Origin of the sequence: Pantoea alhagi, from assembly GCF_002101395.1 — a bacterium.
Lineage (GTDB): Bacteria > Pseudomonadota > Gammaproteobacteria > Enterobacterales > Enterobacteriaceae > Mixta > Mixta alhagi.
The window spans coordinates 1-115,343 of record NZ_CP019706.1; the positions used below are offsets into that span (position 1 = coordinate 1).

A 115,343-nucleotide genomic window follows, 5' to 3' on the forward strand; every position below is an offset into this window, starting at 1 on the left:
AAAACGGTTATTTTTCATTTTCCGCATTAGCTCACATCGTCCTTGCCAAAATAGCCTGCAGATCCTGACGTAGCGTCGACATCTGGCTGGCATATTTTTCTTTTCGCTCAGCATCCTCAATCAACTGTACGATCGTATCCGATAAGGTGCTGTTGCGACGCTGCGCCAGCCCCGCCAGCCGTTGCCACACCAGATATTCTAAATCGATCGATTCTTACGCGTGTGCTGATGCTCGGCATTAAAGTGACGTTTACGGCGCGCACGAATCGTCTGCTTCATACGGTTTTCCAGCGCCGGATTAATGTGTTGCTCAATCCATTTCAACACCTCTACCGGATGGTTTTCCATGGCCAGCAAAGCCCTGACGGCTTCCTGTGCGGCGCTGATTTCAATGTAACGGGTAATCGGCTCCCCTTCCCGGTATTTTTTTACCAGGTATTTCCATTTCCATCCGCTTTCAAGATTTTCCAGCTGCTGATATTTCATCGGAATCTCATCATGAGCAGGTAACAAACTAAGAATAACAGCTTTTTTACGACTTGCGGCAGAGAAAGGCGCAGCGGCGACTCCGCCACACTGTTGAGAATCAGTCTAATCTCTGCCGTGCGTAACAGCCTGAAAAGCTGTATAATCGCGCTTTTCATTTATTCAGACAAATACGATTACTTTGACCAGCAACCGACTTGCATGGCAGGCGCTACAGCCTGATGCCGAAAGCTTCCAGCCTCTTTTTTCCCGCGTCTTTAGCGATAATATCGGTGATATTCTCCCCGACGTTCAGCCTCGTCTGTTTGATGCAGCCAGCCTGCTGCAGAACAGCAGCGCGCCTTTTTCATTGATGCTGATACGCTGTGCGGAAAACAGTGAGAATCTGTCATTGCTGGCGCAGACATTACAGCATAACAGTAGCCAGACGGAAGCGCTTTACGGCGGTAACTATCTGATCAATGAAGAACAGATAACCTGGCAGCCTGCCAAATCAGCAGATGATCCCTTCGCCAGCCGCGGCGGCGTACATTTCGCCGACTGGATCGAGTCTGAGCAGCTGTTTGGCTGCGTACGTATTTTTTCCCAACGCATCAGCCTGCAGCCAGGTCTGATCCATCGGGCTAACGGCGGCATCTTAATGCTTTCGTTGCGTGCTCTGCTGGCCCAACCGCTGCTGTGGCTGCGGCTGAAGCAGACCATTGCCCGGCAGCGTTTCGACTGGCTGTCGCCTGATGAATCGCGCCCGCTGCCGGTGACAGTCCCCTCAATGCCGCTGCAGTTAAAGCTGGTGCTGTGCGGCGATCGTGACGCCCTGGCTGATTTTCAGGAGATGGAGCCTGAACTGGCGGCGCTGGCGATCTACAGCGAATATGAAGAGAGTCTGCAGCTCGACGAAGAAGAAGACATGGCGTTATGGTGCCGCTGGGTAACCGCGCTGGCGCGTCAGGCGGGCTTACCGCCAATTGCCGTTAACTTCTGGCCTGCCCTGCTGCAGGAGGCCGTCCGCTATAGCGGCGATCGCGAAACGCTTCCGCTCTGCCCGGCCTGGCTTGGCCGCCAGCTGCGCGATGCTGCCTTATATGGCGAACAGCTGGATGCCGCCGCGCTTCAGGCCGCTCTGGATGCTCGCCTGTGGCGTGAAAGTTTCCTGCCCGATCGTATGCGTGATGAGATTCTTCTTGATCAGGTCCTTATTGAAACGGAAGGTGCCGTGGTAGGGCAAATCAACGGCCTGTCGGTCATTGAATTTCCCGGACATCCGCGCGCGTTCGGCGAGCCTTCGCGTATCAGCTGCGTGGTACACGTGGGCGATGGCGAGTTTACTGACGTTGAGCGCAAGGCTGAGCTGGGCGGCAACATTCATGCTAAAGGCATGATGATTATGCAGGCGTTTTTGATTGCAGAACTGGAGCTGGATCAGCAACTGCCCTTCTCCGCTTCGCTGGTATTTGAGCAGTCCTATTCGGAAGTAGACGGCGACAGCGCCTCTCTTGCCGAACTGTGCGCGCTGGTCAGCGCGCTGGCCGGAGAGCCCATTAATCAGCAAATTGCGGTAACCGGCTCGGTGGATCAGTTCGGTCATGTGCAGCCGGTAGGCGGCCTGAATGAAAAAATCGAAGGCTTTTTCGAGATCTGCCAGCAGCGAGGCTTAACCGGTCAGCAGGGCGTGATTATCCCTGCCGCCAATGTGCGACATCTCTGCCTGCAACAGCAAATTGTTGATGCGGTACAGGCGGGAGAGTTTCATATCTGGGCCGTCAGCGAGGTGGATGAAGCGCTGCCGTTGCTCACCGGCGTTCCGTGGAAAAAAGATGATGCTCCCTGCCTGTTGCAAACGATCCAGGCGCGCATCACAGAATTTAATCAGCAGGAGGCGCGCCAGCGTCCCTGGCCTCTACGTTGGCTAAACTGGTTTAACCACAGCTGATCGGAGTTGTTCAGCTTACACCTGTTAGCTAATGTTCGTGATTCACTAAAAAAAGGCTTATTGAAACATGGTAGATAAACGCGAATCCTATACAAAAGAAGACCTGATTGCCTCTGGTCGCGGCGAACTATTTGGTGCTGAAGGCCCGCCGCTGCCCTCTGGCAATATGCTGATGATGGACCGCGTGGTCAAAATGAGCGAAGAAGGCGGCAACTACAACAAAGGTTACGTTGAAGCCGAGCTGGATATTAATCCTGATCTCTGGTTCTTCGCCTGTCACTTTATTGGCGATCCGGTGATGCCGGGCTGTCTGGGTCTGGATGCGATGTGGCAGCTGGTTGGTTTCTATCTTGGCTGGCTGGGTGCAGAAGGCAAAGGCCGTGCGCTGGGCGTAGGCGAAGTGAAATTTACCGGTCAGGTTCTGCCTACAGCGAAAAAAGTGACCTATCGTATTCACTTCAAACGCGTCATCAACCGTAAACTGGTTATGGGCGTGGCCGATGGCGAAGTGCTGGTTGACGGTAACGTTATCTATACCGCCAGCGATCTGAAAGTGGGTCTGTTTAAAGACACCAACGCTTTTTGATGCGGTGAATTAAAAACCTCCGCAAATGCGGAGGTTATCCTTTTTATGACAGGCCGTCAGACCATCGCGGCACTTACGCTAACTGCCCTGTCCTCCATGGCTTTTCGCCAACCTCCCAACCAGTGAGACCGAGCCTCAATCATTTGATAAGGACACATTTCTTTTGAACGCCCGGTGATGCCAGCCTGATAGCCTCGTGAATGTGCTCGTTCCAGGCGGTCTCGTTTCTGTCTCTTCATGCCTCATTTCCCTCATTCAGGTATGGTGGAACTGGTGGAAAGAAAACAATGGTCACAAAGTGCGCAACCACTTTTCTTTTCTACCCCTATCGCTGAAAAAGATCAATGCGCAAATTTCACGCCATTGTCATACAGGCAGGCTATTTTTAAAGGTTTTTCTGCGGTGAAAATTTGCGGGTGGGATAACGGAATGATCTGCAATAAAAAATCCCGGCCAGCGAACGCGCTATGCGCTGCCGAACCGGAATTGACTTTCAAGAAAAATTAATTACTTCTTATGGCACTAATGGCTGTCGCCATACGCTGCGCTTGCTGTTGCCATCCCTGCGCCAGGGTTCTGACCATCGCATCATAGCCATCTTCCTGCTGCGGCAGCGTCAGATTAAAGTTCTGACGCGTAATTTGCCCGTTATGCTCCAGTGTCCAGCTGCCGCTAATGATCGCCTGGCCATCATAACGTCCGTGGAAGCCAGTAACGTTAACGTTCAACGTATCGTGCTGCTCACCCAGCGGCGTGGTGGAAATTAGCCAGCCCGGCAAAGCATTACTCAGGTTGGTTACCAGCGTTTGCTGTAATTGCTGATCAAGCGGACTGGCCCACAGATTACTGGTGGCAACAACATATTTAACGTCGCTGGTCTGATAAACCACGCCATTGCCTGCCAGATAATCAGGCACCGAAACGCGCTCGATCCAGACTGGCAACGAATTATTTACCATCAACGCGCTCTGGCTAACCGGCGCAACCGCCGACGTTCCCGCCGGCAGCTGATACAGGGTGGTTTGCGTGTTGCTGCTGCAGGCGCTCAGCGCCAGCATCAGCAATGGCATCCATTTCATCATTGTTTCGCCCTCTTCGGCTGTGGGTCTTCGCCCGGTTTAGCTTCAAATACCAGCGCGTTGCTCTTTTGATTGAGCGTCTTCAGCACCGGTTGCAGCTCACGCAGCACCTGATCCAGTCGTTGCATATCGCCAACCAGCTTGTTGTAGGCCGGAGAGCCGGGCTGCAAACCTTTCATGCTGCGGTTCAGCTCGCGCAGCGTTTGCTGCATATCCTGCGGCAGCTGCTGCATTGAGGGGCTGGCGGTGATTTTATTCACGTTGTCCAGCGTCTTTTGCAGCTCGCGCAGGGTACGCTGGCTCTCTTTCAGCGTGCCGGTGGCCTGGTTAATCATAGGATTCAGCGGCAGATTATTGATCTTATCCAGCGCATCCATAAGCTTCTGCTGAATCTGACTCAGGCCGCCGCTAACGGTGGGAATGATCTCCAGTCCGGCAACTTTTTCCGGGCCTTTATACTGCGGCGCGTTGTCATAGAAATCGAGATCGATATACAACGAGCCGGAAAGCAGGTTGCCGGTTTTCAACGAAGCACGCAGGCCGCGTTTTTTGCCGTCGCGCAAATGCTGGCGAATATCAAAGTCACCGCCCAGGCGGTTAACAAAGCGATCGGGTTCAATACGCACCAGAACCGGAATGCGGTAATCCGTATTCAGCGACTGTTTCCAGCCCGGAACGGTATAAGGTGCCTGTGCCACTGTTCCCAGACGGATGCCGCGGAACTCTACCGGCGCCCCTGGCTGCAGCCCACGAATCGAATCGCTAAAGAACATCAGGAAATCCAGATGCGTGGTATACAGCGAGTCCTGGATGCTGCGCTGATCGTCATACAGATGGTATTCCGCTTTGTTTTCTGCCGGTACACCCAGCTCCCAGCCGTCAGGCACGTCAAAACTAACGCCACCGCTGAACAGCGTGGTCAACGAGCCCATCTCCACACGCATACCGGAGGCGGACATCTCTACGGCAATGCCGCTGTCTTTCCAGAAACGCACATTTGAGGTAACCAGGCGATCGTAGGGCGCGGCGACAAACAGCTGATACTGCATTGCGCGTTTATCCGCATCAAAGCTGCTGGTTTCCACTGAACCCACGCGATAGCCGCGGAACAATACCGGATCGCCTGGATTGAGCTGGCCTGCCTTGGTGCTGTCAAGCACGATACGGATACCCTTCGCATCTGGCGGTGCCAGCGGCGGCGAATCCAGTAGTCTATATTGTTCTGGCTTTTCACCTTTACTGCCGGGCTGGAGTTCAATATAAGCGCCGGATAATAATGTACCCAGACCGGTAATGCCTTCGCGTCCTACCTGCGGCTTAACCACCCAGAAGGCGCTGTCGCCATGCAGCAGCTTCTCCATTCCCGCGTTAAGGCGGGCTTTGATTTCTACATGATGCAAATCGTCAGTTAATACCGCGCTCTCCACCACGCCCACATCAACACTGCGGCTTTTAATGGCCGTTTTACCGCCCTCAATGCCTTCGGCATTGGTGGTAATCAGCGTAACTTCCGGTCCCTGATGGCTGAAATGATAAAACAGGATCCAGGCACCAATCAGCACGGTCACAAGGGGAATGATCCACACCGGTGACCAGCGCTTGATCTGATCGACCTTCGCAACGCCGTGATTATTTTCCGTCAAGGCTCGGCTCCTTCAGATTATTTTCTGGTTCGCAATCCCACGTCAGACGCGGATCAAACGTCATGGCGGCAAACATAGTCAGAATGACCACCGCCGCAAACAAGAGTGCGCCTGGCGCAGGATAGATATTCATTAACTGTCCGATACGCACCAGCGCAGAAAGTACCGCAATCACAAAAACGTCGATCATTGACCAACGTCCCACAAACTCCACCACCTCATAAATCAGATGCATTCTTTCGCTGTCTCGCCTGCCATGCCCCCGCGCATCCCAGCACAGCCAGCCAATCGCCACCATTTTCAACGAAGGCACCATAATACTGGCGATAAAAATCACCAGCGCCACCGGATAAGAGCCATCGCTCCAGAGCAGGATCACCCCGCCCATAATATTGGAGTTCATCCTGTCGCCGAGCGCTTCGGTGACCATAATCGGCAGGATATTGGCGGGGATGTAGATAATAATGGAGGTGAACAGCAGCGCCAGCGTCCATTGCAAACTGTGCCGCCGACGCGCATGGCCTGTGGTGCCGCAGCGTGGACAGAGAAAACGATCGGCCGGCAGCACCGCTGTACAGCATGGACAGGATCGCAGTCCCTGTTTCAGACCGCTGATGCCCGCCTGTGGCGCAGCTGGCAGCGGCGGTTCAGGCGCAATCTGACGCCATAGCCAGCGCCGATCAACACACTGAAAAGCACGCAGCTGCAGCAGACAGAATAAACACCAGGGTAAAAAACTGCTGCCGATACCAATATCGCCATAGGCCATCAGCTTAACAAAACTGACCAGCACGCCTGCGAGGAAGATTTCCGCCATTCCCCAGCTTCTGAGCTGAAACAGAATGCGGGCGATAGCAATTTGCAGACGCTGCGGCAACGGCAGCCGATTCACCAGCAGCAGGATCGCGATCATGCAAAAGGCCGGCACCGCCTGAACAAACAGCATAAACAGCGTGGCGAGACTGGCGTAATCTTCTGAGACCATGACCTGTGGAATTTCCATCAGGGTGATTTCACTGCTCAGGCCCGACACGTGCATATTGACGAAAGGAAACAGGTTTGCCAGCAGCAACATAAATAGCGCAGCCAGCGCATAGCTGGAGGGCCGCTTGCGCGGCTCGCTCCAGTTAGCGGTTAGCGTAGTATGACAGCGTGGACAGCTGGCTTTCTGACCAATGGCAACCGATGGCAACTGCGTCATCAGGTCACACTGTGGACAAAGCATCCAGTGTTGCGGGTGTTCAGCTGAACACATACCCTACTCCCGATTTCAGCCGCCGTTCTTCAGCGATTCAAGGTATTCCCAGCGTTCAAACGCGGTTTCCAACTGCTGTTCCGCTTCTGCCAGCGCGGTCACTACCGGCTGCGTTTTTTCATGCGGCTGGGTGAAAAAGTTAGCATCCGCCATCTGCAGTTGCAGTTGCTCTATCTGATTTTCCAGCGCTTCCAGCTGTTGCGGCAGCTGGTCCAGTTCACGCTGCAGCTTATAGCTTAGTTTAGTGCCGGACGCTTTTACTTCGTTTTTAACCGTCTCGTTTTTTACTGGCTTTTCTGCTGCCGCCACGGTTTTCACCGGCGCAGCGCGACTCTGACGCGAGGCGGCGCGCTGCTGTTGCGCATCATGATAGCCGCCGACAAAGGTACCGATATCGCCATTGCCTTCAAAGATCCAGCATTCGGTAACGGTATTATCTACAAACTGACGATCGTGGCTGACCAGCAGCACGGTACCCTGATAGCCATCAATCAGCTCTTCCAGCAGCTCCAGCGTTTCAACATCCAGGTCGTTAGTTGGCTCATCGAGAATCAACAGGTTGCTGGGCTTCAGGAACAGACGCGCCAGCAGCAGGCGGTTACGCTCTCCGCCGGAAAGCGCCCTGACCGGCGTCATCGCCCGCTTCGGATGGAACAGGAACTCCTGCAGGTAGCCCAGAACATGACGCGGCTTACCGTTTACCATTACTTCCTGTTTGCCTTCCGCAAGGTTATCCATCACGGTGCGATCCGGATCGAGGATGGCACGGTGCTGATCGAAATAGGCCACTTCCAGTTTACTGCCGCCGTGCACGCGACCGCTGTCCGCCTTGAGCTGTCCCAGCATCAGCTTCAGTAATGTGGTCTTACCGCAGCCGTTAGGGCCAATCAGCGCAATCTTATCGCCACGCTGCACCTGCGCGCTAAAGTTTCTGACCAGCGTGCGGTCGCCAATGCTGTAATTGACATTTTCCAGTTCAAAGACGATTTTGCCGGAGCGCGACGCTTCTTCAACCTGCATCTGCGCTTTGCCCATCACCTCACGACGCTCTGAACGCTCGCGACGCAGCGCTTTCAGAGCGCGAACGCGACCTTCGTTACGGGTACGACGTGCTTTGATACCCTGGCGGATCCAGACTTCTTCCTGTGCCAGCTTGCGGTCAAATTCAGCGTTTTGCATCTCTTCAACGCGCAGTGCTTCCTCTTTCCCTTCCAGATATTTGTCATAGTCGCCTGGCCAGGAGACCAGTTTGCCGCGATCGAGATCAACAATACGCGTTGCCATATTGCGGATAAAAGAACGGTCATGCGAAATAAAGACGATGCTGCCCTGGAAGGTTTTCAGGAAATTTTCCAGCCAGTCAATGGTTTCAATATCCAGGTGGTTAGTTGGCTCATCCAGCATCAACACGCGTGGATTACTCACCAGCGCGCGTCCCAACGCAGCTTTACGTAACCAGCCGCCGGAAAGCGACGACAGCTCAACCTCCGGCTCCAGGCCTATCTGCTGCAGCACATCGTTAATGCGCGACTCCAGCTGCCACAGATTATGGTGATCCAGCAGCGACTGCAGACGCGCCATCTCATTAAGATTTTTTTCGCTCGGGTCATCCATCACCACATGCGAAATCGCATGATAGGCTTTCAGATGCTCAGCCTGCTCGGCAACGCCTTCAGCCACGAAATCATATACCGTGCCAGCGATATTGCGCGGCGGATCCTGTTGCAGACGCGCCACCACCAGATCCTGCTCGTAAATAATACGACCATCATCCAGCGGTTGCTCGCCGTTGATGATTTTCATCAGTGTGGATTTACCGGCGCCGTTGCGCCCGACCAGACAAACGCGTTCGTTCTCTTCGATATGCAGCTCGGCATAATTCAGCAACGGCGCATCGCTGAACGAAAGGTAGGCATTGTGAATACTAATTAGTGACATACAGCTTATTCCTTACCGGCGTGCGTAATCAGCCAGCAGTTGTGAATATGACGGTTGCGGGCAAAATCCTGCGACTGTGTTTTCGCGGTGATCTCCTGTGCATGCAGGCCGAGCGCGGCCAGCCCCGGATGATCCATTTTAAAACCGCGTTTGTTGTTCGAGAACATTATGGTGCCGCCCGCGCGCAGCAGGCGTTTGAGATCGCGCATCAGTTGCAAATGATCGCGCTGAACGTCAAAACTCTCTTCCATGCGTTTTGAGTTGGAGAAGGTCGGCGGATCGATAAAGATCAGGTCAAACTGTTCGTTGCTCTCACGCAGCCAGCTCAGACAATCCGCCTGCATCAGCCGGTGCTGACGGCCGCTCAGACCATTCAGACGCATATTACGTTCCGCCCACTCCAGATAGGTGCGGGACATATCCACGGTCGTGGTGGAACGTGCGCCGCCAAGTCCGGCATGGACGCTGGCGCTGCCGGTATAGGCAAACAGGTTGAGGAAATCTTTGCCTTTGCTCATTTGCCCCAGCATACGACGGGCAAGACGGTGATCGATAAACAGGCCGGTATCAAGATAGTCGGTGAGGTTCACCCAGAAGCGGGCGTTAAACTCGCGCACTTCAAAATATTCGCCTTTTTCACCCAGCTTCTGATACTGGCTTTTGCCTTTCTGCTTTTCACGGGTTTTCAACACCAGGCGGTTCGCCGGCAGCTCCAGCACCGTCAGCGTGGCGCTAATCACATCAAACAGACGCTGGCGTGCCTTCATGGCATCAATGGTTTTCGGCGGCGCATACTCCTGGATCACCACCCAGTCGGCATAGCGATCCACGGCCACGTTATATTCCGGCAAATCGGCGTCATACAGGCGATAGCACTCAATGCCTTCCTGACGCGCCCATTTATCCAGTTTCTTCATGTTTTTGCGCAGGCGGTTGGCATAATCTTCCGCCATCTGAGCCGGAACACCCTCGCCGCTGATGACCGCCAGCTGATAATTTTTCTGCACGCAGTCCAGCGGACCGTTTTTCGCTTTGAACTGGCGATCGGCGCGTAGCTGTAAACAGCTCAGCAGGTCGGGCGAAGCGCTAAACAGCGAGAGATTCCAGCCGCCAAACTGGCTTTTCATTACGCGTCCCAGCAGGCTGTGCAGAGCGATCAGCGCCGGCTCGCTTTCCAGACGTTCACCATACGGCGGGTTGCTGATAACGGTACCGGTTGGCCCCTGCGGCAGCGGATTGCTGAGCTGCGCAACATCCTGAACGGCAAAAGTGAACAGATCGGCCACGCCAGCACGACGGGCGTTACCGCGCGCGCGTTCCAGCACACGCTCATCATTATCGTAACCAAAGAAGCGCGACGTGGTTTGCGCAATCCCCTGGCGGGCGCGGGTTTGCGCTTCGTCAATCAGCTCGCGCCACAGTTCAGGCTGATGCGCTTTCCAGCCGTGAAAACCCCAGTGGCGGCGATTCAGACCCGGCGCGCGATCGCTGGCGATCAGCGCCGCCTCAATCAGCAGCGTGCCGGAGCCGCACATTGGATCGAGCAGCGGCGCACCTGGCTGCCAGCCGGAACGCAGCACCGTTGCCGCCGCAAGGTTCTCTTTCATCGGCGCGAGACCGGTTTGCTGGCGGTAGCCGCGCTGATGCATGCCTTCGCCGCTGAGATCGAGCGCGATGCTGGCGGTATCTTTATTCAGCCAGACATTAATCCGCACATCCGGCTGCTCGCGATCGACATCCGGGCGCGGAAGATTTTTACGGGTGAAGCTATCGACAATCGCATCCTTTACTTTCAATGCGCCAAACTGGCTGTTACGAATCGCTTCGTTGGTGCCGCTGAAATGCACGGCAAAGGTTCCGTCAATCAGGTTAGTCCAGTCAATCGCCTGCGCGCCGAGGTAGAGATCGAGATCGCTGTATACCGAACATTCGCTGAGCGGCAGCAGAATACGCGATGCCAGCCGGCTCCACAGCAGACTGCGGTACATCAAACGATCGTCTCCCTGAAAATGTACGCCGCCCTGGACAACCTGTAGGTTCTGCGCCCCCAGCGTTTCCAGTTCACTCTTTAATAGCTCTTCGAGCCCACGCGCCGTACTGGCAAACAGAGAATTCATATCGTCACTTACAGTATTGGGAAAATTGTTGCGCATTATAGCTAATCACCGCCGCATGTCATAAAGTTAGCTTCCTTTAGCCGCAGATTCCTGTTGTCGTGGCCGGGCGCCACAACAGCACAGCATGGAGAGCCTTATGATCGTCCTGTCACGCCTGTTTATTCATCCGGTTAAATCGATGCGGGGGCTACAGCTTTCGCATGCGCTGGTTCAGGAGAGCGGGCTCGCTTTTGACCGCCTGTTTATGTTGACGACGCAGGATGGCACTTTTATTACTGCCCGCCAGTATCCTCAGCTGGTGCAGTTTACTCCGGCGCTCATTGCTGACGGGCTGTGGCTTCAGGCACCTGATAACAGCAGCGCCGCCCTGCGCTTTGCCGACTTCCAGCCGCAGGAGGCTGAAACCGAAGTCTGGGGCAATCATTTTACCGCCCGTATCGCCCCGCAGCCGATTAATGAGTGGCTGAGCGGGTTTTTCCCGATCCCGGTACAACTACGCTGGACCGGTCCGGAAATGACGCGTCGGGTTAAACGCCAGCCGCAGGTGCCGTTGGGCTTTGCCGACGGTTATCCTTTCTTGCTGATGAACGAGGCCTCGCTCAACGATCTGCAGCAGCGTTGCCCGGCCAGCGTTCGGCTGGAGCAGTTTCGCCCGAATCTGGTGGTTACCGGCGCACGCGCCTGGGAAGAGGATAGCTGGCAGCGCTTACGTATCGGCGAGGTGGAATTTGAGGTCGCCAAGCCCTGTAGCCGCTGTATCTTTACCACCATCAGCCCTGAACGCGGGCTAAAACATCCTGACGGCGAACCGCTTAAAACGCTGCAAACCTTCCGCAGCGCGCAGGATGGCAGCGGCGATGTCGACTTCGGCCTGAATTTGCTGGCCTGCAATAGCGGCGTGATACGCGTCGGCGATACGCTGGAAACGATCGCAACGCAGCCGGCGCGCCGCTATGGCGCAGGTCGGGTTGTGGAAACGCTGGCGATAAAACAGGAAGCGGAGCAACAGGTCACCATTAACTATCGCGGCAACCGGTTTAGCGGAAACAATCAGCAGCTGCTACTGGAACAGCTGGAAATGCAGGGTCACCGCATTCCCTACTCCTGTCGCGCCGGTCTGTGCGGAAGTTGTAAAATGCAGCTGATTTCCGGCAAAGTGAAAGCGTTAAAGCAGGATGCGGTGCGTAACGACGGCACCGTTTTAAGCTGCAGCTGTATTCCGGACAGCGATATTGAGCTGGCTTAAGGCACCGGGTCGGTTAGCCGGCCCATGCGTAACGCTGCGTCTGTTCCGCCTGCCACGGTTGCAGGCGGTCATGCATAATTTTAATCGCATCGCCCAGCACCATGGTTTTACCCGCGATCTGCAGTTCGGGCTGAGCCAGCACGCAAAGCGCGGCGTTCTCTCCCGCCTCGATAACTAACATCCTCGCCTCTTCGCCGTTCTCCTCCAGCGTGACCGTTACCAGGTCGCTGACGCCGGGCTGCCAGGTTTGACGCTGGCAAACGCGAAAATGCCAGCTTTTTGGCATCATCGGCTTCATAAAGCGCCAGGCGACCAATGCATTCAACAGTAACTCATCACACTGCTCTTCGCTGAGCGAAGTTTCGCGGCAGATCTCCTGCCAGGATAATAACTGCGCCGCATCGTCAACATTAAAAACCGCCTCACTAAAGGCATCCGGCGTCAACATTTTGCGGGAAAAACGGGAGCGAAACAGCATACCATCCGCCAGGTCGAGCATCATACGATCCTGCTCTGCATCGAAAAACCAACGCCATTTGTCGTCAGGTTTTATCTTCATGGTTTGCCTTACTACAGTTGAGGGTTGCAAAAACAGGCTACTTTATTGCGCGACATCAATTAAACTGACAGCGCACAAGACATAAAAAAGAATTAACCTGCCGCGAATAATATTTCCTGAAACGAACAAGGAATAGACAAAATATAAACCAGCCAGGAACAGATTAAAAGCCCCCGGCCAGATTCTTCAAAAAAGGTCAGAGATGAGTCACAATCTCTTTTACCAAATCCGGGCCTTTATAAATAAAGCCGGAATAAATTTGTACCAGCGTCGCGCCGGCGGCTATTTTTTCACGCGCTGCCATCAGTGAGTCGATGCCGCCTACGCCAATAATCGGCAATTTGTCCTGCAGCTCCTGCGCCAGACGGCGAATCACTTCGGTGCTACGCTGCTGTACCGGACGTCCACTAAGACCACCCGCCTCTTCGCTATATTTCAGTCCGTTCACCAGCGAACGATCCAGCGTAGTATTTGTGGCGATGACGCCATCAATTTGATGACGAACCAGGCTATCGGCAATCTGCACCAATTCCTCTTCTGAAAGATCGGGCGCAATTTTTACCGCAACCGGCACATATTTCAGATGGCGTTTTTCCAGAATCTTCTGCTGTGATTTTATTGCCATCAGTAAGTCGTCCAGCGCCTCGCCATATTGCAGGGTTCTTAAACCCGGCGTATTCGGCGAGGAGATATTAACGGCAATATAACCAGCGTGAGGGTAGACTTTTTCCATACAGGCCAAATAATCATCTTTGCCCTGCTCTACCGGCGTATCTTTATTTTTGCCAATATTAATGCCCAATATGCCATTAAAGCTGGCGCGCTTAACGTTTTCAACCAGCTGATCCACGCCCAGATTATTAAATCCCATGCGGTTAATAATCCCTTCCGCTTCAATCAGGCGGAACAGGCGCGGCTTGTCGTTACCCGGCTGCGGACGGGGCGTGACTGTTCCCACCTCAACAAAGCCGAAGCCCATCGCGCCGAACGCATTAATACACTCGCCGTTTTTATCCAGCCCGGCTGCCAGGCCAAGCGCATTTTTGAAAGTCAGCCCCATACATTTAACGGGACGTGCAGGCAAGCGCTGGCGAATCAGCCCTTCCAGCGGCGTACCGCCGATGCGGTGTAGCTGCTGTAGCGTCAGTTCATGGGCGTGCTCAGCGTCGAGACGGAACAAAGCTTTACGTGCGAGGGGGTAAAACATGGACTCTCCTGAATTCCCGGTGGCAAACGGGGCGGTATTATCCGGTATAACCACCATAAAAAGCCAGAATTGTTAAACCAGCGCTCCGTTTAGCGCGCCTTTTCTCCTCGCTGTTCTGCCTTAGCGCAAAAACAGCTTTTTATTGCCGGATAAATTATTTAAAAGCCGCCGCACGCTCTGTCAGGATGCAACCATTCGTTCTCAATATCTTTCAATCGATAACTAATGGTTATAAGGAGCAGCTATGCGCGTTATTACTCTGGCAGGAAGCCCGCGTTTTCCCTCGCGTTCCACGGCGTTGTTAACCCTGTGCCAGCATGCGCTTGAAAAGCGTGGCGTTGAAGTTACGCCCTGGAATTTACACAACTTTCTTCCCGAGGATTTGCTTTACGCGCGTTTCGATTCTCCGGCGCTGCTGGCCATGAAAGAGGACCTGGCTGCGGCGGATGGCGTCATTGTCGCCACACCGGTTTATAAAGCCTCTTTTTCCGGCGCGCTGAAAATCCTGTTAGATCTGCTGCCGGAGCGGGCGCTGGAGCATAAGGTTGTGCTGCCGTTGGCAACCGGCGGCACGCTGGCCCATATGCTGGCGGTGGATTACGCATTAAAGCCAGTACTTAATGCGCTGAAGGCGCAGGAGGTGCTGCACGGAATTTTTGCCGAGGACAGTCAGATTACCCATTACGATCGGCAGCCGGAACTGAGCAGTCTGCTCGCCTCACGCCTGAACGATGCGCTGACAACGTTCTGGTTTGCTTTACAGCGGCGTGAAGCACGCCTGGCCGATGCAATTTAGGGAGGCGCGCATGATATCTTTCTCCCGCTTGTTGCGTGGCGCGCTGTTGATGGCATTGTTGAGCATCACTGCTGCGCTGCAGGCCGCCAGTCCGGATCCCCAGGCCATTCGTATTGGCTATCAAAAAGGGTCTGTCAGTATGGTACTGGCTAAAACCCACCGGCTGCTGGAACAGCGTTATCCGCATACCCGGATTCGCTGGATCGAGTTCCCTGCCGGACCGCAAATGCTGGAAGCGTTAAATGTTGGCAGCATCGATCTGGGCAGCACCGGCGATATTCCGCCGCTGTTCGCTCAGGCGGCAGGTGCCGATCTGCTATATGTCGGCGCGGAGCCGCCTAAACCGCAGGCTGAGGTGATCCTGGTCGCGGATAACAGCCCGATCAAAACGGTAGCCGGGTTGAAGGGACACAAAGTCGCCCTGCAGAAGGGCTCCAGCTCTCACAATTTGCTGCTGCGCGCGCTGCAAAAAGCAGGACTGAGCTTTAAGGATATCCAGCCCGTCTGGCTGACGCCTGCCGATGCCCGCGCCGCCTTTCAGCAGGGTAATGTCGATGCATGGGCCATCTGGGACCCGTACTATTCCGCTGCGCTGCAGCAGGGCAATGTACGGGTGCTTACCGATGGCAGCGCACTCAATCTCACCGGCTCTTTTTATCTGGCAACTCGCAGCTATGTCGGGGCTCACGGCGCATTTATTCAGTCGGTGCTGGATATTTTTAGCCAGGCGGATGCCCTGACTCAAAGCCAGCGAGCGGAAAGCATCAGGCTGCTGGCACAAAGTATGGGCCTGCCGGAAAAGGTTATCAGCAGCTATCTCGACCATCGGCCGCCAACCCAGATTTTACCGGTTAGCGAGCCCATCGTTCAGGCGCAGCAGCGCACTGCCGATCTGTTTTATCAAAACCATCTGCTTCCCGTAAAACTCGACGTCACCAGCCATATCTGGCGCGGCGCAACCGTTCAGTGAATAAGGAGTATTATCATGGCGTTATCCGTATTCTGGTTTTTGCCTACTCATGGCGACGGTCACTATCTCGGCACGGCGGAAGGCGCTCGCCCGGTTGACCACAGTTATTTGCAACAGATTGCGCAGGCAGCGGATCGTTTGGGATTTGGCGGTGTGCTCATCCCCACCGGGCGTTCCTGCGAAGACGCCTGGCTGGTGGCCGCATCGCTGATCCCGGTTACGCAACGGCTGCGTTTTCTGGTGGCGCTGCGGCCCGGCGTGATTTCACCTACCCAGGCGGCACGGCAGGCAGCGACGCTGGATCGGCTCTCCAACGGACGCGCGCTGTTTAATCTGGTGACCGGCGGCGATCCGGAGGAGCTGGCGGGCGACGGCATATTTCTCGATCACACCGAACGCTATGCGGAATCCGCTGAGTTTACCCGCATCTGGCGGCGCGTGCTGGAAGGGGAAACCGTTGACTATCAGGGTGACTATCTGCAAGTGCGCGGCGCGCGGCTGATGTTTAAACCTGTTCAGCAGCCGCGTCCGCCTCTGTGGTTCGGCGGCTCTTCCCCCGTAGCGCAGGATCTGGCAGCGGAACAGGTGGATGTCTATCTCACCTGGGGCGAACCGCCGGCATTAGTCAAAGAGAAGATCGAGCAGGTGCGTGTCAAAGCTGCCGCGCAGGGCCGCCAGGTGCGTTTCGGCATTCGACTGCACGTTATTGTTCGCGAAACTAACAGCGAGGCCTGGCAGGCTGCGGAACGGCTGATATCGCATCTGGATGATGCCACTATTGCTAAAGCGCAGGCGGCGCTGGCGCGTACCGATTCGGTTGGCCAGCAGCGCATGGCGGCGCTGCATCAGGGCCGTCGCGATAAGCTTGAGATCAGCCCGAACCTGTGGGCAGGCGTCGGTCTGGTGCGCGGCGGTGCCGGTACCGCGCTGGTTGGCGATGGCGCAACGGTGGCGGCACGTATGCAAGAGTATGCCGATCTCGGCATTGAAACCTTTATTCTCTCCGGCTATCCGCACCTCGAGGAAGCCTGGCGGGTAGGCGAGTTGCTGTTTCCGCATCTGGATTTGGCGGTGCCAGAAATTCCCGCCCCGCGCAAAGTGCAGGCGCACGGCGAGGCGGTGGCGAATGATTTCGCCCCGCAAAAAGTGTCGCAAAGTTGAAGGAGAGAGGGATGAGCAAAAATCTGAGTTCCCGGCATCCGCTGGTGCCCTGGCTGCTGCCGGCCACGCTGCTGGTTATCTGGCAGCTCGCCTCGCAAACCGGCTGGCTTTCTACCCGCATTCTACCCGCACCGCAGAGCGTGGTGTTGACGTTCTGGCATCTGAGCGCCAGCGGTGAGCTGTGGCAGCATCTGGCAATCAGCAGCTGGCGGGCGCTGACCGGCTTTGCCATCGGCGGTACCCTTGGTCTGGCGTTGGGGCTGCTGGCGGGCGCGTCCCACTGGGGCGAGCGCCTGCTGGATACCTCGGTGCAGATGTTACGGAATATTCCCCATCTGGCGCTTATTCCGCTGGTGATTCTGTGGTTCGGTATTGATGAGGCGGCGAAGATTTTTCTGGTGGCGCTCGGCACGCTGTTTCCGGTCTATCTCAACACTTTTCACGGCATCCGTAATATCGATCGCGGACTGGTAGAGATGGCACGCAGCTACGGCCTTTCCGGCTGGCGTCTGTTTAGTGAGGTGATGCTGCCCGGCGCCCTGCCCTCAATTATGGTCGGTATCCGTTTTGCGCTTGGATTGATGTGGCTGACGCTGATTGTCGCAGAGACTATTTCTGCCAATTCCGGCATCGGCTATCTGGCGATGAACGCCCGGGAGTTTTTACAAACCGATGTGGTGGTGGTTGCCATTATTCTCTATGCGCTGCTGGGCAAGCTGGCCGATGTCAGCGCCGTTCTGCTGGAGCGCGTATGGCTACGCTGGCATCCAGCTTATCAACTGAAGGAGGCCGCAGTATGAGTGCCATCGCTACGCCGTCACGGCTTAATATCGGTACGCCTATCGGCTTACAGGGCGTCAGCAAACGCTTTGGCGATCGATCTATTTTGCACGGAATCAACTTGCACATTCCCGCTGGTCAGTTCGTTGCAGTGGTTGGGCGCAGCGGCTGTGGTAAAAGTACCCTGCTGCGCCTGCTTGCCGGGCTGGAAGCGGCCAGCGAAGGCGAGCTGCTGGCAGGCCAGGCGCCGCTTTCCTCGGCGCGCGAAGAGACACGCCTGATGTTTCAGGATGCGCGCCTGCTGCCCTGGAAGCGGGTCATCGACAATGTGGGGCTGGGATTGCGCGGCGACTGGCAAGCGGCGGCGTTGCAGGCGCTGGAAGCGGTAAACCTGGCCGATCGCGCCCGGGACTGGCCAGCCGCTTTATCGGGCGGTCAACGACAGCGCGTGGCGCTGGCGCGTGCGCTGATTCATCGCCCCGGCCTGCTGCTGCTGGATGAGCCGCTGGGGGCGCTTGATGCCCTGACGCGCATTGAAATGCAGGTGCTGATTGAAAAACTCTGGCGTCAGCAGAGCTTCACCGTTCTGCTGGTAACTCACGATGTCAGTGAAGCGGTAGCGTTAGCCGATCGGGTTTTACTGATTGAAGAGGGAAAGATTGGGCTGGATTTAATGATTGATTTACCTCGTCCACGTCGTCGCGGCTCTGCACGGCTGGCTGAGCTGGAGGCCGAAGTGCTGCAACGGGTGCTGCAGCGCGAAGCGCCGGTAAGCGATCTGCCGCGCTATGCCCAACGGTGACGGCAGGCATTAAAAAGGGCAGCGATAGCTGCCCTGAAAAGTTTTCCTGACTCAACGTGCCGGGCGACCGGCAGCAGAACGTTTTTATAAGGATGCCTTAAACCGTGCTTTGTACATCTTTACGCTCTGACAGTGCTCAACTCGCGTTGAGTTCGTCGCCCTTTAAGGTGATTACGCGCTTAACGCCTTACTGATTTTCTCATAGAGATCGCCAGAGAGATTGTCCAGATCGCGCAGCTGTTCCAGCGCTTCGCGCATCATACGTTGACGGTCGTCATCGTAACGTTTCAGACGAATCAGCGGCTCAATCATTCGCGCCGCCACCTGAGGGTTACGGCTGTTGAGATCGGTCAGCATCTCTACCAGGAAGCGATAGCCGCTTCCGTCCCTGGCATGGAAAGCCGCCGGATTAGCCGAGGCGAAAGCGCCAATCAGGGAACGCACGCGGTTTGGATTGCCCATGCTGAAGGAGCGATGGTTCAGTAGCGAACGCACGCGCGTCAGCACATCCAGCGACGGGCTGGTGGCCTGCAGCGTAAACCACTTATCCATTACCAGGCCATCCTTATGCCAGCGCTCATCCCATGCGCTCAGCATCTCATCACGACAGTCAAGCTGCGCCATAACCGCCGCTGAAAGCGCCGCCAGCGCATCGGTCATATTATTGGCCTGCTGATACTGCGCCTGGACCAGACGGTTTGCCAGCGTCGCGTCGCCCAGCGCCAGATAGCTCAGGCAGACATTTTTCAGCGCACGTTTGCCAATATCCGCATGTTCAACGCGATACTCCGGCGTTTGATACGCGTTATAGACAGCCAGCCACTCATCAGCCAGTTCAACGGCCAGCGTACGCATCAGCGCATCGCGCACCGCAGCGTTAGCTTCCGGATCGATAGTATCGAACAGGGCAGCAATTTCATTTTCGCCCGGTAAGGTGAGGATCAACGCCATCAGCGCCGGATCGCTATGCTCATCCAGCAGCACCGCACGGAAAGCATCAGCCACATGCAGCGGCAATGATAACGCCTGCCCTTGCTGGAAGCGCGCCACGTTGAGCTTGATATAGGTCGCCAGCAGGCTTTGCGCGGCGTCCCAGCGCGAAAAATCGTTACGCGCATGGCGCATCAGGAAGGTTAACTGAGCATCGCTCCAGTTGTAATCCAGCTTAACCGGCGCGGAGAACTCACGCAGCAGCGAAGGCACCGGCTGGTGCCAGACCTTATCGAAAATAAAGGTCTGGAACTCTTCCGTCACGTTCAGAACATGATGAACTGGCTCACCGTTGTGCTGAAGCGGAATCGGCTCGCCCCGATCGTCATACAGCTCAATATCAAGCGGAATATGCAGCGGCAGCTTCTCCTGCTGATCGGCTGTTGGCGGCGTCATTTGCGTAACGTGCAGCGTATATTGCTCCAGCTCCGGATTATAGTCGTCGCGCACGCTCAGCACCGGCGTACCGGACTGGCTGTACCAGCGGCGGAACTGCGTCAGATCGATGTGGGAAGCATCCTCCATCGCCTGTACAAAATCGTCACAGGTGGCAGCACTGCCGTCGTGACGCTCAAAATAGAGCTGCATCCCTTTCTGGAAATTCTCTTCGCCCAGCAGTGTATGCAGCATGCGGATCACTTCCGACCCCTTTTCATACACCGTAAGCGTATAGAAGTTATTCATCTCGATAACCTGTTCGGGACGAATCGGGTGCGCCATCGGACTGGCATCTTCAGCAAACTGCGCGCCGCGCATGATGCGTACGTTATCGATACGGTTTACCGCACGCGAGCCAAGATCGGAGCTGAACTCCTGGTCGCGGAATACCGTCAGCCCCTCTTTCAGGCTGAGCTGGAACCAGTCACGGCAGGTGACGCGGTTACCGGTCCAGTTATGGAAATATTCGTGGCCGATCACCGCTTCAATGCCAAGGTAATCTTTGTCGGTTGCGGTTTCCGCTTTTGCCAGCACATATTTGGAGTTAAAGATATTCAGGCCTTTATTCTCCATCGCGCCCATATTAAAGAAATCCACCGCGACGATCATAAAGACGTCAAGGTCATACTCCAGGCCAAAGCGTTCCTCGTCCCATTTCATGCTGTTTTTCAGCGAGGTCATCGCCCAGTCTGCTCGGTCGAGGTTACCGCGATCCACGTAGATCTCCAGCGCGACATCGCGACCAGAGCGGGTGGTAAAGCTGTCGCGCAATACGTCGAAATCGCCGGCAACCAGCGCAAACAGATAACAGGGTTTAGGGAAAGGATCCTGCCACTTAATCCAGTGGCGTCCATCATCCATCTGTCCGGCATCAACGCGGTTGCCGTTTGACAGCAGGAACGGATAACGCGCCCGATCGGCAATCAGCGTCGTGGTGAAACGCGCCAGCACATCGGGGCGATCCAGATACCAGGTAATATGACGGAAACCTTCCGCCTCGCACTGCGTACAAAGCGCCTCGCCGGATTGATACAATCCCTCCAGCGCGCTGTTTTTATCCGGGTGAATATCGTTGACGATGTGCAGCGTGAAATTATCCGGCAGGCCGGTGAGCACCAACGCGCCCTCTTCCAGGCGGTAAGCCTCCCACGGCTGGTCATCAACCATCAGCGAGACCAGCGTTAACTCGCCACCGTCCAGACGCAGCTCGGCCTGATTCGCGCCAAGGCGTTTAACCCTGCTGACAGCGGTGACGCGGGTCACGCTGGCGTCCAGATTAAAGGTCAGGTCAATATCTGTGATGGTGTAATCTGGAGCCCGGTAGTCATGGCGGTACTTTACTTGCGGCTTTTGCGTCATAAACTCTTCTCGTATCAACAATGGTTTAACCCGCTAAGTCTATTCCGGTTGCGCCTGGCTTGCCATGTTGAAACCCAGCTTTTCGCAGTTAATGCTACATCCTGTTTACAATGGCACGTTTCCTCTCGACCTCTCACCGGGTTTTATGCTGTGATCGGCTTCTATTAATCTGCTGGCAGGTTATACTTTTTATCTTTACGACCTGTATACACCTACGGAAACGCCCCGCGCGAGAGGATGCTGAAACGCACCATGACACGATACGCTTCCCCGATTTTAACCACGCTGCTTGATACCGATGCCTACAAGCTTCATATGCAACAGGCTGTGTTTCATCGTTATCACGACGTGACCGTTACCGCAGAATTCCGTTGCCGGGGCGACGATCTGTTAGGTATCTATGCCGATGAAATTAGCGCTCAGATCGCGCTGATGAGCCAGCTGGCGCTTTCTGATGATGAATACGCCTGGCTTGCTGGCCTGCCCTTTTTTAAAACGGATTATCTGGACTGGCTGAAAACCTTTCGCTATAACCCGGAACAGGTAAAAGTACGCAATCATGCGGGCAAGCTGGATATTCGTATCAGCGGCCCGTGGCGCGAAGTGATTATGTGGGAAGTTCCGTTGCTGGCGGTGATTAGCGAAGTGGTTCATCGCCATCGTTCGCCGCAGGCGACGCCGGAAATGGCCGTGGATCGCCTGCTGGAAAAAATCAGCAGCTTTAAACAGCTGACGCAAAATATCGATATGTCGCGCTTCCGCCTGATGGATTTCGGCACCCGACGTCGTTTCTCGCGCGATGTGCAGTTGGCTATTGTCAGTACGCTTCAGCGCGATTTCCCGTGGCTTATCGGCTCCAGCAATTACGATATGGCTCGTCAGCTGGGGATTACGCCGGTAGGTACCCAGGCGCACGAGTGGTTCCAGGCGCATCAGCAAATCAGTCCGATATTAGCTAACAGCCAACGCGCGGCGTTGCAGGCCTGGCTGGATGAGTATGACGACAGGTTAGGCATTGCCCTGACCGATTGCATCACCATGGATGCTTTTCTGCGTGATTTCGGACCCGGCTTTGCCAATCGCTATCAGGGGCTGCGTCATGACTCGGGCGATCCGGTGGAATGGGGTGAAAAGGCACTGGCGCATTATCAAAAGCTGGGTATCGATCCGCAGACCAAAACACTGGTGTTTTCCGATAACCTCGACTTCACCAAAGCGGTGGATCTCTATCGCCACTTTGGTCAGCGCACCAATGTTGTTTTCGGTATTGGCACCCGTCTTACCTGCGATATTCCCGGGGTTAAGCCGCTTAATATCGTGATCAAGCTGGTGGAGTGCAACGGCAAACCGGTGGCTAAACTTTCCGACAGCCCGGGCAAAACTATCTGCCAGGATAAAGCCTTTGTGCGCGCATTGCGTAAAGCCTTCGATCTTCCCCTGGTCAAAAAAGCCAGCTAACGCTTATTGCCAGCGCGATTTTTCAGCGCGCTGGCGATTATTTTCTTCTCTAATATTCATTAATTCGTGAAATAAAAAGAAAACTGTTCCCTGACGGTGAATTCTGCTTGTGTCCTGCCGGACGGCAAGTAACATAGATTAGCCCTAAATTCGGGGTTAACCTGTTTATTTTCGAACTAATAAAGAGAGAACTTTATGAGCGTAGTGCCTGTAGCGGACGTACTGCTCGGCCAGGTTGCGGTTGGCGAAGAAGTCACCGTGCGCGGTTGGGTACGTACCCGAAGAGATTCAAAAGCCGGTATTTCCTTTGTCGCCGTGTATGACGGCTCCTGCTTTAATCCCGTTCAGGCTGTCGTCAATAATTCTCTGCCTAATTACCAGAGCGAAGTGCTGCGTTTAACGACCGGTTGTTCCGTTATCGTCACGGGCAACGTAGTTGAATCTCCGGGCCAGGGACAGAGTTTTGAGATTCAGGCGACGGCTATTGAGGTGGTGGGCTGGGTAGAAGATCCCGATACCTATCCGATGGCGGCAAAACGCCACAGTATTGAGTATCTGCGCGAAGTTGCTCACCTGCGTCCGCGTACCAATCTCATTGGCGCCGTTGCGCGCGTGCGCCATACGCTGGCTCAGGCGCTGCACCGCTTTTTCCATGAAAATGGTTACTTCTGGGTTTCCACGCCGCTGATCACCGCATCCGATACCGAAGGTGCCGGTGAAATGTTCCGCGTTTCCACGCTGGATTTAGAAAACCTGCCGCGCGATGCGCAGGGCAAAGTTGATTTCAATGAAGATTTTTTCGGTAAGGAAGCGTTCCTGACGGTTTCCGGGCAGCTGAATGGCGAAACCTACGCCTGCGCCTTATCAAAAATCTACACCTTTGGCCCAACCTTCCGTGCCGAAAACTCCAATACCAGTCGCCACCTGGCGGAATTCTGGATGCTGGAACCGGAAATTGCGTTTGCTTCGCTCGACGATGCAGCGGATCTGGCGGAAGCGATGCTGAAGTATGTCTTTAAAGCGGTGTTAAGCGAGCGTGCAGACGATATGGCGTTCTTTGCTGAGCGCGTTGATAAAGAAGCCGTTAGCCGCCTGGAGAAATTCGTCACGGCAGATTTCGCTCGCGTCGATTACACCGATGCTATCGATATTCTGCTGGCCAGCGGTCAGACGTTTGAAAACCCGGTTGAGTGGGGTATTGACCTCTCTTCCGAACATGAACGCTATCTGGCGGAAAAACACTTCCAGGGACCGGTTGTGGTGAAAAACTATCCTAAAGACATTAAAGCTTTTTATATGCGCCTTAATGAAGATGGTAAAACCGTGGCGGCGATGGATGTGCTGGCGCCAGGCATTGGTGAAATTATCGGTGGTTCACAGCGTGAAGAGCGTCTGGATGTGCTGGACCAGCGTCTCAGTGAAATGGGCCTGAATAAAGAAGATTACTGGTGGTATCGCGACCTGCGTCGTTATGGCACCGTGCCCCACTCTGGTTTTGGCTTAGGCTTTGAACGTTTGATCGCTTATGTCACCGGTGTACAAAATGTAAGGGATGTTATTCCTTTCCCACGCACACCGCGTAATGCCAGTTTCTAAAAACTGTCATTAAATATAAGAAATTCATATATATATGAAGGCTGACTCTGTCAGCCTTTTTTTATTTTTGTAAATTTTGAGATATCTCACAAAGTTCCGTTAATTTTACATTTTGTAATACATATTTTCTTTCTGAAACCACTATTAGGGTTTAGTAGCATTTTCGAGGTAGAATTACCTGGCGGCGAATGGAAAGATGCCTGCAGACACAGGAAGACACCAAACTCTGATCAAGCCTTTGTAAATAATTCTTGACGGCAGTGGCAGGTGTCCAAATAACTCCAATGAGGGTAATAAAAAATGATGAAGCGCAACATTCTGGCAGTGGTTATCCCTGCTCTGTTAGCTGCCGGTGCAGCCAATGCAGCAGAAATTTATAATAAAGACGGTAACAAGCTGGATCTGTACGGTAAAGCAGTTGGCCTGCATTACTTTTCTGACGATAGTGGCAATGATGGCGATCAAACTTACGTTCGCTTCGGTTTTAAGGGCGAAACTCAGATCAATGACCAGCTGACCGGTTTCGGCCAGTGGGAATATAACGTTCAGGCAAACAATTCTGAAGGTTCTGACGCTCAGGATGGTAACAAAACCCGTCTGGGCTTTGCTGGCCTGAAATTCGGCGACTTCGGTTCAATCGATTACGGTCGTAACTACGGCGTAGTATATGACGCTATTGGCTGGACCGATATGCTGCCGGAGTTCGGTGGTGATTCAAGTTACTCCGATAACTTCATGAACGGTCGTAGCACCGGTCTGCTGACTTACCGCAACACCAACTTCTTTGGTCTGGTTGATGGCTGGAACTTCGCCGTTCAGTATCAGGGCAAAAACGAGCGTGATGATGCCCGTCGTTCTAACGGTGACGGCTGGGGTGTTTCAACCTCTTATGAAACACCAATCGGTGTAGGCTTTGCAGCTGGCTATAGTGCTAGTGACCGTACTAACCAGCAGAGCACTGGTATTTATAATGTTCAAGACTCCAACGGTAACAACGTGAGTCCAGCAGTTACCCGTACTTATGGTCAGGGTAAAACTGCTGAGTCTTGGGCAACAGCGCTGAAATACGATGCTAACAACATTTACCTGGCAGCTATGTACGGCGAAACGCGTAATGCGACTCCGTTCACTGCTTCCCTGGGTGGTGGTGATAGCGTGTTTGGTTTTGCAAATAAAGCGCAAAACTTTGAAGTTGTTGCTCAGTACCAGTTCGACTTCGGTCTGCGTCCGTCTATCGCCTACGTTCAGTCTAAAGGCAAAGACATTGAAGGTATCGGCGATACTGACCTGATCAAATATGTTGATGTGGGCGCAACCTACTACTTCAACAAAAACATGTCTACCTACGTTGACTACCGTATCAACCAGCTGGATGATGATAACGCGCTGGGTCTGAATACTGATGATATCGTAGCACTGGGCCTGGTTTACCAGTTCTAAGTCCGCCTGCCGCAGAGCATATTGCGCTGCTAAGGTTAAAAAACGGGGCCAAAGGCCCCGTTTTTATTTGCCCTCTTCCCGCACTTCTGTTCACTATTCTTTTTCTCGCAAACGGTTGGCTTTTCAACTTTCTGGCGTTAACCTGAGGCTTCATTTCGCTTTTCTTGAAGCTTACGGACCTCTCACATGTTTGAAAATATCACTGCTGCACCCGCCGATCCCATTCTTGGTTTAGCCGATCTTTTCCGCAACGATGACCGCCCGAATAAAATCAACCTTGGCATCGGTGTCTATAAAGATGAAACCGGGCAAACGCCGGTATTAACCAGCGTTAAAAAAGCCGAGCAGTACCTGCTGGAAAACGAAACCACGAAAAATTATCTCAGCATTGATGGCCTGGCTGACTTTGCCCGCTGCACCCAGACACTGCTGTTTGGACAGGAGAGCGCCATTGTTAGCGCAAAACGCGCCCGCACGGCCCAGACGCCAGGCGGAACCGGTGCCCTGCGCGTAGCCGCCGATTTTTTAGCGACGCAAACCAGCGCAAAACGCGTCTGGATCAGCAACCCCAGCTGGCCAAACCATAAAAACGTCTTCAGCGCTGCCGGTCTCGAAGTATGCGAATATGATTATTATGATGCAGAGAACCATCAGCTCGATTTTGACGCGATGCTGGCCAGCCTGCGTGGTGCTAAAGCAGGAGACGTAGTGCTGTTTCACGGCTGCTGTCACAACCCAACGGGTATTGATCCTACCGCAGAACAGTGGGCCCAGCTGGCGCAGCTGTCAAAGGCGAGTGGCTGGCTGCCGCTGTTTGATTTTGCCTATCAGGGCTTTGCGCGTGGCCTGGAAGAAGATGCCGAAGGCCTGAGAATTTTTGCTGCCTGCCATGAAGAACTCATCGTCGCCAGTTCATACTCCAAAAACTTTGGTCTTTATAATGAGCGCGTGGGTGCCTTTACACTGGTCGCGGCAGATGCCAGCGTAGCCGATACCGCGTTCAGCCAGGTTAAATATACTATCCGCGCAAACTATTCTAATCCTCCGGCGCATGGTGCCGCCGTTGTTGCCACCATTCTTGGTAATGATGCGCTGCGTGCGATTTGGGAGCAGGAGTTAACGGATATGCGTCAGCGCATTCATCGCATGCGTCAGCTGTTTGTGAATACGCTCCAGGAAAAAGGCGCTAACCGCGATTTCAGCTTCATTACACATCAGAACGGGATGTTCTCTTTTAGCGGGCTGAGTAAAGATCAGGTGATTCGCCTGCGTGAAGAGTTTGGCGTTTATGCAGTGAATTCAGGACGTGTTAACGTAGCTGGCATGACGCCAGATAATATGGCCGCCCTGTGCGAAGCAATCGTTGCGGTTTTATAAAACGATGACGTAAAAAATGGGCCTGCGGGCCCATTTTTTATTCAGATTAAAAAAGGATTACTGATACGCTCACGGCCTAAAGTGGATATTGGCCCATGACCAGGAATGAAGGTGATATTATCGCCAAGCGGCAGCAGCTTATTTTTAATGGAATCAATCAGCGCCTGGTGACTACCCTGTGGGAAATCTGTACGACCTACGCCGCCGTTAAAAATAACGTCGCCGGATATCAATAACCGCCCGGCACGGTGATAAAAAACAATATGACCGGGTGTATGGCCAGGACAGTGCAAAACTTCCAACGTCGCATTGCCAACCTGTGCCGTCTCCCCTTCTTCCAGCCAGCGATCGGGCGTAAGCGGCGCGCATTCTGCAAGACCAAACATTTGACTTTGCGTTGGCAAAGCTTCCAGCCAGAAGGCATCGAGTTTGTGCGGCCCGATAATTTCTACGCCATAATAAGCGGCCAGCTCAGCGGCGGCTCCTACATGATCCAGATGACCATGGGTGAGCAATATGGCAGTTATCGTGACCTTCTTCGCTTCAACCTGTTGTTTAATTAATTCCGCATCGCCGCCGGGATCGACCAGCGCAGCCTCAAGCGTTTCACTGCACCAAACTAACGAGCAGTTCTGCGCGAATGCCGTTACGGTAATAATATGATAATCCATAAAGCTCCATGACCCGCACAGCTGGCGGGGTTCTCTGCATTACCAGTGGCGCACCGGCCCGGTATCAATATGCACAAAGTTACTACGTGGATAATATCCTACACCACCAGCACGCATTTTTAGCGCCGCTTTGCGTATATTGCTCAGAGAAATCCCTTCAATATGAAAATCCATCGCCTGGCCAAGAGTGTGATAACTATGTTTTGCTACCCCACTGCGCTTACTTTTGCCACGCAGCATATTATTGGTGGCTAAAGAGCGATAACCGGAAATAAGCTGAATGGGTTTACGATTTTCAAGCATTGCCTGTAATCGATAAAGCTGATCGAACAGCCTGGGGTCGATATTTTTAACTTTATTTGCCCGATAATCGCGGAAAAAGTGATTCAACCGCGCCAGCTCATCCTGATCGTAACTTTGCCCATTAAAAAACTCGGTTTTCAGCGTTTCACCGGTGTGAAGATTGTTCAGCGTAAGGATACGAGGACGAGAAGTCGAAACAGAGGCAAGAGCTGAGCCTGGAAGTAGCGCAAGCCCTGCTGCCGCACCACCTAAAACCAGCAGCTTACGACGTTGTGGATCAAAATTAGCCATAAATTGCGTTTACCTGAGAAAAGAAAGCGAACCGTGCAAAAAGTACACAAGCCCGCACCTTAACCGCCACTCCGGATGACGTCAAGGTAGTAAACGGCAGTAATGTGAGGATAAACGAAAATGCAGGCGATAACCCGACTGCCAGAAATAACCGACAGTCGGGAAAAAGTTTACTGAATCAATAATTAAAGCAGGAGTTGGCCCGCCTGTGCCAGAATACGCGTGCCTGACTGCGCAGGGGTATCGTAATTGTAAATATCTGTGCGGAACTGTGTCTTACCGTCATCCGATACCCAGGCTGTGAGATAAAAGAGATTTACCGGGACATGATGGCGAACAGGAACATAACGCGTATCGCCCTGCTGTAAACTACTGGATATACGCGCCTTATCCCAGCCTGCATTCTGCAGCAGCAAATTGGCTAATTCCGAAGCCTTATTTACCCGCACGCAGCCAGAACTCAGCGCGCGAATATCTTTCTGGAAAAGATTATGGTTTGGCGTGTCATGCAAATAGATAGCATCAGAGCTGGGCATATTAAATTTAAAACGTCCCAGCGAATTATGAGCGCCAGGTGCCTGACGTATGCGATAGGGGAATGTGGCCGCTGAGACCATACTCCAGTCAATCATGCTGGGATCGATAACCTCCGCATCATTACTCCAGCCGGAAAGCAAGGTATAGCCGTGCTGATAAAGATAAGAGGGATCGCGTTTAACTTTGGGAATAATATCCTGTCGTACCAGTGTAGTAGGCACATTCCATGGCGGATTTAGCACCACATTATTTAAAGCGCTGCGCATCAGCGGCGTTTTACGGTCGGGACGCCCTACAATCACGCGGGACGATAAGATTTCATTGCCGTCCGCGTAATAGACCAGCGAATAGTTGGCGATATTCACCATGATGCCATTACGCATATCATCCGGCAGCAGGCGCAAACGCTGGATGTTCAGCGCCAGCAGCGAGGCTCGCAGCTGCGGCGACACATTAAGCCATTCGCGCGTGCGCGGACCAATTGCCCCGTCGGCTTGCAGACCCTGCCAACGCTGAAAGCGCTTTACCGCCTCAATCAGTGTGGGACCATAAATATTGTCGTTTGTCGCCACCGGTTGTGAAGAGGTGACATTGCCTGGCGCATCTGGCGTGGACGCTGGCATATCAGCCACAGGTGTTGCAGAAGGGCTTACCACAGCCAGACGATCGCTCTGTGAGGGATTGGCTGCTTCCGCATCCTCATTCGGCGCTGGCGCGTCATCCTGTGTCGACAGCATGCCGGTACGCTGCAGGATCTCCTTTAACGCCGGAACATCATCGCTGATCTGCCCGGGACGCAGCGTCTGTTTATCTTTCAGCTGCGGCCAGGGATGGTTATCCGCCAGTAACTGCTTCAGCGCATTATGCATTGGGGTATATTGAGGATGCTGCGGAACTAACGAATTTACGAAGTGGGTCAACTGCCCGGCGTCAACCGCCGCCAGCCACTGGTTAGTAACCGAAAGCGGCGGCAGCGCCATTTTGTAAGGCACGCGGCTATAGAGCCAGCTTTCACCCTGCTTCGGCACGTTAGCAACAAATTGCAGGTAACCCAGCATTGCGTCCGATAAAACAATATCGCGCGCCATACCGGTGATCTCAGGATCGGTTAATAGCTCTACCCAGCGGGTAAACTGCGGCTGAACCCCGGAAATTGCCACTTCCGCCAGCTGCTGCTGGAAGTGCTGCACCGCTTCTTTTTCCTGCCAGACAGGCTGCATCTGGCGGGCAGCGTATAAAGATGCCAGCGAGCCGGTGTAAAAAGGCTTAACGCCCTGTGGCAATGCGGCCAACATTTGCTGTTGTCCTGCAGCCGCGCTCATGGATTCACCGGCTCTTTCTACCGGCACGGCCGTAATAATTGCCGCCGCAGCGGTTGATATCTGTACCAGGCTGATTGCAACTGCCCAAGCCAGCGTTGTTTTCTTCAGTGCTTGATATTTTGCCAGCAACATCCTTGCCCCCTGCCTGCTTTGGTCCGAGGTTAATACACTCTCAGGACTGTTAATTATTATAATAAGTATATAAACGAACAACGGCATTTGTCTCAAAGAGCAAATGCCGTTGTTTAGATTAAACGCGAGGCAACCGTTTTACTACATTTATACCTGCGTTTTTTCATCCTCCGACTGGTCCTGCTCCGCCCGAGATATCGTCGCGCCTGGCAGCGGATCGGCAGAGAAACCTCTCAGGCCAACCACATGCACATGTTCCGTATTGTTGAAAACCTTACGCACCAGTTTATAGGTGGTGCCTTTTTCCGGGCTGATGTTTTCCGGGGCGGCGATAATCAACTGCATCTCCAGACGTTCGCAAAGTTCAAACAGTGTCGCGATTGATTTGGCATCAAGGCGTGCGGCCTCATCAAGGAACAACAAGCGACACGGGCTGATATCTTTGCCGCGCAGACGACGCGCCTCTTCTTCCCAGCTCTGGACGACCATAACCAGAATTGACATCCCGGTACCGATCGCTTCACCGGTTGACAGCGCGCCGCTTTCAGCACGCAGCCAGCCATCCGAACCACGGTTAACCTCAACTTCCATTTCCAGATAGTTGCGATAATCCAGTAGCTCTTCGCCGATGGTTTGCGCCGTGCGCTGTCCCATATCGATCTGTGGATTGAGTCGCTGCCAGAGTTTGGCCAGCGCCTCGGAGAAGGTCAGCCGGTTGCTGTTAAACAGATCCTGATGCTGCTCATGCTGTTCAGAGAGGACATCCAGCAGCGTCGCATGGCTTTCGCGCACGTTAACATTCAGGCGCACGCTACGCACCTGACCAAAGCTCACGCTTTGCAGGCCCTGGTTAAGCTGGCGAATACGGTTCTGTTCACGCTGAATCGTCTTACGAATAATATTGGCTACGCTACGCGAACTGATCGCCAGCATCTGTTCACGCGCGGTCAACTCTTCAGTCAGACGGCTAAGCTCAATTTCCATCTGCTCGATCGCTTCAACCGGATCGTCGGTACGAATAATATCCTGGCGGATACGCTCGCGCAGATGCTGATAAACGGCAATAAAGAACTGAATTTTACGCTCAGGACGTTTTGGATCTTCAGAAAGACGCAGCACGTCTCGCAGATGTTCATTATCGGCAACCGCCAGACGCAGCGCGCCCAGCGCTTTATCCGACATTGAGCGCAGCTCATCGCCGCCCAGATAGGCCAGTTCACGGCGATGCAGACGTCGCTCAACGCCGTTATCTTTCACCATGCGCATCACCGCGCACCAACCCGCTTTGGCGCTGACCACCTGCTCACGGCTGATATGGTAATCGCGCTCCAGACGACGCAGTTTTTTCTGCAGGCCGTCCATTTCCGCTTCACAGAACGTTAGCTGTTTTTCCAGCTGGTTGCGCCGCGAACGGTTATGGCTAAGGGCATTGTGCAGCTCATCACGACGGATTCTGGCGCGCTCTTCGGCGCTGGTATCTGCCTGGACGCCAATATCCTGCATCTCCTGCTGCAGCTCTTTCAGCATATCGCGCTTGGCATCCCAGGCGCTTTTTAACGAGGCCAGAACCTGCGAATACTGCGTTAGCCTGGCCTGATGCTCGCGCAACTGCTCACGCGCTCGCGCACGTTCCGCTTCCGCCTGCTCCAGACGCTGACGCAGTTTTTCATTCAGATCGCTGGTTCCGGTAAGCATACCGGCAGAGTCTGCATAGCCGAAATGGGCGCGGCGCTGTACTACCTCGGTAATAGCAAACGCCTGCTGGCGCGCTTCACGCTGCGTCTGCTGCGCCTGCTGATAGTCTGCTTTTAACTGCTCATGCTGTTGGGGATCGCTCTGCAGCACCGACAGCAGCGGCTCCAGGCGAGCCAGATGATTGCCATGCTGTTGTACAAAGCGCGCCGCCTCCTGCGCTTCACTCATCAGTTCACGCAGTTCTTCACAGCGATCCGCCAGCGTCTCATCAAGCAGCAGATTTACACGCGGTAACAGGCGGTTCAGCTGTGCAACGCCCTCTTTGGCCTGTTCAAACTGCTGGCGCTGCTGCTGATTTTCGCTTTCGTGCGCATTGAGGGCGCGTTCGATTTCACTACGGCGCGCATTAAGCTGACGGATTTGCGCTTCAGGATCCTCTTCGAAAGCCACCGCCAGGTGACTGCCGATAAAGCGGCTAAAGGATTGATGCAAACGCTGGGTTTTCTGCACGTCAAAAGAGAGTGTGGCGTAGGTTTCTGCCAGCTGTTCGCGTTCGGCATGCAGCAGTTCCAGCTGCTTTTCACGAGCGGCGCGACCAAACAGCGGCACTTTAGGAAAACGCGAATAACGCCACTGACGCTCTGCCACCTTGACCACGACGGCTTTTTCCAGCTCTTCCGTGCTGAAAACGCTGTCGTCAAAGGATTGCGGATCCCCTTCGATCAGGTAGAGATCTTCCGGGCACTCTTCCAGGCCATCCAGCTGCTCGCGTACCAGCGAGAGATCAGGCACCACGATGGCATGACGCGACGGGCCATACAACGCCGAGAAGTAAGGCGCATCTTCCAGGGTGACATCATCATAGATTTCCGACAGCAATACGCCGCCGAAACGCTCGGCCAGGGCGTTCAGCCGCGGATCTTCAGAACCGCCGGGCTGGCTCAAGCGCTCAATCTGCTGCTCCGCTTCACGCTTACGCGCCGCCACCTCATCGCGCTCGACTGTGGTTTCACGCTCGCGCTCCAGCAGCTGCTGCATAAACTCGGTAACCTGCTGGCTGTTTTCCAGCGGCTGCCCGGTCTGTTCGCTAAGCTGAGTCAGGATCTCCTGCGCTGCCAGCCAGTGTGGCGCACGCGCCGTCAGCTGGCTGATGCGTTCACGCAGCTGTTCCAGCTCCTGGCGCATCATCATGCGCTGCTCGCCGGCATCGGCTACGCTCTGCGACAGCTGTTCAATACGCGCTTCCAGCTCATGCTGCAGCGCCTCCAGCTCATGCGCCTCATACTGCTGGCCCTGACGCTTGCAAAATTCGTTCAGCAAACGCTCCGCTTCATACTGCTCGCGCAAGCGCTGTTCCATTTCCGATAAGCGCATCCGCAACGATGGCAACTGCTCAGCCTGATGACGCTGGTTAGCCGCATCGCGCAGCAGTTCCCGTGCGGTTTGCCAGGCTTCACTACGACTGACCGGCCCGGCAATTTTGCAAACCAGTTCAAAGGCCTGCTCGAACTGACTGTGCGCCGCTTCGGCCACGCTCATTTTCTGCTCAAGCATCAGCAGATTTTCCGTGGCTTCCTGCTCACGCGCCTGGAAGGTTTCCTGCCAGCTTTCCGCATTATCGATGGTGAGTTCAGGCAGACGGCAAATTTCCTGCGCGCGTTGTAACGCCTGCAGCGCTTGCTGGTACTGAATCGCACGCGTTTGCTGGACATCCAGCGCCTGCTGGTAGTCTGCCAGCTGGCTTTTCAGCTCATCAACTTCCAGCTCGGCCGCTTCCCGACGCGCTTCTTTCTCTTCCTGCACTTCACGCGCTTCGGCCACTACCTCATTCTGCTCTTCCAGACGGTAGGTTAGCTCATCAATATCGGCTTCGTAACGTTCGATTTTTTCCTGTTGGCGCACCGCCGTCTGCACCAGATTCAGGTGATCGCTGGCTGCCTGATAATCGGTTTCCAGGTCGCTTTCAGCAGCGCTGTGCTCCGCCAGCTCACGCGCCATTTCCACATGACGATACTGTTCAGCGGCCAGCTGTTTACGGCTGGCAAAAAGATCATTACGCAGCACCAGCGCGCCATCCAGATGGATGCGGCGTTCATTGGCGTGACGCATATAATCCGCCGCCACATAATTGGTGGCTTCAGAAATCAGGTGCTTAAACAGGTCGCGATCGGACTGAGTAACGCGAATCGCTTCCAGCGTCATGCGGTTTTCCCGCAGCGCCGCTTCCATATCCTGAAACGCTTTACGCACGCCGCTGTTTTCCGGCAGCAGATAATCGCGCAGCGAACGGGTGATGGCGCTGGAGATCCCGCCATACAGCGAAGCCTCAATCAGACGATAAAACTTGCTGCGATCGCTGGCGGAGCGCAGGCGACGCGCCACAATGCCCAGTTCAAACATCAGGCTGTGGTAATCGGTAATGGAGTTGTACTGTTTAAACTGCACCCCTTCCATTGCCTCAACGCGATCTTTCAGCTCGTTCAGCGGCAGGACGCGCGCCTGACGTGTGCCAACCGTTTCTGTAAGCATCTCAGTGGGATGCATAGCGGTGGGCAGACCGTGAATACTAAATGGACGGATATCCACTTTTTTATCACGTCCGGCAACCTGCTGCAGACGCACCCCGACCACCACGCGCTGGTGACGTGAATTGACTACGTCCAGTACGGAGTAGCAGACGCCCGGACGCAGCTTACCGTGCAGACCTTTGTCACGCGATCCGCTGGTAGAGCCCGCCTCGGTGGTATTACGGAAATGAAGCAGCGTCAGATCGGGGATCATCGCCGTAATAAAAGCCGCCATGGTGGTGGATTTACCGGCGCCGTTTCCGCCTGAAAGCGTGGTGACCAGGTTATCAAGCTCAAAAGTACGCGCAAAAAAACCGTTCCAGTTAATCAGCGTGAGCGAGCGAAACTTTCCGCGTTCAATCATTCCTCTTCATCCTCCGCCATGTCTGCCTGGCGCTGCTGGCTATCCGCTTCTTCTTCGCTGTTTTCCGTGGTTTCCAGCGTCATGGCTTCGCCGGTGCGAATCATACGCAGCTGTGCTTCGCGCGGGTCGTCGCCGCTGCGAACATCGGCGCCAAAGCGAAAAACAGATTCCATAATGCGAAATTTACTGCTGTCGTTGCCCATGAACCACACCATGCCAAGACGGCGCAGGCGATTAAGCGACGCGCGCATTTTTTCTTGCAGCTTCTGACGATCGAGATCCGACCCGGTGGAACGCTGATTCACAACCTTTAGCAGCTTCCCTTCATCCGCCAGGCTCACCAGTTCGTCATAGAGTTCCTGCTGGGTAAAAATCCCCTCGTTCGCCAGGCGTTCCGGGCTGAGATAGAGATAACAGAGAATTTTTCCCACCAGCATATCCAGTTCAGAAAGTACTGAACGTGGGATCAGCGTGGTAGATCGCGGACGTAAATAGAAAAAACCTTCCGGCGCGCGCACCAGCTCAACGTTATAGCGCGCATAAAACTCTTCAAGGTATTCCTGGTAATCCATTAAAAAGGCATGGTTGTCCAGCTCTTCAATGCCGATATGTCGTCCCGCACGCAGCTGGCTGTCCAGCGCGGGAAAAAGCGGATTGGCCAGTGCCTGAGCCATTTTAACTGGCATCACTTGTTCAATATTTGTCGATGACATGTGCCTGCACCTTGGCTCCGTAATCATTAATGGGCTGCCATTGCGCCGGCAACCCGGAAAAATCAGCTTCCGCCACGCCTAAACGCACCGCCTGGTCGACGACAATGCGCGCCACGTCAAAATGACGGGCCCGTGGGTACTGCGCCAGATAATCCCGCATGACCTCACCGAGGTTAAGCGGTCTGTTTTCCGTTTTGTAAATCTGCAGCGCTTCTTCAATCATCGCTGCAAGCTGCTCACGGATTTCATTAAATTCTTCATACTCCAGTTCCGAAGGCAGCTCGCCGGTGACCTCTTCGTCACGCAATGTCAGCTCTTCGTCACGCATATCAAACAGGCGATCGGCATTGGCATAGGTCAGCGCCCAAGGCTGATCAAAATAGTTCTGCACCGACTGACGCAAGCGCTGCGCAAAGACGCGGTTTTTATCCATATCGATAGCGGTACGGATAAACTTATGGACGTGACGGTCATAGCCGATCCACAGGTCAATCGCCTGCTGGCCCCAGCTAATAATACGATCGAGTTTATTCTGCAGATCGAACACCAGCTTATCGACAAAACCAAGATCCGGGCTGCTGAGTGTGGCATCCTGAATGCGCAGCAGATTGGCCTGCAGTTTATCGCCCGCGGCTTCCAGCGTATCCTGCAGTTCGCGCAGCGTACCAGACGTTTCCGAGAGCAGCAGTTCACAACTGGAGATGGCGGCGCGCCAGTCCTGATTTAGCAGCGCAGCGATATCGTTTTTAACCGACTGCTGTTGCTCATCCATCAGGCGCTGGGTTAAATCGATGCTGTCGAAAATCTCCGCCACCGAGTATTTCAGCGGCGCGAAAACGTTGCGGTGCCAGTGAAACTCGTCGCCATCCTCTTCCGCTGCATCCGCCGCCCGCTTCAGCTCCTGGGCAACAATCGAAAGCTGCATAGAGAGACGCAGAGTAGAAAATTCACGCTGGCGGATATAATAATCGGTAATACCGATCGCCAGCGGCGTCAGACGATAGATAGCGTTGCCATCCGCCAGTTCGCTGGTAAAGCGATTAAGCAGGCGCTGGCGCACCATATCGTTTATCGCATTATTGGCGCGTACCACCACGGTTTCATGGCTTTGCTCAAAGGCGTTACTGACGTGACGAAACGCATCGATCAATTCGCCCTCGCTCATTTCCCCATCCATGCGTTCGCTGTTTAGCGTGGCGATAGCCAGCAGAAACGCCAGACGTTCGGTGGGTAACGAAACGGAAAAATCGTTTTTCCGCGCCCAGGAGACCAGCTCCGGGACAGTCTGGGAAAAATCACTCATAGTAGGTCCTTCGGGCCGGGTTTGCGCGCCGTGACATGAATATACCGCCCCAGGCTGATAAAGGGTTCCTGGCGGCAATATTGGGTTTCTATTGCCAACAGCCGATCAAATTCATCTATTCGTCGTTGTTTATCGTGCATGTAATCGTGAAATACCCGAATGCCGGCGCGGCGTTCAATAATGAAGCCGCAGGATTGCAGCCACTGATAGACCTGTTGGGGATCGCGCGGATAATCAGGCGAAAGCGTTTTCTTTTTGCCTTTCTTCATGCCTACTTCCAGCCAGCCGAAATTGCCGTGCGCCGCCGTACTTAATATCTGCCCGTGCAGGTTGTAAAACATCAACGATAATATGCCGCCCGGCGCCAGCGCTTCATACAGCGTAGCCAGAATCGCTTCAGGCTCGGCGACCCATTCCAACACAGCGTGAAACAATACCAGATCCGCTGGCTTATCCAAGCATTGCGCCACCTGCTGGGCGCTAATTTGTTTGAATTGCATGTTATCCAGCACATCCTGCTGCGCCGCATGTTCGCGGGCACGCTGCAGCATTTCACCGGATATGTCGCACAGCAATACCTGATGGCCGCGCGCGGCCAGTCCGCAGGCAATTTGTCCCTGACCGCCGCCAACGTCCAGAATGTTCAGCGATCGCGCCGGTAGCGTCTCCAGCAACGCATCCAACTCCTGCCACAGGATAGCCTGACGAATACGCCCTTTGGTGGTACCGTAAATGTTTTGCGCAAATTTAAGGGCAATATCGTCAAAGTTACGATCCTGCATGCCTCAGCTCCGGTGATTGCTGTTTCAGGGCGCCTATTTTGTCATACCCCGCCGCAGAATGAACCTTTGATGCAGAGTCTGGCTATCAGATGATGTTTTTTCGGACAAAAGGAATCGGTATTCATGCTTTTTACCCTAAAAAAAATAGTTGGTGGCCTGTTGCTGCCTTTGCCTTTGCTGCTTTTGTTAATGGCGGTCGGGCTTTTGCTGCTTTGGTTCTCACGCTGGCAAAAAAGCGGGAAAATTCTTGTTTCCGCCGCATGGATTATGCTTTTTTCTCTGAGCCTGCAGCCGATAGCGGATAGTTTGCTGCGTCCGCTGGAGCAGCGTTATCCCACCTATAATCAAACCGAGCCCGTGGAGTTTATTGTGGTGCTTGGCGGTGGCTATACCTGGAATCCAGCCTGGGCACCGAGCTCCAATCTGATTGGCAACAGCCTGCCCCGCGTAACTGAGGGCGTAAGGCAATGGCGAATGCACCCTGGCGCTAAGATGATTTTTACCGGCGCGCCCGCGTTATCCAATCCCGTCAGCAATGCTGAAGTCGCCGCCCGGGTTGCGCGCTCTTTGGGAGTGCCGTCGACGGACATTATTCAACTCGACCAGCCACGGGATACGGACGATGAGGCGCTGGCGGTGAAACAGATCGTGGGACAGCGCCCCTTTCTGTTAGTGACCTCTGCCAATCATATGCCGCGCGCCATGACATTTTTCCATCATCAGGGCCTGATGCCAGTTGCCGTGCCGGCGAATCAGATGGCGATCGATTCGCCGCTTAACTGGTGGGAGAAAGCGTTGCCTGCGCCGCTGTGGCTAAGCCATAGCGAACGTGCGGTCTATGAAAGGCTGGGCGCGCTGTGGCAAAGTCTGAATGGAAAAACCGCCGCTGATGGCACAACGTCGCAGGCTGCGCCTTTAGCGAATAAGCGGGAGTAGAGATCGGAAACGCCTGCCTCAGCGTGGCAGGCGTGGAAAGGCAAATCCAAGGGAGAAACCTGAAGGAGACTCCCTTCGCTGGCAACATCTGTTTAGCGTAACGCTTCGCGAACGCGAGCCAGATCTTCAGCCGTGTCAACGCCTGCGGCTGGTGTTGTCGCTGCGACATCGACATGGATCTTTTCGCCATACCAGAGTACGCGCAGCTGCTCCAGCAGCTCGATCTGTTCCAGCTCGCTGGGCTCCCAGCTTACGTAGCGACGAATAAAACCGGCCCGGTAGGCATAAATACCGATATGACGCAGCAGGCTGCCGCCAATAGTGTCACGCGACTGTGCAAAGCGCTCACGATCCCAGGGAATGGTAGCGCGAGAGAAATAAAGCGCATATCCCCGCGCATCGCGTACTACTTTCACCGCATTGGGATTAAATGCTTCCTCAGCATCGGTAATCGGCACCGCCAGCGTCGCCATGCCCGCCTCGGACGCAGCCAGATTATCAGCAACCTGACGGATAATTTCAGGCGGAATTAATGGCTCATCGCCCTGCACGTTAACAATGATGGTGTCATCGGCAAACTGATACTGTTCGATCACTTCAGCCAGCCGCTCGGTACCGGATTGATGATCGGGCCGCGTCAGGCAAACTTCGCCGCCTGCCGCGGTAACTGCCGCCGCCACGTCGGGATGATCGGTGGCAACAATAACGCGATCGGCGCCCGACCGCAGCGCTCGCTCCATCACATGCACCACCATCGGTTTACCGTGAATATCAACCAGCGGTTTACCGGGTAAACGTGTTGATGCAAAACGAGCCGGAATGATGGCGACAAAACTCATGGATGTATCTCATCTGCAGAGAGCGTACGGGCTTCGTTTTCCAGCAGCACCGGAATGCCGTCGCGCACCGGATATGCCAGGCCATCTGGTTTGCAGATGAGTTCCTGCTGCTCTTTGTTGTAGTAGAGCTTGCCGTTACAGACCGGACAAGCAACGATTTCAAGTAAACGGTGATCCATGTTTCCTCCGTAATGGACCGAAGCCTCAGGATGGCAAGCATAACACAGCCGCTGAACGGGCGATAATGTCACGCTTGCGTCGTTAGCGGCCAGTGGGTGCCTATGCGCTGTTACAGGTTATCGGGCCCTTTTTCAATTCTGACCTGCTCAGCACCCTGCCAGCGGGCAAAGCGCTCAATAGCTTTACGTATGTCATTCACCAGGCCTGCGCCAATCCTGGTTTTATCTTCCAGCCATAAGTTCTTGATCTGTAAGCAGCGCTCGCGGCGTAACATTTTCGCATCCAGCCGGGCCTTGAGTGCGCCACGATGCAGTAACGGCAAGGTAAAATAACCATAAAGGCGCTTTGCTTCAGGCGTATAGCACTCCAGACGATAATTAAAATCGAATAGCGCCAGTGCGCGGCGTCGATCCCAGACAACGGGATCAAAAGGAGAAAGAATAGCCGTATGGGTGGCTTTCAGCGGCTTTTCTAGTAATGCCGCACTCTCATGATGCAGCCACATCTCGCCCATATCTTCTACTGTTACCGCGACGACAAAGCCCTCTTCCTGCCAGCGTGGCATCAGCTCTTTTAACGCAACGCGTTTCAGGCGGTAATAGTCCGGTAACCACTCGGCGCGAAACAGCCCCAGGCTCCGGGCGCTGTTGCGTAACATCTGTTCCCGGGCATCTTTTTCGCTAAGCATATGCAATGCATCATCCCATTCCGGTAGCACCCGTTGCCGCAGATCATAAATACGCTGAAAATTTTGTCGGCCGGTAACCATCAGCTCCCCGGCGGTAAACAGATTTTCCAGATGTCGCTTATGCGGCTTCCACGCCCACCAGCCTGGCTGATGTCCGGGCACCGTGGCAAAATCAGCAGAACGTACCGGGCCGTGGGTAGCGATATGTTGAAGCAGGCTCGCCACCTCATCAGCATGCTCTCTCATCCATTCGGCGCTGTATTTCCAGCCCATTTTTTCCGGTTGCAGCATTCGGTGGCGCAATAAGGGGTAATCTTCAGCAGGAATAAAACAGGCTTCATGCGCCCAGTATTCAAACAGACTACCCGAAGCCAGTGCCTGCTCCAGCCAGATTGCAGGATACTCGCCCAGGCGGCTGAACAGGACCAGATAAGGGCTACGCGCGACAACATGAATGGTATCGATTTGCAGCAGCGACATGCGCCGAATTACTGCCAGCAGATCGTTATAAGTGGCCTGACGTTCAGGCGGATGCAGCAACCCTTGCGCAGCAAGATGCAGGTTACGGGCAGTCTGGCGGGAAAGAGAAACGGGTGCCATCAGCTTTTCCTTTCATTCGGATAGCACCAGTTTAGTGGCTCTGCTCAACGCTGTTAAACCGCTAACGGCACAGCGCGACAATTTTTTGCAGTAACGGCTCTGCCGTCGTAGAGAAATGCGCTCTAACCGGCAAATACCACCAGTTTTCATGGGCGAAAGACCGGCACTTTACCGCATCCTTTTCCGTCATGATCAAGGGTTCATTGTTCGGAGTTAGCGCTGTCAGGCTCGCTTCGCTGTAGGCCTGATGATCGGCAAAGGGGATGGCCTGGATAACCTCAACCCCATGCTGACGCAGCGTAGAGAAAAAGCGCGGCGGATGTCCGATACCCGCCATCGCCACTACCGGCGATAAGGCTGCTGCCTGACGGCTGGCCCCGGTCTTCAGGTTTATCGCTTCGCCCGGCTGAAGCGTCATTGACAGCTCGCCTTGCCTGGCCTCTCCGCCGTTAACAATCACGGCATCCACCTGTTGCAACCGGCTGGCGCGCTCACGCATCGGGCCGGCAGGTAACCACCAGCCGTTGCCGAAGCGCCTTTCGCCATCGACCACAACAATTTCCATATCGCGTGCCAGAGCATAATGCTGTAAACCGTCATCAGTCACGATCAGATCCAGCGGACCAGCGGCGAGCAAGGCTTTAACCGCATCACTACGTACCGGCGCAACGGCAACCGGGGCACCGGTACGCTGAGCGATCAGCACAGGCTCATCGCCCGCTTCCAGCGTCGAGGTTGCAGCGTTCAGCAGTAGCGGATAATGCCCGGCCTTGCCGCCATAGCCGCGAGAGACTACGCCGACGCGTAGCCCCCGCTGCTGCAGTTGCTCCACCAGCCAGACAACCACTGGTGTTTTACCGTTACCGCCTGCGGTGAGATTCCCCACCACTACCACCGGAACCGGCGCACGCCAGGCGTGACGCAGGCCAAGGCGATAGCTCAGCCGGATAAGGCTGGCGATCAGCCCGTACAGCAGGCTGAACGGCAGCAGCAGCAGATAGAGCGCCGAGCGACCACTCCAGATACGCTCAATCATTGACCAAACTGCATCTTATGCAGCTGCGCATAGGCGCCCCGCTGGCTGAGCAATTCATCATGCGTGCCGCGCTCAATAATCTGTCCATCCTCAACCACCACGATTTCATCGGCTTTTTCGATAGTGGAAAGGCGGTGTGCGATAACCAGCGAAGTACGGTTTTTCTGCAGCTCATCCAGCGCGGACTGGATAGCACGTTCAGATTCGGTATCCAGCGCCGAGGTCGCCTCATCAAGGATCAGGATCGGGCTGTCACGCAGCAGCGCGCGAGCTATGGCGATACGCTGACGCTGTCCGCCGGAAAGCAGAACGCCGTTCTCACCAATAACGGTATCCAGGCCATTATCCATTTTGCGGATAAAATCCATGGCATGTGCCATTTCGGCGGCCTTCTCGATCTCCTGGCGGTTGTAGACGTCGTTACGTGCGTAGGCGATGTTGTTAGCGATGGTATCGTTAAACAGATGAACATTTTGCGAGACCAGCGCAACCTGATTACGCAGAGAGCGCAGAGTATATTCACGCAGATCGTGACCATCCATCAGGATCTCTCCCTGCTGGATATCGTAAAAACGCGTCAGCAGGCTGGCGATGGTCGATTTACCCGAACCGGAACGTCCGACCAGCGCCACGGTTTTACCTGCCGGAATGGTCAGATTAATATTACGCAGCGCCGGGAGATCGCGACCTGGGTAGCTGAACGTTACGTTACGGAATTCGATATCCCCTTTCGCCCGCTCGATTTCACGCTTGCCGGTATCCACTTCCTGCTCGCTATCAAGAATAGAGAACAGCGTCTGACAGGCGGCCATGCCGCGTTGAAACTGAGCATTCACATTGGTTAATGACTTCAACGGACGCATCAGTGCAATCATTGAAGAAAAGACTACGGTGATGGTGCCTGCCGTCAGGGTATCCATTACGCTGGGGAAGCTGGCGGCATAAAGCACAAAAGCCAGCGCCAGAGAAGCGATCAGCTGAATGATAGGGTCGGAAATAGAGGAAGCAGAAACCAGCTTCATCCCCTGATGACGCATGCGGTTGCTGACTTTATCAAAACGCTTCGCTTCCACATCCTGGCCACCGAAAATCAGTACTTCTTTGTGCCCTTTCAGCATCTGCTCAGCGCTGGTGGTTACCTGCCCCATGGTGTTCTGCATATTTTTACTGATGCTGCGAAACCGTTTGGAGACGGTACGAATCGCCATAGAAACAATCGGTGCGAGCACAATCAGGATCAACGACAGCTGCCAGCTGTAGTAAAACATCATGATAAACAGGCCGATAATCGACGCGCCTTCACGTACTACGGTAACCAGAGCGCTGGAAGAAGAAGAGGCAACCTGTTCAGAATCATAGGTTATACGCGACAGCAGCGTCCCGGTGGACTGCTGATCGAAAAAGGAGACCGGCATTCCCATCATATGATTGAATAAGCGACGACGCATATTCATAACAACGTTGCCAGAAACCCATGAAATACAGTAGCTTGAAATATAACTTGAGATGCCGCGAATCAACATCAGGCCGATTACCGCCAACGGCATCCATATTAAGACCGATTTATCGGCCTTACCAAAGCCTTCATCCAGTAAAGGTTTCAGCAATGACAGCATAAGGGTATCGCCTGCCGCGTTGATGATAAGCGCTACGGCTGCCGCAATCAGTCCCGCTTTATGCGGTGCGATCATCGGCCAAAGGCGACGAAAAGTCTGCCATGTTGAGAGATCTTTATCTTGATGCATTATTTAACCAGCATTGTTTGAAATAGCCGCTCATTTTACCTGGATTCGCCCTGTACGCCAAACCACTGATGATACCAGCGGGGCATTATTTGTTCTCTTAACCCCTTGACTTGCCATCCATCATGATAAAAAGCCACGCTAAGCTGCCCGGAACGCGAAGTATCGCGCCAGCAATAGCCATTTTTACGATAGCGCCCGATAACCTGAACCGAAGGCAAACGCCAGGTGTTATAACGCGCCACCGAAGCAAGCGCCACGCTTCCCTTAACATTGCGTAATAGCGCTGCGGTCGATGAGGTCTTGCTGCCATGATGCGGCACCTGAATAATATCGGCCTGTAGCGCCAGACGATTGCGTCGCAGTAGCGTTTTTTCCGCAGCCGCTTCCAAATCGCCCGTCAACAGTACCCGGTAGCGTCCATCATCAATCCGCACTACACAAGAATCATTATTATTGCCATGCTCGCTTGTCGCCAGCGGCCACAGTACATCAAAAGTCAGCTGCTGCCATTGCCAGCGCGTTCCCGCAATACAGGGTTGATGTCCTGGCAAGGTAAGCGCGCTACGTACCACTGCCCCAGGCCAGGCCTGCTGCATATCAGCTAATCCCCCCATATGATCGAGGTGCTGATGGCTGATAATGATTTCATCCACCGACAGACCGTGCCAGTTTAACCATGGCAACAGAGTTTGCCGGGCGGCGCTTCCCCCAGGCCAGCGATTGCCAGTGTCATACACCAGCGCATGTCCATTTTGCGAGATAACGATTGCCAGTCCATGACCAATGTCGAGCATATCCAGCCGCCACTCAGGCTCAACACGGGTGATATGCCACAGCGCAGGCAGACAGCAGGTAGCAATTAACGCCGCCGGCGCGCGCCGCCACCATCCCAGACGAAAAGCGATAAAAAGTAGCCAGATGATAAAGCTGGCGATCAGCGCTTTTTTGCCCAGCCATAGCCATCCCTCCGGCAAAAGGGTTAAGAGATAAAAGGTAAGCGCAAGAGAGCGATCGGCCATCCACCAAAGCGGAAAGGCAAGCCAGCTGGCGGGCATCATCATAGCCAACAACAAGGCCGGCACCGTGATAAAAGAGACCACGGGTATAGCCAGCAGATTGGCTGGCAGAGAGGTCAAACTTACGCCATGAAAGATATAAATCTGAATGGGGGCCAGTAACAGCAACATCCCCAACTGCAAATGCATGAGTTGCAGAAGCATCCAACGCTTGCGCCAGCGCCAGCGGGCAGGCAATGGAAACCACTGAAACCAAAACAGCAAAATGGCTACCGCCACGGACGAAAGCCAAAAGCTGTCCGACAGAACCGCCATGGGATCAACAAACAGGATCCCGCCCACGCAGATCAGCCAAATTTGCCAGCTGCTGCAGTTGATCGCCTGAAAGCGCACCAGCGTCCATAGTGTTAACGCAGTCATGGCCCTTATAGCCGGTGGGTTATTGCCTGCCAGCCAACAGTAGATTGCGGCGACGCACAGGCTGAACGATAGCGGCAACGCATAGCCTATGCGCCATGTCGGCAACAAATATTGTAAGGCTCTGGCCGCCAGCCATCCCAGCGAGGCAGCCAGACTGATATGCATACCGGAAATGGCCATTAAATGCGCAATTCCGGTATCCCTCAACAGAGCGCGGGTGTCAGCATTAACCTCTTGCCGATCGCCAAAGAGCAAGGCAGTCATTACACCGTGCCAGGGCAGATGCTGATATTGCTGCTGAGCATGGTTCATCAGGCGCTGACGCCATGAACAGTCGCTACTGAGCAATCTGGCAGCCAGCAGCCTGCCCTGTAGCGGCGTATGATTAGCCAGGGCGAATCGTTGGGCGTCAAAACCCCCTTCGTTTAAGCGCGCATGCACCGGGCGCAGGCGCAGCGTCATTTCCCAGCGTTGCCCCATACACCATTTCTGCTGAAACTTATCTGCTGTTACGCTGGCATAAACCGGGGGAAATATCCGCTGATTATCATACTCAACTATTTTTACCTTTAGCTGTGCCTTATCATGCCGAACCTGAGCGATCTCTGCGGGTACGTTAATGACCCCTTCAGTTAATTTAGCGAGCGGTTCCGTGGCCTGGCGCGCGGCCAGTAGTGCCCAGATCATTAATATCCCAGCGGTTGCCATATAGCGTAACGCCCGCTGCGGCAGCATGAAAAATGCCAGCGCTGTAATTAGCATACAGACAAGGCTGTTATGTTCTGGCAGCTGCGCTAAAAACAGCAGGGGCAATGTCGCGAGCGTGGCTAATAAAGCCAGCACATGGAGAGGATATGGCATGGTTTCATCCTTATAAACGAAGGATGAGTATGCCGAATTGACAGGCTACGCACAGCGGGAAGCTGGCATTGCTGAAAGCAATGGCGCAAAGAAATGCTTCGGTTTACAAAGGTTGTCGGCTCGCTGTGAACATGCGCGCATCCACTGAATCGAAAGCAAAAAAAAACGACACAACGTGTCGTTTTTTATATATCGTCATTTTGCTTTAGCCGTAAATGTTCGCACGATCGCGCAATTCTTTACCGGGTTTAAAATGGGGAACGTATTTACCTTCCAGTTCCACTTTATCGCCAGTTTTAGGATTGCGACCAACGCGCGGCGCACGGTAATGCAAAGAGAAACTGCCAAACCCCCGGATTTCGATGCGTTCACCCTGAGCCAACGTAGTGGCCATATGCTCAAGCATCTCTTTTACCGCATCCTCTACGGCTTTCGCCGGGATATGAGTTTGCTGGGCCGCAAGTCTTTCAATAAGTTCTGACTTGGTCATTAATCCTCCGGTTAATCCCTGTGGGAATGGTCTGACAGCTTGCTACAGGCTCCGGGCGCCCAAAGGCGACCCGGAGCCTGAAGACGATTATTCGCCTTTAGCTGCTTTGAATGCTTCAGCCATAGCGTTAGAGAAGTTGCTCTCTTCCTGTTTGTTGTTAACAGTAGCGATAGCATCTTTTTCGTCAGCTTCGTCTTTAGCACGTACAGACAGGCTTACAACACGGTTTTTACGATCAACACCGGTGAATTTCGCTTCAACGTCATCACCAACATTCAGAACCTGAGTTGCGTCTTCGATACGGTCGCGAGAAGCTTCAGAAGCGCGCAGGTAGCCTTCAACGCCGTCTGCTAATTCAACTGTAGCACCTTTAGCGTCAACTGCAGTTACTTTACCAGTAACAATTGCACCTTTCTTGTTCAGAGAGATGTAGTTGTTGAACGGGTCTTCTGCCAGCTGCTTAACGCCCAGGGAGATACGCTCGCGCTCTGCGTCAACCTGCAGAACAACAGCGGCGATTTCGTCACCTTTTTTGTACTCACGAACCGCTTCTTCACCAGTCGCGTTCCAGGAGATGTCAGACAGGTGAACCAGACCGTCGATGCCGCCTTCCAGGCCGATGAAGATACCGAAGTCAGTGATTGACTTGATTTTACCTTCAACACGGTCGCCCTTGTTATGGGTTTCCGCAAACTGCTGCCATGGGTTGGATTTGCACTGTTTCAGGCCCAGAGAGATACGACGACGTTCTTCGTCGATATCCAGAACCATCACTTCTACCACGTCGCCAACGTTAACAACTTTGGACGGATGGATGTTTTTGTTGGTCCAGTCCATTTCAGACACGTGTACCAGGCCTTCAACGCCTTCTTCGATTTCAACGAAGCAGCCGTAGTCAGTCAGGTTGGTCACGCGACCGGTCAGTTTAGTACCTTCCGGATAACGTTTAGCGATAGCTACCCACGGATCTTCGCCCAGCTGTTTCAGGCCCAGAGACACACGGGTACGTTCGCGATCGAACTTCAGCACCTTAACGGTGATTTCGTCGCCAACATTGACGATTTCGCTCGGATGCTTAACGCGTTTCCACGCCATGTCAGTGATGTGCAGCAGGCCGTCAACGCCGCCCAGGTCAACGAAGGCGCCGTAGTCAGTGAGGTTCTTAACGATACCTTTGACTTCCATGCCTTCCTGCAGGTTTTCCAGCAGCTGGTCGCGTTCTGCGCTGTTTTCAGATTCGATAACGGCACGACGAGAAACAACAACGTTGTTGCGCTTCTGATCCAGCTTGATTACTTTGAACTCAAGCTCTTTGCCTTCCAGGTGCAGCGTATCGCGCACTGGACGCACGTCAACCAGGGAACCTGGCAGGAACGCACGAATACCGTTCAGCTCAACAGTGAAGCCGCCCTTGACTTTGCCGTTGATCACGCCAGTGACAGTTGCAGCTTCTTCGTAAGCTTTTTCCAGCATCAGCCATGCTTCGTGACGCTTCGCTTTCTCACGAGACAGCAGGGTTTCACCGAAGCCGTCTTCTACTGCATCCAGAGCAACGTCAACTTCGTCACCAACCTGGATTTCAATCTCGCCCTGGGCGTTCTTGAACTGCTCAGCCGGAATGGCGGACTCAGATTTCAGACCGGCGTCAACCAGTACGATATCTTTGTCGATAGCAACAACAACACCGCGAACGATGGAACCCGGGCGGGTTTCGATTTCTTTCAGGGATTCTTCAAACAGTTGAGCAAAAGATTCAGTCATATTTAATCTTTAGATAGGTAAATTTAACGTCCACCTGACTTCCTGCCGGATGGGGTTGTTTAACATGCCTGATGACGTTCCTTATCACCAGGTTATTACATCTGTTCAGCCGCCAGCCTACGATAATGCCAGTTTTTCACGGGCATAATTGAGCGCGGTATCAATCACCTGCTCAATACTCATGCTGGTTGAATCCAGCACTAGCGCATCTTGCGCGGGTACCAGCGGCGCAATAGCTCGGTTACGGTCGCGCTCGTCGCGCTCCTTTATCTCGGCTAAAAGGCGTTCAAAGTTAACACTAAAGCCCTTCTCCTGCAACTGTAGCATACGACGGTGCGCACGCTCTTCGGAGCTGGCGTCCAGAAAAATTTTTACTGGCGCATCGGGGAAAACCACCGTGCCCATATCACGACCGTCGGCAATCAGGCCTGGCGCATCGCGAAACGCGCGTTGACGACGCAATAACGCCTCACGTACCCGAGGAAATGCCGCCACTTTCGAGGCCGTATTACTCACTTCCTGCGTACGGATTTCACCCGTTACATCTTCGCCTTCCAGAATGACCGCCATTTCACCATCGGTAGAGATAAAGCGCACATCTAAATGCGCGGCGATAGGCACCAGCGCCTCTTCTGATTCGATATCTACCTGATGATGAAGCGCTGCCAACGCCAGTACGCGATAAATAGCACCAGAATCAAGCAGATGCCATTGCAGCGCCTCAGCCATTGCCTTGCAGAGCGTGCCTTTGCCCGCGCCGCTTGGACCATCAATGGTAATTACCGGGGCTGTTGCCGTCATTTTATTCTCCTGTCGCTGCTGGTCGTTCTTATTGCTACCTGCATTCATAAGTCGCGGCATATTATACGCTGCAATCATTAAGAACGTTATCTTTAAGCACAGACAGGCACCAAATAATCTTCTTTTTAGGAACTTCCGCTCACAGATAAAAATAACGCAACGGTAAGCCGCCACCGCTTAAATCCGCGCTGACGGCCTTTTATCAGGCTAAGGTACTGATAGCCGCCAGACGTTCAAAGTAGTCCGGAAAGGTTTTTGCCGTACATTTTGGGTCAAGGATGGTAATGGCAGTATCAGAGAGCGCCACCAGCGAGAAACACATCGCCATGCGGTGATCGTTATAGGTGCCGATGTGTGCTGAAGTAAGACGTTGCGGAGGTGTGATACGGATAAAGTCATGGCCCTCTTCTACTTCAGCGCCGACTTTACGTAGTTCGGTAGCCATCGCCGATAACCGATCGGTTTCTTTCACCCGCCAGTTATAAATATTGCGTAATACCGTTGTGCCTTCAGCAAATAAAGCCGCAGTAGCAATAGTCATTGCCGCATCGGGGATATGGTTCATATCCAGATCCACAGCCTGTAATTTATCGCGTGTACAGGCAATATAATCATCGCCCCACTCGATTTTAGCGCCCATTTTTTCCAGCACATCAGCAAAACGGATATCGCCCTGTACGCTATTGCGTCCCACGCCGGTAACGCGCACCGTACCGCCTTTTATCGCGGCGGCGGCAAGAAAATAAGAGGCAGAAGAGGCATCGCCTTCCACCAGATAGTTACCGGGTGAGATATAACGCTGCCGCCCACGGATCGAGAAGCGTTGGTAATCACTGTTTTCTACCCTGACGCCAAAGGTATTCATCAGATGCAGCGTAATATCAATATAGGGTTTTGATACCAGCTCGCCTTTGATCACAATATGCGTGTCCTGCGCGGCCAGCGGCGCAGCCATCAGCAGAGCCGTTAAAAACTGGCTTGAGACGCTGCCATCTACGCTCACTTCGCCGCCGACGAAACCGCCATGAATATGTACCGGCGGATAATCGTTCTGCTCGAGATAATCAATTTGCGCGCCGCCCTGACGCAGCGCATCAACCAGGTGACCGATGGGGCGCTCTTTCATGCGTGGCTCACCGGTCAGAACAATGTCATTGCTGACCAGGCAGAGCGCCGCAGCCAGTGGACGCATAGCGGTTCCGGCATTGCCCAGGAACAGCTCCAGCGCCTTTTCCGCTTTTAGCGGCCCGCCGACACCGTTAACTTCACAGACGGTACGATCTGCTGACAGCTTATAGCCAACGCCTAAAGCGCCAAGCGCATTAAGCATATGTTTAACGTCATCGCTGTCCAGGAGATTAGTCAGGCGTGTCGTTCCCTGAGCCAGCGCAGCCAGCAGTAAGGCGCGGTTAGAAACGCTTTTTGAGCCAGGCAAATTTACCGTGCCGTCAACGCGGACTATAGGTTGTAGTGTCAGGGATTCCTGCATGTGAAAACTTCTCTCCGTAAAGCCAGTACAAGAAAACCTCGTGCCAGGACGAGGTTTGTAGAAAATATGAAACCGGGATCAGCCGTGCCGACGTTCGAAATCAATCATGAAATCGGTGAGGACCTTTACGCCTTCCAGCGGCATAGCGTTATAGATAGACGCACGCATTCCGCCAACAACACGATGCCCTTTCAAAGCATGCAGCCCGGCGGCAAAAGATTCTTCAAGGAAAAGTTTATCCAGCGCGGCATCAGCGAGCTGAAAAGGCACATTCATCCGTGAACGGTTGCTGACGGCAACGTCATTGCGATAGAAATCGCTACGGTCAATAACGCCATACAGCAAATCGGCTTTGGCCTGGTTGATTTTATCCATTTCGCTGATGCCGCCATGCTCTTTCAGCCATTTAAATACCAGACCAGAAAGGTACCAGGCAAAAGTCGGCGGGGTATTGTACATAGAATCATTTTCCGCCAGCGCTTTATAATTCAGCACGGTGGGTAGCGCCTGCTGGGCGTTGCCCAGCAGATCGTCACGTACAATGACCAGCGTTAGCCCGGCAGGGCCAATATTTTTCTGCGCCCCGGCATAGATGACGCCGTAACGACTGATATCCAGTGGACGAGAAAGAATGGTGGAAGAGAGATCGGCCACCACGATTTTATCGCCAAAATCAGGTTGTTCATCAATGGCAAGGCCATCGATGGTTTCATTTGGGCAGAAATGAACATACGCAGCCTCGTCGCTTAATGCCCATTCGCGCATAGGCAGTAAAGCGCGCTTGCCATCAACCTGAATCTTCGCGTCAATCACATTAGGCTTACAGTATTTTTGTGCCTCCTGAACAGCGCTATGCGCCCAGTAGCCGCCGTCGATATAGTCTGCGGTTTTGGCCGCGCCCAACAGATTCATCGGCACTGCAGCAAACTGCGCGCGCGCGCCGCCCTGACAGAATAAAACTTTATAGTTATCGGGGATTTTCAGCAGATCGCGCAAATCTTTTTCTGCTTCTTCTGCAACCTGAATAAACTCCTTGCTGCGATGGCTGATCTCCATCACGGAAGTGCCCAATCCATTCCAGTTGCAAAGCTCTTGTTCTGCACGGCGAAGCACTTCTACCGGCAGCATTGCCGGACCGGAGCTAAAATTATAAATCTGCGTCATTTCCCGTCACCACTGTCAGATCTGTTGATTATGAATAGGCTATCGGTTTTATCACTGCCTTCGGCATGCTGCAAACATTTATCCGGGCGCGATCACATTTTCCAGTGGCCTGTCGCAACAGCTTGTATGGCGAAAGCAAAGCAGCACGATATTTTGTGAGGTTCCGCGCTGAGTGAAATTATTGAACCAGTAAGAAAATGGTAATTTTGCCATAATAGCAGCGACGAAATCGCCGTCCGCCAATAGCGCCAGCGCCGGAAAGTCCGTATCATTGCGCGCTTTACGCTCAACCAACATATAGTAGGCTACATGACTCAAACCTTTATCCCCGGCAAAGACGCCGCGCTGGAAGATTCCATTACCCGCTTCCAACAGAAGCTGCAGGACTTTGGTTTCAATATTGAAGAGGCCTCCTGGCTGAATCCCGTGCCCCACGTCTGGTCGGTGCATATTCGTGACCGCGATTGCCCGCTTTGCTTTACGAATGGTAAAGGCGCAAGTAAGAAAGCTGCGTTGGCCTCCGCGTTGGGTGAGTATTTTGAACGCTTGTCGACAAACTATTTCTTCGCTGATTTCTGGTTAGGCGAGACGATCGCTAACGGCGAGTTTGTTCATTATCCCAATGAAAAATGGTTCCCGCTGCCGGATGATGACAGCCTGCCGGAAGGTATCTTAGATCCGCGCCTGCGCCAGTTTTACGATCCGGAAAATGAGCTGAGCGCCAGCGATCTTATCGATTTGCAGTCAGGTAATGCCGAGCGCGGGATCTGTGCCCTGCCCTTTACCCGTCAATCTGACGAGCAGACGGTGTACATTCCGATGAATATCATTGGCAACCTGTATGTCTCTAACGGCATGTCCGCAGGCAATACGCGTAATGAAGCTCGTGTACAGGGCCTCTCGGAAGTGTTTGAACGTTATGTGAAAAACCGCATTATTGCAGAAGCGATCAGTCTGCCGGCGATCCCACAAAATGTCCTGGATCGCTATCCGGGCGTTGTTGAAGCCATCAATAGTCTGGAAGCAGAAGGTTTCCCAATTTTTGCTTATGACGCCTCGTTAGGCGGCAAATATCCGGTTATTTGCGTCGTGTTATTTAATCCGACCAATGGCACCTGCTTCGCTTCATTCGGTGCTCATCCCGATTTTGGCGTGGCGCTGGAGCGTACCGTAACGGAGCTGCTGCAGGGTCGTAGCCTGAAGGATCTGGATGTCTTTACTCCGCCGACTTTCGATGATGAAGAGGTGGCGGAACATGCTAACCTGGAGACGCACTTTATCGATTCCAGCGGTTCAATCTCATGGGATTTGTTCAAAGAAGAGTCTGACTATCCGTTTGTAGACTGGCGCTTTGACGGCAGCACAGAACAAGAATTCGCGACGCTGATGGCTATTTTCAAGGCTGAAGATAAAGAAGTCTATATTGCGGATTATGAGCATCTGGATGTTTACGCCTGCCGCATCATTGTTCCGGGCATGTCTGATATTTATCCGGCGGAAGATCTGCTGCTGGCAAATAACAATATGGGCGCAAACCTGCGTGAAACGGTGTTAGCGCTGCCTGGCAGCCAATGGGATCAAGCAGATTATCTGGCGCTGATCGAGCAGTTAGATGAAGAAGGACATGATGATTTTACTCGCGTCCGTGAGCTGCTTGGCCTGGCTACCGGTAAAGATAATGGTTGGTATACCCTGCGTATCGGCGAGCTAAAAGCGATGCTGGCTCTGGCTGGCGGCGATCTTGATCAGGCGTTAATCTGGACTGAGTGGACAATGGAGTTTAATGGTTCGGTCTTCTCTGCTGAACGTGCTAACTACTATCGCTGCCTGCAAACGCTCCTGCTGCTTTCCCAGGAAGAAGAGCGCGACCCGACCCAGTATTATCATGCCTTTGTCAGGATGTATGGTGCTGAGGCTGTTGAAGCCGCTTCTGCCGCTATCAACGGTGAGACGCCTTTTTATGGTCTGCAGCCTGTTGATCTTGATCTGCAGGCGTTCCCTGCTCATCAGGCTCTGCTGGCTGCTTATGAAAAGTTGCAGCAGGCCAAGCGTAATAACTGGAAGTAAATAGTCCTGTTTTTCTAAAATCGAAGCCAGCTGATGAACCCAGCTGGCTTTTTAGTTAGCGCAATGTTGCCAATCGGTTATTTTGAATTTCAATTCGCTAACATTTAATGAGTAATATATTTTTATATAACCATTTCGTATTGTGCATTAAATGCCTAATTCAATTTTAAGTGCATAATTTAAAATAATTTTTATCGTTAATTATCAGCAACATAGCTAGAAAAACCGTGTGTTTATGGCGATTAATCCTTTTCAGCCACTCGGCTAATATGATCTAAATCAATTTTCACTAAATACTCCTTTGTTAGTATCTCTACGACAATATTTTATGGGAGTACGTTAGTGTGAATGCTGACAACCCTTTCAATTTATTATTGCCCCAGGCAATGGCGAAAGTCGCTGAAGAAGCGGGCGTTTATAAAGCCACAAAACATCCTTTAATTACCTTTTTTTTGGCCATCAACGCAGGCGTATTTATTTCCATCGCCTTCGTTTTTTATATTACCGCAACAACAGGCACGGCTGATATTCCTTATGGCCTGGCAAAACTGGTTGGCGGCCTCTGTTTTTCGCTGGGGCTTATGCTGGTCGTGGTGTGCGGTGCAGATCTGTTTACTTCAACCGTTTTAATTGTTGTAGCGAAAGCCAGCGGACGCATTAGCTGGGGTCAACTGGCTCGTAACTGGATAAACGTTTATATCGGCAACCTGTTTGGCGCGCTGTTTTTTGTCGGCCTTATCTGGTTTTCCGGCGAGCATGAAGTGGCTAACGGCGCGTGGGGATTGAATGTCTTACAAACCGCCGACCATAAAATGCATCACTCTTTCATTGAGGCTGTCTGCCTCGGTACGCTGGCTAACTTAATGGTTTGCCTGGCAATCTGGATGAGCTACTCAGGCCGCAGCCTGACAGACAAGATGCTTGCCATGGCCCTGCCCGTCGCGATGTTCGTTGCCTGCGGTTTCGAGCACAGCATCGCCAATATGTTCATGATTCCAATGGCAATCGTTATTCATGATTTTGCATCACCGGCGTTTTGGCAGGCAACGGGCGCAACGGCCGCGCAGTTTCCAAACCTGACGCTAAGCCATTTCATCATGGATAACCTGATCCCCGTCACCATTGGCAACATTATCGGTGGTGGACTGCTGGTAGGGCTAACCTACTGGGTTATTTATCTGCGCGGCAACGGTGCGCGCTAGCTGTAAAAACATAACGAATTCGAGCCGGCAGAGAATTTTCTGTTGGCTCCAAAAAAGAACTTTTATCAGAAGGTAGGTATATCATGACCGAGCTCAATGAGAAACTGGCTGCCGCCTGGGAAGGCTTTACCGCAGGTGAATGGCAGAAATCAGTTAACGTTCGCGATTTTATTCAGAAAAACTATACGCCGTATGAAGGAGATGAATCCTTCCTGGCCGGTGCTACCGATGCAACAACCCAGCTGTGGAACAAAGTGCTGGAAGGCATCAAAATTGAAAACCGTACCCATGCGCCGGTTGATTTTGATACCAGCGTTGCAGCAACCATCACCTCACATGATGCAGGCTATATCGATCAGAGCCTGGAAAAAATTGTCGGCTTACAGACTGACGCTCCGCTGAAACGCGCCATTATCCCCTTTGGCGGGATCAAAATGGTGGAAGGTTCCTGCAAAGCCTATAACCGCGAGCTGGATCCGCAGCTGAAAAAAATCTTTACCGAATACCGTAAAACCCATAACCAAGGCGTGTTTGACGTTTACACTCCGGAAATTTTACGCTGCCGTAAATCTGGCGTGCTGACTGGTCTGCCGGACGCGTATGGTCGTGGCCGTATTATCGGCGACTACCGTCGTGTCGCGCTGTACGGTATCGATTATCTGATGCAGGATAAATTTGCACAGTTCACCTCCCTGCAGGACGATCTAATCAATGGCGTTAATCTGGAAGCGACTATTCGTCTGCGTGAAGAGATTGCCGACCAGCATCGTGCGCTGGGCCAGCTGAAAGAGATGGCAGCAAGCTATGGCTGCGATATCTCTCGCCCGGCAACCAATGCGCGTGAAGCAGTACAGTGGACCTACTTCGGCTATCTGGCTGCAGTGAAATCACAAAACGGCGCAGCGATGTCCTTTGGCCGTGTTTCAACCTTCCTTGATGTCTTTATCGAACGCGACATGCAGGCAGGTAAACTGAGTGAGCAGGAAGCACAAGAGCTGATTGACCACCTGGTGATGAAACTGCGTATGGTGCGCTTCCTGCGTACACCGGAATATGATGAGCTCTTCTCTGGCGACCCGATTTGGGCAACGGAATCCCTGGCAGGTATGGGCCTGGATGGTCGTACGCTGGTGACAAAAACCACCTTCCGCTTCCTGAACACCCTGTACACTATGGGGCCGTCTCCGGAGCCGAACATGACCATTCTGTGGTCAGAACAGCTGCCGATTAACTTTAAAAAATATGCGGCTAAAGTCTCTATCGACACCTCATCCGTCCAGTATGAAAACGACGATCTGATGCGTCCGGACTTTGATAATGATGATTATGCCATCGCCTGCTGCGTAAGCCCGATGATTGTCGGCAAACAGATGCAGTTCTTCGGTGCACGCGCCAACCTCGCCAAAACGCTGCTGTACGCAATCAATGGCGGCGTCGATGAAAAAATGAAAATGCAGGTCGGCCCGAAAGAAGCGCCGATCATGGACGATGTGCTGGATTTCGATACCGTAATGGCTCGTCTGGACCACTTTATGGACTGGCTGGCTAAACAGTATGTCACCGCGCTGAATATCATTCACTATATGCATGATAAATATAGCTATGAAGCGGCGCTGATGGCACTGCATGACCGTGACGTTTACCGCACCATGGCCTGTGGTATTGCCGGCCTGTCCGTAGCGGCAGACTCACTTTCAGCTATCAAATATGCCACAGTAAAACCGATTCGCGATGAAGATGGTCTGGCAACAGATTTTGAAATCGAAGGTGAGTATCCGCAGTTTGGTAACAACGATCCGCGCGTTGATGATCTGGCCTGTGACCTGGTTGAACGTTTCATGAAGAAAATTCAGAAACTGAATACCTACCGCAACGCCGTACCGACTCAGTCAGTGCTGACCATTACTTCCAATGTGGTTTACGGTAAGAAAACCGGTAACACCCCGGATGGCCGTCGTGCTGGCGCACCTTTCGGGCCCGGCGCAAACCCAATGCACGGTCGCGATCAGAAAGGCGCGGTAGCCTCGCTGACTTCTGTCGCTAAGCTGCCGTTTGCTTACGCTAAAGATGGTATCTCTTATACCTTCTCTATCGTACCGAACGCGCTGGGTAAAGATGACGATGTGCGTAAAACTAACCTGGCGGGTCTGATGGATGGTTACTTCCATCACGAAGCGGCGATTGAAGGCGGTCAGCATCTTAACGTTAACGTCATGAACCGTGAAATGCTGATGGATGCGATGGATCATCCGGAAAAATATCCGCAGCTGACCATTCGCGTTTCAGGTTATGCGGTACGTTTCAACTCGCTGACTAAAGAACAGCAACAGGATGTTATTACACGTACTTTCACCCAGTCGCTGTAATCGCCCCTTGTGCTAATAAAAGGCTCCTGCGGGAGCCTTTTTACCAGCAGCCTGGTTTGCCAGAGATCTATACTGGGGTCATCTGGCAAAACAGACTCACTTAACGCAGCAGCCATTAAAGACTGCGTCACCTGCCGGGCAGGTTCACTTTGGAGAACGCATCGCAATGTCATCATCCGTCGGTCGTATTCACTCATTCGAATCCTGTGGTACCGTTGATGGCCCAGGCATCCGCTTCATTACTTTTTTTCAGGGCTGCCTGATGCGCTGCCTTTACTGCCATAACCGCGATACCTGGGATACCCATGGCGGGAAAGAGGTTACGGTAGAAGAGCTGATGAGCGATGTTCTTTCTTATCGCCATTTCATTAATGCCTCCGGCGGCGGCGTCACAGCCTCTGGTGGTGAAGCGATACTGCAGGCCGCTTTTGTTCGCGACTGGTTCCGCGCCTGTAAGGCGGAAGGTATTCATACCTGTCTTGATACCAATGGCTTTGTACGTCGTTACGATCCGGTGATTGATGAGCTGCTGGAGGTGACCGATCTGGTGATGCTCGATTTGAAACAGATTAATGACGATGTTCATCAAATTCTGGTTGGTGTCTCTAATCATCGCACCCTGGACTTTGCCCGCTATATTGCTAAAAAAGGCATTCGAACCTGGATACGCTACGTCATCGTGCCGGGCTATACCGATGACGATGACTCCGCGCATCGCCTTGGCGAATTTACGCGCGATATGCAAAACGTCGAAAAGATTGAATTGCTCCCCTATCACGAGTTAGGCAAGCATAAATGGATCGCCATGGGGGAAGAATATAAGCTGGACGGGGTTAAACCGCCCAAGTCTGACACGATGGAACGCATCAAACATATTCTGGAAGGGTACGGTCATAAGGTCATGTATTAATCCGTAACCCACTAAAAAGGGCGACCTCACCGTCGCCCTTTTTTATTCTGATTATGCCTGCGCCACAGGCGTAATATGATGGTCTGCTTTACGCAGCAGCATAACCAAATAGATGAACGCAACGGCGGCTATCATCACAAACAGTAAGCGATCGGAGTAGTTTTGCATCAGCATCGCCGTCATACTCGGCCCTGCCAGGCTGCCAATGGTATAGCTCAGTAGCAGAGCCTGATTCATCGCCACCAGTTCATGGTGCTTAACCGTCTCGCATGCCCATGACATGGCTACCGGATAAAGCGTAAAGCCGGCAGCGCCCAGGATAAACAGTGCCGGAACCATAGCCATATTGCTGAGCATGGCAATCGAGCCGAGGATCACAATAAACACCTGCACGCGCAGCACCAGCAGACGACCGTAACGATCGGCCATACGCCCTACCGGCCACTGCCCTACGATGCCCGCACTCACCAGTAACGCCATCCAGTAGCCGACGTTAGCGTCGCTGATCCCCTGATGAGAAAGATAGAGCGGCATCAGGCCATACAACGAGCCAAGTACAATGCCGGAAATAATGCAACCGTTGATGCCAAGCCGTGAGCTACGGCGACGGAGCATTGGCCACATGCGACCCGGCGCGCCATCTTCCTCACTCGCGGTAGTGGTGATCTTCATAAAGATAACCGGCAGTACGCCAGCGACAATCACGGCGGTGATCCAGGGCAAAACGTTCAGCAATTCGGTAGAGACTTTACTTACCAGCAACTGACCGGCGACCGTGCCAAGATAGTAAACAATCATATAGGCAGCCAGCAGCTGACCGCGATTACGCAACGTGCCGCTACAAAGCAATGCGCTTTCCACTACCACCCAAATCCAGGCGCAGCCAATACCTGCTACCAGGCGCCAAAGCGTCCAGCTCCAGAAGCCCTCATTCAGCCCCAGCGCTACCGTGGCGACAGCAAAAACCAGCGAAGCAAAATAGTAGCTGCGATTAAATCCATAGTGCTTAATCAGCCAGCCCGCCAGTAAAGTCCCGATAAGATTACCCGTGTAATAAGATGAGCTAACCACGCCTACCTGCCAGGTGGGAAGATTATCGTGTGTCAGCCACAGAGGCACGAGAGTATTAAGCACGGCAATAGAAACTGTCAGCAGCAGCAAGCCGCAGAGCAACAGCACAACGGGACGAGACCAGGTGAACATTGGCTAAATCACAGGGAAGAAAAGAGAAAGTGCGCGAATATTGCCACTCTTGTTTTTAAAGTCAATCTGCCCGATTTACACGCCGCACAATTTGCCCTGGGCCGATTTAATATTTTTATCCTGAAAAGATTTTTGCAGAATAAAGTTTATACAGAAAAAGAAAGCCGCCCTTGTAAATCAGGGAATTATATTTATTGCTGCGAAAGATAACGATATATTTATTTTAATAAAAAAAGCCCGCCGGAATTAGCAGCGGGCCTGATAGTTCACGAAAGCTATTAACCAATCATGGTTAATCCGCCCATATAAGGGCGCAGCACTTCTGGTACTTCGATACGGCCATCAGCCTGCTGATAGTTTTCCAGCACCGCCACCAGCGTACGACCTACTGCCAGGCCTGAGCCATTCAGCGTATGAACCAGACGCGGTTTCTTATCATTCTTACTGCGGCAGCGCGCCTGCATACGGCGAGCCTGGAAATCCCACATATTAGAGCAGGAAGAGATCTCGCGGTAAGTATCCTGCGCCGGCAGCCAGACTTCCAGATCGTAAGTCTTCGCCGCGCTGGCCCCCATATCACCGGTGCAAAGCAGCACTTTACGGTAAGGCAGATTCAACAGCTGCAGCACTTTTTCCGCATGGCCCACCAGCTCTTCCAGTGCCTGCATGGAGTCTTCCGGACGAACAATCTGCACCATCTCAACTTTATCGAACTGGTGCATACGGATCAGTCCACGCGTATCACGGCCATAGGAGCCAGCTTCGGCACGGAAGCAAGGCGTATGGGCGGTGAGTTTAATCGGCAGGGACTCTTCCTCAACGATCTCGTCGCGGACCAGGTTGGTCAGCGGCACCTCGGCAGTTGGGATCAGCGCATAGTTGCTGCTGTCTGATTCCTCTTCCAGCGGGCGGGTATGAAACAGGTCTTCGCCAAATTTAGGCAGCTGTCCGGTACCAAACAGCGTGGCATGGTTAACCAGATAAGGCACATAGGTTTCGGTATAGCCATGCTGCTGCGTATGCAGATCGAGCATGAACTGACCCAACGCACGATGCAGACGCGCAATCTGCCCCTGCATGACCACAAAACGGGAACCGGTCAGCTTAACAGCAGCGGCGAAATCCAGCCCTTTTGCCATTTCGCCAAGGTCAACGTGGTCGCGTACCGGGAAATCATACTGGCGCGGCTCGCCCCAGCGCAGAATTTCCTGATTTTCAGTCTCATCTTTGCCCAGCGGCACCTCATCTGCAGGCAGATTCGGTAACGCGAGAGAAAAATCACGGATTTGTTGCTGCAAGATATCCAGTTCGGCTTTAGCCGCATCCAGACGCTCGCCCAGCGCGTTAACTTCCTGACGCAGCGGCTCAATATCTTCCCCGCGCGCTTTAGCCTGCCCGATGGATTTGGAACGCGCATTACGCTCAGCCTGCAGGTTTTCCGTTTCTACCTGCAACACTTTACGGCGCTCTTCAAGAGAGAGCAGCGTTTCCACATCCAGTTTAAATCCTCGGCGTGCCAGTTTTTCTGCGACTGCGTCTGGCTCGTTACGCAGCAGATTGGGATCGAGCATGCTTATCCTGTGCTTACTGTGATTAAAAAAAGGTTTTGAACCAAAGCGTTCCTTCAGGATCCACCCGGCTATTGCGCTAACCTTACCGCAACGTCTGGGTTAGCGGTAGCGTTTTGTCGGGCTATTTTGATCCTGTTCCGCAAGCCAGGCGAGCTTTTCGCCAATTTTACCTTCCAGCCCGCGACTGGTGGGTTGGTAGTAACGCGTTTGCGCCATCTCAGCAGGGAAATAGTCTTCGCCGGCGGCATAGGCGTTTGGCTCATCGTGCGCATAACGATACGCCTTGCCCAATCCCATCTCCTTCATTAATTTCGTTGGCGCATTACGCAGATGTTCCGGCACATCGAAATCGGGTTTTTCACGCGCATCGCGCAGCGCGGCCTTAAAGGCGGTATACACCGCATTGCTTTTCGGTGCGCAGGCCAGATAAACAATCGCCTGGGCGATAGCGCGTTCGCCTTCTGCCGGGCCGACACGGGTAAAACAATCCCATGCGGCAATTGCCACCTGCATCGCTCGTGGATCGGCATTTCCTACATCTTCAGAAGCGATGGCCAGCAGACGACGCGCAACATAGAGCGGATCGCCGCCCGCCGTAATGATACGGGCATACCAGTAGAGCGCAGCGTCAGGAGCAGAGCCGCGTACTGATTTATGCAACGCTGAAATCAGGTCGTAATAGCGATCGCCTTTATTATCAAAACGCGCTGCGCGTTCGCCGGATACCTCATTTAACAGCTGCGGCGTTAATTCCCGTTTGCCCTGCGCATCGCTTTCGGCCATATCCGCCATCATTTCCAGCGTATTCAGCGCGCGGCGCGCATCGCCATTCACCAGCTCGGCAATCATCCGGCGGGTTGAGTCAGGCAGGACGATATCCTCTTTGCCCAGCCCGCGCTCTTTATCGGTTAGCGCCTGCTGCAATACCGTTTCGATATCCTCTGTCGTCAGGGATTTCAGCAGATAAACGCGCGCGCGCGATAAAAGCGCGGAATTCAACTCAAAGGATGGATTTTCCGTGGTTGCGCCAATAAAGGTAATGGTACCGTCTTCTATATGGGGTAAAAACGCATCCTGTTGGCTTTTATTGAACCGATGCACCTCATCCACAAACAGAATGGTACGCCGCCCTGCCTGACGATTTTGACGTGCGCGTTCAATCGCTTCGCGTATCTCTTTAATGCCGGAGGTAACGGCAGAAATTCGTTCGACGTCGGCATTGCCGTAACGGCCAATCAGCTCAGCCAGCGTGGTTTTTCCGGTGCCGGGCGGGCCCCAAAGGATCATTGAATGGAGATGGCCTGCTTCAATAGCGCGCGTTAGCGGCTTATCCGGGGCCAACAGATGCTGCTGTCCGATATACTGTTGCAGCGTGGTTGGCCGCATACGCGCGGCCAACGGTTGAAACTGCCCGGAAGAAAAATCAAGGGAGAGATTACTCAACTCAACCTCACTGACGTTGATCGTCTACCGTCACCCCTTTCGGTGGCGTAAAAGTAAATTTATCTGCGCTGACCGGCCCATTATTTTGGCTTTTCAGCACGTAGCTGCTGCGCTGTCCATCCTGCTCGATGGCGCTGAACTGATTAATGGTGCCGTTACCAGAAACGTTAATCATAAACTGTTTGAGATTACCGGCGTCTGTTTTCGGCGTCAGTTCAAAATTGTCGCCCTGCTGTTTCACATTATACTGTTTCCAGTCGCTGCTTTGATTACGGGCAATCAGCATAAACGGCGTATTGCTGGTGGCGCTGTTCAGCCAGGTAGCGCTGACCTGCTCCACGAAAGGATTGTAAAACCACAGGGTTTTACCGTCTGAAATAATAACGCTCTCATCCGGCGCGGTCATATGCCAGTTAAACAGGTTGGGACGTTTTACCCACATTTCCCCTTCACCTTCCTGAACATTCGAACCGCTGCTGTCGGTAACCTTCTGGCTAAAGCTGGCGTGGAAGCTGCTGACTTTGTCCAGACGCTGCTGTAATTCACTGGAAGCATCGGCCAGCGCACCGGCGGAGGTCAACGCTGAAAGTAAACCGCAAGCAAGTACTAATTTTTTCATGACTACCGATTCCTTTTTAAGTCGTTATATTCCGCATCAGGCGGCCTTATTACACATTAGACTGACAATTCGCTTCCTGACAGGAGAAAATACTGAAAGCGACGCGGTTAGCCGTTTCTGATGTTTAAATAAACAACGGGCCGGATTTTACCGGCCCGTATAGCGTCTGACAGCACAAACGCTGTTTTATTACATTTCGTGCGGCGGCGGCGCAAGAACTTCACGGTTACCGTTATGCCCAGGCGGAGAGACGATAGCCTGTACCTCCATCTGCTCAATAATACGCGCGGCGCGGTTATAACCGATACGGAACTGACGCTGAACGCCAGAAATCGAAGCACGGCGTTTTTCCACCACAAAGGCTACTGCCTGATCGAACAGCGGATCCAACTCTTCGTCGCCGCCATCCAGGCCCAGGCCGCCACCGTCGCCTTCTTCGCCCGCCGTAATGCTTTCAATATACTGCGGACGACCACGCGCTTTCCAGTCCTGTACCACCGCATGCACTTCCTGGTCGCGTACAAAGGCACCGTGAACACGCACCGGAATCGAGGAGTTTGGCGGCATATAGAGCATATCGCCCATCCCCAGCAGGGATTCCGCACCGCCCTGATCAAGGATCGTACGGGAGTCAATTTTACTGGATACGGTAAAGGCGATACGCGTCGGAATGTTAGCCTTAATCAGGCCGGTAATCACATCTACCGACGGACGCTGCGTAGCAAGCACCAGGTGAATCCCCGCTGCACGCGCTTTCTGAGCCAGACGCGCAATGAGTTCTTCCACTTTTTTGCCTACCGCCATCATCAGGTCGGCGAATTCATCCACCATGACCACGATATAGGGCAGCTTCTCCAGCGTCGGCGGCAGCGTATCCATACTGTCGCCAGGCTTCCAGAATGGATCCGGGATAGGTCGTCCCATCGCTTCCGCCTGCTCGATTTTCTCGTTGTAACCCGCCAGATTTCGTACGCCAAGCGCAGACATTAGTTTATAGCGACGCTCCATCTCGCCAACGCTCCAGCGCAACGCGTTGGCCGCATCTTTCATGTCGGTGACCACTTCCGTTAACAGATGTGGGATACCTTCATAAACCGAGAGCTCCAGCATTTTCGGATCGATCATAATAAAGCGCACCTGCTCCGGCGTCGCTTTATAAAGCATACTGATGATCATCGCGTTTACGCCTACCGATTTACCGGAACCGGTAGTACCGGCCACCAGCAGGTGAGGCATTTTGGCCAGATCGGCCACCACCGGCTGGCCTGCAATATCCTTACCCAACACCACAGAAAGCGGCGAAGGATTATCACGGAAGCTGGCGCAGTCGAGCACTTCGCGCAGATAAACGGTCTGACGATGCTTATTCGGCAGTTCAAGGCCGACATAAGGCTTGCCGGGGATCACCTCCACCACGCGCACTGCGACCGCAGAAAGTGAACGGGCCAGATCGCGTGACAGGTTAGAAATGCGTGCGGCCTTGACGCCCGGGGCTAAATCCAGTTCAAAGCGGGTGATCACCGGCCCTGGCGAAATGCCGACCACTTCGGCTTTTACCCGATAGTCAGCCAGCCGCGCTTCAACCAGGCGGGCAGTCTGTTCCAGCGCAAACATATCTACCGGTTCTTCTTCTGCCGGCGGCGAGGTTAACAGATCCAGCGTCGGCAATGGCGTAGTCGGTTTATAGGTTGGCTGCTCATGACGCATCAGGAAAGGATGAATCAGGCTATCCGTTAGCGAGTCGTGGTTTTCAGGCTGTGGCGCAACATCTACGGCCGCAGGCGTAAAGGCTGATGACGCGCTGCTTTGCCATTGAGAAACGGGCGGCTCGATGGGGCGCTGAACCGGTTCGCTCGGCTGCGTCACCTGCGGTGCCGGGACATCCGTCGGCTGAGAGGCATAACGCGGCTCTGTTGATGCCGACTGCTGCCACTGCGGCTCCGCTGCCGGTGTCTCTGGCTCAGGCGTAGCGGCAATGGTAAACAGCGGCTCGCCTGGGCCATCATCAATCAGATCTTTCATTGGTGAAAAATCGAAAGCGGCAGCAGGATCGATCGTAAAGGCTGGCGTATCGCGCGGCGGCGTTGCAGCCTCCTGAGGAGGCGTATCTGCCAGATGTTCACTGCGCGGCTGTAGCGTATTCTGCTGCGGCTGATAAGTAATATCGGGCTGCGTTGGCTGCATATATCGCTGCTGAACGTTACCCACTTGCTGAGCCTCAGGCACCGCCGGTTCAGGATGTGCGTACCGCTGCTGCTGCTGTTGTGCGAACTGCTGCGCCAGCGCCTCTTGCTGCAATGCACCCTCATCCTCGTCAGAGGCATAGTCTGCGCCATAGCGCGCCTGCTGCTGTGCCATAAACGCATCACGTAACTGGTGTTCGTCTTCGGCAATTGACTGCGCATCGGCAGGCTGAGACAGAGCCTGTTGCTGGGCCTCCTGCTTCGCTTTTTCCTCTGCCAGACGCTGGGAAGGCAGCTTAATGCCAAAAGAAGCGAGTTCACGGCGCGTAGGCAATTTCACCGGTTTCGGACGCGGAAGCTCAGGACCGATGCCCTGTTTAATCTGCGGATTAATCTCTTCAGGTGCACTGACCGGCATAAAAGGAACGGCACCTGCTTGCGTAGCGGCGGCAGTAGCAGTAACTGGCGCTGGTGATGAGGTTGTCGCCTCCTGCCAGTTACCCATTTGCGGGCCATCGTCTTCTGCACTAGGCGTGAAGACGTCGATTGACTGCTGAGGCATTTCAAAACGATAAAGCGGCGGCGCAGCGCTTACGCTCTCGGTTTGCGCAACTGTGGCAGGCGCAGGGGATACGTTTACAGGCGCGACGTTATCGCGCGCTGGCACAACCGGCTGTGCCGGACCTGATTGTTCCGCCTGAGTCGGCACAGAATCGTTCTGCTCATTCATAGCATGAACTACCGGCTGAGCGGATGCAGAAGCTTCGGCGTTCGCCTGGGTCATCGCGGCGCTGTTAGCGACCGGCGCTTTAGCAAACAGGGGATCCTCTTCTTCCGTATCATCTTCCACAGCGTGCAATTTGCGCGGCGGCGACAGCAGAATGTCATCATCCTCATCCAGCTGAACCGCGCTTTTAATCGTGGGTGCCGGACGATAGTCATCCTCTTCATGCCAGGCTTCGTCATTGCGCGAGCGATTGCTGGCAAAGGTCAGCACACCCATGACCACCGCACCGATTTTCTCGGCAATCGTCAGCCAGGACCAACCGGTATACAGGGTTAACCCCGCTGCCCACAGACAGAGCAAGGCCAGCGTCCCGCTCGCACCGCTCAAATACGGCACCATTGCGTTACTGACCAGACTGCCTATCACCCCGCCAGAGGCAAAGTACCAAATGTCATCAGCATTCAGCGCGGCAAGACCACAGGTGGTCACCACCAGCGCCAGCACGCCTATCAGACGCAGGCCCACGGCAAAGTAGTCGATATAGTCCTGGCGATCGCGCTGCTGAAAAGTGATCCAGCACAGACCCAGGATCACGGGCGGAATGGCGTATGCCATCACCCCAAAAATAAACAGTAACGTATCGGCCAGCCAGGCCCCGACGTTGCCGCCCAAATTATGAATAGGTTCATGCCAGGCGGTCTGAGACCAACTGGGATCGGAGGGATTAAAACTAACCAGCGCCACCATCAAATAGACAGCGAATAGCGCAACAAGGATCAGCAACGCTTCGAGCAGACGGCGACCACTACTAAGCGGCTTAAGTGACACTTCTTTATCTTCTGTATATTCCTGGCTCAAGAGAACTCTCCAGGTACCTGTAAACTATGAAGGAAACAGCGCCGGGCTAACCGACGCTGTGCCTGTATGAATTCACAGGAGTGTACCGAATACCACCAGGTTTTGCACCTGTCCTGTGTTATCGCGTCTTAATAACCAAACGGTTACTCTGTTTGACTTCTTCCATCACCACGTAAGTACGCGTATCGTTAACGCCCGGCAGGCGCAGCAGGGTTTCACCCAGCAGTTTACGGTAGGCGGACATATCCGGCACGCGGGTTTTCAGCAGGTAGTCAAAATCACCGGAAACAAGGTGACACTCTTGAGTTTCCTCAAGTTTTTGCACGGCGGCGTTAAATTGTTCAAACACATCCGGCGCACCGCGATTCAGAGTAATCTCAACGAAAACCAGCAATGATGCGTCGAGATAGTGAGGATTGAGCAACGCGGTGTAGCCCAGAATAAAGCCCTGACGTTCCAGGCGGCGTACGCGTTCAAGGCATGGCGTGGGCGATAAGCCAACGCGTTTTGAAAGCTCCACGTTAGAAATACGACCATCCTTCTGCAGTTCATTCAGGATATTTCTGTCTATTCTGTCGAGGTCTTTTCCGGGGCGTTTTTTATTGTCTACCATTATTATTGTCTCTCTTCATTCCTTCCCTTTACCTGCCATACCCTGAACGAAATCAATGTGCAGGGTCTTTCGTCAGTGAAGACATAGAGCCTGTTGCTATTGCAGCGCCCATCCGCATGACGCATGCTGTCTGTCCACACCATGCGTCATTACGAATGACAGACTGAGTTTATTCGGCGTTGTACGCAAAAGCTGGTACGAAACTCTGTTTACATAGCCCAAATATTCTCTGCTTCCCACAATGTTTTCGCAAAAGCGCAGGCGATTGTCAAAGCAAAACATTGAAAATCAGGAGAACATGCCAGCCCGTGGCGCGTACCACCATTTTTAACCGGTTATTTTGGGCGTTTTGCCTGCAATTTATTTGCTGTGAAGCTTTTTTTACGCCTGCTTTTCTTTCCTGCCCCATGTTATCGGTGAAACCTGTTGCATCAATTGTTAACAAAATCGCAGAACGCTTTTTTTGCGTCATTAAATTCCCTACAATCTGGCTCCATGTTGCCAGTTAACTAATGAGGATCTCATGGGCACGGCCAAACACAGTAAATTGCTTATTCTGGGCTCTGGTCCGGCGGGCTATACCGCAGCCGTCTACGCTGCACGCGCTAACCTGAATCCGGTAATGATTACCGGCCTGGAAAAAGGCGGCCAGCTAACCACCACTACCGACGTTGAGAACTGGCCTGGCGATCCTGACGATCTAACTGGTCCGCGGTTAATGGAACGTATGCATGAGCATGCGTTGAAATTTAATACCGAGATCATCTTCGATCATATTCACACGGTTGATTTGCAAAACCGCCCGTTCCGTCTGGTTGGTGATAGCGGCGAATATACTGCCGATGCGCTAATCATCGCTACCGGCGCTTCTGCCCGTTATCTGGGCCTGCCTTCCGAAGAAGCGTTCAAGGGTAAAGGCGTCTCCGCCTGTGCGACCTGTGACGGATTCTTCTATCGTAAGCAGAAAGTTGCCGTAGTGGGCGGCGGCAATACCGCTGTTGAAGAAGCGCTGTATCTCTCTAATATCGCCTCTGAAGTTCACTTGATTCACCGTCGCGAGACTTTCCGCGCCGAGAAGATCTTGATCAATCGCCTGATGGAAAAAGTCAGCAGCGGCAATATCGTGCTGCACACCCATCGCGAGCTGGACGAAGTGCTGGGCGATCAAATGGGCGTAACCGGCGTGCGTCTGCGCGGCACGCAGAACAGCGAAACCACGGAAGAGCTGGATGTCGCGGGCCTGTTTATCGCTATCGGGCACAGCCCAAATACCGCTATTTTCGCCGGACAGCTGGAGCTGGAAAATGGCTATATTAAAGTGCAGTCAGGTTTGCAGGGCAACGCAACGCAGACCAGCATCCCAGGCGTTTTTGCTGCCGGCGATGTAATGGATCATACCTATCGTCAGGCAATTACCTCTGCCGGTACGGGCTGTATGGCGGCGCTGGATGCGGAACGTTATTTAGATGGTCTGGTTAAAAACGATAAGTAAGTTGTTAATTAACTGATCTTATTTTTCTGAGGCGACAGTTCAACTGTCGCCTTTTTTCTTTCTGCCATGCTACATTGCCTACGCCTCTACTGGCATATTCCCTGGCGATATCGGCCAGCCTGTTCTTCTTGAGAAACGGCCCCGGATGGAAAAGAAACGTCAACAACAACTTACTCGCTGGCTGCGCCAGCAGCGTGCCTGTGCCCGCCCCTGGACAACTCTTTCTACGCTGCTGGGCCTGGCAAGCGCCCTGTTGATCATCGCTCAGGCATGGTTGCTGGCCACCCTGATGCATCATTTGATTAGCGAACAGCAGCCGCGCGCGCAATGGCTTTCCACTCTATTTCTGTTGCTGCTCTGTTTCGCGGTACGCGCCTTGCTCAGTTGGCTTCGTGAACAGGCGGGCTATCGGGCGGGAGAACAGATACGACGTGCTCTGCGCAAACAGGTGCTTGACCGTCTACAGCAGTCAGGCCCCGCCTGGATACAGGAAAAGCCGGTCGGCAGCTGGGCCAGCCTACTGCTGGAGCAGACGGAAGAGATGCAGGACTATTATGCGCGTTATCTGCCGCAGATGACGTTAGCCGTGCTTATTCCCGGTCTGATCCTGCTGGTGATTTTTCCGGTGAACTGGGCCGCCGGACTGATTTTGTTGGCCACGGCTCCGCTCATTCCGCTGTTTATGGCGCTGGTGGGAATGGGGGCTGCCGATGCAAATCGGCGTAATTTTCTTGCGCTGGCGCGGCTTAGCGGTGATTTTCTCGATCGGCTGCGTGGCCTGGATACGCTGCGTCTGTTTCATCGCGGCGCGGCGGAAACGCGCGCCATTGCTGCCGCTTCCGAAGATTTTCGGCAGCGCACCATGGAAGTCCTCAGGCTGGCTTTTCTCTCTTCGGCAGTGCTGGAGTTTTTCGCTTCTGTCTCTATTGCCATTGTCGCCGTCTATTTTGGCTTCTCCTATTTAGGCGAGCTCCATTTTGGTCACTACGGTACCAGCATCACTCTGTTTGCCGGTTTTTTGGCCCTGATTCTGGCACCGGAATTTTTTCAGCCACTGCGCGATTTAGGCACGTTTTATCATGCCAAAGCTCAGGCGGTGGGTGCAGCCGATGCGCTACACACCTTCCTCTCCTCCCAACCGGAGGTAACGTCAGCCGAAGACAAACCTGAGTTTTCGCCCGATCGGCCGCTGCAAATCGACGCCAGCGGGCTGATGATTATGGCCCCGAACGGAACCTTACTGGCTGGCCCGCTCGATTTCTCTTTGTCGCCAGGCAGACGTGTGGCGCTGGTGGGTCAAAGCGGCGCGGGGAAAAGCTCGCTGATCAATGCGCTGCTGGGCTTCCTGCCTTATCAGGGTTCCTTACGGATTAACGGCTATGAGCTACGGGATCTTCCACGTCGCGACTGGCATCAGCTTCTGGCCTGGGTAGGTCAAAATCCTCATCTGCCGGAACGTACAGTTCGCGAGAATGTACTCAACGGTCAGAGAGTATCTGCGGCACGTTTACAGGAGATACTGGCGTTAGCTGGCGTCGATGAGTTTCTTTCCCGCCTGCCGCTGGGGCTGGAGCACGAGATGGGCGATCAGGCTGTAGGCCTGTCGGTAGGACAGGCGCAGCGGATTGCCGTAGCGCGGGCGCTGCTAAAACCTCGTCAGCTGTTATTGCTGGATGAACCGGGCGCCAGCCTGGACGCGCGTAGTGAGCAGCATGTGATGCGGGCGCTGTTGGCCGCATCACAGCAGCAAACTACCCTGTTGGTAACGCATCAGCTAAATGAGCTGGCGCAGTGGGATGAAATTTGGGTGATGCGCGATGGTCAAATTATTCAACAGGGTAGCTGGCAGCAGCTTACCAGCCAGCCGGGACCTTTTGCCACGCTGCTGACCCATCGTCAGGGGGATATAGCCTGATGGCGAAACTACAACCTTTTCTGCGGCTCTATCGCCGTCATTGCTGGCGTCTGCTGTTAGGGGCGTTATTAGCCATCGTAACGTTATTGGCCAGCACGGGACTGCTCACGCTTTCAGGATGGTTTCTGGCGGCTTCATCGCTGGCAGGTACGGTAGGGCTTTACAGCTTTAACTATATGCTGCCCGCTGCGGGCGTACGCGGCGCGGCTATCATCCGCACCGTTGCGCGCTATTTTGAACGTCTGGTCAGCCATGACGGGACATTTCGCGTGCTGCAACATCTGCGTGTTTTTACTTTTCGTCGTCTGATGCCGCTATCGCCCGCAGGGCTTACCCACCTGCGCCAGGGCGATTTGCTTAACCGCTTTGTTGCCGATGTCGATACGCTCGATCATCTCTATCTCAGGATAATTTCGCCACTCTGCGGCGCGCTGGTAGTGATTATCGTGGTGACGCTGGGGTTATGCTGGCTGGATGTCTCGCTGGCGCTGACATTGGGTGCCATTATGCTGCTGACCCTGCTGCTGCTGCCGCCGCTGTTTTATCGCGCCGGACGTCCCGCCGGCGAGATCATTACCGCCGAGCGTGCGCGTTATCGCCTGCAGCTGACTCACTGGCTGCAGGCGCAGGCAGAGCTTTCACTGTATGGCAGCGTTGAAGCCTGGCGCGAGCAGCTGAATTTAGTAGAACAGCGTTGGCAACAGGCGCAGCGCAGGCAGGCCAGCCTGACCGGCCTGTCGCAGGCGCTGCTGCTGCTGATCAGCGGCGCGGCGGTAACGCTGTTACTCTGGCTCAGCGCTGGCGGCGTAGGCGACTGGCCGCAGCCTGGCGCCTTGATTGCTCTGCTGGTTTTCTGCACTCTGGCGGCGTTCGAAGCGTTAGCACCGGTTGGCATGGCCTTCCAACATCTTGGACAGGTTTTTGCCTCTGCTGAGCGTATCAGCCAGATTATCGATCGCTCGCCCGCCGTGGAATTCCCCTCTGAGCAACACGATGATCTTTCTGCGCCTGGCTCGCTGGCGTTAGAACAGGTTACCTTCTCATATCCGGATGCGCTTTCCCCTGCCCTGCAGCGCCTGTCGCTCCGGGTTAACGCCGGTGAAACCATTGCGCTGCTCGGCCCTACCGGCTGCGGCAAAAGCACGCTGCTACAGCTGTTAACGCGGGCATGGGATGCGCAGCAGGGTGAGATTTGGCTACAGGGCCTCCCGCTACGTCAGTGGAGCGAACCAGCTTTACGCGCTGCTGTTAGCGTGGTTAGTCAGCGGGTTCATCTGTTTAACCAGACATTGCGCGATAACTTATTACTGGCTGCGCCGGAGAGCAGCGATCGGGCTCTGTGCACCATACTGGAACAGGTGGGTCTGGAAAAGCTGCTGGACGGCGAAGGGTTAAACGCCTGGCTGGGCGAAGGTGGTCGACAGCTTTCCGGCGGTGAATTACGTCGTCTGGCTATTGCACGGGCGCTCCTGCACAATGGGCCAATAATGTTGCTTGATGAACCCACCGAAGGTCTGGATGCGGAAACAGAACGGCATATTCTTGCCCTGCTGGCTCAGGTTACCGCTGACAAAACGGTGATAATGGTTACCCATCGCCTGCAGGGACTGGATAAGGTCGATCGGATTTACGTTATGGATCAGGGTGAAATCATTGAGCAGGGAACGCATGCGGAATTAATTGCAAAAGGCGGACGCTACTGGCATTTTCAGCAGCGGTTTACGCTATAGTCATAGCTTCTGAAACTGCGGGGCTTTCGAGAAATGCGACTGATTCAGTTATCACGTGAATCGCTTAACTTTCCGCCGCCGGAAATGGCGCTGCGTGAACCAAATGGCCTGCTGGCTATGGGCGGCGACCTTAGCCCTGCACGTTTACTCAATGCCTACTACCGGGGGATTTTCCCCTGGTTTTCGCCGGGCGATCCTATTTTATGGTGGTCGCCCGATCCGCGTGCGGTATTAATCCCGGATGCGTTTCATTGCAGCCGCAGCATGAAGCGTTTTCACCGACGCTCGCCCTATCGCGTCACCATGAACCGCGCGTTTGCTGAGGTAGTTGAAGGTTGCGCCAGCGATCGTAACGAGGGAACCTGGATCACGCCAGAGGTAAAACGCGCCTGGTGGCGTCTGTACGATCTGGGCCATGCACACTCGATCGAAGTCTGGTGCGATCAGGAACTGGTCGGCGGAATGTATGGCCTGGCTCTGGGACAGCTCTTTTGCGGCGAGTCGATGTTTAGCCGCAGTGAAAACGCATCAAAAACCGCGCTGCTGGTATTTTGCCAACATTTTGCCCAGCATGGCGGCCAGCTGATCGATTGCCAGGTATTAAATCCGCATACTGCATCGCTTGGGGCTACAGAGATTGCACGTACCGATTATTTGCTGGCGCTGAGTCGCCTGGGGAATGCGTCGGTAAACGAAGCCTGCTGGTGTACAGATACGCTTTTTGTCCCCGATCCGATGTTTTACACGCAACGGTGAGGAATAGTGGTATAATAGGAAAGTTTGGTATGTCGTCCGTTTATTGCGTAAGCGCATCGGAATTACCAGGCTGGGAATCACCACGCATCTTCAGAACTGTTTTCTGGCTGTGGCCGGTTAATGGATTCTTAGCCGCTATTCCCCCTCGCTAACGTCACTGTCATCAGACGACGAAAGTTATGCTTGTATGCTGCGCTACAGGTGCATGCGGGCGTTGGTATAATAACCAACAATTCTTTACATAATTCGTGGAATTCGGCATTATCTTGCCGGTTCAAAACTTGGAAGTCCACCCAGAGGATTCGATGGCCAAAGAAGACAATATTGAAATGCAGGGTACCGTACTTGATACGTTACCTAACACCATGTTCCGCGTGGAATTAGAAAACGGACACGTGGTTACCGCTCATATCTCCGGTAAAATGCGCAAAAACTACATCCGCATTCTGACGGGCGACAAAGTCACTGTTGAGCTGACCCCGTACGACCTGAGCAAAGGCCGCATTGTCTTCCGTAGTCGTTAATAAAGCTCTGCGTTAATCTGACATTAACGCCTGACTGTTAACAAAGGCCAGATAATCTGGCCTTTTGCTTTTACGATGCATCAATGCGTGCTCTGTTGTTAATAACGATACGCTGATAAAAAAGGCCGGATTAATCCGGCCTTTTGCTTTTCTGCTGCGCTTATTGCACTGAACCTTCCGTTTTGCGCTTCTCAGCGCTAACGAAATGGTAAGCCAGCTGATTTTTCTCTTTATCCAGCGTGACCGATACCGATCCGCCATCCACCAGTGAACCAAACAGCAGTTCGTTAGCTAATGGTTTCTTCAGGTTTTCCTGCACGGTACGCGCCATTGGACGTGCACCCATCGCTTTGTCATAACCTTTCTCTGCCAGCCATTCACGCGCTTCGTCGCTGACTTCCAGTGAAACGCCTTTGGCGTCCAGCTGGGCCTGCAGTTCCACGATGAACTTGTCCACCACCTGATGAATAACTTCAGCAGAAAGGTGATCAAACCAGATAATGTTATCAAGGCGGTTACGGAACTCTGGCGTAAAGATCTTTTTAATCTCTTCCATCGCATCGGTACTGTTATCCTGATGGATAAGACCAATGGATTTACGCTCGGTTTCACGCACGCCAGCGTTGGTGGTCATAACCAGAACCACGTTGCGGAAATCCGCTTTGCGGCCATTGTTATCGGTCAGCATTCCGTTGTCCATTACCTGCAGCAGCAGATTAAAGACATCCGGATGCGCTTTCTCAATTTCATCCAACAGCACCACGGCATGAGGATGCTTGATCACCGCATCGGTCAGCAAACCACCCTGATCAAAGCCAACGTAGCCCGGAGGCGCACCGATCAGGCGGCTTACGGTATGACGTTCCATATATTCGGACATATCAAAACGCAGCAGCTCAATGCCCAGCGCCTTCGCCAGCTGCACCGTCACTTCGGTTTTACCTACCCCGGTAGGGCCGGCAAACAGGAATGAACCCACCGGTTTACGCTCATGTCCCAACCCGGCGCGACTCATTTTGATCGCCTCGGTTAATGCTTCAATCGCTTTATCCTGACCAAACACCAGCATTTTCAGCCGCTCGCCAAGGCTTTTCAGCGTATCGCGATCGGTTGCAGAAACGCTTTTCTCCGGGATGCGGGCAATACGCGCCACTACCGACTCGATATCCGCCACATTAACGGTTTTCTTACGCTTGCTGACCGGCATCAGTCGGCTGCGTGCGCCAGCTTCATCAATAACATCAATTGCCTTATCCGGCAGGTGACGATCGTTGATATATTTCACGGCCAGCTCAACGGCGGCACGTACCGCTTTCGCAGTGTAACGGACATCGTGATGCGCTTCATACTTCGGTTTCAGACCGTTAAGGATCTGCACCGTTTCATCCACGCTCGGCTCGGTAACGTCAATTTTCTGGAAACGACGCGCCAGCGCACGATCTTTCTCAAAGATATTGCTGAATTCTTGATAGGTTGTAGAACCCATCACGCGGATCCGTCCGCTCGACAGCAACGGTTTGATCAAATTCGCCGCATCAACCTGGCCGCCGGAAGCCGCACCTGCGCCGATGATAGTATGGATCTCATCGATAAACAGAATACTGCTTTCATCCTGTTCCAGCTGTTTGAGCAGCGCCTTAAAGCGTTTTTCAAAATCACCGCGGTATTTCGTTCCGGCCAGCAACGAACCAATATCCAGAGAATAAATGGTGCAGTCTTTGATGATTTCCGGCACGTCACCCTGCACGATGCGCCAGGCGAGACCTTCAGCGATAGCGGTTTTACCCACCCCCGACTCGCCCACCAGCAGCGGGTTATTTTTCCGACGACGGCAGAGCACCTGAACAGTACGCTCCAGCTCCTTGTCGCGGCCGATCAGCGGATCGATACCGCCAACGCGAGCAAGCTGGTTAAGATTGGTGGTGAAGTTTTCCATACGTTCCTCCCCGCCTGCTTGCTCTTCATTGATCTGATTCTCCGGCCCCTGCGCCTGGCCCGGTTCATCTTTACGCGTCCCGTGGGAAATAAAGTTCACCACATCAAGACGGCTGACTTCATGTTTGCGCAGCAGATAGGCCGCCTGTGACTCCTGCTCGCTAAAAATGGCCACCAGCACGTTTGCGCCCGAGACTTCGCTGCGTCCGGACGACTGAACGTGGAAAACCGCACGCTGCAACACACGTTGAAAGCTGAGCGTCGGTTGCGTATCGCGCTCTTCTTCCGTTACCGGCAATACCGGCGTGGTTTGTTCGATGAAGGCTTCGAGCTCCTGGCGCAGAGCCACTATATCCACCGTACAGGCTTCCAGTGCCTCTCTGGCCGACGGGTTGCTGAGCAAAGCCAGCAACAGATGCTCGACGGTCATAAATTCATGACGGTGCTCACGCGCTCTGGCGAAAGCCATGTTTAAACTGAGTTCCAGTTCTTGATTGAGCATTAGGCACCTCCCCCAATTATCGCCCTACGGTTCATGCCGGAATAGCATAACGCCGATCAGGCTTTTTCCAGCGTACACAGCAACGGATGCTCATGCTCTTTAGCATAGCGGTTTACCAGCGCCACTTTGGTTTCCGCCACTTCGGCAGTAAACACGCCGCAAATCGCTTTGCCCTGATAATGCACTCTGAGCATCAGTTGCGTTGCACGCTCAATATCATAAGAAAAGAACTTTTGCAGAACGTCAATAACAAATTCCATAGGAGTGTAATCGTCATTGTTGAGTATAACTTTATACATCGAAGGCGGCTTGAGACCTTCGCGCAGTTTCTCTTCTGCAAGATGTTCAAAGTTAAGCCAGTCGTTAGTGTTTCCCATAATGTTCCGTCGTATCTGTGTTGCGCACTGGCACGAAAGCCGCATGCCATATTATTCAGTGTAACACGCGTGCCATCCGGCTTCGCGCGGGTAAAACTCTCCGCAGCACTACAGGCGCGACCGCTATCACAAATTTGGCAATAGCGTTAACTACCTCAAAGTTTAGCGATTTTATCAATGCCTGAACCGGCCGATGGCTTGACGCTTACCCTTGTTTCTCTACATTCTACAAGCACAAGCTGATTGAGTTTTAAACAGCTCTTACAGCTTCCTTACCTCACCTACCTAGTAAAAAAACGTCTCGCGAGGGAACCAGAAGTATGGAGAAGGGTACAGTTAAATGGTTCAACAATGCCAAAGGATTCGGCTTTATCTGCCCGATCGGCGGCGGCGATGATATCTTTGCCCATTATTCCTCAATCCAGATGGAGGGATACAGGACGCTCAAAGCCGGGCAACAGGTGCAGTTTGACGTTCATCAGGGACCGAAAGGCAATCATGCCAGCCTTATTGTTCCGGTGGAGGCGGTTGAAGGTATCCACGCCTGAACCCGTGTTAACACATTCTGTACAACCCGACTAAAAAATGCCAGCGACAGATGCTGGCATTTTTATTAAACATTTTGGACACCTTATAAAGATGGGGCTGACAACGCACTTTTCAACCCTGCTTACCACGCTGAACGTTTACAAAGAGGAAATGCGGCGCAGCTGTAGCCCGAAGCGCACAGCCAAGAATAATGGCTGCAAAATTTTCGACTAAACCATTTGTGCCTCGCGGCATTAACCCGCTGTAGCGCATAATTTTTTAGTTTTCCTGTTAAAAAGCGTGAAAAGGCGCGCCGTTGAGTCAGGCCTTAACAGGTGACAGAGTGCCTTACTCGCCGCGCAGCGCTCGCGGAAACAGCAGGTTGTTCTCCAGATGGATATGCTGCATCAGGTCTTTAATAAACTGGTCTGTGCCGCTATACAGGGCGCGCCAGGTGGTGCAGGCCCCATCGGGCGGGGTGAGGTTATTGGTCAGAGATTTAATAATTTCCAGCTGTTCGCCCGCTTCATTATGTTCAAACTCCATCACGGCGATGGGGTTGCCGGCATGCGCGCCCATTCCCTGCTCAATCATGGGAAACAGCACACGTTCTTCTTTCATCATATGATCGCTGAGATGCTGCCAGACCGCCTGCAGGGTGCTGGCCAGCCCACGCGGACAGTCTGGTTTTTCGCCATGCACGCGCTCAACCTTTTCCGCCATCATAATCAGATCGGGCAGCTGCTGACGATGCACGTTATGGTAACGGTCAATAATATGTTTAATCACGTCGGCAAGCGGCGCGTTACGCCAGTTTTCTTCGCTGCTTTCCTGCTGCGTCAACTGCTGTAATTCTGTTTCAAGCTGTTCAATATCCAGATGGCGTTTGGCAGCCATCTCCTCCAGCGTATGTTTGCCGCCACAGCAGAAATCGAGATGATATTTATGGAACAGCGCGGTTGAGCCCGGGATAGCAATAACCAGTTCGCCCAGAGAAGTAGTACGTAACGACATAGCGTTTACCTTTTGCTGAAATTATAAGATGTATTTTAAATACATCTTATAATTCAGGCCACTCCATTTTGCTTTTACGTTATAAAACAGCTCTTATGGGAAAAAAGATGGCTTAACATAGCCTGCGATATGTGCGCTTCAGGGCGATAGCGAACAAATTGCCCGTCGGCCTTTACCCTATTGCCTTTTTTGGTTAGCGTGAGGTACTTCAAATTTGTTTATGGATTTTACAAGGATATGTATTCAGGACTGCTGATTATTCTTTTGCCGCTGGTTATTGGCTATTTGTTACCGCTTAAATCCCCCGCCCTGCAACGCCTGGTTAACCACCTGCTGAGTTGGATGGTCTACGTTATTCTGTTTTTTATGGGCATCAGCCTGGCGTTTTTAGATAATCTGGCTGCTAACCTGCTGGCTATTTTACGTATCGCCAGCGTCAGCGTGATAGCTATTTTGGCCTGTAATCTGATCGCGCTGCGCCTGCTGGAAAAGCGTCGTCCCTGGCACCATCATCATCAGCAGCAGCAGACGCTGCCTTCGCGCCTTCACATGGCGCTGGAATCGCTGAAACTGCTGGGCGTTGTGGTGTTGGGCTTCCTGCTGGGTCTGTCCGGCTGGGCATTTTTACATCATGCCGCTCAGGCAAGTGAATATGCGCTGTTGCTGTTGCTGTTTCTGGTTGGTCTGCAACTACGCGGCAGCGGCATGACGCTACGGCAAATTGTGCTGAACCGGCGCGGGATGATGGTCGCAGTAGTGGTCTGCATAAGCGCGTTTGCTGGCGGTATACTGGCAGCGCTGTTGCTCGGCCTACCCGTAACAACCGGCCTGGCGCTGGCCAGCGGCTACGGTTGGTATTCGCTTTCTGGCATTTTAATGACGGAAAACTTCGGACCGGTTATCGGCAGCGCGGCGTTTTTTAACGATCTGCTGCGCGAACTGCTGGCAATAATGCTGATCCCGCTGCTGATCCGTCAGCATCGTTCCAGCGCGCTGGGGCTGTGCGGCGCAACCTCTATGGACTTCACCCTTCCCGTTTTGCAGCGTGCCGGCGGGGTTGAAATTGTGCCCGCAGCAATTGTACACGGCTTTGTCCTTAGCCTGGCTGCGCCAGTGCTGATCGCCCTTTTCTCTGCATAACAAAATGGCGGCATAAAACCAGGCCGCCTCCCCTTTTCTTTTTGCTTTAGATCAATCGTGCTTCGATTATTTCAGCCTGCACTTGCCTGCCAGCGTCCCTTCTCTTTAAAGTTGCATTTAAAATACACCTTATAAAGGGATACCAGAATGTTTTGTGTGCAATGTGAGCAAACGATTCGTACTCCGGCGGGCAACGGCTGCGCCTGGGCGCAGGGGATGTGTGGTAAAACCGCGCAAACGTCCGATTTACAGGATTTGCTGATCGCCGTGTTACAAAGTCTTTCCGCATGGGCTTTGCACGCGCGTACCGATAGCATTATCGATCATGAAATCGACAGTTTTGCGCCGCGCGCTTTTTTCTCCACCCTGACCAACGTTAACTTCGACTCCGGTCGCATTATTGATTACGCCATTCAGGCGCAACGCTATCGCGATGATTTAAAAGCCCGCTGTGCCGTGCTGGGTCTGGGTGCACCGCAGCATCCGCTAAGCGACCTGAGCCTGAATGGCAGCGATGCCGGGGTCTTACAGCAGCAGGCGCACGCGTTTGCGCTAAATGCCGGTGACGATCATGAAGATGTGGTCGGCCTGCGTCTGCTCTGCCTGTATGGTCTGAAAGGCGCTGCCGCCTATATGGAACATGCGCACGTGCATGGCCGTTACGATAACGAAATCTATCATCAGTATCATCAGATCATGGCATGGCTCGGCACGCGTCCGAACGAGATCGAGACGCTGCTGGCGGAAGCGATGCATATCGGCAAAATGAACTTCTCTATTATGGCGATGCTGGATGAAGCGCAAACCACTACCTACGGCGATCCGCAGCCGGTTAAGGTTAACGTGCGTCCCGTGGCGGGCAAGGCGATCCTGATTTCCGGCCACGATCTGAAAGATCTGCAACTGCTGCTGGAACAAACCGTCGGCACCGGTATTAATGTCTATACCCACGGCGAAATGCTGCCTGCGCACGGCTATCCCGAGCTGAATAAATATCCTCACCTGGTGGGTAACTACGGCAGCGGCTGGCAGAACCAGCAAAGCGAGTTTGCCCGTTTCCCTGGCCCGATTGTGATGACCTCCAACTGTATTATCGATCCGAATCCGGGCGATTATCAGCAGCGTATCTGGACGCGCAGTATTGTTGGCTGGCCGGGCGTAAACCATCTTGATGGCGACGATTTCACCCCGGTGATTGCGCAGGCTCACACCATGACAGGTTTCCCGTGGAGTGAAATTCCGCATGAAATTACCGTTGGCTTTGGCCGTCGCGTGCTACTGGACGCCTGCGATTCTATTATTGAACTCGCTACCCAGAAAAAACTGCGTCACGTTTTCCTGATTGGCGGCTGTGACGGCAGCCGTGACAAACGCAGCTACTATACCGATTTGGCGACGGCAGTGCCGGATGACTGCCTGATCCTTACGCTCGCCTGTGGTAAATACCGCTTCAATAAGCTTGATTTCGGCACGCTGGAGGGATTACCGCGCCTGCTGGATGTGGGTCAATGTAATGACAGCTACGCCGCGATCGTCCTGGCGGTCAAGCTGGCGGAGAAACTGAACTGCGGGGTTAACGATCTGCCGCTGTCGCTGATCCTCTCCTGGTTCGAGCAAAAAGCGATTGTGGTGCTGCTGACATTGCTGGCACTCGGCGTGAAAAATATCCGCACCGGCCCGACCGCACCGGCGTTTCTCACCGATAACCTGATTGCCATTCTGGAAAAAGAGTTTGGCATGACGCCAGTTACCACCGTTGAAAACGATCTTGCCGCAATTCTGTCGCCACAGGAGTAAACCATGAACACCACCACACTTTGCCCCTGGCGCATGCAGGTTCACCATATTACTCAGGAAACACCGGATGTCTGGACGCTGGCGCTGATCGATCACGATTTTTACCGCTGGCAGGCAGGCCAGTTTGCGCTGGTACGCATCGGCAACAGCGATGAGGTCCGCGCCTATACTCTCTCTTCGACGCCAGGCCAGAGCCAGTTTATTACCCTGACGATTCGCTATATTGAGCAGGGTAAAGGTTCCGGCTGGCTTACCCGTCAGGTGAAGCCAGGCGACTATGTCTGGTTATCCGATCCGCAGGGCAACTTCAGCTGCGAACAGCATCCTGCTTCGCACTATCTGCTGCTGGCGGCGGGCTGCGGCATCACGCCAGTGATGTCAATGGCACGCTGGCTGCACAGCCATCGTCCGGAAACCGATGTGCATCTGATCTATAGCGTCCGTTCGCCGCAGGATGTAATTTTTGCCGCCGAACTGCAGGCGCTGCGCCCGTGGCTTAAGCTGACAATTATTGCTGAGCAGCAGCCGGAAGCGCTGATGCTAAAAGGGCGTCTGACCACAGAAATCCTGGCGCAACAGGTGCCGGATATCGCCCGGCGTACGGTGATGATGTGCGGTCCGCAGCCCTATATGGACCTGGCGGAAAACAGCGTTCGCGCGCTGGGCGCGGTCAATGTATTGCGCGAGCAGTTTACCGCCGCCGCGCCTGATGACGTCGAGGATAACGGTGTACGTTACCATCTGAGCAGCGCTTCGCATCAGCTACAACATGCGGCGTTTCCGGCGGGCTGGTCGTTGTTGTCAGCGATGGAACAGCATAAGCTGCCGGTTGAGGCGGTTTGCCGCGCTGGCGTGTGCGGCTGCTGTAAAACGCGCGTGGTCAGCGGCCAGTATCAGACCAGCAGTACGGTTGGCCTGACGGAAGAAGAGATCGCGGCAGGCTACGTGCTGGCCTGTAGCTGTCAGCCAGCAGGCAATATCGAACTGGCGTAATGCCCCGGAAATACCTGGTTTCATCGTGGTTCCCCCGCTTTGCGTGGTGTTGACTAGACTTTTTATCGTCTGACATCTCGCCATCGGGATGATGGGTCAACCACAGTAAGGAACCACTATGAAGCAAACCGTTGCGGCGCTACTGGCAAAAACGCTGGAAAGCGCCGGTGTAAAACGCATTTGGGGAGTCACCGGGGATTCCCTTAACGGGCTGAGCGATAGCCTGAATCGCATGGGCACCATTGAATGGATGCCCACACGTCATGAAGAGGTCGCCGCTTTTGCCGCTGGCGCCGAGGCGCAGATCAGCGGCGAACTGGCGGTCTGTGCAGGCTCATGCGGGCCAGGCAACCTGCATTTGATTAACGGCCTGTTTGACTGTCATCGCAATCATGTGCCGGTGCTGGCAATCGCCGCCCATATTCCTTCAAGCGAAATCGGCAGCGGTTATTTTCAGGAAACCCACCCTCAGGAACTTTTCCGGGAATGCAGCCATTACTGCGAGCTGATCTCCAATCCGGAACAGCTGCCGCAGGTACTGGGCATTGCCATGCGTAAGGCCATTCTTAATCGCGGCGTTTCAGTGATTGTACTGCCTGGCGATATCGCGCTGAAGCCCGCGCCGGAACAGGCGTCATCCACCTGGTACTCACCTCAGCAGCCGGTTATCCAGCCTGCAGAGCCCGAACTGGATAAGCTGGCCGCCCTGCTAAACAGTGCGCAAAATATCACGCTGATGTGCGGCAGCGGCTGCGCAGGCGCGCATCAACAGGTTGTTGAACTGGCCGCTACGCTAAAAGCGCCGGTGGTTCATGCCCTGCGCGGCAAAGAGCATATTGAGTATGACAACCCTTACAGCGTCGGCATGACCGGGCTGATCGGCTTCTCATCAGGCTATCACGCCATGATGAATGCCGACACGCTGTTGCTGCTGGGTACACAATTCCCCTATCGCGCCTTCTATCCTGAAAAAGCGCAGATTATTCAGCTGGATATTAATCCTGGCAGCATCGGCGCGCACTCCCATGTGGATATGGCGCTGGTCGGCGACGTGAAAGCGACGCTGTCAGCCCTGCTGCCGCGCTTGCAAAACAAACAGGATCGCGCCTTTCTTGATAACGCACTGGAGCATTACGCCAACGCCCGCAAAGATCTGGACGATCTGGCGAAGCCCAATGATAAACAGGCCATCCATCCGCAATATCTGGCACAACGACTCAGCCATTTTGCACGCGAGGATGCGATTTTTACCTGCGATGTGGGAACGCCGACGGTATGGGCGGCGCGCTATCTGGCAATGAATGGCAAACGCCGCCTGCTGGGCTCGTTTAATCATGGCTCAATGGCTAACGCCATGCCGCAGGCGCTGGGCGCTCAGGCGCTGGACAGGGATCGCCAGGTAGTGGCGATGTGCGGCGATGGCGGTTTCAGTATGTTAATGGGCGACTTTATTTCCGTCGCGCAGCTTAAACTGCCGGTTAAGCTGGTGGTATTTAATAACAGCGTGCTGGGCTTTGTGGCAATGGAGATGAAGGCGGGCGGCTACCTGACCGACGGCACCGATTTGCACAATCCCGATTTTGCCGCCATTGCCAACGCCTGTGGGGTAAAAGGCATTCGGGTGGATAAAGCCTCGGAGCTGGACAGCGCGATTGAAGAAGCCTTTGCCCATGATGGCCCTGTGCTGCTTGATGTCATCACTGCCAAAGAGGAGCTGGCGATGCCGCCACAGATCAAAATGGAGCAGGCAAAAGGCTTTAGCCTCTATATGCTGCGCGCCATTATTAACGGTCGTGGCGACGAAGTGGTCGAGCTGGCAAAAACCAACTGGCTACGGTAAAACATTAATGACTTTTTACGGGCACACAGGTGCCCGTTTTTTTAAGGAGCCCCTTAGTGATAGATCTACGTAGCGATACCGTCACCCGCCCATCACCAGCAATGCTGTCGGCCATGGTCTCTGCCCGTACCGGCGACGACGTTTACGGTGACGACCCCACCGTAAACGCGCTGGAGGCGGAAGCCGCACAGCTGAGCGGCAAACAGGCCGCACTGTTTTTACCTACCGGCACGCAGGCCAACCTGGTCGCCCTGCTTACCCATTGCCAGCGCGGCGACGAATATATCGTTGGTCAGCAGGCACATAATTATAAATATGAAGCAGGTGGCGCGGCGGTACTGGGCAGCATTCAGCCTCAGCCACTGGAGGCTGCGGAAGATGGCTCGCTACCGCTGGATAAGGTTGCGGCAGTCATTAAGCCTGACGACATTCACTTTGCCCGCACGCGCCTGTTAAGCCTGGAAAATACCTTTGGCGGCAAAGTTTTGCCCGTGGGTTATCTGGCCGAGGCATGGCGCTTTACACGCGAGCATCAGCTGGCGCTGCACATTGATGGCGCCCGCATCTTCAACGCCGCCGTGGCGCTTGATCTGCCGCTGGAATCCCTTGCCCGCTATTGCGATACGTTAACGATCTGCCTGTCGAAAGGATTAGGCGCGCCGGTGGGTTCGCTGCTGTGCGGCGATGCGCAATATATTCAACAGGCGCGGCGCTGGCGTAAAATGACCGGCGGCGGCATGCGCCAGGCGGGCATTTTGGCTGCGGCCGGACTGTATGCGCTGGAAAATAATGTGATGCGCCTTAAAGAGGATCACGATAACGCCCGTTGGCTGGCGGAGCAGCTGGGCGAACTGGATATTAACGTCAGCCAGCATACCAATATGGTTTTCGCCCAGCTGCCGCCAGAGCAGGCTGCGCCGTTAAAGGCCTGGATGCAGGCGCGCAATATTCTGCTGTCAGCGGGGCCGGTTACGCGACTGGTTACCCACCTGGATGTGGATCGCGCCGCCCTGCAGCAGGTAGTAAAACAGTGGAAAGCCTTTCTCGTCGCCCGATAAGCGCCAGTCACCCACGATCGCCTCAGCGCCCATACTTCTCTACCAGCGCCTGGGCGATCGCCCACGTTTCCGCATCAGCCTGCCCGGAATAGCTGGCGGGTCGGAAATGCATCTGAAATGCCGCGATCAGCTTTTGCTGCTGCGCGGGCGTCACCGCCGCGTTAACCTCATAACCATAGCGCGCCAGCAGATCAAGCAACTTATCCTGCGCCACCGGCTGCAGGCGATCGTGCCCCTGTAAGAGCTCTTCTACCCGCTGCGGATCCGGCCAGGCACCAATACCCTGCGCGGCCAGCTGCGCCCAGGGAAATCGCGGTCCCGGATCCTGCTTGCGTTGCGGCGCAATATCGCTGTGTCCGACAATGTTTTGCGGCTGAATATGATAACGACTGATTAAATCGTGCAGCAGCGGCAGCAGAGCGGCAATTTGCGCGGGGGCAAAGGGATAAAACTGCCGCCCCTGCGCCGTCAGGCGATAACCGGGATTGACCAGTTCAATGCCTACAGAGGTATCGTTAAGACGCGTGGCGCCGCGCCAGTAGCTTGGCCCTGCATGCCACGCCAGTTCATGTTCCGGCACCAGCTGCCAGATAAGCGGTGTACCACGGTGCAGCGGCGGCTGAGCCGGGATCAGATAATGCACGCTCACCTCTTTATCAGTAAGCGTCGTCAGCGAAGAAGAGAAATCCTCCGCCGTATAATGAATCACAATCGCCTTTACGCGGGGCCGGGCACCCTGCGCCGCCAGACGGGTATCCACGCTATAGCCCTGACGCTGCTCAAGGCCCGACGTACAGCCAGCTAACAGCAGCGTCAAAAGCAGCGCTAAATAAGCTTTCACCGCGTTTTAACTGCCGTACCGCTGACGCTGACCATCAGCATGCTGCTGTCTTTGCCCACGGTTTCATAATCAATGTCGATACCGACCACCGCATTCGCACCCAGCGCTTTCGCCTGCGCCTCCAGTTCTGCAAAAGCAATCTCACGCGCCTTACGCAACTCTTTTTCATATGCGCCGGAACGGCCGCCAACAATATCGCGGATGCCGGCAAAGAAATCGCGGAAAATATTCGCGCCAAGAATGGCTTCGCCGGTGACGACGCCGCAATACTCAGTAATCGTTTGTCCTTCCAGCGTTGGCGTAGTGGTTAATTTCATGCTCATCTCCTTTTCTGATTCAGCGATAGTTTAGCCCGTGCAGCTAAAAAGCGCGGCTATACTTTATGCTAAAACAAAGCGTTACCCGTTGACCATAAGGAAAATGAGATGAAAAACAAAGCGTTTGCCGCCCTGCTGCCGGCTGTTCTGCTGCTAAGCGCCTGTACTACCGTAGAACCTGCCTATAAAGATATCGGTACACGCCTGGCCGCCTGTGTGGATGGCGGACCGGATACGGTAGCGCAAAAATTTTATGATCTCCGTACCGCTCAGCCCACCCAGGGCCTGCCGGACACGCAATTGCTGGCGCGCTACCGCCCCTACCTGAGTGAAAAACTTTATCAAAGCCTGCTGAAAGCCAATGCGCAAAGCAATAAGCCAGCCGAATGGCGTCAGGGCGATCTTTTTTCCAGCCTGGCACAGGGTCCTGACCACGCCGAAGTGGCCGATGCGTCGCGCATCCCCAATACCGATGCACGCAATATTCCGCTACGCGTTGAGCTGACGCGCGAAGGCGATAAAAACGTAAGCTGGCAGGATGAGGTCCTGATGGTACGCGAAGGCACCTGCTGGACGGTGGATGATGTGCGTTACATGGCTAACTGGCAGCGTCCTGGCGGTGGTGCCTTAAGCCAGGTGCTGGAACAATAAATCTGCCTCGTCAGGCGATCATCATTAATCTTTATGCATAGCGCCGCAGGCGTGCGGTGCTATGGTTATCCGACCAGGCCAGAAACTTCCTGCTTATTCACCCCTTCTGCGTTACATGCCAGGATCATGTGCTACGCTTTAGGCATTCCGCTACTCATTAATAAATTTTAACGCACAATGATTGCATAACTATGCTGTGAGCGTTAATATTTGCCGCATCAATTGCTATTCATTTTTGGCGCATGAGTATTCAACTTAACGGTATAAATTGCTTTTATGGCGCCCAGCAGGCGCTGTTCGATATCCAGCTAACGTGTCCGGAAGGCGAAACGCTGGTGCTGTTGGGTCCCAGCGGCGCCGGTAAAAGCTCGCTCCTGCGCGTACTTAATCTGCTTGAAATGCCGCGTTCCGGTACGCTCAGTATCGCTGGTCATGATTTTGATTTCAGCAAAAAGCCCGGCGATGACGCAATCCGCGAGCTGCGACAGAACGTAGGCATGGTGTTTCAGCAATATAATCTCTGGCCGCACCTGACGGTTAAACAGAATCTGATCGAAGCGCCCTGTCGCGTGCTGGGGCTGTCGAAAGAGCAGGCCCACCAGCGTGCCGATAAGCTGCTGGAGCGTTTGCGCCTGACACCGCACGCCGATCGTTTTCCGCTACAGCTTTCCGGTGGTCAGCAACAGCGCGTAGCCATTGCCCGCGCGCTGATGATGGAGCCGGCGGTGCTGCTGTTTGATGAGCCTACCGCCGCGCTCGATCCGGAAATCACCGCGCAGATCGTCAGCATTATTCGTGAACTGGCACAAACCAAAATCACTCAGGTCATCGTTACCCACGAGGTTGAAGTTGCGCGTAAAACCGCCAGCCGCGTGGTGTATATGGAAAATGGCTATATTGTTGAACAGGGTGATGCCAGCCGATTTACACAGCCGCAAACCGAGGCGTTTGCAAATTATCTCTCGCACTGAGTAAGGCCATAAAGATGAAAAAAATCGTTCTTGCTGCTCTGTTAGCCGGTATCAGCCTGAGTGCCTCTGCCGCCGAAACCATTCGTTTTGCTACCGAAGCCTCTTACCCTCCGTTTGAGTTTGTTGATAGCAATAACAAAATTATGGGCTTTGATGTCGATCTGGCTAACGCGCTGTGCAAAGAGATGAATGCCACCTGTACCTTCACCAATCAGGCGTTTGATAGCCTGATCCCCAGCCTGAAATTCCGCCGTTTCGATGCGGTAATGGCCGGAATGGATATTACCCCTGAACGTGAAAAACAGGTGCTGTTCAGCAAGCCTTACTATGATAACTCGGCGCTGTTTATTGCGCAGAAAGATAAGGTTACCGATGTCGCGGCGCTGAAAGGCAAGCGTGTTGGCGTTCAGAATGGCACCACGCACCAGAAATACCTGATGGACAAGCACAGCGAAATTACCACTGTGCCCTATGACAGCTATCAAAACGCGATTCTCGACCTGAAGAATGGACGTATCGATGCGGTATTTGGCGATACGGCCGTGGTGAACGAGTGGCTGAAACAAAACCAGAACCTGACGGCGGTCGGTGAGAAAGTCACAGATAAAGCCTATTTCGGCACCGGTCTGGGCATTGCGGTGCGTCAGGGTAACAGCGCGCTGCAGCAAAAATTCAATGCCGCGCTGGATAAAGTCAAAGCTGACGGCACCTACCAAACCATCTACAGCAAATGGTTCCAGCAGTAATTAAATGAACGAATTCTTTCCTCTTGCAAGCGCCGCCGGGATGACCGTCGGCCTTGCCGTCTGTGCGTTACTGGTGGGCCTGGTGCTGGCGATGCTGTTTGCCGGTTGGGAATCGGTGCGCTGGCGTCCGTTGGCCTGGGCTGGCACGGCGCTGGTGACGCTGATCCGTGGCCTGCCGGAAATTCTGGTGGTGCTGTTTATCTATTTCGGCGCTTCTCAACTGCTGCTGACGCTCTCTGACGGCTTTGTGATTAATCTGGGCCTGGTATCGCTGCCGGTACAGATGCAGATCGATAACTTTGACGTTAGCCCTTTCCTGTGCGGCGTGATTGCGCTGTCGTTCCTCTACTCCGCCTACGCCTCGCAAACGCTGCGCGGCGCGCTTAAGGCGGTGCCGGTCGGCCAGTGGGAATCGGGTCAGGCGCTGGGAATGAAAAAATCAGCGATCTTCTTCCGCCTGATAATGCCGCAGATGTGGCGTCACGCCCTGCCAGGGCTGGGTAATCAGTGGCTGGTGCTGCTTAAAGATACAGCGCTGGTTTCGCTGATTAGCGTCAACGATCTGATGCTGCAAACCCGCAGCATCGCGACCCGCACGCAGGAGCCTTTCACCTGGTATCTGGTGGCGGCAGCCATTTATCTGATTATTACCCTGCTGAGCCAGGCGGTGTTGAAGCGTATCGAATTGCGCACCACGCGTTTTGAACGGGGGAACAGCTGATGCTGGCCTATCTTCCAGAACTGCTGAAAGGGCTACAGACCAGCCTGACGCTGACCATCGCTTCGCTGCTGGCGGCGCTGTTCCTTTCTCTGTTGTTTACCATGGTGCTGGCGCTGAAAACGCCGGTGGTAAGCCAGTTAGTGAAGGGATATATCACACTGTTTACCGGTACGCCGCTGCTGGTGCAGATCTTTTTGATTTATTACGGTCCGGGCCAGTTTCCTGCATTGCAGAAAATTGACTGGCTGTGGCAGCTGCTTTCCGAGCCCTGGCTCTGTGCCCTGCTGGCCCTGTCGTTAAACAGCGCAGCCTATACCACTCAGCTGTTTTACGGCGCGGTACGCGCTATTCCTGCTGGTCAGTGGCAATCCTGTGCTGCGCTCGGCATGACGCGACGCGATACCCTGCGTATTCTGCTGCCCTACGCCTTTAAGCGTGCCCTTTCCTCCTATTCCAACGAGGTTGTGTTGGTATTTAAGAGCACCTCACTGGCTTACACCATTACGCTAATGGAAGTGATGGGCCACGGGCAACTGCTGTATGGCCGCACCTATGATGTGATGGTCTTTGCCGCCGCCGGTCTGATTTACCTCTGCGTTAACGGTTTGCTCACGTTGCTGATGCGTGTGATTGAACATCGTGCGCTGGCCTTTGAGCGGCGAAACTAACAGCCGATCATCGCGATGCTGGATTAAAAAAGGTGGGGAAACCCACCTTTTTTAATTATTTATCCACTTATGTTGCATAACAATGCATTAAATGGCATCTTGTCTCTCGCCGCTGGGCACAAAATCATAATGAGAGACAGGAGCATTTGCGATGAAAAAATGGTTACTGGCCGCCGCGCTGGCAGGCATAGCGCTTAACGCAAGCGCAGCGGAAAAAATCCGTTTCGCCTCTTCGGCCACCTATCCGCCGTTTGAGTCCCTGAATAGCGAAAACAAAATCGTCGGCTTCGATATCGATCTGGCGCAGGCGCTCTGCGAAAAAATGAAAGCGGAGTGTACTTTTACCAACAACCCTTTCGATAGCCTGATCCCGGCGTTAAAATTTCGTCGCTATGATGCGGTAATTTCCGGCATGGATATTACGCCAGAACGCAGCAAGCAGGTCGCCTTTACCCAGCCCTACTATGCCAACTCGGCGGTAGTGATCGCAGAGAAAGGAAAATATGCCGATATCACCGCGCTGAAAGGGAAACGCATCGGTATGGAAAACGGTACCACGCATCAGCGCTATCTTCAGGATAAGCATCCTGAAGTCAAAACCGTGGCCTACGACAGCTATCAGAATGCCATTCTCGATCTGAAGAATGGCCGTCTCGACGGCGTATTTGGCGATACGGCAGTGGTTAATGAGTGGCTGAAAGCCAATCCACAGCTGGGTACCGTTGGCCAGGCCATTACCGATCCGCAATATTTCGGCACCGGCCTGGGCATCGCGGTACGCCCCGACAATCAGGCGCTGTTGTCTAAACTGAACGCCGCGCTGGCAGAGGCGAAAGCAGACGGCACGCTGCAAAAAATTAACGATAAGTGGTTTGCCCGGTAAGCATAAAATACGCGGATCGGAGAGCAACTTTCCCGTGGGTTCTGCACGCTCCCGGGAGCCGGGAAAGCGCCTCCGATCTGCTACTGGCGTCGCTGTAACAGCGTCAGCACTTCGTAATGCGCGGTATGGGGAAACATATCAAACAGCTGTATCCGCCGAATCTGGTAATGTTCAAGGCGCGCAATATCCTGCGCCATGCTTTCGGCATTACAGCTGGAATAGAGCAGCCATGAAGGCGCCATGCGATTCAGATAGAGACACAGCTCAGCGCCAATTCCACGACGCGGCGGATTCACCAGCACCAGCTCCGGCACATCTCCTTCTCCTGTGGCAAAGCGCGTCGAATCCAGCGCCGCGAACCGTACCTTTTCCAGCCCAATCTGCTGCGCTGAACGCTGTGCGCAGGCAATCGCCTCAGCGCTGATCTCAATGCCGGTCAGCTGCATCTCTGGTGTGGCGCAGTGCAGGCCAAAGCCACCCACACCGCAAAAGAGATCCCACATCGACGCGACCTGTAACTCGCTGACCCACTGGCGTGCGGTATCATACAATCGCGCCGCGACGCCGGGATTGGTCTGAAAGAAGCTGCGCGGTCGAATATAGAGCGGAACATGATTAAGCTGCTCTGCCAGTAGCTGATTTTCCGTCAGCGCAATCTCCTCTTCTCCTTCGAGGATCGCCATCGGCACCGGCTGGATATTGGCAGAAATCACCGACAGCTGCGGCAGTTGTTGCTGTAACCACGGCAGCGCCGCGCGCAGCTGTTCCAGCTTGTCGGTCGAGCGCAGCACAAAGCGCAGCATCAGCTTGCCATCCAGTGAACTCTCACTGAGCAACAGAAATTTCAACTCGCCACGGCGGCGCGCCACGTTATAGGGCGTCAGGCCAGCACGCGCGATAAACGGCTTCAACAGCGCAAAAACCGGAGCAAAGCTGGCGGGATAAAGCGGACAGGCGGTTAAATCCACCGGGCCGTCAGGTTGCATAATGCCCAGCACCGGACGCTCCACGCTGCCGCTCACGACCATTTTGGCTTTATTGCGAAAGGCCTGCTGTGCGGAATCGACCGGCGGCCGCCAGTCGTCAACGGAAAATTCCCGCAGCAGCGCCTGCAAATGCGTCTGTTTCATTTGCAGCTGCTGAGAATAAGGTGTTGTCAGCCACTGACAGGAACGACAGCGGTCTGCATCGTAAAGTGCGCAATGCATGATTTAGCCTGTAATGAATGGTGGTGTCAGTTGCGGGGCTGGATTGTAGCACCCAGCGCTCAGCGGCGCTGGAAAAATTGCCGACTGCTGGCGGGAAGAAACAGCAGCAGCAGCACCAGCAGATCGGGCGACTTATGCAGGATCAGGCGGTGAAAGATCTCTCCATTACTTGCGCCGCTAATACTGAAAATCTCCGGGTAGATCCAGCCTATAGAAGCGGCCCACAAATAGAGCAGCACAACTGCCTGGCTGAGCGCATAGAGCAGGCGACCACGGCGCGAGCCACGCATCAGCGTCAGCGCGCAGCGCAGTTCGATAAAAAACAGCATCTGGCTGGCGACAAAAATCAGCGTGGAATCCCAGGCCTGGGCGCTACGGTGAATAAAATCGGCTATGCCGTCATACCCCAGTTCATTAACCAACAGCAACACGCTAATACAGCGAGTGGCGATAATCGCCTGCCCGGCAATCATGACCGGCACCGGTGCCTGCTGCGGGCGAACTGCCGCCTTACCGAATCTGAACACTTCCGACATTCACCGAACTCCTCCCGTTGCGACAAGGCGACTAAAACGGCGGCAATCCGTCCCGTAAAGAAAACCGGACCCGACTAACCGCCTGTGCAGCCTGTTGTTATAGTGGCAAAGGTTTCGGATTTTAGCTACGTTTCGCTTTCTGAATATCCCGCACCCGCTGTTTTTCTTCATGGGCCATAAAGCGCCAGGCGATAAAGCCCACCAGCCCGACTACAAACAAAATCAGCGACGCCAGCGCGTTAATTTCAGGGTTCACCCCGCGCCGCACGGTAGCGAAAATCGCCATCGGCAACGTTGTAGCACCAGGCCCGGTAACGAAGCTGGCAATCACCAGGTCATCCAGCGATAGCGTAAAGGCCAGCAGCCAGCCGGTCACCAGCGCTGGCGCAATCATCGGTACGGTGATCACGAAAAATACCTTCAGCGGCGTTGCGCCAAGATCCATCGCCGCTTCCTCAATAGAGCGATCCAGCTCACGCAGGCGCGAGTTAATCACCACCGCAACGTAGGCAGTACAGAAAGTGACATGCGCCAGCCAGATGGTCAGCATGCCGCGATCGCTGGGCCAGCCGATCGCATGCCCCATCGCCACAAACAGCAGCAGCAGCGACAGGCCGGTGATCACATCCGGCATAACCAGCGGTGCGGTCAGCATAAAAGCGAAGCCGGTTGAGCCTTTGAAACGACCAAAACGCACGATGACCACCGCCGCGATAGTGCCCAGCACCACGGCCATGGTGGCGCTGAGCGCAGCAATAGTCAGGCTGAGCGTGACCGCGCTAATCATCGCGCTATCCTGAAACAGCACCTGATACCAGTGCAGCGAAAAGCTTTCCCAGACGGTAACCAGCTGCGAACTGTTAAAGGAATAGATCACCAGCAGCAGCATCGGCGCATAGAGGAAGCTGAAGCAGAGCAGCAGGATCACCAGCCGCCACGGAGAGCGAACCGCGGGCAGATTACTCATGCCTTTTCTCCCAGAGTCTTATTTTGATGCTTATGGAACCAGATAATCGGCAGGATCAGAATCAACAAAATAATGACCGCCAACGCCGACGCGACCGGCCAGTCACGGTTATTGAAAAACTCCTGCCACAGGATCCGGCCAATCATGATGCTGTCCGGCCCGCCCAACAGTTCGGGGATCACGTACTCCCCCACCGCCGGAATAAACACCAGCATCGAGCCGGCAATGATGCCGTTTTTGGTCAGCGGCACAATCACGCTAAAAAAGGTTTTTAGCGGACGCGCGCCCAGATCGAGCGACGCCTCAACCAGCGAATAGTCGATGCGCGTCAAAGCGGTGTAGATCGGCAGCACCATAAATGGCAGATAGCAGTAAACGATACCGATATAGACTGCGGTATTGGTATAGAGGATCGCCAGCGGATGATCGATCACGCCCAGCCACAGCAAAAAGCGGTTAAGGATACCGTTGCTGTTCAGTAACCCCATCCAGGCGTAAACGCGCACCAGGAAGGAGGTCCAGGAGGGCAGCAGCACCAGCAGCAGCAAAATATTGCGCACCGAAGGTTTACTGTGCGCCACCGCCCAGGCCAGCGGATAGCCCACCAGCAGGCAGATCAGCGTGGAGATCGCCGCCACCTTCAGCGACTGCAAATAGGCTTCGATATAGAGCGGATCGTCCGTCAGCTGCAGATAGTTCGCCAGATTAAACACCAGCGTCAGCTGATCGTCCGCCCAGGAAAGCAGCTCGGTATAGGGCGGGATCGCCCGCGCGATCTCAGCGAAGCTGATTTTCAATACGATCAGAAACGGCAGCAGGAAAAACAGCGCCAGCCAAAGATAAGGCAGCGCGATTACCAGTTTGCGCCCGTGAGCGGTTTTTAGCCGGGTCAGCGTACGACGCAGGTTGCCGGAATGCGCAGCGGCAGCGGGTTGTTTCATATCGGCTCTCTTATACTGTCAGCACGACGCAGCTGTTGGCGTCCCAGCTAAGGCGCACTTCATCGCCCCAGGTCGGCGCGCCTTCGCGGAAACGATGCGCGTTTTGCAGCTGCGCGCTGATCATCTGTCCGCTATGCAACCGCACATGATAAATCGACAAATCGCCCAGATAGGCGATATGCACCACTTCACCCACGGCAAAGTTGCAACCGTCCGCCGGTACCTGATCGCACAGCATGACCTTTTCCGGACGCAGCGCGATAGAAACCGGGACGTTATCCATTACAGAGACGTCCGAAGCCACTTTCAGCGGATGCACCAGTCCAGGACTGTCGATCACCAGCCCGTCCGTGCGGCGTTCGCGCAGCAGGCCTTCAAACACATTCACGGAGCCGATAAATTCTGCGCTGTAGCGGCTGGTGGGATGCTCGTAGATCTCTTCCGGCTCGCCGATTTGCACAAACTTGCCGCGATTCATAATGGCGATACGGCCAGCCATGGTCATCGCTTCTTCCTGATCGTGCGTTACCATGACGCAGGTAGCGCCGACACGCTCCAGGATATCCACTACTTCAAGCTGCATACGATCGCGCAGCTTTTTATCCAGCGCGCCCATCGGCTCATCCAGCAGCAGCAGCTTCGGTCGTTTCGCCAGGCTACGTGCCAGCGCCACGCGCTGACGCTGACCGCCGGAAAGCTGGTGTGGTTTGCGTTTGGCGAATTCCTGCATATGCACCAGCGCCAGCATCTCCGCCACGCGCTCGGCGATATCGCTCTTCGACAGCTTGTCCTGCTTTAAACCAAAGGCGATATTCTGCTCTACCGTCATATGCGGAAAAAGCGCATAGGACTGAAACATCATATTAATGGGGCGCTGATAAGGCGGCACATGGGAGAGATCCTGACCGTCCAGCAGAATCTGCCCATGCGTCGGCGCTTCAAATCCCGCCAGCATACGCAGCAGGGTGGATTTACCACAGCCTGATGCGCCAAGCAGCGCAAAAATCTCGCCTTTATAAATGGTCAAACTGACATCGTCTACGGCGTGCTGTCCATCAAATGACTTGGTCAGATTACGGATTTCCAGCAGCGGCGTCAGGGCCTTTGCCGTTTTTTGGGGATGACGGGGGATCGCGTCGTTCACTAACATCTCTCTCCGGCACTTAGCGGAAACTCGCGGCACGCAGCCGCACAAATGAGACAACAGAGGCCGATACCGCGCCTCTGTTGTCGTTAACCTGCGATGATGATTCTTGTTAGTCGAATTACTTACCGCTTTTCACTTTGGTCCATGCACGGGTACGCACACGATCAAGTTTTGGTTCCTGTACTTTCAGCACGAACAGTTTGGACATGGTTTCCGGTCCCGGGAAGATGCCTGGGTTATTGCGTATTTCTTCACTAATCAGCGGCAGCGAGGCCTTGTTACCGTTAGCGTAGAACATCTTGTCGGAAATATGCGCAATCACTTTCGGATCCATGATGTAGTTCAGCCATTGATAGGCGGCATCCAGGTTTTTCGCATCTTTTGGGATCGCCATCATATCGAAGAAGGCCAGCGCGCCCTCTTTCGGAATGCTGTAGGCGATATCGACGCCGTTCTTCGCTTCTACCGCACGCTCTTTCGCCTGCAGAATATCTCCAGCCCAGCCGATCGCCACGCAGGTATTGCCGTTAGCCAGATCGTTAATGTACTGAGAAGAGTGGAAATAACGAATATTGGGTCGCAGCTTTAACAGCAGATCGGTCGCCGCACCTGAATAATCTTTCGCATCGCTGCTGTTCGGATCTTTGCCGAGATAGTTCAGCACGGTAGCGAAAATCTCCTCTGGCGCATCCAGGAAAGAAACGCCGCAGCTTTTCAGCTTCTCAAGGTTTTCCGGTTTCAGCACCAGATCCCAGCTGTCGACTGGCGCATCTTTACCCAGCGCCGCTTTCACTTTTTCGACATTGTAGCCGATACCGGTGGTAGCCCAGAGGTAAGGGATCGCATACTTATTGCCCGGATCGTGCTGCTCAACTTTTTTCAGCAGCTCAGGATCAAGGTTTTTATAATTGGGCAGTTTGCTTTTATCCAGCTCCTGAAACACGCCGGACTGCAGCTGACGCGCCAGGAAGCTGGACGACGGCACCACAACATCATAGCCGGTGCTGCCCGCCATCAGTTTACCTTCCAGCACTTCGTTGGAATCGAAAACGTCGTAAACCACTTTTATTCCGGTCTGCTTTTCAAAGCCCGGTACGGTATCCGGCGAAATATAATCCGACCAGTTATAGACATGCAGCGTTTTCTGTTCCGCCATCGTGCCGGCGGAAACCGCCATCAGCGCACCAGCTATCACACCAGACAACCATTTTTTGCTGTGGTTGTTTAACATGTTTTCCTTCCTCCAGAAACGGGGTCAATCTCAACGATGCAGAACAAAAGAAACCGGATGGCTTCCTGCGTGTAAAACAGAGAATGAATCATTATTCACCACAGGCATAACAGGAAAAACGTATTGCTCAGTGTGGTTTAAGAGACTTCTTATGCAGCCCCGCAAGCATAGCCGCAGCGTGCCCTTCAGGCTATACCTCAGAGTAAAAAACGCCTTTTATCGATTATTTATGCATGTTTCATCTATGTGATACGCCAGACAGGGCATAAACGGCGATAAATATCTGGCATTAAAGGGCAAAGTGCAGAATAAAAATGTGAATTGCGCCGCTTGCCCGGCAAGAACATCGGGAAGCGGTGCAAAAAGGGAAAGTGGTGTGTAAACAGAACTTAGTGCAGCACTGGCAGGCGGCTTCCGGGAACCACCAGATCGTCTTCTTCAGCCTCGCCGTTTATCAGCAGATTATTGGCGAAAGCTTCCATAATCACCATTGAGATCTGCTCTTCGCTCTGTCGCAGGAAATGCACAAACTGGCCATAGGTAATGCCCGCATTGGTCATTAACGACTGGCAAACAATCAACTTGGGCAAATTATCGTCCTGAATATCAAGAAAGGCTTTTACGGTTAGCGAGGCGGCATTGATTTGTGAAAGATCGCCTGACAGCGGGATCAGCGCCGTTGGTTTAACCTCGGCGAGGGCGGAGAAAAGAATGACGTTATCTACCAGATCGATCTTGGCATCGAAAACGCCATCGAAATTCTGCATGTGTGGCAAATGTAGCGCCTGACAGGCGTCACATTCAAACCAGGGAATGCTCTGCTGATCCAGCCAACGTCGTAATACGTCTAAGTCTGGAACGACGAGTGAATCCATATGCTACTGCCCTATAATACCGCGATGAAATAAGCGCAATAGCTTACGGAAAAAGCAACCTGAAAACCACGTCCGAGGGTCAAAAAGGCGGGTTATCCGCCGGTTTTCAGACTGAAACCGGGGCGAGCATGTTGCTCTATCCAGTCAATCATCATCGCCGCGATATTCAACCCGGTAGTTTTTTCAATGCCTTCCAGTCCCGGCGAGGCATTAACTTCCATCACCAGCGGGCCGCGCCGGGCACGCAAAATATCCACCCCCGCTACGTCCAGCCCAAGCGTGGCCGCCGCCCTGACCGCAATCTCCCGTTCACGCGGCGTAATTTCGACGCGGCGAGCGCGGCCGCCACGATGTAAATTAGAGCGGAAATCGCCCTCTTTCGCTTCGCGCTCAATAGCTGCCACCACTTCATCGCCGATCACCAGGCAGCGAATATCACGCCCCTGCGCCTCTTTAATAAACTCCTGCACCATAATGTGCGCGTTCAAACCGCGAAAGGCGTCAATCACGCTTTCCGCCGCCTGACGCGTTTCCGCCAGCACCACGCCGATGCCCTGGGTTCCCTCTACCAGCTTAACCACCAGCGGCGCACCGCCCACCATCTCAATCAGATCGCGGGTATCATCGGGGGAATGGGCGAAACCGGTAACCGGCATATCGATGCCCTGGCGCGCCAGCAACTGCAGCGAACGCAGCTTGTCACGCGCCCGGGTAATCGCCACCGATTCATTCAGCGGATAGCTGCCGCACATTTCAAACTGGCGCAGCACCGCAGTGCCGTAAAAGGTGGTTGCCGGACCGATACGGGGGATCACCGCATCGTAATGTGGCAGCAGCTCGCCACGGTAGTGCACCGCCGCCGAAGCGGGATTGATATTCATATAACAGGAAAGCGGGTCGATGGTATCAACCTGATGACCGCGCGCCAGCGCGGCCTCACGCAGCCGCTTACAGGAGTAAAGCGTTGCGTCACGGGAAAGGATGGCAATTTTCACCCAGCGGTCTCCGCATCCAGTTATCGCGTTGCCCAACCCTGCTTATGCAGGTAATCCAGAATAAAAGGACGGCTTTCACGCACGATAGTGCGTCGAATATGGTTGCTGAAATTATCGCTGCGTTGATTGCTGTCACGCTGCTGATAGTAAGCCTCCAGCTGACGATCGTACTCATCAAGCTGGTGGCGATCCAGCGGCTGATAGCGGTTTTCATGCACCAGCATCGTGGCGGGCATACGCGGTTTCACATCGGGTTCATGCTGCGGCCAGCCCAGACACATGCCAAACAGCGGCAGCACATGCTGGGGCAAGCCCAGCAGCCCGGTGACCTGCTCAATATTATTACGGATCCCGCCGATATAGACGCCGCCCAGCCCCAGCGACTCGGCGGCCACCATCGCATTCTGGCCCATGATGGCCGTATCAACGCAGCCTAATAATAGCTGCTCCGCCAGGCCCAGCTGCGCCTCGGGACAAATTTGCAGATTGCGCTGGAAATCGGCGCAAAAAACCCAAAATTCCGCCGCCTGCGCCACATATTGCTGACCACCGCTGAGCGTCACCATCTGTTCCCGCAAGGCTTTATCGGTGATGCGGATAATAGAAGAGCACTGTAAAAAGCTGGAAGTGGAAGCCGACTGCGCAGCAGCGATAATCGCCTCACGCTGTTCATCGCTAATCGGTTGATCGGTAAAGGCACGAATCGAACGATGCGTACGTAACAGTTCAATAGTCGGCGTCATGTAAATCTCCGGAATTTTTTGATGAAGTATCGTCCCGACAGCAGCCAAAAACGTCAGGTGCCATCACCTGGCTCGGGCATCGCATCAGCACGATGACGGCAGGCACATCAGGACGATACGCTTAAAATAAGCGCACGGGACTTTATAGTAAAACGTCATTCCCTTTCTGGCGCATAGCCTCTGCACATTGTACCAACAGGCAGAGCCTTCTTTACAATGGCGAAGGTTGCGGTTCATGATGCGTTTACTGAGCTTAAAAGTGTGACATAATTCACACAAAAATGTGACATAAAGGAGATAACGATGCTTGCAGTCATTTTTGGTCGCCCCAGCTGCCCTTACTGTGTGCGTGCAAAAGAACTGGCGGAGAAGTTGACCGCAGAGCGTGACGATTTTAATTTCCGCTACGTTGATATTCAGGCCGAAGGCATTACCAAAGCGGACCTGGAAAAAACCGTGGGCAAACCGGTAGAAACTGTCCCCCAGATTTTTGTCGATCAGCAGCATCTCGGCGGTTTCACTGACTTCAACGCGTGGAGCAAAGCGAACCTGGGCGTCGCACTGTAAATTACAGGCACAAAAAAACCGGCCCGCTACAGAGCGCGTCGGTTTTTTTTATGGCGGTTAGCGTGTAATACGCGAGGCCGCCAGCGTACGCCACAGCATCACCAGCAGCGCGCCAAAGCCGCACCAAAAGATGGCGCTGGTCATCCATGCCAGCTCCTGCAGCAGCGGAAAAGGTATAAAGGTGCCGCTGATGCCCATCAGCATGCAGAAAGGCGTTGCGGTTACCGCGGCCATTAAAGCCTGTGCCAGCGGCGTATGACGATTGATCATCGCGGCAATCAGGCCCGGCAACATAAACAGCAGCAGGCCGGTTTGCTCAGAGGTTTGCCCTGGCGTCTCTTCAGCGCCGCCATAACGAGTCAGGAAAAATGTTGCGCAGTAAAGCGTCATACAAATCACGACGCCCGGCCAACGGACGCTATACAACAGCATAATCTTTCCTCGTTTATTTGTGCGAACCAGGATTGTCAAAAATAACTATTCACGCCAAAGGCTGTTAAAAAATTAACGAGTAAAAGTTAATAAATATTTTCTTTTGCTGCGGCTTTCTGCTGGAGGTCTGCTGAATAAATGAATAAAATGAATGCCACTCTATACTTACTCCTGAATACAGCGTTCCAGACGCTAAGCTGTCTGGCTTATCATAGCGGTCACAGGAATAAACGTTAGCCTGGAATCTCAGGTCTTTCAACAAGTTACTGGTAAACAAGAAGTTAATACGTGAATATAAACGTCGCAGATTTGTTAAGCCGTAATGATATATTGTTATTATTCGTTGTACTGGCTTTAGGACTGTGCCTGGGTAAATTACGACTGGGTTCAGTGCAACTGGGTAATTCCATTGGTGTTTTAGTGGTTTCACTATTACTGGGCCAGCAGCATTTCTCAATTAATACCGATGCGCTTAGCCTGGGCTTTATGCTTTTTATTTTTTGCGTCGGAGTGGAAGCCGGTCCCAATTTCTTTTCTATTTTTTTCCGCGACGGTAAAAACTATCTGATGCTGGCGTTGGTGATGGTTTCCAGCGCCATGCTGTTAGCGCTGGCGCTGGGCAAAGCCTTCGGCTGGGATATTGGCCTGACGGCGGGCATGCTGGCGGGTGCGATGACCTCAACCCCGGTGCTGGTGGGCGCGGGCGATACGCTGCGGCAGTCAATGAACGACAGCCATCTGCTTGGTCAGATGCAAGATCATCTCAGCCTTGGTTACGCCCTGACTTACCTGGTCGGCCTGGTCAGCCTGATTTTTGGCGCGCGCTATCTGCCGCGCCTGCAGCATCAGGATCTGCCAACCTGCGCCCAGCAAATTGCGCGTGAGCGCGGCCTGGACACCGACAGCCAGCGTAAAGTTTATCTGCCGGTGATCCGCGCCTATCGCGTAGGTCCGGAGCTGGTCGCCTGGGCGGATGGAAAAAACCTGCGTGAGCTGGGCATTTACCGTCAGACCGGCTGCTATATTGAGCGTATTCGTCGTAATGGTATCCTGGCCAACCCCGACGGCGATGCGGTGCTGCAGCTGGGCGACGAAATTTCCCTGGTGGGCTATCCCGATGCCCACGCGCGGCTCGATCCCAGCTTCCGTAACGGTAAAGAGGTTTTCGATCGCGACCTGCTGGATATGCGCATCGTAACGGAAGAGATCGTGGTCAAGAATAACAATGCGGTGAACCGACGCCTGAGTCATTTGAAGCTCACCGATCACGGCTGTTTTCTTAACCGTGTTATTCGCAGCCAAATTGAAATGCCGATTGATGAAAGCATTATGCTGAACAAAGGCGATGTGCTACAGGTAAGCGGCGAAGCCCGACGAGTAAAAAGCCTGGCGGATCGCATCGGCTTTATCTCTATTCACAGTCAGGTCACCGATCTGCTGGCTTTCTGCGCCTTTTTTATTATCGGCCTGATGATTGGCATGGTGAGCTTTCAGTTCAGTGCGTTTAGCTTTGGCATTGGCAACGCAGCCGGTCTGCTGTTTGCAGGCATCATGCTGGGTTTTTTACGCGCCAACCACCCTACTTTCGGCTATATCCCGCAGGGCGCGTTAACCATGGTTAAAGAGTTCGGCCTGATGGTATTTATGGCGGGCGTCGGCCTGAGCGCTGGCAGCGGTCTCGGCCACGGGCTGGGCGAAACCGGTCTGCTGATGCTGCTGAGCGGGCTGCTGGTCAGCCTCCTGCCGGTGGTGCTTTGCTATCTGTTTGGCGCCTATGTGCTACGCATGAACCGCGCGCTGCTGTTCGGAGCGATTATGGGGGCGCGTACCTGCGCCCCGGCGATGGAGATCATCAGCGATACGGCACGCAGTAATATTCCGGCGCTGGGCTATGCTGGCACCTATGCCATCGCCAACGTTTTGCTGACGCTGGCGGGTACGCTTATCGTGATTATCTGGCCAGCGCTGGGCGGTTAAAAAATATTTGAATTCGGCTGCGAACTTCTTTAGCGAGAGGCAGTCTGAATAAGTGCCACTGCTTTTCTTTGAAATCCCAAATTGTGGAGCCCGTTAATCAATGATTAGCGGGTTTTTTTATGGCTGTTTCCCGCCTCTTAATGTTTTCTTAAGCGCCGCTGCGCACTATAGCCCGTCTGTAATGAGCTATGGACACTGTCATGCAACTTTCTTCAAAGTTAAACCAACACGAAACATTACCCCCGATTAGGATTAACGCGCTTTACCCTTTATCCGCACGCTTTTACGCTATCCACGCTGTTTTACTGGCAGTTTTTGGCCTGTTGTTTTTATGGCTCGCTCGTGACGGCTCCCTGGACAATGCGCTAACCGGTTACTGGTTCGACCCACTGACGCAGCGCTTTCCATGGAAAGATAATCGCTGGCTGGATCTTATCAATCACCGGCTGCTGAAGGATATGGTGATCGTGACCGGCGTTACGCTGTTGATCGCCGGGTTGCTGCGTCGCCAGCCTCGCTGGATCCTGGTGGCATTGCTGACAGGTATCGGTCCGCTGGTGGTGGGCGTGCTCAAGGCGACCAGCGCGCATTCGTGTCCGTGGGATCTGGTGATGTTCGGCGGCAAGGCCGTTGCCTGGCCGCTGCTTGGCGTTGCGCCGCCAGATAGCGGGCCTGGCCGCTGTTTTCCGGGTGGTCATGCTTCAAGCGGCTTCAGTTTAATGGCGCTGTTTTTCCTTTACTGGCCGACGCGCCGCCGCCTTGCCTGGCTGTGCTGGAGCGGAGCCGTAGTGCTGGGCTTAGTGATGGGTTACGGACAAATGATGCGCGGCGCGCACTTCCTTACTCATAATTTATGGGCAGGCTGGTGGGTTTGGCTGGCGCAGCTGTTGACTTACGGGTGCGTAACGTACCTGACGAATAAGATGAGGAAGAAATAATGATGGAAGAGTTGAACCGGACGCTGTTTCTCTGGATCAACGCCACGCCGCAGTCAGCGGCCTGGTTACTGGAACTGGCGACCTTTATCGCCAAAGACTTAATCGCTATCGTCCCGCTGTTGATCGCCGTGCTGTGGCTATGGGGGCCGCACCGTGGCATTCGGACATTGGTATTGAAAACCGGTATCGCCCTGCTTTATGCGCTGGCGATCTCCTGGTGCGTGGGGCAGCTGTTTCCGCATCCACGTCCTTTCGCCATTGGACTGGGGCATCAATTTCTGTCGCATGCGCCGGATGACTCTTACCCCAGCGACCACGGCACCACCATCTTTACTTTTGCCCTGGCCTTTATCTTTTGGCATCGCATCTGGTCTGGCATAGTGCTGATGGCGATCGGCTTAGCTATCGCCTGGTCACGAATTTATCTGGGCGTACACTGGCCGATGGATATGCTGGGTGGACTGCTGGTAGGCCTGCTGGGCTGCCTGTTCTCGCAAATGGCATGGCCGTGGTACGGCGAGCCGCTAATGAAATTACTGCATCAGATTTATCGCCTGCTTTTTTCCCTGCCGATCAGAAAAGGCTGGGTGCGCAATTAATTTACCTTGCTTCACAGGCCTGTTTAACAGGCCTTTTTTTTATCCCTTTTTATTTATTGCCGGTTGTATCTTCGCCCATTTTTATTGCGCAAACGATGCCTCTTCTAATTAAATGGGTTGCGCAAGAGGGATAAATATTAAACAAGCACTATTTTAATTTATTGATTTAAATAGAAATAGAATCTTAACCGCTTAAAAAACCGACAAAAGGAGGCGCTATTTGCTACCGCTAAAAAGATAAAAGTTCAGCCTTATCCTCTATGTTTCACAACAAACTTAGACAATTAAATTAAAAATAATTAAACATCCAGCTTATCAAGCCTAATTTATTCTTTGTATTGTGATCGTTATCACCTGATAGCTCTCTGCTGACACTTTTAACTTATTTAGATGGTGGTAGAGTGTGCCGCGAAAATGGAGAATTCCAGTATTCATTCTGTTTGCCGACGGCGGAAATTTCGCAGGATTTAACTGAGCGCTGACGGTTTTATATTCATACGTTACTCATGGAGATGGTAATGGCTTCACAGCAAACCGCAATCCAGAACGGGCGGACGGCAACACGCGTTAGCAGCTGGCGTAAAACCGATACCATGTGGATGTTAGGACTGTACGGCACCGCCATTGGCGCGGGCGTCCTCTTTTTACCGATTAATGCCGGCATTGGTGGGCTAATTCCACTGATCATTATGGCCCTGCTGGCCTTCCCAATGACCTATTATGCGCACCGTGGCCTGTGCCGCTTTGTGCTTTCCGGCAGCAAGCCGGGCGAAGATATCACCGAGGTAGTGGAAGAACATTTCGGCGCAGGCGCCGGTAAAGTTATTACCCTGCTCTACTTCTTCGCAATTTACCCTATCCTGCTGGTCTACAGCGTGGCGATCACCAATACGGTAGAAAGCTTTCTGACCCACCAGTTGCACATGCAGGCACCGCCGCGCGCGCTGCTGGCGCTGCTGCTGATTGTCGGCCTGATGATGATTGTGCGCTTCGGTAAAGAGGCGATTGTGAAAACCATGAGCATGCTGGTTTTCCCGTTTGTTGCGGTGCTGATGCTGCTGGCGCTGTGGTTAATCCCTAACTGGAGCACAGCGATTTTCCAGCACGCCTCATTAAGCGGCAGCGGTAGCAGCCTGGGAATGACCTTATGGCTGGCGCTGCCGGTAATGGTTTTCTCTTTTAACCACTCGCCGATCATCTCCGCCTTTGCCGTTGCCAAACGTCAGGAATATGGCGAAGAGGCTGAAGCAAAATGCTCACGCATTCTGGCGCTCAGCCATATGATGATGGTGCTGACGGTAATGTTTTTCGTCTTTAGCTGCGTGCTGTCACTGTCGCCAGCTAATCTGGCGGAAGCCAAAGCGCAGAATATTTCGATTCTTTCCTATCTGGCTAACCACTTTAATACGCCGATGATGGCGTGGATGGCGCCGATTGTGGCTATCGTGGCGATCACCAAATCGTTTCTGGGCCACTATCTTGGCGCGCGCGAAGGCTTCAATGGCTTAATTATCAAAAGCCTGCGCAGTCGAGGCAAAAGCATGGATGAGAAGAAGCTGAACCGCTTTACCGCCCTGTTTATGCTGCTGACCACCTGGCTGGTGGCGACCTGGAACCCGAGCATTCTTGGCATGATTGAAACACTGGGCGGTCCGATTATTGCGGTCCTGCTGTTCCTGATGCCGATGTACGCCATCAATAAAGTACCGGCGATGCGTCGTTACAGCGGTGCGCTGAGCAATATCTTTGTCACGCTTATTGGCCTGATCTCCATCTCCGCTATCATTTTTTCCCTTCTGGGCTAATTCGCTACACACCAGGCCAGCACACTGCTGGCCTTCCTTATTTTCTACGGCAGTTCAGGCCTCAACTATCTCCGGAACACAAAGCGCGGAAAGTTCAGGCCATAGCCATCGCGAGCACAAGGCGCAGAAAGTCCAGGCAGAAGAGTAAAGCGTCCCGCGCCATGGACGGCGCGGGTCGAGCTGTCAGGGATGACATATTTTGCGTCTTTACGATCGGCCTGGACTCTCCGTGCTGACACCGAAAACTCAGACTTCAAACAGATACAGAACGGCCTGAACTTCTCTCGCCGGCGTCAAACGCGCCTACGAGAACCACTGACCAAACCAGCCGTTCAGCTTCATCATCACAAAATCAAACATCCGGCTAAAAAAACTGCCCTCCTGCACCGGCTCCAGTACCACTAACGGCCGTTGCGCAATCGTCTTGCCATCCAGCTGGAAATTAATCGTTCCCACCTGCTGATGCTTTTTCAACGGTGCCTCCAGCTGCGGCGAACTCAGGGTAAAACTGGCCTTCAAATCTTTCATCTGCCCTTTCGGGATAGTGAGGGCAGCATCTTTTGCCACGCCAAGCGCAACCTCATTCCGATCGCCAAACCAGACGCGCTGCTGAGTAAAAGGCGCATCGGCCTTAACCGGCGTGACCGTTTCATAAAAACGGAAGCCCCAGGTCAACAGCTTTTCACTTTCGCGAAAACGGATACTGTCGGTCTCCGCGCCCATAACCACAGAAATCAAACGCATATCCCCTTCGGTAGCCGAGGCCACCAGATTATGACCCGCGCCTGACGTATGACCGGTTTTAATCCCATCAACATGCAAATTGCTGCTCCACAGCAGACGATTGCGGTTACGCTGGGTAATATTATTAAACGTAAACGACTTCTCTTTATTCAACGCATACTCTTCCGGCACGTCACGTATCAGCGCCTGCCCCAGTAACGCCATATCGCGCGCGGTACTGTACTGACCTTCCGCATCCAGCCCGTGAACGGTTTTGAAATGGGTATTTTTCAGCCCCAGCGCGTTAGCATAATTATTCATCAGCCCGACAAAGGCATCCTGACTGCCCGCCACGTAATCCGCCAGTGCGATACTGGCATCGTTACCTGACTGAATCACTATGCCTTTATTCAGCTCCGATACCGGAATCCGGTCGCCGGGCTTGAGAAACATCAGCGACGAACCTTTAAGAACCGGATTACCGGTCGCCCAGGCATCCTGCCCTACGGTAACCATATCGTCGCGGGTAATCTTGCCGCTTTTAAGCGCCTGACCAATCACATAGCTGGACATAATTTTCGTCAGGCTGGCGGGATCGAGACGCTGATCGGCATTGGCCTCCGCCAGCACCTGGCCGCTGGCGTAATCCATCAGCACCCAGGCTTTAGCCTCAACCTGTGGCGCAGCAGGTGCCTGTACGGCATTAACAACAACGGGAAGCAGCAACAGCGTGCCGCAGAGCGCCAGCGAACCAACGCCGGCGTGAAGACGCAATTTTTTCATGATGGAATCAGATAACCTGTAGAAATAGTATAAGTTTCATTGGGATATGAAACGCAGCGTCTTACGCTAACCTGTCGGCGCGTTGATTAAAACGGCTGCATCGTAAAGTTTCTTAGAGTTTATTAGATAAACCTTATTCTGTGCCTTAACACAAATCACACAGACCAGGGTTGATTCTGATTTTGCCTAAATCAATTAAGACGATCACAAAATTCCGCTAATCTGATTAAACCCGCTCCGAGGAGAATCACCATGGATTTAGCGCTTTTCGATCTTGATGAAACGCTGATTTGTGCAAACAGCAACAGCCTGTGGATGCGCTGGCTGGCATCGCAAGGCTACGCACCTGAAAGCTTAATTGCTGAAGAGCAGAGATTAATGGCGCAGTATCATCAGGGGGAGATCCCGCTGGAAACCTACATGAACAGAACGCTGGCACCGTTAACCGGGATGGCGACGCTAACCGTCAGCGGTTGGGTTCGCCGTTTTATACAGCGTGATATTGTGCCGCGTGTTTACCCCGCCGCCCGTGAACGGCTTGCCTGGCATCAGCAACGCGGCGACACCATTATGCTGGTCTCCGCCGGAGGCGAGCATCTGTTAACGCCCATAGCGCAGCGGCTTGGGCTACACGGCGCGCTGGCGGTGGGCGTGGAAATTATCAACGATCGCTACAGCGGCCAGCCGTGCAGCACCCTAAACGGGCGAGCGGGCAAAGCGCCTCATTTGGCTGACTGGCGATCGCTGCAACAGGAGAAACGTTTTCAGCATACCTGGGCCTACAGCGATTCGATTACCGATCTCCCGCTGCTGGAACAGGCGGATCACGCCTGCGTTATCAACCCTGATATTCAGCTATTGCAGGAAGCACGGCAGCGCGGCTGGGAAGTCACGCACTGGGAAAAATAATCCTGCCAGCCTGACCCGCACGCCACAGGGTCAGGCTGGATCCCGTCTGGTGGCTCAGGGCTGCAAACCCACCTTCAGCAGCTTGCCATTGCTCTCATCGGTCAACACATAGAGATAACCGTCCGGTCCCTGACGCACATCACGGATCCGCTCGCCGCGATCCTGCAACAAACGCTCTTCTTCAATCACCTTATCGCCATTCAGACTCAGGCGAATCAAATTTTTCTCTTTCAGTGCGCCGATAAACAGCGAGTTTTTCCAGGGCTGAAAACGTGCGCTATTGTAAAAGGCCGTGCCGCTGATGGCGGGTGAATTTTTCCACCAGTAAACCGGCTGTTCAGTACCCGGCGCTTCACCGCCTTTTGATTCAGGCACCTTATCGCCGCTATAGTCAACGCCCCAGGTGGCCAGCGGCCAGCCATAGTTTTTCCCTTTTCGCGGAATATTAACCTCATCACCGCCGCGAGGGCCATGCTCGCTTTCCCACATCTCCTGCGTCCAGGGGTTAAGCGCCAGCCCCTGTGGATTACGCAGACCATAGGCCCAGATTTCCGGGCGCGCATTGGGCCGCGTAACAAAAGGGTTATCCTGCGGTACCGTGCCATCGCCTTTCAGACGCACCAGTTTGCCGGTGAGCTTATCCAGATCCTGCGCGGTTGCGCTCTGGAAATTATCGCCAAAGGCGATCCACAGATACCCTTCGCGGTCAAAGGCGAGGCGGGTGCCAAGGTTAGCACCGCCGGAAAGCCTGGGCTGCTGACGCAGCACTACCCTGAAATCCGCCAGCCGACGCCCGTCTTCGCTCAGTCTGCCGTAGCCAACCACCGCCCCGGCGCGCCCGCTTTCATCCGCTTCGGTATAGCTGAGCCAGACGCGGCGGCTTTGGGCAAAATCGGGCGCCAGCGCCACATCCAGCAGGCCGCCCTGACGCTGATGCCATACCTCCGGCACGCCTTCAACAGGCTGCGACAGCCCCTTTTCCGGCTGCCACAGGCGTAGCGCGCCTGACCGCTCGGTCAACAGAATGGTTTTATTATCGGGTAAAAAAGCCAGTGACCAGGGGTGATCGAGCTTGTCCTGCAACTGCTGCACCGTAACCTGCGCCGCCAGAGAGGAGGCTGAAAACAGCAGCGCCCCGCTTAATACCAGAGAGACTAATGGACGAGACATCATGCACTCCTTCAGAAATCAGAGGGTAAACTGTGATTATTTTCACGCTTTGGCGCTTAAAAAAGCTAAAAATTCGCCAAAAAGTCAAAGTTAACTAATCTTTTAACTAACGTTAATATTTAGTTTCCCTGGTGTTTGGCCCGTCCTGTTGGCGGGCTTTTTTTTATCCTGCAACGGCTTTATTCCTGCTCTGCGGCTAAATCGGTGCTCACGCGCAATTTATATAGATCGATCGCTTTGTCCCGGATCACCTTTAATTTTGATTCTGCCGCCACCAGCGGCCATACCGTTCCCTGTTGCTGCTGATAATAGGCCGAAATCGCCGCGTTATAGCTGTCGCGATAGTGCAACCAGCTACGCTGCGCGGCGATTATTTTCTGCCTGACGCTTTGCGGCTGCGCGTTAAGCAATAGCTGATACTGCTTATTCAGCTCGTCATCCCACTGCTGAATAGCGCTGCTGTAGCACTGCGCATTATCGGCCGTGCTGTTGGCATGCAGCTTACACGCCTGCAGTTGCTGATCAATCTCCTCGCCTGGCTCTGCCGCCAGGCCGATCATGGGAAAGGTCAGCGACAGCAGTACTAATGCGGTTAACTTCATTTGATTACCTCAATCGGTGCCGCATTGCGCGGCGCTGGCTGACGGCCCAGCCGCCGCAATGTACTCAGGATTCAAAGGGGTAACGGATCCCCCATCGCTGACGAATATCAGTCATCAGGGCCACAACATCATTGGTCAGATAGTGCAGTGGATTCACGCCTTCGGCGGCATATTTTTCCAGCGCCAGAATTTCATACTGTAGCGCACGCCCGGTCTCCCCCGCTTCAAGGGTTTCCATGGTGCCATCCGCCCAGCTTAACTGCGCCTGCTGCGCGCGCGGGAAATCATCAACGGTAATAAAGCCATGCTCGCAGGCGATAATGCCGCGCTTCGGCATTTTGGCGCGAAACGCCAGCGAGATGGTGGCCATTTCGTTTTGGCTGTTTTGCAGCAGAATGCCGCACTGTTCGTCAACGCCGGTGCTGAATTTAGCCACTGTGGTAAACAGCTGGTTCGGCTGCTCACTCAGGAAAAAGCGGGCAAACGAGAGCGCATAAGTGCCGATATCCAGCAACGCGCCGCCTGCCAGCTGTGGATTAAAGAAACGGTTATTGGGGTCGGCTTCTTTAACGGTGCCAAAAGAGACCTGAATCATTTTCAGCTTGCCCAGTTTTCCGCTTTCAATCAGCGTTTTCAGCTGATGAAACAGTGGCATATGAAACAGCGTCATCGCCTCGGCTACGATCAGCTTCTTCTCTGCCGCCAGCTGATTAATCTCACTCAGCTCATCGCTGCTGACAGTTATTGCCTTTTCCACCAGCAGATGCTTGCCCTGCTCCAGCGCCTGCTTCATCCAGCTGAAATGGCTGGCGTGTGGCGTAGAGATATAGACCGCGTCTATTTGCGGATCGGCCAGCATCCGGGGAATATCATCAAATACCCGCTCAATACCGTAGCGTTGCGCAAACGCTTCACCTTTCTCGCGGCTTCTGGCACCTACCGCATAGATTTGCCTGCCCATTGCTTCCTGAGCAGCGGCAAACTGATGCGCAATAGCGCCCGGTCCAATAATTGCCCATGTTAACGGCTTCATTTTTCCTCTCTTTTTGCTGTCCGAAGAGTAAGTGTAGACAGCGAAAGGCGCGACGGGTGAATTTGCCCGTCGCGGGCGGTTTTCAGCTTTTCAGTTTCGGATCGAGCGCATCGCGCAGGCCATCGCCCAACAGGTTAAAGGCCAGCACCGTCAGAAAAATCGCCAGGCTGGGGAAAATCGCTACGTGCGGTGCCATCACCATATCCGCTCGCGCCTCGTTAAGCATCGCGCCCCACTCTGGCGTAGGCGGCTGCGCGCCCAGCCCCAGAAACGACAGGCTGGCGGCGGTGATAATCGAGGTGCCGATGCGCATGGTGAAATAGACCACAATCGATGAGACCGTGCCGGGCAGAATATGGCGCACCATCAGAGTCCAGTCCGATGCGCCGATACTGCGTGCCGACTCGATAAAGGTTTGATGCTTCAGCACCAGCGTATTGCCGCGCACCAGACGGGCAAAGGCGGGCACGCTGAAAATTGCTACCGCCACGATAACGTTGGACATACCGCTGCCCATGATCGCCACGACCGCAATCGCCAGCAAAATCCCCGGAAAGGCGAACAGCACATCGCAGATGCGCATAATAATGCGGTCCCACCAGCCCTCATAGTAACCAGCCAGCAGACCGAGCGCGGTACCGATCGCTCCGCCGATAGCGACGGAAAAAAAGCCCGCCAGCAGCGAAATGCGGGTGCCCACCAGTACCCGACTAAAAATATCGCGGCCAAGGGAATCCACGCCAAACCAGTGCATGGCGGAAGGGCCTTCCGTCAGCCGGTCATAATCAAAATAATTTTCAGCATCAAATGGCGCAATCCACGGCGCGCATATTGCCAGCACAATCAGCAATAACACAAAAACGCCAGCCGCCAGCGCCACAGGCTGACGGCGGAAACGTCGCCAGAATTCGCGCCACGGCGTACGTACCCGCTCGCTCTGTTGCAGGGGCATCACCTTCAGAGCTGCCTCTCGTCGCCAGTTTTTCATCGCAGCTCCTTATTTGTACCGTATCGCCGGGTTAATGGCGGCATACAACATATCCACGATCAGGTTGATCAGGATAAACTCCAGTGAAAACAGCAGTACCTCCGCCTGTATCACCGGATAGTCGCGCATCTCCACCGAATCCACCAGCAGGCGTCCCAGGCCTGGCCAGTTAAATACCACTTCCACGACAATCGAGCCGCCCAGCAGAAAGCCAAACTGCAAGCCCATCATGGTGACTACCGGAATCATGGCGTTGCGCAAGCCATGTTTAATCAGCACCTTCGACTCGCGCACCCCTTTGGCGCGTGCGGTGCGCATATAGTCTTCCTGCATCACCTCAATAAAAGAGGCGCGGGTAAAACGCGCCATAATCGACGCCACCGCCGCGCCCAGCGTAATAGAGGGCAAGATATAGTGCTGCCAGCTCTCCGCACCGACGGTCGGCAGCCAGCCCAGCTCCACGGAAAAAACCTGCATCAGCAGCATGCCGAGCGCAAAAGCGGGAAAGGAAATGCCCGATACCGCCAGCGTCATGCCGATGCGATCCGGCCAGCGATTACGCCAGACGGCGGAGATAATCCCAATCCCCATGCCAAAAATTACTGACCAGATCATACTGGTCAGCGTCAGCCACAGCGTCGGCAGAAAGCGTGAAGCGATCTCCTCCGATACCGGCCTTTTCGATACCATCGACGTGCCAAAATCCCCCTGGAGCGCGTTGACCATAAAATGCAAAAACTGCTGCGGCAGCGGCTTATCCAGTCCCAGATCCTGACGCACCAGCGCAACCACGCTGGCATCGGCTTCAGGCCCGGCCACCAGCCGCGCCGGATCCCCTGGCAGTAAATGAACAAACAGAAAGACCAGCACCGCCACGATCAGCAGCGTAGGTATCAATCCCAGCAGGCGTTTAAGGAAATAGTTCAGCATGCGTTTCCCTGCGTCACAGACGCCAGCCTCAGCGGCTGGCGACGCGGACATTACTTCAGATCGGCTTCATCAAAATTAAAAGAGGTGTCAGGCATCATGTAAAAACCGCTCAGCGATTTGCTATGAGCCGAAACCAGCTTTTCCACCACCAGCGGCGCCCAGGGGCGATCGTTCCAGATACGGTCCTGCGCATCTTTATACAGCTGCGCTTTTTTTGCCGTATCGGTGGTTTTCAGCGCGTCGTTCAGATCTTTATCCACCTGTTCATTGCTGTAAAAGGCGGTGTTAAAGATTGCTGGCGGCCAGGAGGCGGTGGCAAACAGCGGCGTCAGCGCCCAGTCAGCTTCACCGGTCGAGGCGGACCAGCCGGTATAGAACATCCGTACGCCGCTCTCTTTTTGCCCTTTCCCTTCTACTTCCGCCGCGCGCTGTCCGGCATCCATCGCCGTGACCTTCACTTTAATGCCCACCTGCGCCAGCTGCTGCTGAGTAAACTGCAGCACTTTCTGCGCGGTGCTGTGGTTGTGAGAAGACCAGAGCGTGGTGCTGAAACCGTCCGGGTAGCCTGCCTCTTTTAGCAACTGGCGCGCTTTCGCCGGATTGTACTCAATCGCCGGATAGCTTTGCGCCCAGGGAATCGACGGCGGCACGATGCCGGTTGCTGGCGTGGCATAACCGGCAAAGGCGACTTTGCTCAGCGCCTCGCGGTTAATCGCGTAATTGATCGCTTCGCGCACTTTCGGATTATCGAACGGCTTCTGGGTGACGTTAAAACTGATATAGCGCTGCATAATTGACGGCGTGCTGACTAAATCGAGCTTGCTGTTTTGCTCCAGCCGTTTCGCCTGCTCATAAGGGATCGGGAAGGCAAAATTGGCTTCACCGGTTTGCAGCATCGCGGCGCGGGTATTGTTATCCACAATGGGTCGCCAGGTAATGCTGTCAAGTTTCGGATAGCCCGGTTTCCAGTAGCCGTCCCACTTTTTCACCTTCACAAAATCGGTCTGGTTCCAGGTCACAAACTGATAAGGACCGGTGCCGACCGGATGGAAGCCGATCTCCTTGCCATATTTTTTCAGTGCGGTAGGGGAAATCATCGCCGCCGCCGGATGGGCCAGGATATTAATAAAGGCGGAGAACGGCTGCTTCAGGGTGATCTTCACCGTGGTGGGATCGACCACCTCGGTGGTGGCGATATGTTTAAACAGGTTATAACGCTTCAGGTGGTTATCTTCGTCGCTGGCGCGATCGAGATTCACCTTTACCGCCTCGGCGTTGAACAGGGTGCCGTCCTGAAACTTAATACCGGAACGCAGCTTGATGGTCCAGGTCAGGCCGTCGGGGCTGGCCTGATAGCTTTCCGCCAGCACGTTTACCAGCTTCATATCCTTATCAAAGCCGAACAGCCCCTGATAGAAGGATTTCGCCACCGCCTGCGACAGGGTGTCGTTGGCATCATAAGGGTCGAGCGTGGTGAAATTAGAGCCTACGGCAATCACGGCATCCTTTGCTGCCCAGCCGGGCGCAGCGGCGAAACTACTAAGCAGGCCGGCGGTTATCAGCCATCTGCGGGTCGTGAATTTGGTCATATGCTTGTTCTCCTTAGTCCCTTGCGGGTTATGCAAAAGCCGGGCCGTCAGGCGCCGCTGATGATATGCCGGGCCACGTAATGATCTGCCCCAACCTGAATTAATGGCGCAACCACCGGCTCATCGCCGGGCGTGCGCAGCGGGCTGGGCAATTCATCCGCCAGCAGCGCTCGCTCGCGGCGACGATGGCCCGGATCGGCGACCGGCACTGCTGACATTAATTTGCGCGTATAGGGATGCTGGGGATTTTCAAATACCGCCTGGCGCGGACCGATTTCCACAATCTGCCCCAGGTACATCACCGCCACACGATGGCTGATGCGTTCCACCACCGCCATATCGTGTGAAATAAACAGAAAGGCGATACCAAATTCACGCTGCAAATCCAGCATCAGATTGATGATTTGCGCCTGAATCGAAACATCCAGCGCCGAAACCGACTCGTCGGCAATCACCACTTTTGGATTCAGTGCCAGCGCGCGGGCAATACAGATGCGCTGGCGCTGACCACCGGAAAATTCATGCGGATAGCGTTGGGCATGTTCCGGCAGCAGCCCCACTTTTTCCAGCAGCCA

99 protein-coding genes and 1 pseudogene (1 of these 100 running past the window's edge) are annotated in these 115,343 nt (G+C 53.9%); 41 read left to right on the forward strand and 59 right to left on the reverse strand.

Annotation, left to right across the window (positions count from 1 at the left end):
* Nucleotides 1–31: 31 nt before the first annotated feature.
* Nucleotides 32–486, reverse strand: a pseudogene (gene matP / locus B1H58_RS00005) (macrodomain Ter protein MatP).
* Between the two features lie 181 nt (nucleotides 487–667).
* On the opposite strand from matP, the gene B1H58_RS00010 reads away from it, so the two are divergent.
* Both B1H58_RS00010 and fabA read left to right on the forward strand, forming a co-directional pair.
* A complete protein-coding gene (locus tag B1H58_RS00010) occupies nucleotides 668–2,416 on the forward strand; it encodes an AAA family ATPase (protein ID WP_085067387.1) in 1,749 nt (582 codons plus the stop codon).
* A gap of 67 nt (nucleotides 2,417–2,483) precedes the next feature.
* A complete protein-coding gene (gene fabA, locus B1H58_RS00015; protein ID WP_085067388.1) occupies nucleotides 2,484–3,002 on the forward strand; it encodes a bifunctional 3-hydroxydecanoyl-ACP dehydratase/trans-2-decenoyl-ACP isomerase in 519 nt (172 codons plus the stop codon).
* A gap of 56 nt (nucleotides 3,003–3,058) precedes the next feature.
* Here fabA and rmf read toward each other — a convergent pair whose 3' ends face one another.
* The gene (rmf, locus tag B1H58_RS00020; protein WP_085067389.1) at nucleotides 3,059–3,241 is read right to left on the reverse strand and encodes a ribosome modulation factor; all 183 of its coding nucleotides are present in this window, start codon (nucleotides 3,239–3,241) and stop codon (nucleotides 3,059–3,061) included.
* A 34-nt stretch (nucleotides 3,242–3,275) separates the two neighbouring features.
* Between rmf and B1H58_RS20520 the strand changes: the two genes are divergently transcribed.
* Complete coding sequence (locus B1H58_RS20520; protein ID WP_157130121.1) at nucleotides 3,276–3,509, forward strand: hypothetical protein; 234 nt, start codon at nucleotides 3,276–3,278, stop codon at nucleotides 3,507–3,509.
* On the opposite strand, the gene pqiC is transcribed toward B1H58_RS20520, so the two are convergent.
* Genes pqiC through rlmKL form a run of 5 tightly spaced genes read right to left on the reverse strand, consistent with a single transcriptional unit; the run spans nucleotide 3,506 to nucleotide 11,034 of the window.
* Nucleotides 3,506–4,084: a membrane integrity-associated transporter subunit PqiC gene (gene pqiC / locus B1H58_RS00025; RefSeq protein WP_085067390.1), complete on the reverse strand. Its 579-nt coding sequence runs from the start codon at nucleotides 4,082–4,084 to the stop codon at nucleotides 3,506–3,508. The genes B1H58_RS20520 and pqiC overlap by 4 nt on opposite strands.
* On the reverse strand, nucleotides 4,081–5,724 hold the full coding sequence (gene pqiB, locus B1H58_RS00030; protein ID WP_085067391.1) for an intermembrane transport protein PqiB: 1,644 nt from the start codon (nucleotides 5,722–5,724) through the stop codon (nucleotides 4,081–4,083). The genes pqiC and pqiB overlap by 4 nt, the downstream gene beginning before the upstream one ends.
* Nucleotides 5,711–6,979, reverse strand: coding sequence for a membrane integrity-associated transporter subunit PqiA (pqiA, locus tag B1H58_RS00035; protein ID WP_085067392.1), 1,269 nt, complete (start codon nucleotides 6,977–6,979; stop codon nucleotides 5,711–5,713). The genes pqiB and pqiA overlap by 14 nt, the downstream gene beginning before the upstream one ends.
* 15 nt (nucleotides 6,980–6,994) lie before the next feature.
* On the reverse strand, nucleotides 6,995–8,917 hold the full coding sequence (locus tag B1H58_RS00040; protein WP_085067393.1) for an ABC transporter ATP-binding protein: 1,923 nt from the start codon (nucleotides 8,915–8,917) through the stop codon (nucleotides 6,995–6,997).
* 5 nt (nucleotides 8,918–8,922) lie between these two features.
* Nucleotides 8,923–11,034 carry a bifunctional 23S rRNA (guanine(2069)-N(7))-methyltransferase RlmK/23S rRNA (guanine(2445)-N(2))-methyltransferase RlmL gene (gene rlmKL / locus B1H58_RS00045; protein ID WP_085072195.1) on the reverse strand — a complete coding sequence of 704 codons (2,112 nt, stop codon included), beginning with the start codon at nucleotides 11,032–11,034 and terminating at the stop codon, nucleotides 8,923–8,925.
* A gap of 136 nt (nucleotides 11,035–11,170) precedes the next feature.
* Between rlmKL and B1H58_RS00050 the strand changes: the two genes are divergently transcribed.
* The gene (locus B1H58_RS00050; protein ID WP_085067394.1) at nucleotides 11,171–12,280 is read left to right on the forward strand and encodes a YcbX family protein; all 1,110 of its coding nucleotides are present in this window, start codon (nucleotides 11,171–11,173) and stop codon (nucleotides 12,278–12,280) included.
* A gap of 13 nt (nucleotides 12,281–12,293) precedes the next feature.
* On the opposite strand, the gene B1H58_RS00055 is transcribed toward B1H58_RS00050, so the two are convergent.
* Both B1H58_RS00055 and pyrD read right to left on the reverse strand, forming a co-directional pair.
* The gene (locus tag B1H58_RS00055) at nucleotides 12,294–12,839 is read right to left on the reverse strand and encodes a cell division protein ZapC (protein WP_085067395.1); all 546 of its coding nucleotides are present in this window, start codon (nucleotides 12,837–12,839) and stop codon (nucleotides 12,294–12,296) included.
* A gap of 196 nt (nucleotides 12,840–13,035) precedes the next feature.
* Nucleotides 13,036–14,046, reverse strand: coding sequence for a quinone-dependent dihydroorotate dehydrogenase (gene pyrD / locus B1H58_RS00060; protein ID WP_085067396.1), 1,011 nt, complete (start codon nucleotides 14,044–14,046; stop codon nucleotides 13,036–13,038).
* 244 nt (nucleotides 14,047–14,290) lie between these two features.
* Here pyrD and ssuE point away from each other — a divergent pair, with 244 nt between their 5' ends.
* Genes ssuE through ssuB form a run of 5 tightly spaced genes read left to right on the forward strand, consistent with a single transcriptional unit; the run spans nucleotide 14,291 to nucleotide 18,555 of the window.
* Entirely contained in the window at nucleotides 14,291–14,842 is a 552-nt protein-coding gene (ssuE, locus tag B1H58_RS00065; protein ID WP_085067397.1) for an NADPH-dependent FMN reductase, read from the forward strand.
* Between the two features lie 10 nt (nucleotides 14,843–14,852).
* Complete coding sequence (locus B1H58_RS00070) at nucleotides 14,853–15,812, forward strand: sulfonate ABC transporter substrate-binding protein (RefSeq protein WP_085067398.1); 960 nt, start codon at nucleotides 14,853–14,855, stop codon at nucleotides 15,810–15,812.
* 15 nt (nucleotides 15,813–15,827) lie between these two features.
* Complete coding sequence (gene ssuD / locus B1H58_RS00075) at nucleotides 15,828–16,973, forward strand: FMNH2-dependent alkanesulfonate monooxygenase (RefSeq protein WP_085067399.1); 1,146 nt, start codon at nucleotides 15,828–15,830, stop codon at nucleotides 16,971–16,973.
* Nucleotides 16,974–16,984: 11 nt separating this feature from the next.
* On the forward strand, nucleotides 16,985–17,773 hold the full coding sequence (gene ssuC / locus B1H58_RS00080; protein WP_085067400.1) for an aliphatic sulfonate ABC transporter permease SsuC: 789 nt from the start codon (nucleotides 16,985–16,987) through the stop codon (nucleotides 17,771–17,773).
* Nucleotides 17,770–18,555 carry an aliphatic sulfonates ABC transporter ATP-binding protein gene (gene ssuB / locus B1H58_RS00085; RefSeq protein ID WP_085067401.1) on the forward strand — a complete coding sequence of 262 codons (786 nt, stop codon included), beginning with the start codon at nucleotides 17,770–17,772 and terminating at the stop codon, nucleotides 18,553–18,555. The genes ssuC and ssuB overlap by 4 nt, the downstream gene beginning before the upstream one ends.
* Nucleotides 18,556–18,726: 171 nt before the next feature.
* Here the strand turns inward: ssuB and pepN are convergent, their stop codons facing one another.
* Complete coding sequence (gene pepN / locus B1H58_RS00090) at nucleotides 18,727–21,342, reverse strand: aminopeptidase N (protein ID WP_085067402.1); 2,616 nt, start codon at nucleotides 21,340–21,342, stop codon at nucleotides 18,727–18,729.
* Nucleotides 21,343–21,594: 252 nt separating this feature from the next.
* Between pepN and pncB the strand changes: the two genes are divergently transcribed.
* The 4 genes from pncB (at nucleotide 21,595) to B1H58_RS00110 (ending at nucleotide 27,213) form a co-directional block, all read left to right on the forward strand.
* Nucleotides 21,595–22,800 carry a nicotinate phosphoribosyltransferase gene (gene pncB, locus B1H58_RS00095; RefSeq protein ID WP_085072196.1) on the forward strand — a complete coding sequence of 402 codons (1,206 nt, stop codon included), beginning with the start codon at nucleotides 21,595–21,597 and terminating at the stop codon, nucleotides 22,798–22,800.
* A gap of 195 nt (nucleotides 22,801–22,995) precedes the next feature.
* A complete protein-coding gene (asnS, locus tag B1H58_RS00100; protein ID WP_085067403.1) occupies nucleotides 22,996–24,396 on the forward strand; it encodes an asparagine--tRNA ligase in 1,401 nt (466 codons plus the stop codon).
* A gap of 300 nt (nucleotides 24,397–24,696) precedes the next feature.
* Nucleotides 24,697–25,836 (forward strand): porin OmpF, encoded by a 1,140-nt coding sequence (gene ompF, locus B1H58_RS00105; RefSeq protein WP_085067404.1) that lies wholly within the window; start codon nucleotides 24,697–24,699, stop codon nucleotides 25,834–25,836.
* A gap of 186 nt (nucleotides 25,837–26,022) precedes the next feature.
* Nucleotides 26,023–27,213: an amino acid aminotransferase gene (locus tag B1H58_RS00110; protein WP_085067405.1), complete on the forward strand. Its 1,191-nt coding sequence runs from the start codon at nucleotides 26,023–26,025 to the stop codon at nucleotides 27,211–27,213.
* 41 nt (nucleotides 27,214–27,254) lie between these two features.
* On the opposite strand, the gene B1H58_RS00115 is transcribed toward B1H58_RS00110, so the two are convergent.
* The 7 genes from B1H58_RS00115 to cmoM all read right to left on the reverse strand — a co-directional run bounded on the left by B1H58_RS00115 (nucleotide 27,255) and on the right by cmoM (nucleotide 37,893).
* A complete protein-coding gene (locus B1H58_RS00115) occupies nucleotides 27,255–27,884 on the reverse strand; it encodes an MBL fold metallo-hydrolase (RefSeq protein WP_085067406.1) in 630 nt (209 codons plus the stop codon).
* Nucleotides 27,885–27,923: 39 nt separating this feature from the next.
* Nucleotides 27,924–28,478 carry a peptidoglycan L,D-endopeptidase MepK gene (mepK, locus tag B1H58_RS00120; protein WP_085067407.1) on the reverse strand — a complete coding sequence of 185 codons (555 nt, stop codon included), beginning with the start codon at nucleotides 28,476–28,478 and terminating at the stop codon, nucleotides 27,924–27,926.
* A gap of 185 nt (nucleotides 28,479–28,663) precedes the next feature.
* The gene (gene ldtD / locus B1H58_RS00125) at nucleotides 28,664–30,469 is read right to left on the reverse strand and encodes a L,D-transpeptidase (protein WP_085067408.1); all 1,806 of its coding nucleotides are present in this window, start codon (nucleotides 30,467–30,469) and stop codon (nucleotides 28,664–28,666) included.
* A gap of 147 nt (nucleotides 30,470–30,616) precedes the next feature.
* Entirely contained in the window at nucleotides 30,617–35,095 is a 4,479-nt protein-coding gene (gene mukB / locus B1H58_RS00130) for a chromosome partition protein MukB (protein WP_085067409.1), read from the reverse strand.
* Nucleotides 35,092–35,808 carry a chromosome partition protein MukE gene (gene mukE, locus B1H58_RS00135; RefSeq protein ID WP_085067410.1) on the reverse strand — a complete coding sequence of 239 codons (717 nt, stop codon included), beginning with the start codon at nucleotides 35,806–35,808 and terminating at the stop codon, nucleotides 35,092–35,094. The genes mukB and mukE overlap by 4 nt, the downstream gene beginning before the upstream one ends.
* Nucleotides 35,789–37,111, reverse strand: coding sequence for a chromosome partition protein MukF (mukF, locus tag B1H58_RS00140; RefSeq protein WP_085067411.1), 1,323 nt, complete (start codon nucleotides 37,109–37,111; stop codon nucleotides 35,789–35,791). The genes mukE and mukF overlap by 20 nt, the downstream gene beginning before the upstream one ends.
* Nucleotides 37,108–37,893 (reverse strand): tRNA uridine 5-oxyacetic acid(34) methyltransferase CmoM, encoded by a 786-nt coding sequence (gene cmoM, locus B1H58_RS00145; protein ID WP_157130122.1) that lies wholly within the window; start codon nucleotides 37,891–37,893, stop codon nucleotides 37,108–37,110. The genes mukF and cmoM overlap by 4 nt, the downstream gene beginning before the upstream one ends.
* A 123-nt stretch (nucleotides 37,894–38,016) precedes the next feature.
* On the opposite strand from cmoM, the gene elyC reads away from it, so the two are divergent.
* Complete coding sequence (gene elyC / locus B1H58_RS00150; RefSeq protein ID WP_085067412.1) at nucleotides 38,017–38,829, forward strand: envelope biogenesis factor ElyC; 813 nt, start codon at nucleotides 38,017–38,019, stop codon at nucleotides 38,827–38,829.
* A 92-nt stretch (nucleotides 38,830–38,921) separates the two neighbouring features.
* On the opposite strand, the gene kdsB is transcribed toward elyC, so the two are convergent.
* The 12 genes from kdsB to B1H58_RS00210 form a co-directional block, all read right to left on the reverse strand.
* Complete coding sequence (gene kdsB, locus B1H58_RS00155; RefSeq protein ID WP_085067413.1) at nucleotides 38,922–39,668, reverse strand: 3-deoxy-manno-octulosonate cytidylyltransferase; 747 nt, start codon at nucleotides 39,666–39,668, stop codon at nucleotides 38,922–38,924.
* A complete protein-coding gene (locus B1H58_RS00160) occupies nucleotides 39,665–39,847 on the reverse strand; it encodes a Trm112 family protein (protein ID WP_038627028.1) in 183 nt (60 codons plus the stop codon). The genes kdsB and B1H58_RS00160 overlap by 4 nt, the downstream gene beginning before the upstream one ends.
* Nucleotides 39,848–39,957: 110 nt before the next feature.
* Nucleotides 39,958–41,136 carry a winged helix-turn-helix domain-containing protein gene (locus tag B1H58_RS00165; protein ID WP_085067414.1) on the reverse strand — a complete coding sequence of 393 codons (1,179 nt, stop codon included), beginning with the start codon at nucleotides 41,134–41,136 and terminating at the stop codon, nucleotides 39,958–39,960.
* A gap of 61 nt (nucleotides 41,137–41,197) precedes the next feature.
* The gene (gene lpxK, locus B1H58_RS00170) at nucleotides 41,198–42,172 is read right to left on the reverse strand and encodes a tetraacyldisaccharide 4'-kinase (protein WP_085067415.1); all 975 of its coding nucleotides are present in this window, start codon (nucleotides 42,170–42,172) and stop codon (nucleotides 41,198–41,200) included.
* A complete protein-coding gene (msbA, locus tag B1H58_RS00175; RefSeq protein WP_085067416.1) occupies nucleotides 42,169–43,917 on the reverse strand; it encodes a lipid A ABC transporter ATP-binding protein/permease MsbA in 1,749 nt (582 codons plus the stop codon). Before msbA ends, lpxK begins: the two co-directional genes overlap by 4 nt.
* 35 nt (nucleotides 43,918–43,952) lie before the next feature.
* Nucleotides 43,953–46,214, reverse strand: coding sequence for a ComEC family protein (locus tag B1H58_RS00180; RefSeq protein WP_085067417.1), 2,262 nt, complete (start codon nucleotides 46,212–46,214; stop codon nucleotides 43,953–43,955).
* 205 nt (nucleotides 46,215–46,419) lie between these two features.
* Nucleotides 46,420–46,704, reverse strand: a complete 285-nt coding sequence (gene ihfB, locus B1H58_RS00185; RefSeq protein ID WP_038627039.1) for an integration host factor subunit beta — start codon at nucleotides 46,702–46,704, stop codon at nucleotides 46,420–46,422.
* 87 nt (nucleotides 46,705–46,791) lie between these two features.
* Nucleotides 46,792–48,465, reverse strand: a complete 1,674-nt coding sequence (gene rpsA, locus B1H58_RS00190) for a 30S ribosomal protein S1 (protein WP_085067418.1) — start codon at nucleotides 48,463–48,465, stop codon at nucleotides 46,792–46,794.
* 117 nt (nucleotides 48,466–48,582) lie between these two features.
* Entirely contained in the window at nucleotides 48,583–49,266 is a 684-nt protein-coding gene (gene cmk, locus B1H58_RS00195) for a (d)CMP kinase (protein WP_085067419.1), read from the reverse strand.
* 202 nt (nucleotides 49,267–49,468) lie between these two features.
* Nucleotides 49,469–50,755, reverse strand: coding sequence for a 3-phosphoshikimate 1-carboxyvinyltransferase (aroA, locus tag B1H58_RS00200; protein ID WP_085067420.1), 1,287 nt, complete (start codon nucleotides 50,753–50,755; stop codon nucleotides 49,469–49,471).
* Nucleotides 50,756–50,833: 78 nt separating this feature from the next.
* Nucleotides 50,834–51,919, reverse strand: a complete 1,086-nt coding sequence (serC, locus tag B1H58_RS00205) for a 3-phosphoserine/phosphohydroxythreonine transaminase (protein ID WP_085067421.1) — start codon at nucleotides 51,917–51,919, stop codon at nucleotides 50,834–50,836.
* 78 nt (nucleotides 51,920–51,997) lie between these two features.
* Complete coding sequence (locus B1H58_RS00210; protein ID WP_157130123.1) at nucleotides 51,998–52,237, reverse strand: hypothetical protein; 240 nt, start codon at nucleotides 52,235–52,237, stop codon at nucleotides 51,998–52,000.
* Here B1H58_RS00210 and ycaO point away from each other — a divergent pair.
* The 4 genes from ycaO (at nucleotide 52,229) to pflA (ending at nucleotide 58,464) form a co-directional block, all read left to right on the forward strand.
* The gene (gene ycaO, locus B1H58_RS00215; protein ID WP_085067423.1) at nucleotides 52,229–53,986 is read left to right on the forward strand and encodes a 30S ribosomal protein S12 methylthiotransferase accessory factor YcaO; all 1,758 of its coding nucleotides are present in this window, start codon (nucleotides 52,229–52,231) and stop codon (nucleotides 53,984–53,986) included. The two genes, B1H58_RS00210 and ycaO, sit on opposite strands and share 9 nt — an antisense overlap.
* A gap of 344 nt (nucleotides 53,987–54,330) precedes the next feature.
* Nucleotides 54,331–55,188 (forward strand): formate transporter FocA, encoded by an 858-nt coding sequence (focA, locus tag B1H58_RS00220; RefSeq protein WP_085067424.1) that lies wholly within the window; start codon nucleotides 54,331–54,333, stop codon nucleotides 55,186–55,188.
* Between the two features lie 83 nt (nucleotides 55,189–55,271).
* Nucleotides 55,272–57,554 (forward strand): formate C-acetyltransferase, encoded by a 2,283-nt coding sequence (gene pflB / locus B1H58_RS00225; RefSeq protein WP_085067425.1) that lies wholly within the window; start codon nucleotides 55,272–55,274, stop codon nucleotides 57,552–57,554.
* Between the two features lie 166 nt (nucleotides 57,555–57,720).
* Complete coding sequence (gene pflA / locus B1H58_RS00230; protein ID WP_085067426.1) at nucleotides 57,721–58,464, forward strand: pyruvate formate lyase 1-activating protein; 744 nt, start codon at nucleotides 57,721–57,723, stop codon at nucleotides 58,462–58,464.
* Between the two features lie 51 nt (nucleotides 58,465–58,515).
* Here pflA and B1H58_RS00235 read toward each other — a convergent pair whose 3' ends face one another.
* From B1H58_RS00235 to B1H58_RS00265, 7 genes are all read right to left on the reverse strand, one after another.
* Complete coding sequence (locus B1H58_RS00235; RefSeq protein WP_085067427.1) at nucleotides 58,516–59,667, reverse strand: MFS transporter; 1,152 nt, start codon at nucleotides 59,665–59,667, stop codon at nucleotides 58,516–58,518.
* 278 nt (nucleotides 59,668–59,945) lie between these two features.
* Nucleotides 59,946–61,238, reverse strand: coding sequence for a serine--tRNA ligase (gene serS / locus B1H58_RS00240; protein ID WP_085067428.1), 1,293 nt, complete (start codon nucleotides 61,236–61,238; stop codon nucleotides 59,946–59,948).
* Between the two features lie 99 nt (nucleotides 61,239–61,337).
* On the reverse strand, nucleotides 61,338–62,681 hold the full coding sequence (locus B1H58_RS00245) for a replication-associated recombination protein A (RefSeq protein ID WP_085067429.1): 1,344 nt from the start codon (nucleotides 62,679–62,681) through the stop codon (nucleotides 61,338–61,340).
* Nucleotides 62,682–62,688: 7 nt separating this feature from the next.
* Nucleotides 62,689–63,300, reverse strand: a complete 612-nt coding sequence (gene lolA / locus B1H58_RS00250; protein ID WP_085067430.1) for an outer membrane lipoprotein periplasmic chaperone LolA — start codon at nucleotides 63,298–63,300, stop codon at nucleotides 62,689–62,691.
* Nucleotides 63,301–63,489: 189 nt separating this feature from the next.
* Nucleotides 63,490–67,068: a DNA translocase FtsK 4TM domain-containing protein gene (locus tag B1H58_RS00255; RefSeq protein WP_085067431.1), complete on the reverse strand. Its 3,579-nt coding sequence runs from the start codon at nucleotides 67,066–67,068 to the stop codon at nucleotides 63,490–63,492.
* A gap of 118 nt (nucleotides 67,069–67,186) precedes the next feature.
* Nucleotides 67,187–67,681 (reverse strand): leucine-responsive transcriptional regulator Lrp, encoded by a 495-nt coding sequence (gene lrp / locus B1H58_RS00260; RefSeq protein ID WP_017347019.1) that lies wholly within the window; start codon nucleotides 67,679–67,681, stop codon nucleotides 67,187–67,189.
* A gap of 268 nt (nucleotides 67,682–67,949) precedes the next feature.
* A complete protein-coding gene (locus B1H58_RS00265) occupies nucleotides 67,950–68,153 on the reverse strand; it encodes a hypothetical protein (protein ID WP_085067432.1) in 204 nt (67 codons plus the stop codon).
* Between the two features lie 51 nt (nucleotides 68,154–68,204).
* On the opposite strand from B1H58_RS00265, the gene trxB reads away from it, so the two are divergent.
* The 5 genes from trxB to infA all read left to right on the forward strand — a co-directional run bounded on the left by trxB (nucleotide 68,205) and on the right by infA (nucleotide 74,098).
* The gene (trxB, locus tag B1H58_RS00270) at nucleotides 68,205–69,173 is read left to right on the forward strand and encodes a thioredoxin-disulfide reductase (protein WP_085067433.1); all 969 of its coding nucleotides are present in this window, start codon (nucleotides 68,205–68,207) and stop codon (nucleotides 69,171–69,173) included.
* 145 nt (nucleotides 69,174–69,318) lie between these two features.
* Nucleotides 69,319–71,088, forward strand: a complete 1,770-nt coding sequence (cydD, locus tag B1H58_RS00275; protein ID WP_085067434.1) for a heme ABC transporter permease/ATP-binding protein CydD — start codon at nucleotides 69,319–69,321, stop codon at nucleotides 71,086–71,088.
* Complete coding sequence (cydC, locus tag B1H58_RS00280) at nucleotides 71,088–72,818, forward strand: heme ABC transporter ATP-binding protein/permease CydC (RefSeq protein WP_085067435.1); 1,731 nt, start codon at nucleotides 71,088–71,090, stop codon at nucleotides 72,816–72,818. Before cydD ends, cydC begins: the two co-directional genes overlap by 1 nt.
* A gap of 33 nt (nucleotides 72,819–72,851) precedes the next feature.
* A complete protein-coding gene (gene aat / locus B1H58_RS00285) occupies nucleotides 72,852–73,574 on the forward strand; it encodes a leucyl/phenylalanyl-tRNA--protein transferase (protein ID WP_085067436.1) in 723 nt (240 codons plus the stop codon).
* Between the two features lie 305 nt (nucleotides 73,575–73,879).
* Nucleotides 73,880–74,098 (forward strand): translation initiation factor IF-1, encoded by a 219-nt coding sequence (gene infA, locus B1H58_RS00290; RefSeq protein ID WP_002211347.1) that lies wholly within the window; start codon nucleotides 73,880–73,882, stop codon nucleotides 74,096–74,098.
* 160 nt (nucleotides 74,099–74,258) lie between these two features.
* Here the strand turns inward: infA and clpA are convergent, their stop codons facing one another.
* Complete coding sequence (clpA, locus tag B1H58_RS00295; protein WP_085067437.1) at nucleotides 74,259–76,535, reverse strand: ATP-dependent Clp protease ATP-binding subunit ClpA; 2,277 nt, start codon at nucleotides 76,533–76,535, stop codon at nucleotides 74,259–74,261.
* A gap of 56 nt (nucleotides 76,536–76,591) precedes the next feature.
* Nucleotides 76,592–76,912: an ATP-dependent Clp protease adapter ClpS gene (clpS, locus tag B1H58_RS00300; RefSeq protein ID WP_085067438.1), complete on the reverse strand. Its 321-nt coding sequence runs from the start codon at nucleotides 76,910–76,912 to the stop codon at nucleotides 76,592–76,594.
* A 320-nt stretch (nucleotides 76,913–77,232) separates the two neighbouring features.
* On the opposite strand from clpS, the gene cspD reads away from it, so the two are divergent.
* Nucleotides 77,233–77,460 (forward strand): cold shock-like protein CspD, encoded by a 228-nt coding sequence (gene cspD, locus B1H58_RS00305; protein WP_085067439.1) that lies wholly within the window; start codon nucleotides 77,233–77,235, stop codon nucleotides 77,458–77,460.
* Nucleotides 77,461–77,788: 328 nt separating this feature from the next.
* Here cspD and ytfE read toward each other — a convergent pair whose 3' ends face one another.
* Nucleotides 77,789–78,454, reverse strand: coding sequence for an iron-sulfur cluster repair protein YtfE (gene ytfE, locus B1H58_RS00310; RefSeq protein ID WP_085067440.1), 666 nt, complete (start codon nucleotides 78,452–78,454; stop codon nucleotides 77,789–77,791).
* Nucleotides 78,455–78,691: 237 nt separating this feature from the next.
* Between ytfE and B1H58_RS00315 the strand changes: the two genes are divergently transcribed.
* From B1H58_RS00315 to ltaE, 5 genes are all read left to right on the forward strand, one after another.
* Nucleotides 78,692–79,594: a LysO family transporter gene (locus B1H58_RS00315; RefSeq protein WP_085067441.1), complete on the forward strand. Its 903-nt coding sequence runs from the start codon at nucleotides 78,692–78,694 to the stop codon at nucleotides 79,592–79,594.
* 147 nt (nucleotides 79,595–79,741) lie between these two features.
* Nucleotides 79,742–81,391: a hydroxylamine reductase gene (hcp, locus tag B1H58_RS00320; RefSeq protein ID WP_085067442.1), complete on the forward strand. Its 1,650-nt coding sequence runs from the start codon at nucleotides 79,742–79,744 to the stop codon at nucleotides 81,389–81,391.
* Between the two features lie 3 nt (nucleotides 81,392–81,394).
* On the forward strand, nucleotides 81,395–82,384 hold the full coding sequence (gene hcr, locus B1H58_RS00325; protein WP_085067443.1) for an NADH oxidoreductase: 990 nt from the start codon (nucleotides 81,395–81,397) through the stop codon (nucleotides 82,382–82,384).
* 118 nt (nucleotides 82,385–82,502) lie between these two features.
* Nucleotides 82,503–84,224: a ubiquinone-dependent pyruvate dehydrogenase gene (gene poxB, locus B1H58_RS00330; RefSeq protein ID WP_085067444.1), complete on the forward strand. Its 1,722-nt coding sequence runs from the start codon at nucleotides 82,503–82,505 to the stop codon at nucleotides 84,222–84,224.
* Between the two features lie 56 nt (nucleotides 84,225–84,280).
* A complete protein-coding gene (gene ltaE / locus B1H58_RS00335) occupies nucleotides 84,281–85,282 on the forward strand; it encodes a low-specificity L-threonine aldolase (protein ID WP_085067445.1) in 1,002 nt (333 codons plus the stop codon).
* A gap of 22 nt (nucleotides 85,283–85,304) precedes the next feature.
* Here the strand turns inward: ltaE and B1H58_RS00340 are convergent, their stop codons facing one another.
* Nucleotides 85,305–86,123, reverse strand: coding sequence for an N-acetylmuramoyl-L-alanine amidase (locus tag B1H58_RS00340; RefSeq protein WP_085067446.1), 819 nt, complete (start codon nucleotides 86,121–86,123; stop codon nucleotides 85,305–85,307).
* A complete protein-coding gene (locus B1H58_RS00345) occupies nucleotides 86,120–86,440 on the reverse strand; it encodes a heavy metal-binding domain-containing protein (protein WP_085067447.1) in 321 nt (106 codons plus the stop codon). Before B1H58_RS00345 ends, B1H58_RS00340 begins: the two co-directional genes overlap by 4 nt.
* Nucleotides 86,441–86,548: 108 nt before the next feature.
* On the opposite strand from B1H58_RS00345, the gene B1H58_RS00350 reads away from it, so the two are divergent.
* The 6 genes from B1H58_RS00350 (at nucleotide 86,549) to B1H58_RS00375 (ending at nucleotide 91,080) form a co-directional block, all read left to right on the forward strand.
* Nucleotides 86,549–87,091 carry a lipoprotein gene (locus B1H58_RS00350; protein ID WP_085067448.1) on the forward strand — a complete coding sequence of 181 codons (543 nt, stop codon included), beginning with the start codon at nucleotides 86,549–86,551 and terminating at the stop codon, nucleotides 87,089–87,091.
* Between the two features lie 242 nt (nucleotides 87,092–87,333).
* The gene (artP, locus tag B1H58_RS00355) at nucleotides 87,334–88,062 is read left to right on the forward strand and encodes an arginine ABC transporter ATP-binding protein ArtP (RefSeq protein WP_157130124.1); all 729 of its coding nucleotides are present in this window, start codon (nucleotides 87,334–87,336) and stop codon (nucleotides 88,060–88,062) included.
* Between the two features lie 14 nt (nucleotides 88,063–88,076).
* Nucleotides 88,077–88,808 (forward strand): arginine ABC transporter substrate-binding protein, encoded by a 732-nt coding sequence (gene artJ / locus B1H58_RS00360; protein WP_085067450.1) that lies wholly within the window; start codon nucleotides 88,077–88,079, stop codon nucleotides 88,806–88,808.
* 4 nt (nucleotides 88,809–88,812) lie between these two features.
* Nucleotides 88,813–89,529, forward strand: a complete 717-nt coding sequence (gene artQ, locus B1H58_RS00365) for an arginine ABC transporter permease ArtQ (protein WP_085067451.1) — start codon at nucleotides 88,813–88,815, stop codon at nucleotides 89,527–89,529.
* Complete coding sequence (gene artM / locus B1H58_RS00370; protein ID WP_085067452.1) at nucleotides 89,529–90,197, forward strand: arginine ABC transporter permease ArtM; 669 nt, start codon at nucleotides 89,529–89,531, stop codon at nucleotides 90,195–90,197. Before artQ ends, artM begins: the two co-directional genes overlap by 1 nt.
* Nucleotides 90,198–90,348: 151 nt before the next feature.
* Complete coding sequence (locus B1H58_RS00375) at nucleotides 90,349–91,080, forward strand: arginine ABC transporter substrate-binding protein (protein ID WP_085067453.1); 732 nt, start codon at nucleotides 90,349–90,351, stop codon at nucleotides 91,078–91,080.
* An 80-nt stretch (nucleotides 91,081–91,160) separates the two neighbouring features.
* Here B1H58_RS00375 and rlmC read toward each other — a convergent pair whose 3' ends face one another.
* From rlmC to nfsA, 9 genes are all read right to left on the reverse strand, one after another.
* Entirely contained in the window at nucleotides 91,161–92,288 is a 1,128-nt protein-coding gene (rlmC, locus tag B1H58_RS00380) for a 23S rRNA (uracil(747)-C(5))-methyltransferase RlmC (RefSeq protein WP_085067454.1), read from the reverse strand.
* A 59-nt stretch (nucleotides 92,289–92,347) separates the two neighbouring features.
* Complete coding sequence (locus B1H58_RS00385) at nucleotides 92,348–92,824, reverse strand: YbjO family protein (RefSeq protein WP_085067455.1); 477 nt, start codon at nucleotides 92,822–92,824, stop codon at nucleotides 92,348–92,350.
* Nucleotides 92,825–92,945: 121 nt separating this feature from the next.
* Nucleotides 92,946–93,791 (reverse strand): putrescine ABC transporter permease PotI, encoded by an 846-nt coding sequence (gene potI, locus B1H58_RS00390; protein ID WP_085067456.1) that lies wholly within the window; start codon nucleotides 93,789–93,791, stop codon nucleotides 92,946–92,948.
* Nucleotides 93,788–94,732 (reverse strand): putrescine ABC transporter permease PotH, encoded by a 945-nt coding sequence (gene potH, locus B1H58_RS00395; protein WP_085067457.1) that lies wholly within the window; start codon nucleotides 94,730–94,732, stop codon nucleotides 93,788–93,790. Before potH ends, potI begins: the two co-directional genes overlap by 4 nt.
* A 10-nt stretch (nucleotides 94,733–94,742) precedes the next feature.
* The gene (gene potG, locus B1H58_RS00400) at nucleotides 94,743–95,876 is read right to left on the reverse strand and encodes a putrescine ABC transporter ATP-binding subunit PotG (RefSeq protein WP_157130221.1); all 1,134 of its coding nucleotides are present in this window, start codon (nucleotides 95,874–95,876) and stop codon (nucleotides 94,743–94,745) included.
* Nucleotides 95,877–95,997: 121 nt separating this feature from the next.
* Nucleotides 95,998–97,110, reverse strand: coding sequence for a spermidine/putrescine ABC transporter substrate-binding protein PotF (gene potF, locus B1H58_RS00405; RefSeq protein WP_085067459.1), 1,113 nt, complete (start codon nucleotides 97,108–97,110; stop codon nucleotides 95,998–96,000).
* Nucleotides 97,111–97,499: 389 nt separating this feature from the next.
* Complete coding sequence (locus tag B1H58_RS00410) at nucleotides 97,500–97,985, reverse strand: YbjN domain-containing protein (RefSeq protein WP_085067460.1); 486 nt, start codon at nucleotides 97,983–97,985, stop codon at nucleotides 97,500–97,502.
* 92 nt (nucleotides 97,986–98,077) lie between these two features.
* Entirely contained in the window at nucleotides 98,078–98,980 is a 903-nt protein-coding gene (gene rimK, locus B1H58_RS00415) for a 30S ribosomal protein S6--L-glutamate ligase (protein WP_085067461.1), read from the reverse strand.
* A 20-nt stretch (nucleotides 98,981–99,000) separates the two neighbouring features.
* The gene (gene nfsA, locus B1H58_RS00420) at nucleotides 99,001–99,723 is read right to left on the reverse strand and encodes an oxygen-insensitive NADPH nitroreductase (RefSeq protein WP_085067462.1); all 723 of its coding nucleotides are present in this window, start codon (nucleotides 99,721–99,723) and stop codon (nucleotides 99,001–99,003) included.
* A gap of 303 nt (nucleotides 99,724–100,026) precedes the next feature.
* On the opposite strand from nfsA, the gene B1H58_RS00425 reads away from it, so the two are divergent.
* Entirely contained in the window at nucleotides 100,027–100,290 is a 264-nt protein-coding gene (locus B1H58_RS00425; RefSeq protein ID WP_085067463.1) for a GrxA family glutaredoxin, read from the forward strand.
* A gap of 57 nt (nucleotides 100,291–100,347) precedes the next feature.
* Here the strand turns inward: B1H58_RS00425 and ybjM are convergent, their stop codons facing one another.
* The gene (ybjM, locus tag B1H58_RS00430) at nucleotides 100,348–100,722 is read right to left on the reverse strand and encodes an inner membrane protein YbjM (protein WP_085067464.1); all 375 of its coding nucleotides are present in this window, start codon (nucleotides 100,720–100,722) and stop codon (nucleotides 100,348–100,350) included.
* 288 nt (nucleotides 100,723–101,010) lie between these two features.
* Between ybjM and B1H58_RS00435 the strand changes: the two genes are divergently transcribed.
* From B1H58_RS00435 to B1H58_RS00450, 4 genes are all read left to right on the forward strand, one after another.
* Nucleotides 101,011–102,699, forward strand: coding sequence for an aspartate:alanine antiporter (locus B1H58_RS00435; protein WP_085067465.1), 1,689 nt, complete (start codon nucleotides 101,011–101,013; stop codon nucleotides 102,697–102,699).
* Between the two features lie 200 nt (nucleotides 102,700–102,899).
* The gene (locus B1H58_RS00440; protein ID WP_085067466.1) at nucleotides 102,900–103,637 is read left to right on the forward strand and encodes a phosphatase PAP2 family protein; all 738 of its coding nucleotides are present in this window, start codon (nucleotides 102,900–102,902) and stop codon (nucleotides 103,635–103,637) included.
* A gap of 2 nt (nucleotides 103,638–103,639) precedes the next feature.
* Nucleotides 103,640–104,236 carry an undecaprenyl-diphosphate phosphatase gene (gene ybjG / locus B1H58_RS00445; protein WP_085072197.1) on the forward strand — a complete coding sequence of 199 codons (597 nt, stop codon included), beginning with the start codon at nucleotides 103,640–103,642 and terminating at the stop codon, nucleotides 104,234–104,236.
* Between the two features lie 518 nt (nucleotides 104,237–104,754).
* On the forward strand, nucleotides 104,755–106,041 hold the full coding sequence (locus B1H58_RS00450) for an HAAAP family serine/threonine permease (RefSeq protein WP_085067467.1): 1,287 nt from the start codon (nucleotides 104,755–104,757) through the stop codon (nucleotides 106,039–106,041).
* Nucleotides 106,042–106,344: 303 nt separating this feature from the next.
* Here B1H58_RS00450 and B1H58_RS00455 read toward each other — a convergent pair whose 3' ends face one another.
* A complete protein-coding gene (locus B1H58_RS00455) occupies nucleotides 106,345–107,547 on the reverse strand; it encodes a serine hydrolase (RefSeq protein WP_085067468.1) in 1,203 nt (400 codons plus the stop codon).
* A gap of 252 nt (nucleotides 107,548–107,799) precedes the next feature.
* Between B1H58_RS00455 and B1H58_RS00460 the strand changes: the two genes are divergently transcribed.
* The gene (locus B1H58_RS00460; RefSeq protein ID WP_085067469.1) at nucleotides 107,800–108,456 is read left to right on the forward strand and encodes an HAD family hydrolase; all 657 of its coding nucleotides are present in this window, start codon (nucleotides 107,800–107,802) and stop codon (nucleotides 108,454–108,456) included.
* A gap of 54 nt (nucleotides 108,457–108,510) precedes the next feature.
* On the opposite strand, the gene B1H58_RS00465 is transcribed toward B1H58_RS00460, so the two are convergent.
* The 7 genes from B1H58_RS00465 to gsiA all read right to left on the reverse strand — a co-directional run.
* Nucleotides 108,511–109,626, reverse strand: a complete 1,116-nt coding sequence (locus B1H58_RS00465) for a PQQ-dependent sugar dehydrogenase (RefSeq protein ID WP_085067470.1) — start codon at nucleotides 109,624–109,626, stop codon at nucleotides 108,511–108,513.
* A gap of 179 nt (nucleotides 109,627–109,805) precedes the next feature.
* Nucleotides 109,806–110,228: a lysozyme inhibitor LprI family protein gene (locus B1H58_RS00470; protein ID WP_085067471.1), complete on the reverse strand. Its 423-nt coding sequence runs from the start codon at nucleotides 110,226–110,228 to the stop codon at nucleotides 109,806–109,808.
* A 64-nt stretch (nucleotides 110,229–110,292) separates the two neighbouring features.
* Nucleotides 110,293–111,261, reverse strand: a complete 969-nt coding sequence (locus tag B1H58_RS00475) for a Gfo/Idh/MocA family protein (protein ID WP_085067472.1) — start codon at nucleotides 111,259–111,261, stop codon at nucleotides 110,293–110,295.
* An 82-nt stretch (nucleotides 111,262–111,343) separates the two neighbouring features.
* Nucleotides 111,344–112,249: a glutathione ABC transporter permease GsiD gene (gene gsiD, locus B1H58_RS00480; RefSeq protein ID WP_085067473.1), complete on the reverse strand. Its 906-nt coding sequence runs from the start codon at nucleotides 112,247–112,249 to the stop codon at nucleotides 111,344–111,346.
* A 9-nt stretch (nucleotides 112,250–112,258) separates the two neighbouring features.
* Complete coding sequence (gsiC, locus tag B1H58_RS00485; RefSeq protein WP_085067474.1) at nucleotides 112,259–113,179, reverse strand: glutathione ABC transporter permease GsiC; 921 nt, start codon at nucleotides 113,177–113,179, stop codon at nucleotides 112,259–112,261.
* A 50-nt stretch (nucleotides 113,180–113,229) separates the two neighbouring features.
* Nucleotides 113,230–114,768, reverse strand: a complete 1,539-nt coding sequence (gene gsiB, locus B1H58_RS00490; protein ID WP_085067475.1) for a glutathione ABC transporter substrate-binding protein GsiB — start codon at nucleotides 114,766–114,768, stop codon at nucleotides 113,230–113,232.
* A 47-nt stretch (nucleotides 114,769–114,815) separates the two neighbouring features.
* A protein-coding gene (gene gsiA / locus B1H58_RS00495) for a glutathione ABC transporter ATP-binding protein GsiA (RefSeq protein WP_085067476.1) crosses the window boundary here: on the reverse strand, nucleotides 114,816–115,343 show its final stretch. Its footprint extends 1,329 nt past the window's final position; only the last 528 of its 1,857 coding nucleotides appear in the window; the start codon falls outside the window, past its right edge; the stop codon is at nucleotides 114,816–114,818.

What these genes read in the sequence shown, in the direction of transcription:
- asnS (WP_085067403.1), top strand. Translation starts at nt 22,996, where the DNA reads ATGAGCGTAGTGCCTGTAGCGGACGTACTGCTCGGCCAGGTTGCGGTT.
- mukB (WP_085067409.1), bottom strand. Translation starts at nt 35,095, where the DNA reads ATGATTGAACGCGGAAAGTTTCGCTCGCTCACGCTGATTAACTGGAAC.
- cmk (WP_085067419.1), bottom strand. Translation starts at nt 49,266, where the DNA reads ATGACGGCAACAGCCCCGGTAATTACCATTGATGGTCCAAGCGGCGCG.
- hcr (WP_085067443.1), top strand. Translation starts at nt 81,395, where the DNA reads ATGAACACCACCACACTTTGCCCCTGGCGCATGCAGGTTCACCATATT.
- artM (WP_085067452.1), top strand. Translation starts at nt 89,529, where the DNA reads ATGCTGGCCTATCTTCCAGAACTGCTGAAAGGGCTACAGACCAGCCTG.
- rpsA (WP_085067418.1), bottom strand. Translation starts at nt 48,465, where the DNA reads ATGACTGAATCTTTTGCTCAACTGTTTGAAGAATCCCTGAAAGAAATC.
- B1H58_RS00315 (WP_085067441.1), top strand. Translation starts at nt 78,692, where the DNA reads ATGTATTCAGGACTGCTGATTATTCTTTTGCCGCTGGTTATTGGCTAT.
- pncB (WP_085072196.1), top strand. Translation starts at nt 21,595, where the DNA reads ATGACACGATACGCTTCCCCGATTTTAACCACGCTGCTTGATACCGAT.
- B1H58_RS00410 (WP_085067460.1), bottom strand. Translation starts at nt 97,985, where the DNA reads ATGGATTCACTCGTCGTTCCAGACTTAGACGTATTACGACGTTGGCTG.
- gsiB (WP_085067475.1), bottom strand. Translation starts at nt 114,768, where the DNA reads ATGACCAAATTCACGACCCGCAGATGGCTGATAACCGCCGGCCTGCTT.
- ybjG (WP_085072197.1), top strand. Translation starts at nt 103,640, where the DNA reads ATGGAAGAGTTGAACCGGACGCTGTTTCTCTGGATCAACGCCACGCCG.
- aat (WP_085067436.1), top strand. Translation starts at nt 72,852, where the DNA reads ATGCGACTGATTCAGTTATCACGTGAATCGCTTAACTTTCCGCCGCCG.
- serS (WP_085067428.1), bottom strand. Translation starts at nt 61,238, where the DNA reads ATGCTCGATCCCAATCTGCTGCGTAACGAGCCAGACGCAGTCGCAGAA.
- pflA (WP_085067426.1), top strand. Translation starts at nt 57,721, where the DNA reads ATGTCATCATCCGTCGGTCGTATTCACTCATTCGAATCCTGTGGTACC.
- B1H58_RS00475 (WP_085067472.1), bottom strand. Translation starts at nt 111,261, where the DNA reads ATGAAGCCGTTAACATGGGCAATTATTGGACCGGGCGCTATTGCGCAT.
- ssuB (WP_085067401.1), top strand. Translation starts at nt 17,770, where the DNA reads ATGAGTGCCATCGCTACGCCGTCACGGCTTAATATCGGTACGCCTATC.
- B1H58_RS00450 (WP_085067467.1), top strand. Translation starts at nt 104,755, where the DNA reads ATGGCTTCACAGCAAACCGCAATCCAGAACGGGCGGACGGCAACACGC.
- cydD (WP_085067434.1), top strand. Translation starts at nt 69,319, where the DNA reads ATGGAAAAGAAACGTCAACAACAACTTACTCGCTGGCTGCGCCAGCAG.
- infA (WP_002211347.1), top strand. Translation starts at nt 73,880, where the DNA reads ATGGCCAAAGAAGACAATATTGAAATGCAGGGTACCGTACTTGATACG.
- gsiD (WP_085067473.1), bottom strand. Translation starts at nt 112,249, where the DNA reads ATGAAAAACTGGCGACGAGAGGCAGCTCTGAAGGTGATGCCCCTGCAA.
- B1H58_RS00235 (WP_085067427.1), bottom strand. Translation starts at nt 59,667, where the DNA reads ATGTTCACCTGGTCTCGTCCCGTTGTGCTGTTGCTCTGCGGCTTGCTG.
- B1H58_RS00050 (WP_085067394.1), top strand. Translation starts at nt 11,171, where the DNA reads ATGATCGTCCTGTCACGCCTGTTTATTCATCCGGTTAAATCGATGCGG.
- ompF (WP_085067404.1), top strand. Translation starts at nt 24,697, where the DNA reads ATGATGAAGCGCAACATTCTGGCAGTGGTTATCCCTGCTCTGTTAGCT.
- B1H58_RS00460 (WP_085067469.1), top strand. Translation starts at nt 107,800, where the DNA reads ATGGATTTAGCGCTTTTCGATCTTGATGAAACGCTGATTTGTGCAAAC.
- ybjM (WP_085067464.1), bottom strand. Translation starts at nt 100,722, where the DNA reads ATGCTGTTGTATAGCGTCCGTTGGCCGGGCGTCGTGATTTGTATGACG.
- mepK (WP_085067407.1), bottom strand. Translation starts at nt 28,478, where the DNA reads ATGGCTAATTTTGATCCACAACGTCGTAAGCTGCTGGTTTTAGGTGGT.
- B1H58_RS00425 (WP_085067463.1), top strand. Translation starts at nt 100,027, where the DNA reads ATGCTTGCAGTCATTTTTGGTCGCCCCAGCTGCCCTTACTGTGTGCGT.
- lolA (WP_085067430.1), bottom strand. Translation starts at nt 63,300, where the DNA reads ATGAAAAAATTAGTACTTGCTTGCGGTTTACTTTCAGCGTTGACCTCC.
- potI (WP_085067456.1), bottom strand. Translation starts at nt 93,791, where the DNA reads ATGAGTAATCTGCCCGCGGTTCGCTCTCCGTGGCGGCTGGTGATCCTG.
- B1H58_RS00180 (WP_085067417.1), bottom strand. Translation starts at nt 46,214, where the DNA reads ATGCCATATCCTCTCCATGTGCTGGCTTTATTAGCCACGCTCGCGACA.
- artP (WP_157130124.1), top strand. Translation starts at nt 87,334, where the DNA reads ATGAGTATTCAACTTAACGGTATAAATTGCTTTTATGGCGCCCAGCAG.
- ycaO (WP_085067423.1), top strand. Translation starts at nt 52,229, where the DNA reads ATGACTCAAACCTTTATCCCCGGCAAAGACGCCGCGCTGGAAGATTCC.
- artJ (WP_085067450.1), top strand. Translation starts at nt 88,077, where the DNA reads ATGAAAAAAATCGTTCTTGCTGCTCTGTTAGCCGGTATCAGCCTGAGT.
- pepN (WP_085067402.1), bottom strand. Translation starts at nt 21,342, where the DNA reads ATGACGCAAAAGCCGCAAGTAAAGTACCGCCATGACTACCGGGCTCCA.
- B1H58_RS00385 (WP_085067455.1), bottom strand. Translation starts at nt 92,824, where the DNA reads ATGTCGGAAGTGTTCAGATTCGGTAAGGCGGCAGTTCGCCCGCAGCAG.
- pflB (WP_085067425.1), top strand. Translation starts at nt 55,272, where the DNA reads ATGACCGAGCTCAATGAGAAACTGGCTGCCGCCTGGGAAGGCTTTACC.
- trxB (WP_085067433.1), top strand. Translation starts at nt 68,205, where the DNA reads ATGGGCACGGCCAAACACAGTAAATTGCTTATTCTGGGCTCTGGTCCG.
- B1H58_RS00455 (WP_085067468.1), bottom strand. Translation starts at nt 107,547, where the DNA reads ATGAAAAAATTGCGTCTTCACGCCGGCGTTGGTTCGCTGGCGCTCTGC.
- ldtD (WP_085067408.1), bottom strand. Translation starts at nt 30,469, where the DNA reads ATGTTGCTGGCAAAATATCAAGCACTGAAGAAAACAACGCTGGCTTGG.
- nfsA (WP_085067462.1), bottom strand. Translation starts at nt 99,723, where the DNA reads ATGACGCCGACTATTGAACTGTTACGTACGCATCGTTCGATTCGTGCC.
- B1H58_RS00345 (WP_085067447.1), bottom strand. Translation starts at nt 86,440, where the DNA reads ATGAAATTAACCACTACGCCAACGCTGGAAGGACAAACGATTACTGAG.
- gsiC (WP_085067474.1), bottom strand. Translation starts at nt 113,179, where the DNA reads ATGCTGAACTATTTCCTTAAACGCCTGCTGGGATTGATACCTACGCTG.
- potH (WP_085067457.1), bottom strand. Translation starts at nt 94,732, where the DNA reads ATGAAACAACCCGCTGCCGCTGCGCATTCCGGCAACCTGCGTCGTACG.
- poxB (WP_085067444.1), top strand. Translation starts at nt 82,503, where the DNA reads ATGAAGCAAACCGTTGCGGCGCTACTGGCAAAAACGCTGGAAAGCGCC.
- rlmC (WP_085067454.1), bottom strand. Translation starts at nt 92,288, where the DNA reads ATGCATTGCGCACTTTACGATGCAGACCGCTGTCGTTCCTGTCAGTGG.
- B1H58_RS00055 (WP_085067395.1), bottom strand. Translation starts at nt 12,839, where the DNA reads ATGAAGATAAAACCTGACGACAAATGGCGTTGGTTTTTCGATGCAGAG.
- B1H58_RS00350 (WP_085067448.1), top strand. Translation starts at nt 86,549, where the DNA reads ATGAAAAACAAAGCGTTTGCCGCCCTGCTGCCGGCTGTTCTGCTGCTA.
- potF (WP_085067459.1), bottom strand. Translation starts at nt 97,110, where the DNA reads ATGTTAAACAACCACAGCAAAAAATGGTTGTCTGGTGTGATAGCTGGT.
- B1H58_RS00070 (WP_085067398.1), top strand. Translation starts at nt 14,853, where the DNA reads ATGATATCTTTCTCCCGCTTGTTGCGTGGCGCGCTGTTGATGGCATTG.
- mukF (WP_085067411.1), bottom strand. Translation starts at nt 37,111, where the DNA reads ATGAGTGATTTTTCCCAGACTGTCCCGGAGCTGGTCTCCTGGGCGCGG.
- ssuC (WP_085067400.1), top strand. Translation starts at nt 16,985, where the DNA reads ATGAGCAAAAATCTGAGTTCCCGGCATCCGCTGGTGCCCTGGCTGCTG.
- fabA (WP_085067388.1), top strand. Translation starts at nt 2,484, where the DNA reads ATGGTAGATAAACGCGAATCCTATACAAAAGAAGACCTGATTGCCTCT.
- ssuD (WP_085067399.1), top strand. Translation starts at nt 15,828, where the DNA reads ATGGCGTTATCCGTATTCTGGTTTTTGCCTACTCATGGCGACGGTCAC.
- pqiA (WP_085067392.1), bottom strand. Translation starts at nt 6,979, where the DNA reads ATGTGTTCAGCTGAACACCCGCAACACTGGATGCTTTGTCCACAGTGT.
- B1H58_RS00115 (WP_085067406.1), bottom strand. Translation starts at nt 27,884, where the DNA reads ATGGATTATCATATTATTACCGTAACGGCATTCGCGCAGAACTGCTCG.
- rmf (WP_085067389.1), bottom strand. Translation starts at nt 3,241, where the DNA reads ATGAAGAGACAGAAACGAGACCGCCTGGAACGAGCACATTCACGAGGC.
- B1H58_RS00265 (WP_085067432.1), bottom strand. Translation starts at nt 68,153, where the DNA reads ATGACGCAAAAAAAGCGTTCTGCGATTTTGTTAACAATTGATGCAACA.
- cydC (WP_085067435.1), top strand. Translation starts at nt 71,088, where the DNA reads ATGGCGAAACTACAACCTTTTCTGCGGCTCTATCGCCGTCATTGCTGG.
- B1H58_RS00165 (WP_085067414.1), bottom strand. Translation starts at nt 41,136, where the DNA reads ATGGCACCCGTTTCTCTTTCCCGCCAGACTGCCCGTAACCTGCATCTT.
- ssuE (WP_085067397.1), top strand. Translation starts at nt 14,291, where the DNA reads ATGCGCGTTATTACTCTGGCAGGAAGCCCGCGTTTTCCCTCGCGTTCC.
- lrp (WP_017347019.1), bottom strand. Translation starts at nt 67,681, where the DNA reads ATGGTAGACAATAAAAAACGCCCCGGAAAAGACCTCGACAGAATAGAC.
- B1H58_RS00110 (WP_085067405.1), top strand. Translation starts at nt 26,023, where the DNA reads ATGTTTGAAAATATCACTGCTGCACCCGCCGATCCCATTCTTGGTTTA.
- B1H58_RS00470 (WP_085067471.1), bottom strand. Translation starts at nt 110,228, where the DNA reads ATGAAGTTAACCGCATTAGTACTGCTGTCGCTGACCTTTCCCATGATC.
- B1H58_RS00040 (WP_085067393.1), bottom strand. Translation starts at nt 8,917, where the DNA reads ATGTCACTAATTAGTATTCACAATGCCTACCTTTCGTTCAGCGATGCG.
- elyC (WP_085067412.1), top strand. Translation starts at nt 38,017, where the DNA reads ATGCTTTTTACCCTAAAAAAAATAGTTGGTGGCCTGTTGCTGCCTTTG.
- rlmKL (WP_085072195.1), bottom strand. Translation starts at nt 11,034, where the DNA reads ATGAATTCTCTGTTTGCCAGTACGGCGCGTGGGCTCGAAGAGCTATTA.
- cmoM (WP_157130122.1), bottom strand. Translation starts at nt 37,893, where the DNA reads ATGCAGGATCGTAACTTTGACGATATTGCCCTTAAATTTGCGCAAAAC.
- B1H58_RS00465 (WP_085067470.1), bottom strand. Translation starts at nt 109,626, where the DNA reads ATGTCTCGTCCATTAGTCTCTCTGGTATTAAGCGGGGCGCTGCTGTTT.
- artQ (WP_085067451.1), top strand. Translation starts at nt 88,813, where the DNA reads ATGAACGAATTCTTTCCTCTTGCAAGCGCCGCCGGGATGACCGTCGGC.
- hcp (WP_085067442.1), top strand. Translation starts at nt 79,742, where the DNA reads ATGTTTTGTGTGCAATGTGAGCAAACGATTCGTACTCCGGCGGGCAAC.
- clpS (WP_085067438.1), bottom strand. Translation starts at nt 76,912, where the DNA reads ATGGGAAACACTAACGACTGGCTTAACTTTGAACATCTTGCAGAAGAG.
- kdsB (WP_085067413.1), bottom strand. Translation starts at nt 39,668, where the DNA reads ATGAGTTTTGTCGCCATCATTCCGGCTCGTTTTGCATCAACACGTTTA.
- ytfE (WP_085067440.1), bottom strand. Translation starts at nt 78,454, where the DNA reads ATGTCGTTACGTACTACTTCTCTGGGCGAACTGGTTATTGCTATCCCG.
- B1H58_RS00440 (WP_085067466.1), top strand. Translation starts at nt 102,900, where the DNA reads ATGCAACTTTCTTCAAAGTTAAACCAACACGAAACATTACCCCCGATT.
- cspD (WP_085067439.1), top strand. Translation starts at nt 77,233, where the DNA reads ATGGAGAAGGGTACAGTTAAATGGTTCAACAATGCCAAAGGATTCGGC.
- pqiC (WP_085067390.1), bottom strand. Translation starts at nt 4,084, where the DNA reads ATGATGAAATGGATGCCATTGCTGATGCTGGCGCTGAGCGCCTGCAGC.
- pyrD (WP_085067396.1), bottom strand. Translation starts at nt 14,046, where the DNA reads ATGTTTTACCCCCTCGCACGTAAAGCTTTGTTCCGTCTCGACGCTGAG.
- msbA (WP_085067416.1), bottom strand. Translation starts at nt 43,917, where the DNA reads ATGCATCAAGATAAAGATCTCTCAACATGGCAGACTTTTCGTCGCCTT.
- B1H58_RS00160 (WP_038627028.1), bottom strand. Translation starts at nt 39,847, where the DNA reads ATGGATCACCGTTTACTTGAAATCGTTGCTTGTCCGGTCTGTAACGGC.
- lpxK (WP_085067415.1), bottom strand. Translation starts at nt 42,172, where the DNA reads ATGATTGAGCGTATCTGGAGTGGTCGCTCGGCGCTCTATCTGCTGCTG.
- aroA (WP_085067420.1), bottom strand. Translation starts at nt 50,755, where the DNA reads ATGCAGGAATCCCTGACACTACAACCTATAGTCCGCGTTGACGGCACG.
- ihfB (WP_038627039.1), bottom strand. Translation starts at nt 46,704, where the DNA reads ATGACCAAGTCAGAACTTATTGAAAGACTTGCGGCCCAGCAAACTCAT.
- mukE (WP_085067410.1), bottom strand. Translation starts at nt 35,808, where the DNA reads ATGTCATCGACAAATATTGAACAAGTGATGCCAGTTAAAATGGCTCAG.
- clpA (WP_085067437.1), bottom strand. Translation starts at nt 76,535, where the DNA reads ATGCTCAATCAAGAACTGGAACTCAGTTTAAACATGGCTTTCGCCAGA.
- serC (WP_085067421.1), bottom strand. Translation starts at nt 51,919, where the DNA reads ATGACGCAGATTTATAATTTTAGCTCCGGTCCGGCAATGCTGCCGGTA.
- B1H58_RS00375 (WP_085067453.1), top strand. Translation starts at nt 90,349, where the DNA reads ATGAAAAAATGGTTACTGGCCGCCGCGCTGGCAGGCATAGCGCTTAAC.